Raw genomic sequence first — 113,660 nt, 5'->3', positions numbered from 1 at the left:
AGCTGTCGTAGCCGTCGTACCCCTCGTAGCCGTCGCCGTCGTCGAGGTCCTCGGGGACGAGGCTCCAGACGATGAGGTCGGTGCGGGTGTCGGTCCAGCCGCCCTCGGCCGTCTGGGTGCGCACTATCCACGCGTTGCGCAGGACGCCTTCGCTGATGCAGCCGATCTTCTGGGCCACCTGCTGGGAGGCCGTGTTGTCGGCGGCGGTGCGCAGTTCGAGGCGCTCGAACCCCTGGTCGCGGAAGAGCCATTGGGCGACGGCCAGGACGGACTCGCTGGCGTAGCCCTCGCCGCGGGCCCAGGGGGCGGTGACGTAGCCGACCTCGGTGGAGCGGGTGCGCCAGTTGGTGTTCTGGAGGTGGACGATGCCGACGAGGCGCTGGGTAAGGAACTCGGTGACGGCGAGGACGATGCCGCGGCCCTCGGTGCGTTCGGTGTGGGAGTCCCGGGTGGCCCAGCCGTGCCCGTCCGCGTGGGTGTAGGGGTGCGGCACGGGGGTCCAGGCGATGACGTTCTCGTCGTTCATCATCTCGGTGAGCGCGGTGACGTCCTCTTCCTCGAAGGAGCGCAGCACCAGCCGGTCCGTGCTGATGGTGACGTCCGGGAAGGTGGTAGTCATTGCGCAGCTCCATGCCTGAGACCGTGGTGCGACCGTGTTGCGAGGCGACCGCGGTGCGGGACCGATCGTGCGGGACCGCTGGTGCGGGTCGTAGGCCACAGCATGCAGCATCGACCGGGGGATGTGCAGGGCCGGGTTGCCCGGAAGCGGGCAGAACTCGGCCCCGCGCGCCGACAGGGGCGTACGGGGCCGAGATGCATGACCGTGGAGACCCGACGGGTCGGGCCGTGGGGCTCCGGAGGCCGGGGTCAGGAGGCCGGGCTCCGGAAGCCGGGTCAGGAGGCCGGGGTGCCGAAGGCCGGGATGACCGAGCCCTGGTACTTCTCCTCGATGAACTTCTTGACCTCGTCGGAGTTCAGGAGCTTGGCGAGCTTCTGGACCCGCGGGTCGTTCTGGCTGCCGTCCTTGACCGCGAGGAAGTTGGCGTAGGGGTTGCCCTCGGCCTTCTCCAGGATCAGCGCGTCCTTGGCGGGCGACAGGTTGGCCTCGATCGCGTAGTTGCCGTTGATGATCGCGGCGTCCACGTCGTTCAGGGCGCGCGGGACCGTGGCGGCCTCCAGCTCCTTGAACTCCAGGCCCTTCTTGTCGGTGATGTCGGACAGCTTGGCGCTGGTGCCGACACCCTCCTTGAGGGTGATCAGGTTGTTCGCGGCGAGCAGCTGGAGCGCGCGGCCCTCGTTGGTGGTGTCGTTGGGGACGGCGATGGTCTGGCCGGCCTTGATGTCGCCTATGGCCTTGACCTTCTTGGAGTAGAGGCCGAGGGGCTCCAGGTGCACGTTCACGACGGGCACGACGTGCGTGTTGTTCTTCTTGTTGAAGTCGTCGAGGTACGGCTTGTGCTGGAAGTAGTTGCCGTCGACCTGGCCCTGCTCGGTGGCGGTGTTCGGCAGGACGTAGTCCGTGAACTCCTTGACGTCCAGCTTGAGGCCTTCCTTGGCCGCGAGCTTGTCCTTGACGAAGTTCAGGATGTCGGCGTGCGGGCTCGGGGAGGCCGCGATGACGAGCGGCTTGCTCTCGTCCGCCTTGCCGCCGTCCGTCTTGGCGGAGGACGGGTCCGAGGAGGTGCCGCAGGCGGTGAGGCCGAGGGTGAGCGCGGTGGCCGTGGCGGCGAGGACGGTGAGCTTGATGTTCTTACGCACGAAGAGTGCCTTTCTTGCTGAACAAGTACCGAAGACTTGCTGGTGGTGGCCCAAGCACGACAAGTGCGGGCTTTCTGGGAGAAAAGGTCTGGGGGAAGCCGGGTCGGCCGGTGGCCGGTGGCCGGTGGCCGGTGGCCGGTGGCCGGTGGCCGGTGGCCGGTACGGGCGACCGGTCAGGCGGTCCGGCCGCGGCGGGCGAGGATGCGGACCACGCCGTCGCCGATCAGCTGGATCACCGACACGAGGCCGATCAGGACCACGACGGTGGCGACCATGAAGCCGGTCTCGAAGCGCTGGAAGCCGTACGTGATGGCCTTGGAGCCGAGTCCTTCGCCGCCGACGGCGCCGGCCATGGCCGAGTAGCCGACGAGCGTGATGACGGTGGTGGTGACTCCGGCGACGAGCGAGGGCAGGGCCTGCGGGAGGAGCACCTTGCCGACGAGCGTGGGGACCCCGCCGCCCATGGACTCGACGGCCTCGATCAGGCCGTGGTCCACCTCGCGGACGGCGGTCTCGACCAGCCGGGCGAAGAAGGGGATGGCGCCGATGGCGAGCGGGACGATCATGGCGGTGGGGCCGATGAACGTGCCGACGATGGCCGTGGTGACCGGGATCAGGAAGATCAGCAGGATGATGAACGGCAGCGAGCGGCCTATGTTCACGATCACGCCGAGGACCTTGTTGAACGGCTGGTTCCGCAGCAGGCCGCCCTTGTCGGTGAGGACCAGCAGGATGCCGATGGGCAGTCCGCCGAGCACGGTCACCAGGGTCGACCACAGCACCATGTAGAGGGTGTCGTAGGTGCCCTGGGTGAGCAGGGGCTGCATCTCGGACCAGGTCACTTGGCACCATCCTTGACCAGTACGGCGAATTCGTTGTCGGCGTCGGCGGCACCCTCGACGATGTCGATCTGGAGGCCCTGCTCGCGCAGGAAGCCCACGGGCACGACGTTGTCCTCGTAGCGGCCGGGAAGTTCGATGCGCATGCGGCCGATCTGCCGGCCGGCGACGGTGTCCATCGCGGCGCCCAGGATCGAGATGTCGATGTTGTACGTGCGCGAGAGCTGCGAGATGACCGGCTGGACGGCGGCTTCGCCGTGGAAGGTGACGTCGACGACCGTGCGGTCGGGGCCGGTGGCGGCGCCGGTGACCGGGAAGAGCTCGCCGGCGAGTTCGGAGCCGGGGGTGGCGAGCAGCTCGGCGACGGTGCCGGACTCGATGATCCGGCCGTTCTTCATCAGGGCGGCCGAGTCGCAGACGGACTTGACCACGTCCATCTCGTGCGTGATGAGCAGCACGGTCAGGCCGAGCTGCTGGTTGAGGTCGCGCAGCAGCTTGAGGATGGAGCGCGTGGTCTCGGGGTCCAGGGCGCTGGTGGCCTCGTCGGAGAGCAGCACCTTGGGGTCGCCGGCCAGGGCGCGGGCGATGCCGACGCGCTGCTTCTGGCCGCCGGAGAGCTGGGTGGGGTAGGCCTTGGCCTTGTCGGCGAGGCCGACCAGGTCGAGGAGTTCGAGGGCCTTGCGGGAGCGCTCGCGGCCGGAGACGCCGAGGATCTCCAGGGGCAGCTCGATGTTGCCCTGAACGGTGCGCGAGGACAGCAGGTTGAAGTGCTGGAAGACCATGCCGATGCGGCTGCGGGCCTCGCGGAGCTCCTTGCCGGCGCGGCGGCCGCGGCCGGCGAGCGCGGTGAGGTCGACGCCGTCGACGCTCACGGTGCCGGTGGTGGGGCGCTCCAGCAGGTTCACGCAGCGGATCAGGGAGGATTTGCCGGCGCCGCTCTGGCCGATGACTCCGTAGACCTCGCCCTCGCGGACGTGGAGATCGACGCCGTCCAGGGCGGTGACCTCACGGCCACGGGACTGGTAGACCTTCATGAGGCCCGATGTGGTGATCAAGGGATTTCCGTCGCTGTCGAGTGCACGGCGCAGCGTGGTGCCGGGCACGGGGCAAACATCTGGGGACGCGATACGGGACGAACCGTCAGAAAACGATGGCTTCGACACATGCGCGGGGCAGCAGTGAGCCGTGCAGTTCATCAAGGGGTGACGCGCTGGCGCGGCTGGTCTCGCTTCGGGGCGCGAGACTCAGTAAGGGGCCCTCAGAAGGCGCACATTCGACACATACAACGAGCACCGGGCGTCATCGTCGCCTCGGTCGCAAGGGTGCGGTTGCTCGTCGTGGTCATGGGCCCAAGTAAACCAGACGTATCCCCTCACCGATCAAAACCGTCCGGATAGCGGACGCAATGCGACCACATACCGGACGGGACCACACACCGGCACCGTCCGCCCCGACCCCTGCTCCCCCGATGCCGACCTGCACCGACAGCGCCCGCACGGCCCGTTCGGCGCGGCGCGTCGGGAGGGCCTCGGCAGGGTCGTTGTGGTCAAGACCACGGTCGGCGCAGCGGGCGCCCGACCGGGGCCCGGGGGGCCGGTGAGAGGGGTGCGCGCATCGGGTCTTTCGGCCCGTAATACCCTCGCTGCATGCTCGACGCCCTGACGGTCGCCATCGGCGTGGCCGCACTCGCCCTCGCCGCCTGGTGCGGTTTCGCCGCATGGCGGGACCAGCCGACCAAGGACTGGCATTTCATCGGCATGGCCGTCGTGACCGTGCTGGTCCTGGCCCAGCTGGTGATCGGCCTGGTCAAGCTGGCCCAGGGCGAGAAGCCCGACGAGGGCACGGTCATCTTCGTGGCCTACCTGCTGGGCGCCTTCGCCGCGGTGCCGGCCGCCGGGATGCTCTCGCTGACCGAGCGGACCCGGTGGGGATCGGTGACGGTGGCCGCCGGCGCGGTCGTCCTCGCCGTCCTCGAAGTACGGCTCTACGACATCTGGGGAACCACCGGTGCCTGACGCTGACACGACGACAGCCGCTCCCGCCGGGCGCAAGCGGCTGGTCTCCGGCCCGGGGCTGCTGCTGGTGTGGCTGTACGGGGTGATGGTGGTGGGCGCGGTCTCGCGGTCGGCCTTCCAGATCTCCACCGAGTTCGGCCGGGCCCCGCTGGCGTACTCGCTGTCCGCCGTGGCCGCGCTGGCCTACGCGTTCATCACGTACTCGCTCGTGCGCGGCGGGGAGCGGGCCCGCAAGGCGGCGCTGGTCTGCTGCGCCGCCGAGCTGGCCGGCGTCCTGGCCGTGGGCGCCTGGACGCTGGTGAGCCCGGATTCCTTCCCCGACACGACCGTGTGGTCCCAGTTCGGGAGGGGCTACCTGTTCATCCCGGTGATCCTGCCGATCACCGGGATGCTCTGGCTGCGCAAGCGCTGAACCGTCCGGGCGCTGCTAGGCGCTGACCGTGAAGTCGGTCGGGTCCTTGGCTTCCTTCTCCAGGATCACCAGCTGGACACCGTCGGAGGCCGTGCGGCCGCCGACCTTGACGTAGCCGGCCTTGCGGTAGAGGCGCAGGTTGGACTCGCTCTTGTGCCCGGTGTGCAGGCGGAAGCGGGTGGTGGTGCCGGGGCTCGCCAGGGCCTCCTCCATCGCGCGCAGCAGGCGCGCGCCGAGCCCGTGGCCCTGCAGGCGCGGGTGGACGCAGAGCTTGGCGATCTTGCCGGTGCCGTCCTCGTCCACGCTGCCGCGCACGGTGCCGACGATCTCGTCGCCGAGCCGGGCCACGAGGACGGTGTCCGTCGCCAGCTCCCCCTTGAGGGAGTCCAGGGACTGGGTGAGCGGCTGGATGAGGTAGTTGCCGTACAGCTCGGCCTCGCGCTGGAAGGCCAGGTACTGCAGTTTGAAGATCTGCTCAGCGTCCTCGGCAGCCGCCGCCGAAATGGTCACGCTCATGCCCATGTGCGCATGCCTCCAGCTCACCTGGTAGCCCGTTGGTCTACCGCTCCTTTCCCCGCAGGCCAGGAGCCGCAACCTCTGCAGCCAGCATTCTGCGCAGACATCCCAGGCAACGGGAACGGACGGGCCCCAAACTTCCTTGTGAGATACCCAACTCTCCTGCGATTTCACGGTAGGTGAGGTCCCTGGGCGAAAGAAATGCCTTCATCAGCTCGGGGCAGCGTCCGGGCAACCGGGCGACCGCCGATCGGAGTGCGCGGTTCTCCTCCCCGTGCAGAAGGGCGTCTTCCGGTTCGGCGCCCGCGGCGGCGCCGGCCGGCGGGCCGCCGTCCGCGGAGTGGTGGCGGTGTCCGTCCGCGGAGGGACGACGGTGGTCGTACGGGATCTCCCGGCGGGCGCGGCGGCGGGCGAGCCGGGCCTCCGCCCGTACCGCCCGGCGCAGCCAGCGCGCCGGCTCCGCTGGCTCGGCCGGATCGGGTGCGCGCCGGCCGCTCTCCAGCAGCCTGACCCAGACGGCCTGTTCCAGGTCGGCCGCGTCCACTCCGGTGCCCGGGGCCTCCGCGGCCGCCTCGGCGGAGAGCAGCGGGCCGAGCGTGTCAAAGAGGTCAGCTTTCAGCAGGTCCATGCCGGGCGGGACGAGTGGGCCGTGCCCGCCGGTTTCCCCGGCGGGCACGGCCCACTCGTTCGGGAAGGCGGGCTCAGCGGTTGACGGGGCGCCGGCCGGGACGGAAGGCCTCCGCCGCGTACAGCCCGGTGTCCGGGTTGTCGGTGAAGATTCCGTCGATGCCCTGTTCGAAGTAGGTCCGGAAGGCGCCCAAGGCGTCGCCGTACGCGGCCGGATCCGTGCCCCTGCGGTACTCGGCGGGCAGGAAGCTGTTCTCGTTGCGCGCGGTATAGGGGTGCACCAGCAGTCCGCGGGCGTGCGCGTCCTTCACCAGGGTGGTCGGTGCGCCCAGTCGGCCGGCGGCGTCGCGCGGGAGGATCAGGTCCATGGTCGGGCCGATGCCCTGGGCGAAGCCGGCGATCCACTTGAGGCCCTCGGGCTTGACCAGGTCCGCGACCGTGCGCGGGTCCTTGGCCACTTCGAAGTCCCAGGGGCGGGTGCCGGCCCCGGAGAGCAGCACCACGCGGGGTGCGGAGACCAGCCGGGACAGGCGCTGGATGCTGGAGGGTTCGAAGGACTGGAGGAAGACGGCCGCGTTCCGGCCGTCGCGCCGGTATCGCCGCAGCAGCTTGGCGAGGGGCTCCTCCAGGCCGAGGCCGAGGCCGCGGAAGTAGCTGGGGTGCTTGGTCTCGACGTGCAGCCAGACCTTCCGGCCGCGCCGCTTGCCCTCGCGGTCGGCCCAGCGCAGCACCTCTTCGAAGGTGGGGACGGCCCACTGGCCGTCGTAGAGCGTGTTGCGCTGGCGGACGGCGGGGATGCGTTCCTTCGCGCGCAGGGTCTTCAGCTCGGCGAGGGTGAAGTCCTCCGTGAACCAGCCGGTGACGGAGACCCCGTCGACGGACTTGGTGGTGCGCCGGGAGGCGAAGGCGGGGTGGTCGGCGACGTCGGTGGTCCCGCCGATCTCGTTCTCGTGACGGCACACCAGGTGGCCGTCCCGGGTCGGGACCAGGTCCTGCTCGACGACGTCGGCGCCCAGGTCGAGGGCGAGCTGGTAGGAGCCGAGCGTGTGCTCCGGCCGGTAGCCGCTGGCTCCGCGATGGCCGATGACCGTCGGGTGGGGGAGGTCCCGGTGGCCTCCGTCGCCGTACCCGCCGCTCGCCTCGGAGCCGGATCCGGACGCGAATCCGGACGCCGATCCGGCCGCGGATGCGGACCCGGCCGCCAGTCCGGTCATTCCGGTCCCCGCCGCCAGGACGGCCGCCCCCAGGACCGTGCGCCGCGCTGCCCCACCCTGTGTCATGAGTGCCACTCCTCGTCGTGAAAGGGGCCTGCGGTCCCGGGATCTCTGACGTCTCCGGCATCTCGCGGCCCGCGATCGGCGTGCCGATGGTAGGCAAGCGGGGGTGGCCGCGGGGGGTGCGACGGCGGCACATCCGGGGAACTTGGCGCAAACGAGTGTCAACACTGCGTATCCGACACGTGAACCCGATGTGCGCTCGGAGCTGACCCGCGAGTATCGTCCTCACCTGCGCTACCGCCGTGTGGTGGGAGCGCGAATCGCTTTTCGATGCCGGAGGGCCCACGTTGTTCCGTACCTCGCTCATCAAAGCCACTGTCGGACCGGTCATGCGCATGATGTTCCGCACCCGTGTGGAGGGCATCGAGAACATCCCCGGGTCCGGACCGGTGATTCTGGCGGGCAACCATCTCACCTTCATCGACTCCATGATCCTTCCGCTGGTGTGCGACCGCACGGTCCACTTCATCGGCAAGGACGAGTACGTGACGGGCAAGGGGATCAAGGGCCGGCTCATGGCCTGGTTCTTCACCGGCTCCGGCATGATCCCCGTCGACCGTGACGGGGCCAACGGCGGCGTCGCGGCCCTGATGACCGGCCGCCGGATCCTCGAAGAGGGCAAGATCTTCGGCATCTACCCCGAGGGCACCCGCTCCCCCGACGGCCGGCTCTACCGCGGCCGCACCGGCATCGCCCGCCTGACCCTGATGACCGGCGCCCCCGTGGTGCCGTTCGCGATGATCGGCACGGACAAGCTCCAGCCCGGCGGCGCCGGCATGCCGCGTCCGGGCCGGGTCACCGTGCGCTTCGGCGAGCCGATGGAGTTCTCCCGCTACGAGGGCATGGACCGCGACCGGTACGTCCTGCGCGCCGTCACCGACTCGGTGATGGCCGAGGTCATGCGGCTCTCGGGCCAGGAGTACGTCGACATGTACGCGACCAAGGCGAAGGCCGCGTAGCTCCGGCTCCGGCTCCGGCTCCGGAGCCCGCGCCCCGCGCCCGTCGTCCTCACTGCCGCTGGAGTGACCGGCTGACGCCCGCCGCCGTGGTGGTGGCGAGGATCCAGCCGGTCACGATCAGCAGGTACGACAGCCATTGGTGCCAGCCGGTCGGCGCGAAGGCCTGTTCCTGGCCGAAACTGATGATCGGCACCATCAGGTCGAGCGTATAGAACACCGGGTTGAAGTCCGGTGCCTCCCCCGCCTTCAGCGGCCGCGGCCGCTCGATCCAGTAGGCGATCGTCCCGGTCAGCAGCAGCGCCAGGAGCCAGCCCGCCGCGCGCAGCGGCCGGAACCCGTAGCCGACGGTGACGTCCTGGAGCAGCCCCCACACGCGGGCGTGCCGGGGCAGGGTGCGGCGGTGCCTGCGCAGCTTGGCGAGTTGGACGGTCCGGGCGGCCGCCTCGTCGCCCGCCGTACGGTAGGCCGCCGCGAGCTGTTCGTAGGCGTACGGGAGGTAGCCCGACTCCTCGCGCTCCAGGGCGGGCAGCCGCTCCTCGGCGGGCAGGTGCGGGGCGAGGGTGCGGTAGGTCAGGCCGTCGATGCGGATCTGCTCGGGCCAGGTCTCGGGCGGTATGTGCAGCATGTCGAACTGCGAGCGGCGCAGGTTGACCATGCCCTGGATCCGGTCGCAGCCCCGCAGCCACACCTCGCCGACGGCGCAGCTGGAGGCGCGCAGGGCGGTGTCGCCGGGGTTGGCGAAGACCGCGCGGGCGAGGTTGAGCTGGCCGGGTATCCGGGCCCCGGTGAGATTGACCATGCCGCGGGCCTCCAGGCGGTGGGCCCGCAGGTCCGTGCCGACGGCCAGGGTCTCGGCGTGCAGGGCGATGCCGCCGGGGTGGAGCAGGCGGGCGTTGTCGAGGCTGATCTGGCCGCCGACGACGGCGCCGTTGAGGCGCAGCTGGCCGTGGACGGTCAGGTCGTTGGCGATGATGTCCGTGCCGATCTCCACGTGGTTGAGCTGGAGCGGGGGTTCGTCCGCCTCCTCGCCCGTCGTGGGACCGACCACCGCGCCCTGCAGGAAGAGGCCGCCGGATATCTTGGCGCCCTGCAGCCGGACCGGTCCGGTGATGCGGCAGCAGGAGAGCCGCAGGACCACGTCGACCCGCACGGTGGCCGCGGTGAGGCCGGGCAGGGTGGAGTAGCCGAGGACGAGGGCCTTCAGCTGGGCCCCGTACAGCAGGGGCTTGCGCTCGAACCAGCAGTCGCGCAGCCGGATGGGGTGGTCGACGACCGCGTAGCGGAGGTCGAGCTTGCCGACGATCCTGGCGCCCTTGATCTTGAGGCCGGCGACCCGGCCCTCCTCCGCGCGGCCCGCGCCCAGCAGCAGGGCCCGCAGCACCTCGGCCCGGACGGTGCGCTCCGGCCCCCAGCCGGCTCCGTCCACGGAGCTGTCGTCGGGGTGTTCGCGGAAGTCGACGCCGTCACCGCGCGGGAAGGCCTCCCACACGCGGCGCTCGGCCGGGGTCAGATCGTTGATCTCCATCGCCGGGATGGTGTCCCGCGGTTCGACGGACTGTCAACTCCGTCCGGGACACCACCTCTTGGCCGAAGACGGCGGGGCGTCAGTGTTCGATGCCGTCCTGGAGCCTCTGGCCCTTGAGCAGGAACCAGGCGGCCGCGGCGGTGGCCAGCAGTACGGCCGCGCCGACGCCGGAGGCGAGCCGCAGTCCGTCCACGAAGGCCTCCTGGGCGGCGCCCACCATCTGCCCGGCCGTGTGCGGGTCCAGCGCCTTGGCGGCCTCGACGGCCCCGCCGAGGGATTCGTGCGCGGCGTCGGCGACCGGGCCCGCGACGGAGGCCGGGGCGGTGAAGCCCTGGTAGACGCCGGTGACGATGGAGCCGAGCAGGGCGATGCCGAGGGCGGCGCCGAGTTCGTACGCCGTCTCGGAGACGGCGGAGGCCGAACCGGCCTGCTCCTTGGGCACGCTGGAGAGGATCACGTCGGCGGTGACGGTGAAGGAGAAGCCGGCGCCGAGGCCGACGAAGAGCAGGGCCGCGCCGAGCAGCGGGTAGCCGCTCTCCTTGTGGACCACGGTCAGGACGGCGAGGGCCAGGCCGATGGCGGCGAGGCCGCCGGCCACGACGGTCCGTACCGAGTACCGGCGGGCGTACCGGCCCGCGACCAGACCGGTGGCCACCGCGCCGATGGCGGCGGGCAGTTCGGCCAGGCCCGCCTCCAGGGGGTCGCGGCCCTGGACGAGCTGCAGGAACTGGGAGAGGAAGAAGACCAGTCCGGAGAGGCCGAAGACGGTGAGCAGGTCGGCGAGGACCGCGCCGGAGAAGCCGCGGTGCTTGAAGAGCCGCATGTCGAGCAGCGGGGACGGCAGGGTGAACTGGCGGCGGACGAAGGCGTACAGCGCGCCCGCGCCGAGCAGCGCGGAAAGTGCGACTTCCCAGGTCAGGCCGTGGGTGGCGGCTTCCTTGACGGCGTACACCACGCCGATCACGCCGACGAGGGAGAGACCGACGCTGACCAGGTCCCAGGGGCCGGCGACCGGGTTCTTGGACTCGGGCAGCAGCTTGATGCCGACGAGGACCAGTGCGATCATCACGGGGAGGTTGATCAGGAAGACCGAGCCCCACCAGAAGTGCTGGAGCAGGGCTCCTCCGACGACCGGTCCGACGGCCGCGCCGGCCGAGGCGGTGGCGCCCCAGATGCCGATGGCGAGGCTGCGCTCCTTGGGGTCGTGGAAGATGTTGCGGATCAGCGCGAGGGTGGACGGCATCAGGGTCGCGCCGGCCACGCCGAGCAGGGCCCGGGCGACGATCATCATCTCGGGGCTGGTCGCGTAGGCGTTGAGGACCGAGACGGCGCCGAAGGCGGTGGCGCCGATGAGGAGCAGCTTCTTGCGGCCTATTCGGTCGCCGAGCGAGCCCATCGACACCAGCAGTCCGGCGATGACGAAGGAGTAGATGTCGCCGATCCACAGCAGCTGGGTGCCGGAGGGCTTGAGGTCCTCGCTGAGTGAGGGCGTGGCGAGGCCGAGGACCGTGGCGTCGACCGCGACCAGCAGCACGGCCAGGACGAGCACGGAGAGCGCGAGCCAGCGCCCCCTGCTCTTGCCCTCCACTCCCGTCTGACGGCTCAGCTGTTCGGTACGGCTCATTTCTCCACACTCCGTCGGGCGCCACCGAGCAGCAGCTCGATGATCATGTACTGAAAGTCCTTGGCGGCGACCCGGCCGTCCATGACGGCCCAGGCGCAGCTGCCGATGAGGCCGTAGAGGGCCTCGGTGAGCCATGCGGGGCTCAGGTCGATCCGGATGTCGCCCTCTTCCTGGCCGCGCCGGAACAGGGCGGTGACGCGGGCGTCGAGCCGGGCCCAGCCCTCGTTGACCTCGTCACCTTCGAACAGCTGGTTCTCGGTGACGAGGAAGGCGAGCAGGCCGGCGTTGGACTCGGCCTCGGCGACCAGGCGCCTGAGCGCCTCCACCGCCGTGCCCTCGTCGAGGCGGGCGTTGTCGAAGGCCACCTCGAACTCCCGGATGCCGAGCTCTTCGAGGGCCCGTACGAGGGCGTCGCGCCCGGCGAAGTGACGGTGGAGGGTCGCGCGGCCGATTCCGGCGGCTCGGGCGACCTCGTCCATCGTGGCGGTCGATTTGCGGGAGAGCAGGGCCGCCGCGTCGCGGAGCACCTGGTCACGATCCATGGCCATGAGACAAGCATACCCCAAATGAGACATCAGCGTCTCACTCTTTTCATAAATGAGCTGCCCTAGGGGCGGCCGGAACGGAATCATGCCGAGATGAAGCCCCTGCTGCTGATCGACGTCGACGGACCCCTGAACCCCTACGCGGCCAAGGCCCAGCGCCGCCCCGGGGGCTACTCCACCCACCGGATGCGCCCGAGGGGCTGGACCGAGGCCGAGAGCGCGAAGCCCCTGCGGGTCTGGCTGAACCACGGCCACGGCGCGGAGCTGCTCGCGCTGGCGGACGCGTACGAGCTGGTCTGGGCCACCACGTGGAAGGACGAGGCGAACGACTGGATAGCGCCGCACCTGGGGCTGCCCCGGCTCCCGTTCATCGACTGGCCGGTGATGCACGGCCGGGCGCCGCGGGGCACCTTCTGGAAGACCCAGTACATCCTGGAGTACGCGGGCGAGCGGCCCTTCGCGTGGATCGACGACGACATCACGGCCATGGACCGCGAGTACGTCGACCAGTACCACCCGGCGCAGACGCTGCTGCTGCGCATCGACGAGCAGATCGGCCTGACCCGCACCGACTTCGACGCACTGGCGGACTGGGCCGCGTGAGGCGGAGCGGCGAACGGGCACCGCGGGCCAGGGTTTTGATCATGCTCCAGCCGCGACTTAGCATGCGCATGCCCCCCGACCGTACCGACGAAAGCGACCCATGCGCCTTCAGCGGATCCTTGCCACGACCGCCGCCCTCGCTTGTCTCACCCCACTCGCCGCGTGCAAGGGGGACGGACAGCCGGACGCACCGGCTGCAGCGTCGTCCACGGCCGCCGCCACCGACACGGGCCCGCTCGCCGAGGCACAGCGGTACCTGCGGCAGTTCGCCAACTGCGACGACCTGAGCGACAAGCCCGGCGACCCCCGGATGCCCGCGGGTGACTTCCCCAAGGCCGGGCAGTGGTCGGTGAAGGAACTGGGCGTCTGCAGCGACAAGGTCCGGCAGGGCGAGATCGTCATCGCCGTTCCCGCGGACATGAAGCAGTTCCAGGAGGGCTACAAGAAGTACGTGCTGGACAGGATGGACGGCGGTGACGGCGCGTACGGGCTGGAGAGCCGGGTCCTGATCGGCAAGGGCTTCGTCGCGTTCCCGACGAGCACCAAGACGGCGCTCGCGCTGGTCCGCTCCGACCTGCGGGTCCTGACGTGCAACCCGGGCGCTCCCGTCCCCAAGGGCTACAAGCGGGAGAAGCCGCTGGTCGAACACTGCAACCTCAGCGACTTCGTCGGCTCCGAGGACGGATCGGGCAGCCCGAACCTCGAGACCCCGCAGGATCCTGCGGGCGGGGGCGAGAAGCTGGGCCAGCCGAAGACGGGCAGCCTCGGGCTCCCGCGCGCCGGCAGCATCGCCGAGCTGCGGGGGCTCGTGGGCAACAGCCTCGATTGCAAGAAGAACTTCTCGACCGACCCCGACGCCGTCGCGATCCAGTCGATCGACTACGCGCCGGTGGTGGAGGGCAACGCCCTGGACTGGGGCGTGACGGGCCGCGCCCTGTGCGGGGAGCCCGCCGGGGCGCAGCGCGCCCGCAACCTGAGCTGGCTCGACACCGTCGGGGACATGAAGCAGCTCCAGACCAAGGCGAAGGCCGCCCAGTTGGCCGACTTCAAGGACGACGGCAAGCTGAAGCAGACCGCGAGCCGGCTGCTCGTCGGGGAGAACATCGCCGTCGAGACCAACAGCCCCTCGTCCCGTCACGGCCTCTACCAGCTGCAGTTCCTGTACCTGAACTGCATTCCCGGCTTCTCCGCCCCGTCGGGGTACCGGCTGGAGAAGTCCAAGGTCGAGGGCTGCGTCCTGACCAACTACGAGCCGGACCACCCGCTCGACTGAGCCGGAGGCGGACGCGCCGGAGGGGCGGCCGGAGCACAAGGCTCCGACCGCCCCTCCGGGCATCCCGCCGCGTGCGGACGTACAGGCCCGGGCCGGGAATCCGGCGGGCGTGCGGGCCGCAGGGCGGCGGGCGGCGTGGGCGCCGGGGCGGCTACTGCTTGTGCTCCGCCCAGGCGTGCTGGATGACCAGGTCGGCCTTCAGCTCGGTGAGCTGGATCGCGACGGCCGACGGGGCGGTGCCGCCGCGGCCGTTGCGGGAGGCCAGGGCGCCCTTGACGTTGAGGACGGTCCGGACCTCGGGGGTCAGGTGCTCCGAGATCTTCACGAACTGCTCGTCGGTCAGCTGGTCGAGCTCGATGCCCTCGCCCTCGCAGACCTTGACGCACTCGCCGGCCACCTCGTGCGCCACCCGGAACGGCACACCCTGCTTGACCAGCCACTCCGCGATGTCGGTCGCGAGCGAGAAGCCCGCCGGGGCCAGCTCCTCCATCCGCTCGCTGTTGACCGTGAGGGTGGCCATCATGCCGGTGAAGGCCGGCAGCAGGACTTCGAGGGTGTCGCAGGAGTCGAAGACCGGCTCCTTGTCCTCCTGCAGGTCCCGGTTGTACGCCAGCGGCAGCGCCTTGAGGGTCGCGAGCAGGCCGGTCAGGTTGCCGATGAGGCGGCCCGACTTGCCGCGCGCCAGCTCCGCGATGTCCGGGTTCTTCTTCTGCGGCATGATCGACGACCCGGTCGAGAAGGCGTCGTGCAGCGTCACGAAGGAGAACTCCTTCGTGTTCCAGATGATGATCTCCTCCGCGATCCGGGACAGGTTGATCCCGATCATCGCGGTGATGAAGGCGAACTCGGCGACGAAGTCGCGCGAGGCCGTGCCGTCGATCGAGTTGCCGACCGAGCCCCGCTCGAAGCCCAGGTCGGCGGCGACCGCCTCCGGGTCCAGGCCCAGCGAGGAGCCGGCGAGGGCGCCCGAGCCGTACGGGGAGACCGCGGTCCGGGTGTCCCACTGCCGCAGCCGCTCCGCGTCCCGGGACAGGGACTGCACGTGGGCCAGTACGTGGTGGGCGAAGAGCACCGGCTGCGCGTGCTGGAGGTGGGTGCGCCCCGGCATCGCCACGTCCGCGTGCGTCTCGGCGAGGCCGACCAGCGCGTCCTGGAGGTCCGCGATCAGCCCGCCGATGATCCGGCCGTGGTCGCGCAGGTACATCCGGAAGAGGGTGGCCACCTGGTCGTTGCGGGACCGCCCAGCCCGCAGCTTTCCGCCGAGGTCGGCGCCGAGGCGCTCCAGCAGGCCGCGCTCCAGCGCGGTGTGCACGTCCTCGTCGGCGATGGTGCCGGTGAAGGAGCCGCTCGTCACGTCGGCTTCGAGCTGGTCGAGGCCGGCGATCATGCGGTCGAGTTCGTCGGCCGTGAGCAGGCCCGCCTTGTGGAGCACGCGTGCGTGGGCGCGGGAGCCCGCGATGTCGTACGGGGCGAGGCGCCAGTCGAAGTGGACCGACGCGGACAGCTTCGCGAGGGCCTCGGCGGGGCCGTCGGCGAAGCGGCCGCCCCAGAGCCGGACGTCACCGTTGTTGCTGCTCACAGCTACTGCTCCTCAAGACTGCATGGCGTTGACTGCCTGACGGGCGTCGGGCCCGTCGAGGCTTCGGATGTGCAACCGCCTCCCCGCCGCGGAGGTAACGGGGAGGCGGTCCGTACGGCGGTGCGGATCAGGCGAGGTCGCGGCGGGCCGCGATCTTCGAGGAGAGACCGAAGATCTCGATGAAGCCCTGGGCCTTGGACTGGTCGAAGGTGTCGCCCGAGTCGTAGGTCGCGAGGTTGAAGTCGTACAGCGACTCGTCCGACTTCCGGCCCGTGACGACGGCGCGGCCGCCGTGCAGGGTCATCCGGATGTCCCCGGTGACGTGCTGGTTGGCCTCGTTGATGAAACCGTCCAGCGCCCGCTTGAGCGGGGAGAACCACAGGCCGTCGTAGACCAGCTCGCCCCAGCGCTGCTCGACCTGCCGCTTGTAGCGGGCCAGCTCGCGCTCGACGGTGACGTTCTCCAGCTCCTGGTGGGCCGTGATCAGCGCGATGGCGCCCGGGGCCTCGTACACCTCGCGGGACTTGATGCCCACGAGCCGGTCCTCGACGATGTCGATCCGGCCGATGCCCTGGGCTCCGGCGCGCTCGTTGAGCTGCTGGACGGCCTGGATCACGGTGACGGGCCTGCCGTCGATCGCGACCGGCACGCCGGCCCGGAAGGAGATGACGACCTCGTCGGCCTCGCGCGGGAGGGCCGGGTCGGAGGTGTACTCGTAGATGTCCTCGATCGGCGCGTTCCAGATGTCCTCCAGGAAGCCCGTCTCGACGGCGCGCCCGAAGACGTTCTGGTCGATGGAGTACGGGGACTTCTTGGTGGTGGCGATCGGGAGGTCGGCCTTCTCGGCGAAGGCGATGGCCTTGTCGCGGGTCATCGCGTAGTCGCGGACCGGGGCGATGCACGTGAGGTCGGGCCCGAGGGCGGCGATGCCGGCTTCGAAGCGGACCTGGTCGTTGCCCTTGCCGGTGCAGCCGTGGGCGACGGTCGAGGCGCCGTGCTTGCGGGCGGCGGCGACGAGGTGCTTGACGATCGCCGGCCGGGAGAGGGCCGAGACCAGCGGGTAGCGGTCCATGTAGAGGGCGTTGGCCTTGATCGCCGGGAGGCAGTACTCCTCGGCGAACTCGTCCTTGGCGTCCGCGACCTCGGCCTCGACCGCGCCGCAGGCCAGGGCCCGCTTGCGGATGACGTCGAGGTCCTCACCGCCCTGGCCGACGTCCACGGCAACGGCGATGACCTCGGCACCCGTCTCCTCGGCGATCCAGCCGATGGCGACTGAGGTGTCCAGTCCGCCCGAATAGGCGAGTACGACGCGCTCGGTCACGGGTTCCTCCTTACGGTGCATCCACACAGTGCATCCAACGACAGGCATAACTATGCACTGCTCCGTATGTTTCGTCAATCGATGCCTCTCGGCACGCCTGTGACCAGGCTGGATATTCCGCGCCCGACCCCCTGGCCGCCGCCTACGATCGGGCCCGGAACATCGACGGGAGAGGGGTGGCACGGCCGATGGACGGCGCGGGACGCAGCGGGGACGCCGCAAGGGGGCGCGCCCTGGCGCAGGAGCTGGTGGACGGCCGCGCGGCCGGGGGGCCGCCGCCCGGGTCCGGACCGGAGGTCTGGCTCGCCTTCGACCAGCACGTCCGCCACACGGTCGGCTACGGGCCGCCCCCGCTCGCGGCGACCGTGGAGCTGCGGCTCTGCCACGCGCGGGGGTGGACGCGCCAGGCGGCGCTCGACGATCCGCAGGCCCCGCCGGAGCTGGTCGCGATCCGCACCGCCGACACGGTGGCGCCTGTGCGCGACCGGGCCCGCGCGGCCCTGGAGCGGGCCCTGTCCGCCCACCCGGAGGACACCCTGCTCGCCCTGACCCCGCTCGCGCTGCGGCTCGGCCGGCGTGAACACGGCGGGTGGATCCTGGACCGGTTCGAGGGCGCGCTGCGCGGGCGGGCCGCGGCGCACGCCCCCTGGTGGCACCTGCGCCGGCCCCGCGCGGCTCCGGCCGGCGCGGCCGACGTCCTCTCCGCGCTCCTGGCCGGCCCCGACCCGCAGACCCGGCGGTTCGCCACCCGGCTTGCCCTCACCGGCCCGGGTCCGGTCGACCCCCTGGAGTGCGCCCGGCGGGCCGCCGCCGAGCTCGACCCGGTGACGGCCGGGCTCTGGACCGACGCCGCCCTGGCCGCCCTGGCCGCCCTGGCCGCACCGCCGGCACCGGCCGCACCGGGAGCCGACGGGCCGGGCGGCGGACAGGCCTACGCCGTGACCGACGCCGTCACCGACGCCCTGACCGGCAGCCGGCTTCCGGCCGTCCGCGCCGCCGGGGTCACCGCCCTGCGCCGGGCCGGCCGGGCCGCCGAGGGCACACGGCACCTCGCCGACGGCTCCAAACTCGTCCGCGCGTGCGCCCGGTGGCTGGTCGGCCAGGACGGCGGCGACCCTCGCGAGCAGTACCGCTGGCTGATCGCCGACCCCGCCGGGCCGTCCCCGTACGCGGTGACCGGACTCGCCGAATGCGGCGGCCGCGAGGACACGGCCCTGCTGCGGGAGCTGCTGGCACACCCCGTCGGCCGGGTCCGGGCCGCCGCGCTGGCCGGGCTGCGCCGCCGGGACGCCGCGGTCGAGGACTCCGTCCTGCTCGCCCTGCTGGACGACCCGGCGGCGTCCGTGGCCCGCGAGGCCGCCCTGAGCCTGCTGCCCGCGGCCGCCCGACTGGACCCCGCGCACCTCGCCGAGCGAGCGGCCCTGCGCGGGCCCCTGCACACCCGGCGGGCCGCCTTCCGCCTGCTGCGCGCGCAGGGCGGGATCCACGCGCTGCGGGCGAGCGTCGCGCTGATCGACGACTGGGACCCGAAGACACGCACGACGGCCCGGGCGACGGTGCGCGGCTGGGACTGGCTCCTGACCCGCTTCACCCGGCAGGCGGACACGGCGGAACTGGCCGCGCTCCTCAAGCGCTCCGCGAAGCTCTTCGACGACCACGAACTGGCCCTGCGGCGGGCCCGGCTGGGTCTCACCCACTGAAAGTCGTCCGCCCACCCCGACCATCTGCGCCGATAATCGAATCATGGGAAAACTTCACGAACGCATAGACGGCCGGCTGCGCAAGTTCATCGAGGAGCAGCCGGTCTTCTTCACGGCGACCGCCCCGCTCGCGGGTGACGGTCACGTCAACCTGTCCCCCAAGGGCCGCGCCGGGACCCTCGTCGTCATCGACGAGGAGCGGCTCGCCTACCTGGACTTCGGCGGCAGCGGCGCCGAGACCATCGCCCACGTCCGCGAGAACGGCCGGATCACCCTCATGTGGTGCGCGTTCAGCGGGCCGCCGAACATCGTGCGCATCCACGGCGACGGCGAGGCGGTCTTCCGCGACGACCCGCGCTGGGCCGAGCTGATCGCCCTCTTCGGCGAGGCCGACGGACCCGCCGCGCGGGCGATCATCCTCGTCCACGCCCGCCGGATCGCCGACGTGTGCGGGTACGCCGTCCCGCTCATGGAGTACCAGGGCGAGCGCACCCTCCACGCGGAGTACTTCGGCCGCAAGACGGACGAGGAGTTCGCCGCGTACTGCGAGAAGAAGGATTTCATCGGGACGAGCGTCGACGGCCTGCCTGCGCTGCCTCTGCCCCTTCCGGCCCGTACCGTCTGACATGTGCTGCGTACCGCTCTCGTCACCGGCTCACTGATCGTCACCGCCCTGCTCCCACAGGGCCCCGCGCCGCTGCCCGCCCGTCTCGCCGACACCGGCGGCGGCAGTCAGCTGATCACCGCCGTCGCGCCCGCGCCCGGCTCCACGACCGGCCGGGTGACCTGGTGGGACCGGTGGGCGGGCGGCTGGCACGAGGCCGGCAGCGCGCCCGCCCGTTTCGGTGCGAACGGCCTCACCGACGGCGCGACCCGGGAGCAGGGCACCAGCACCACGCCGACGGGCCTGTACGAACTCCCGTACGCCTTCGGGATCCGGCGGGCGCCGGCCGGGACGGAGTACGGCTACCGCCGGGTGACGGGCGACTCCTGGTGGTGCCAGGACAACGCGTCCGCCGATTACAACCGCTGGGTGGAGCCGCTGCCCGCGGACTGCGCGCCGGGCGAGGCCGAGCACCTGGTGACGTACGAGAAGCAGTACGCGCACGCGCTGCTCATCGCCTTCAACTACGACCGGCCCGTACGCGGCCGGGGCGCCGGGATCTTCCTGCACGTCAACGGCAAGGGGGCGACGGCCGGTTGCGTGTCGGTGCCCGAGCGTGCCATGCGGGCGATCCTGCGCTGGGCGGACCCGCGCCGGCGCCCGCACATCGCGATCGGCACGCAGGAGGGTCCGCTCGCCGTCACCCGCTACTAGGAGGGGTGGCCTCGGGCTCGTCCTCGTCGGTGGCCCGGTACTCGTACGCGTCCTCCCACCAGACCTTGTCGTCCAGCCATTCGTCGTCCTCGTCGGCCTCGTCGCCGGCCTCCTCGTGGACGACCGTGTCGGCGCCGCGCCACGTGTGGCGGTCGCCGATGCTCCGCAGCACCAGCATGCGCTGCTCCTCGTCCAGCGCCACGAAGGCCGGGTGCGGCTCGGAGCGCACCAGGTCGCCCAGCGGGTCGCCGCGCTCCGTGCGCTCCCGGACCACCCTGCCGGCCTTCTCGGCCGGCGGCAGCGCCGACAGACCGAGGGCGGCCACCACGGCGCAGGCCCATTCCCGCAGACCGTGCGGGCGACCGGTCACCAGCAGCGCGCTCGCCAGGACCCAGAAGAACATCACCAGGACGATGCCCACACAACTGCAGCAGGCCGGCAACTGGTTCCCCGTGCCGTGGGGCATCCGCGGGAGCTCGGGCAGCAGAGCGTCCCGTTCGCTCCGGTACGCGCCGCGCCGCTCCAGGTACCCGTCGTCGCACCAGCCGATCCAGCCGATCGAAACGGGCTCGGGATCGTGCCGGCGTACGGCCTCCAGCAGGGCGGCGGGCATCGGGTGGGCGGGGGCCCGGGCGGGGTCGCGGCCCTGCTCGGTCAGGAACGCGGCACCCTCTTCGTCGATCCGGAGGTACCCGCCGAGGACGAGTTCGGCGGCGGCCGCCTCGGTCGCCTCTTGCCGCAACAGGGCCATGTGGTACGGCTCCAGCTCGACGGCGGCGACGAGCCGGAGCGTCCGGGCTGCGGACCCGCGCACGGCGCCACCACAGCAGGGCGATGGGCCCGTAGACGGCGGCGGTCACGGCGGACACCAGTACGGCGAGGGCGAGTTGGCGCACGCCTCGAGGCTATGTCGGCGAACGCCGCTGCGGCACCGGGATTTCCGGCGCCCCGGGCCTCCCCGCGGGCCTCCCCGCTCAGCTCTCCTTCTGCGCCAGGCGCAGGAGGTGGTCGGCGAGGGCCTGGCCGCCCGCCGGGTCGCGGCTGATCAGCATCAGGGTGTCGTCGCCGGCGATCGTGCCGAGGATCTCGCGGAGCTCGGCCTGGTCGATCGCCGAGGCGAGGAACTGCGCCGCACCCGGCGGGGTGCGCAGGACCACGAGGTTCGCCGAGGCCTCCGCGGAGATCAGCAGCTCCCCGGAGAGGCGCCGCATGCGCTCCTCCTTCGCGGACTCGCCGAGCGGCGCCTGCGGGGTGCGGAAGCCGCCCTCGCTGGGTACCGCGTAGATCAGCTCTCCGCCGGTGTTGCGGATCTTCACCGCGCCCAGCTCGTCGAGGTCGCGGGAGAGCGTCGCCTGGGTGACGCTCAGCCCGTCGTCGGCGAGCAGCTTGGCGAGCTGGCTCTGGGAGCGGACCGGCTGCCGGTTGAGGATGTCCACGATCCGGCGGTGACGCGCGGTGCGGGTCTGCGGGACGGCCTGTCCGCCGTGCTCGTTGTCCTGCGACTGGCTCATCGTCGTCTCATTCTCCGGATCCGTCCCCGTTGGCTGCGTCGAGGATGCCGGGCAGTACCCGGAGGAACGCGTCCACCTCGGCCTCGGTGAGTACGTACGGGGGCATCAGCCGGACGACGTCGGGGGCGGGCGCGTTGACCAGGAAGCCGGCGTCCTGAGCCGCCTGCTGCACCTGCGCGGCGAGCGGCTCGGTCAGCACGATACCCAGCAGTAGTCCGGCGCCCCGGACGTGGGAGACCAGGGCATGGCCCGTGGACTCGATCCCGGAGCGCAGCCGCTCGCCCAGCGCCTTGACCTGGTCGAGCAGGCCGTCGGTGGCGATGGTGTCGATGACGGCGAGGCCGGCGGCGCAGGCGACCGGGTTCCCGCCGAAGGTGGTGCCGTGCTGGCCGGGCTGGAGCAGGTCGGCCGCGGCGCCGAAGACGGCCACCGCGCCGATCGGCAGTCCGCCGCCCAGCCCCTTGGCGAGGGTGACGAGGTCGGGGTCGACCCCCTCGTGGGCCTGGTGCTCGAACCACTGGCCGCACCGGCCGATGCCGGTCTGGACCTCGTCGAGGACGAGCAGGGTGCCGGTGGCCCGGGTGATCTCGCGGGCGGCCGTCAGGTATCCGGCGGGGGGCACGACGACGCCGTTCTCGCCCTGGATCGGTTCGATGACGACGAGCGCGGTCTCCTCGGTGACGGCGGCCCGCAGGGCATCGGCGTCACCGAACGGGACGTGCGTGACCTCGCCCGGCAGAGGCAGGAAGGGGGCCTGCTTCTTCGGCTGGCCGGTGAGCGCGAGGGCGCCCATGGTCCGGCCGTGGAAGCCGCCGTCGGTGGCGACCATGTGGGTCCGCCCCGTCAGCCGGCCGATCTTGAAGGCGGCCTCGATGGCCTCGGCGCCGGAGTTGCAGAAGAAGACCTTGCCGGGGCGGCCATCGAGCTGGAGCAGCCGCTCGCCGAGCGCGACGACCGGCTCGGAGATGAAGAGGTTGGAGACGTGGCCGAGCGTGGTGATCTGGCCGGTCACCGCCTCGACGATCGCCGGGTGCGCGTGGCCGAGCGCGTTGACCGCGATGCCGCCGACGAAGTCGGTGTACTGCGTGCCGTCGGCGTCCCACACCTGGGCGCCCTCACCGCGGACGAGGGCGATGGCGGGGGTGCCGTAGTTGTTGGTCAGCGCACCCTGCCAGCGCGCGCCGTATTCCTGGTTGCCGGTGCCCTTCGTCATGCTGTTCCCCCTGGCTGGTGGTCGGGCACGACCATCGTGCCGATTCCGGAGTCGGTGAAGATCTCCAGCAGGATCGAGTGCTGGACCCGCCCGTCGAGCACGCGGGCGGTGCCGACGCCGCCCCGCACGGCGTGCAGGCAGCCCTCCATCTTGGGCACCATGCCGCTGGACAGCTCGGGCAGCAGCTTTTCGAGCTCGCCGACGGTGAGCCGGCTGATGACCTCGTCGCTGTGGGGCCAGTCGGCGTAGAGGCCCTCGACGTCGGTGAGGATGATCAGCGTCTCGGCGCCGAGTGCGGCGGCGAGCGCGGCGGCCGCGGTGTCGGCGTTGACGTTGTAGACGTGGTGGTCGTCGGCGCTGCCCGCGATGGAGGAGATCACCGGGATCCGGCCGTCCGCCAGCAGCGCCTCGATCGCGCCGGTGTCGATGGCGGTGATCTCGCCGACCCGGCCGATGTCGATGATCTCGCCGTCGATCTCCGGGCTGTGCTTGGTCGCGGTGATGGTGCGCGCGTCCTCGCCGGTCATGCCGACGGCGAGCGGGCCGTGCTGGTTGAGCAGCCCCACCAGCTCGCGCTGGACCTGGCCCGCGAGGACCATCCGTACGACGTCCATGGCCTCGGGGGTCGTGACACGCAGGCCCGCCTTGAACTCGCTGACCAGGCCCTGCTTGTCGAGCTGGGCGTTGATCTGCGGGCCGCCGCCGTGCACGACGACCGGTTTGAGGCCGGCCTGGCGCAGGAAGACGACGTCCTGGGCGAAGGCCGCCTTGAGGTCCTCGTCGATCATGGCGTTGCCGCCGAACTTGATGACGACGATCTTGCCGTTGTGGCGGGTGAGCCAGGGCAGGGCCTCGATGAGGATCTCTGCCTTGGGCAGGGCGGTGTGCTTGCGGGCGGTACCGGAGGTGCCGGGCTGGCCGGCCTTCTCGTCGCTCATGACGAGTACGCGCTGTTCTCGTGGACGTATTCGGCGGTCAGGTCGTTGGCCCAGATGACGGCCGATTCGCTGCCGTTGGCGAGGTCGGCGGTGATGCGTACCTCGCGGTCCTTCATCGAGACCAGGCCGCGGTCCTCGCCGACCGATCCGTTCCTGCAGACCCAGACGCCGTTGATGGCGACGTTCAGCCGGTCCGGGTCGAAGCCGGCCTTGGTGGTGCCGATGGCGGAGAGCACCCGGCCCCAGTTGGGGTCCTCGCCGTGGATGGCGCACTTGAGCAGGTTGTTGCGGGCGATGGAGCGGCCGACCTCGACCGCGTCGTCCTCGCTGACCGCGCCGATGACCTCGATGCGGATGTCCTTGCTGGCGCCCTCGGCGTCGCCGATCAGCTGGCGGGCCAGGTCGTCGCAGACCTTGTGCACGGCCTCGGCGAACTCCTCGTACGCCGGCACCTGGCCGGAGGCACCGGAGGCGAGCAGCAGCACCGTGTCGTTGGTGGACATGCAGCCGTCGGAGTCGACCCGGTCGAAGGTGGTGCGGGTGGCGGCGCGCAGCGCCTTGTCGAGGGTGGCGCTGTCCAGGTCGGCGTCGGTGGTGATGACGACGAGCATGGTGGCCAGGCCCGGGGCGAGCATGCCTGCGCCCTTGGCCATGCCGCCGACGGTCCAGCCGCCCTGGGAGACGGTGGCCGTCTTGTGCACGGTGTCGGTGGTCTTGATCGCGATGGCGGCGTCCTCGCCGCCGTCCTCGGACAGGGCCGCGACCGCGGTCTCGATGCCGGGGAGCAGCTTGTCCATGGGGAGCAGGACGCCGATCAGGCCGGTGGACGCGACCGCGATCTCCCCGGCGTTGAACTCCCCGCCCGGGCCCTGCCGGTTCAGGGCGTCGGCCACCTTCTCGGCGGTGGTGTGCGTGTCCTGGAAGCCCTTGGGGCCGGTGCAGGCGTTGGCGCCGCCCGAGTTCAGGACGACGGCGCTGACGGCGGCGCCCCGCAGGACCTGCTCGGACCAGTGCACCGGGGCGGCCTTGACGCGGTTGGAGGTGAAGACGCCTGCGGCGGCCAGACGCGGCCCGTGGTTGACCACGAGGGCCAGGTCCGGGTTGCCGTTGGCCTTGATCCCGGCAGCGATGCCGGCTGCCGTGAATCCCTGTGCTGCCGTGACGCTCACGGTGCGACTCCGATCGTCGAAAGACCCAGGCTCTCGGGGAGCCCCAGGGCGATGTTCATGCTCTGCACCGCGCCACCGGCGGTGCCCTTGGTCAGGTTGTCGATGGCGCTGACGGCGATGATCCGCTGGGCGGACTCGTCGTGGGCGACCTGGACGTGGACGGCGTTGGAACCGTGGACGGACTTGGTGGAGGGCCACTGGCCCTCGGGCAGCAGGTGGACGAAGGGCTCGTCGGCGTACGCCTTCTCGTAGGCGGCGCGGAGCGATTCGGCGGTGGTGCCGGGGAGCGCCTTGGCCGAGCACGTGGCGAGGATGCCGCGCGCCATCGGTACGAGGGTGGGCGTGAACGAGACCGAGACGCGCCGGCCCGCGAGCGGGCTCAGGTTCTGCACCATCTCGGGGGTGTGCCGGTGGCCGCCGCCGACGCCGTACGGGGTCACCGAGCCCATCACCTCGGCGCCGAGCAGGTGCGTCTTGAGGGCCTTGCCCGCGCCGGAGGTTCCGGTGGCGGCGACGATCACGGCCTCCGCCTCGGCGAGCTGCGCCTGGTAGGCGGGGAAGAGCGCGAGGGAGACGGCGGTGGGGAAGCAGCCGGGGACCGCGATGCGCTTGGTCCCCTCCAGTGCGGCGCGGCCGCCGGGCAGCTCGGGGAGTCCGTAGGGCCAGGTCCCGGCGTGCGGGGCGCCGTAGAACCTGTCCCAGTCGGCGGAGTCCTTGAGCCGGTGGTCGGCGCCCATGTCGACGACGAGGACGTCGTCGCCGAGCTGGGCGGCGACGGCGGCGGACTGGCCGTGCGGGAGAGCGAGGAAGACGACGTCGTGGCCGGCGAGGACCTCCGGGGTGGTCGCCTCCAGGGTCCGCCCGGCGAGCGGCACGAGGTGCGGCTGCAGGGAGCCGAAAAGCTGGCCGGCGTTGGAATTGCCGGTCAGCGCGCCGATCTCCACCTCGGGGTGCGAGAGCAGCAGGCGCAGGACTTCCCCGCCCGCGTACCCGCTCGCTCCGGCCACCGCTACACGTACCACCATCGGACCCTCCTCATCGATGGCATGACTATACGTACTTCCGCACGTTTATGCAACGATCTGGATCTCTGCGGGCCGGCTTCATGTGACTGTGCAGCCGATCTGGCGGCTGAGCATCTGACCTGGCGGGTCTGATCAGCTCAGATGACGGGCAGGGTAGCGGCCCCATCTCTCTACTGTGCGGTCTTCACGTGAACCCACGCCAGAGAGGGACGGTCTGCACTGTGCTGGAGCCATGAAGCCTTCGGCCCGTACGCCGGAAAACGAATCCCGCCCGGTGTGGTCGCATAGCTGTTCCCTGCGCGATCTTGTTGCGCCGTACACCATCGATCCAGCAGCCGTGGAGAGCTTGGATACGGGGCCGGCATGGCCGCGGCGGTGGACGGCGCGGTGGAAGACGGAGAAGGCGGACGTGATCAGCCCAATCCAGGAGCTGGCCAGCGTGCCAGCGGTCGCATCGGTGCCGGTGCGCGGATTTACCTGGCGGGCGGGGCAGCGGCATCGCCCCGGACTGCAGTACCTGCTGGCCACAGGACGGATGCATGGCTTCGAGAGTCTGGCCGAGCGCAATCTGCTGCTCGCCTTGGATTTCGTCAGCGGGTGGACCGAAGTGCTGTCACAGCCTTTCAGGCTGAAGTTCACGACCAAAGACGGCCGCAGTCAGGACCACACCCCCGACTTCCTGGTGCTCTTACACGAAACGGCTCTGTTGATCGACGTCCGGCCCGCACACCTGATCAAGGACAAGGATCTGTTGAAGTTCGCCGCGACCGATCGGGCGGCCGTTGCAGTGGGATGGCACTACCTGGTGGCGGCCGGCTGGCGCCGCCAGGTCCTGACCGGTCTTGATGCGCTGTCCGCGCGGCGGCGCCCGATGTCCGACCGGCTCGGGCTCCAAACCGAACTCCTGGAGGCGGCCCGGGAACGCCCGCGACGGTTCGGCGAGCTGGTGGAAGAGACCTCGCTTCCGGCTGTGGCCCGTGCGCATGCCGTTCACCTGCTCTGGCACGGCCGACTGGCGATGGATCTGTCTCTGCCGCTGGATGATGCCGCGTGGATCTACCCGGTGGGGAGGCCGTGATGAACGGTGGCCGGCAGCGGTCACGTGATGAAGATCTTGCAGAGCACGATCTGGTACGGGCCCAGATCCGGATGGCGCATCTGCTGGAGGTGGAAACGGGCTATCGCAGCGGCAGCCGGGCTTGGGCCCGACCTGGCGAGCCCAAACCCGAGTACGACCCGGAGCGGACCACGCTGACCGAGCGCCGACGGGCGAAGGCGGCCGAGTTGAAGGACCTCGACCGCCAGGAGGCAAAGCAGCTGGGGTTGGAGTGGATGAGTGAGCGCACGCTCGAGCGCCTGGCCGCCCAGTACGACGAGCACGGGGTGATGGGACTTGCAGACGGACGGTGGACGCCGCCCCTGCGGGGCCGCTGGACCATCAGCGAGGAGATCGCCGAGGCAATCCGCGCTGTTCACGCCGAGTCGTTGCACCGCTCGAAGGTGAGCATGAAAACGAAGGAGCGGATGATCCACCAGTACGTGCAGGAGAAGTTCAAAGCCAAGGGGAAGGTGGTGGACGTTCCGCACTACTCGACGTTGGCGAGAGTCTGGAAGGAGTGGTTCGGCACTGAGGGAGCACGGCAGCGTTATCTCCGCTCCGCTGCGGCGGTGGAGACGGGGAAGGCGAAGGTGGTGATCCTGCGGCCGGGGCAGGTGATTGTGCTCGACACCACGCCACTGCCCGTGAAGGTACTCGACGATGTCTTCGGCGAGCCGATCTCCGTCCACCTCACGCTTGCTCTGGACGCCTATTCCCATTCACTGGTCGCCTTCCGCCTCACCCCGGTGTCCGACTCGTCGGTGGAGGTGGCGATGCTGCTGCGGGATGTGCTGCTGCCGCTGCCGATGCGCCCGGACTGGGGTGAGGAATTGGAGTGGCCCTACCCGGGTGTTCCGGCTGCGCTGGTGGCCGAGTGCGCTGGGTATCGGGTGGCGGGTCTGCCGTTCTTCGCGCCAGAGACGATGACCAGCGATCACGGCAGCGTCTACAAGAACCACCAAATCGTCCAGGTCGCACGTACGTTGAAGATCGAGCTGCTGCCTGCTCGCGCGATGCGACCGAGCGACAAGGCCGCCTGCGAACGAGCATTCGCCGGGGTCCAGTCGCTGCTGCTGGAGCTCCTGCTCGGCTACCGAGGCGTCGACGTGGCCGACCGTGGGGTGGACCCGGAGGGCGACGCGGTCTGGACGCTGGCAGAGATGGAACATCTGTTGGCGACCTGGATCGTTGCGGTGTGGCAGAACCGGAAACTTGACCAGTACGCGCCCGCTTGGGATCCGGGAGGCCGGCACAGCCCGAACACGCTGTTCACGGCAGCGGCTGCTCGCGACGGAATCAGCCTGGAGATCCCCGAACCAAGTCTGTATTATGAGCTCCTGCCTGCCCACTTCGTGAAGATCGACCGGCGCAGAGGGGTGAAGATCGGCGGACTTTGGTACGGCGGCACCGACCCGGCCCTGGACCCTTACCGTGGTCAGCGTTCCGGCCGCAGTGGGCGGCACGCGGGCAAGTGGGTCATCAGCCGCGACCCCCGGGACTGCCGCCAGGTCTACTTCGAAGACCCCGAGCACCACGGCCGCTGGCATGCCCTGAGCTGGAACGGCCTGCCGCCAGGAGACGACATCCCGGCCTTCTCTGACTCGCGTGTACGCGAGGTGCTGCACGACGCGGCACGGGCTGGACTCAAGCCGCGCAACGATATGGAACTCCTGCCGGTTCTCCTGAAGTTGGTGGCCGCACGCACGCCAGTGTCGGCCTGGCCGACCCAGATGACCACCAAGCAGAAATCCGAGCGGGCTCGCGAACTCGCACGGGCCCGTGCCGCCGCCTCCGACCGACCACCGGTCCCGTTGAGCGCGCTTCCCACTCCCGCACGTCCGTCCGAGCTGGCCGCCAGCGCCCGTCGCGCTGTCACCGCGGACCGGCAACGGCGCCGGGAGGCTACCGTCAAACAACCGCCGACGGCGCCACCCCTACTGGGCGAGGCGATTCGGGCCCACAGTATGTTCGTGCTGCCCGACGAGGACGCCGACGATGCCGAGCAGGCCGACGGGCCGAGTCCGGAGGCATCGTGAGCACCCGGGGAGGCAACAGCCCCGTCCCGTTCGTCCTGCCGGGTCCTCCGCCGATGCGGGACACGGCCGAAGGCTGGGACCGCTGGCGGCGCACAAGAAAAGACTTCGTGCCCGCTCCGCGCATGAGCCTGGCCGAATGGCGGCTGCTGAGCCCGCGGAAGAAGTCGCTGCACGATCTGCACCGGGCCGCCACCCACGCCAACCTGCCACTGCTTGACACCCCGATGACCAGGGCTGTCACCAAGCTCCTGCATGGACGGGTCATGGCCAATGCGCTCAAGCACAAGCCGACTACCCGGGCGGGGGTCATGCTCACGGGCGGGGGTTACCAGGGCAAGACGGAGACAGGATGCGAGATCCTGGCGACGTTCGAGGACCTGTGGCGGAAGCTGCACCACGATCTCAACCCCTATGCCGTCCCCGGGACTCGCGACCTGCACATCCCCGTCGCCTACGTGCAGACCCCCGTTACCGCCAAGCCGAAGAGTCTTTGCAAGGCCATCCTCAACTTCTACGGCGCCCAGCTGAACCCGCGCATGGACCTGCCCGACCTGCTCCGGCAGGTCGCCGCCTCCCTGCACGACCATGGAACAAAAGCGCTCCTACTAGACGATATTACGAGGCTCCGCCTCCACCGCGCCGACGATCAGGACACGCTCGATCTGATCCGGGCCTTCATGAGCATGCACATCACCCTCGTTCTGGTCGGCGTGGACATCCCGGGATCAGGCCTGCTACGGGAAGGCCGGCACGATCCTCAAACGGGTCAGGTGACCTTCCCGGCCGCCCCTCAGACCAAGGTCCACGGGCTGGAAGCGACCCAAACCGAACGGCGCTTCGACCTCGTCGAGCTCGGCCGCTTCCACTACGACACTGACCTACAGATCGCTGCGTGGGTCGAGCATCTCGCCGGAGTAGAAGATGAACTCAGGCTGATGAAGGCCCCACCCGGCATGCTCACGGCAGGTCGGATGCCCGAGTACCTATTCGACCGCACGAACGGCGTGGTTGGCCTTCTGGAGCGGCTGATCGAGGACGGCTGCCAGGAAGCCATCGACTCAAAGAAGGAATGTTTGACGGAGCCACTCCTTGAGGGCATCGCCATCAATCTTCGAGACCCCACCCGTGACCCGAGAGCCGGTGAAATCCCCGATACGCCACCGACCGAGCACGACGCCGCAACGGGCCCCCGCTCGGCTAAGCGCACACGTTCCAGGAACACAGTGCTCGACGATCACGGCCCCGCCGCGAGCACAGGCACCTGAGGAGCGGACCCGTGATGCCTCCACTGCCCCGAAGCCTGGACCCGATCTCGGGAGAGTCGCTGGTCAGCTATCTGCTGCGGCTCTCTCACCGCCTCAGCCTTCCGCCTCTTCACCTGGCCCGCATGGCCGGCTTGACCAACGGCTTTCACCGCAACCACATCTCCCGCAACCTGCTGCTGGACCTCACACCGTCGCAACGCGAGGCCTTCGGCGATCTGGCAAGGCTGTCCGCCGAAGAAGTCACTCAGTTGACGCTGTCGTCCTTGTCCGATCGCTATCCGCCGATCGCACGTTCCCTCGCGAATCAGTCCCAGCGCACATTGGCAGACCACTGGCTGTTCCTTAGCTCACCGAGGTTCTGCACCTCCTGCCTGGCCGGCGAGGCAACAGCTACCCAGCGCCTTCACGGTGGGGCTTGGCGGAAGGCGTGGCATCTGCCTGTGATCTTCGCCTGCGTCAGGCATGAGCAGTTCCTGGAGCCGTTCTGCCGACACTGTGGTTGGCCGGATACCGGAGCCGAGTTCCTAATCCCACGCGTCAACGACAACACCCTTCATCCCGCGCAGTGCCGGTGGACATCCACTGAACCTCTTGCGAAAAAGCGAAGGACCCAAGCCTGCGGCGGATGGCTGAACGGCGCCGCCTCGCATGGCGGCCAGTCGCAGCCTACGGTGGCCCTCCTCAGATTCCAGGAGGCCATCCTCACCCGTTTATCCTCATCGACTCCCGCGGCAGAGGCAGCCGAGTACTTCACCGACCTGCGAGTGGTTGCTGCCTTAGTCAGCGCTTCCTGGCCGCACGCTCGATACTTGGTGGACACCACCGCAGCGGAGAAGGTCGATGTCTACGTTCGCGGACGACACGGCTCACACGAGCGTCAGACCCACGACGCACTTCCGCGCGATCCAATTGCCTGTGCCACCGTGCTACAGGCCGCAGACCACGCCCTTGCAGCCGAGGACCTCTCCGAGGTCTTGTCTCGGTTCATCCGAGCTGCCTTCCAGACCAGCCCTAGCCACACACCGTGGTCCCGGCTCCTGACTCGACACGAGCACGAGTGTTCTGAGCGTTTACGGGAAGCCGCCCAGCCCGTCACGCGCGCCTTCCGCAAGGTTGGCGGCAGCCAGGGCACCCGAGCGCCAATTCGAGACGACTACCAGCCCGAGCACATCCCTGCGTTCCTGGAGCACGACTGGTATCAACGTCACCTCGCCCGCTTCTCCGGCCATGCTCCGAAGTTCCTTCGTCGAGTCGCTGCTGTCCAACTCGTTCAGTGGTCCATGGGCGGCTCGCAGAGCGACGCGGCATCATTCCTCGGCATTAACCCCAGCCAGGTCCAGTTCAAAGTCGCCAGCGAGCCCCGGTTTTGGGCACAAGCTGGATGCGATCCGACCCAACTCGATGCGGCACTCCGGGAACTCGCTTCGGAGCTGGGGGCGCGTCCACACCGGTTCGTCGACTATCAGCGCAGACGTAAAGCACTTCGAAACTGGGCACTCGACCGGACAACCTGGATCGCTCTGATCAACGAGATGCCACCGCTGTCCGGCTCGATACGACCCGACTTCGATGACCGTAAACGCCAGGAGGCTTCAGTCTTCGTCTGGACCCAGGTGACACAGGGGGAGCATCTCTTCGCCCCCCGGACCATCGCAGCTAGACAACCACCAGACCTGCGACGGAGGTGGGCGCAGCGTCGGAGCACAACCTGGTTCCAACTCACCCGCCCAGACCCGCTCCGGCACTACGCTGACCTGCGGAAAGTGCTTAGCAACTACGCTCGTCAGCTCACCGCAGACATCGACTCAGGTACCACTCCCGCTCGGGAAGCCGAGACAGCAGGGTGAGGCCAACCGTGACGGCATGGAGGTACCCGTTCAACCGGCGGGTGCGGAGCGCGGGTCCAGCGGACGAATGGCCGTCGGTAAGCCAGGAGCCGTCACCCAAGCTCCAGTTCGTACGGGTTGGTGACCTCGATGCCGATCTCGCCGCCGAGCGTGCCCGTGCTCACGTCGACCGGGTCTGTAAAGTTTTCGGTGTAACTGGGTTGGTTTGTAGGCTCAGATTCGGTTGTTGGTGAGGCGTCCGTCGAAGGCGATGTCGAAGGCTTGGAGGGCCCGCTTCCAGCGGGTGGTCCAGCGTTTGCGGCCGGCGCCGGTCGGGTCCAGTGACATCACCGCGAGGTAGACGCACTTCAGAGCGGCGTTCTCCGAGGGGAAGTGGCCGCGGGCACGGACGGCCCGGCGGATCCTCGCGTTGACGGACTCGATCGCGTTCGTGGTGCAGACGATCCGGCGGATCTCGGCGTCGAACTGCAGGAACGGGACGAATTCGGCCCAGGCGTTCTCCCACAACCGCACGATCGCCGGGTATTTGCCGCCCCATTCCTCGCAGAACTCGAGGAACCGGCTGGTGGCAGCGTCTTCGGTCGGAGCGGTGTAGACAGGCTTGAGGGCTTTAGCGATCTTGTCCCAGTCCTGGCGGCCGGCATAGCGGAACGACGCTCGCAGCAGGTGAACGACGCAGGTCTGGACGACGGTCTGGGGCCAGACCTCGCCGACCGCGTCGGGCAGGCCCTTCAACCCGTCGCAGACCAGCATGAGGACGTCCTCGACGCCCCGGTTCTTCAGCTCGGTCAGGACCCGGAGCCAGTGCTTGGCGCCTTCGCCTCCCTCACCGCCGGCCCACAGGCCGAGGATGTCGCGGTGGCCTTCGGCCGTGACCGCCAACGCCATATAGATGGGGCGGTTGGCGACCTGGCCGTCGCGGATCTTCACGTTGATGCAGTCGATGAACACGACCGGATAGACACGGTCGAGCGGGCGGGCCTGCCATTCGGCCATGCCCTCCATCACCGAATCGGTGATCGTGGAGATGGTCTGCTTGGAGACCTCGGCTCCGTAGACCTCGGCCAGGTGGGCGGAGATCTCGCCGTGGGTGAGGCCCTTCGCGGAGAGCGACAGGACCATCTCGTCGACGCCGGACAGCCGGCGCTGACGCTTCTTGACGATCTGCGGCTCGAACGCTCCCTCGCGGTCCCGCGGCACGTCGATCTCGACCGGCCCTACGTCCGTGACGACTGTCTTGGAGCGTTTTCCGTTCCTCGAGTTGCCGCCGTTCTTCCCGGCCGGATCGTGCCGGTCATAGCCGAGATGATCTGTCATCTCGCCCTCGAGAGCGGACTCCAGCAGCCGCTTCGTCAGCTGCTGGAGCAGCCCGCCCTCACCGGTCAGCTGCAGGCCCTCGGCCTGAGCCCGGGCCACGAGCTCGTTCAGGAACCGGTCATCCACGCCCGCCGACGCGGCCTCCGCCTCAGACGGCGTGGCTATGTTCTCGCTGGTCACAGGTGCAATCCTCCATGATCGGAGTTACACCGTTTCTTTTACAGTCCCCGTCGACCAGGTGGTAGCGGAACCGCTCCTCCTCGTCCTCGCCCTAACCGCCCACGGTGACGACGGCGGTGTCCGGGGTCAGGTAGCAGGGCTGATTCAATGTCTGGGTGATCTTGATGGGGTGCAGGTCAGGCCACGCCGAGTAGGTCCAGTGGGTGGGTGAAGGGTGCGTAGGAGACCTCGCGCAGGCCGGCGGCAATGCTGAGGTGCCCCGCCGCGCGGAGGGTGTTGATCGCTGTGTTCCGCAGGGTGGCCATGTTCTCCGGTCCGTGTCCGGTGCGGATCTTCGAGGCGTCCTCGGTGAATGCGGTGTCCCTGACGAAGTGGACCTGGTTCTCGATCACCCATTGCCACCTGGCCAAGTGCCCGATCCGCTGCGGCGATGCCTGGCGGGCCGTCAAGTCGGTGATCACGTAGACCGTCTGCCGGGTGACCTTGCCGGTCCGCAGGTCGGTGCGGTGCCGCAGGATCTTCGCGGCCTGCACTGCGTAGGGGAAGTCCAGGCCGAGGCCGGTGACGGTCAGTACCCGGGTCGAGCGGGTCTCGCGGCGGCCGTGCCCGCGCTCGCGGTCGTATCGCCGCGCGGTGACCTTGGTCCATGGCAGGGACCGCAGCGCGGCGGACAGGCCCGGCTGGTTGGCTTTGACCACGAACACGTAGTGTGCGTGCTTCTCCTCGACCAGGAAGCGGGCGTGCTCACGCTGAGTGTGCAGGGCGTCGGCGGTCACCGTCACCCCGGCCAGGTCGAACGGAGCCAGCAGGCGGGCGAAGCCGGTGATCTCGTTGGTCTTGTCCGGGACCCGCAGCTGGGTGACGGTGCGTCCGGTCCCGGTGACCGCGGACAGTAAGTGTGCGGCCGGGGTGTCCCTGGTGCGCGAACCGCGCGCGCTCTTGCCGTCCAGGGCCAGGCTCTCGACCCCGGCCGGGGCATATCCGAGCAGGTCGGCCAGACCGCCGGGGCACACGGCCAGCAACACGCGGCGGATGGTGGAGGTACTCGGAGCCGTGCGCAGGCCCAGGGCACCGGTGCGGCGGACCGCCAGGCGGGCGAGGGTGTCCTGCGGAGCGGGCCCACTGGCCGATGGCAAGGTAGGAGCGGGCGCCGGCCAGCACCGCACAGGCGGCCATCAGTAGCACCGAGGTCAAGGTGTGGCGGCGGCCACGCCGGTCACGCGGGTCGGGAAGGGTCTCCAGACGGCCCACCACCTGTGGGATCTCGCGGTGTTGACGTGAGGGCGACTTGATCAGGCAGACGGTGGCAGACTGGCGGCACATCGAAGCTCCGGTTGTTCAGGGCGACTTGCGAGGTCACCCCGTAAACCGGAGCTTCGTTGCGTACGTGACGCCCCTCCAGGACATCACCAGCCCGCCGTGACCAGCGACGCCACATGATCACCCCGACTTTGAATCAGCCCTAGAGGCTCTCGGCCAAGGAGCGTTGCAGGTATATACAGCTAAAAGCCCTAAATCTCGCCACATTGACCGGGTATCGTTTCGCCTTCGAGCGGCGCATCCGCTGGCCAGAGCGACCAGGCGACCCGTGTAGCAGCAACAGGTGTGTTGCCTTGCTCAGGCCCTCGCGAGTCTCGGCCTCCGGTGCCGTCGCGCCAAGATTGCGGATGAACCAAGGGGGAGCATGATGGAAGGAGACGGAAGGTTAGAGCGAACCGCCGGCCCCCGATAAGGCGTTTCTCTCCGAGAAGGCGTTTCTCTCTGAGGGGTGATCAACGTGGGTAAGAGCGATCCCCACGACGAGCAGATGTTGGCCGTCACCAAGGCTGTAGCCGATAAATGGACTGGGGTTGGTGAACCGGTCAAGGAAGCTGCCGCCCGGACAGAGCTCGGAAGAATTTTGTTCCAAATGGGGCAAGGTAAGGAAGCTTTAGCTGAGCTTCGCCGTGCAGCTAAACTCTTTGAGGATAACGGGGCCGGTCCCCCGGCCGCTCACGCACTCCTCGGCTGCGCGCACGCGCTCACTATTCAAGACCGCCAGGAGGAGAGCCTGGAATGGTTCGAAAGAGCCATCAAACTTTTCAAAGAGGTTGATTCCGTACCCGGCGAGCTTGAAGCTTCGGCGGCTAAGCTGGAGGCGCTTGGCGACCTTGAGCGTTGGGATGAGACTCATCTAAGCGACCGAATCATGTCGTGCACGGATGATGTGGTCGACCCGCAGCTTCGGGTACTTCGAATCGTGGCACTCAAGTATCGGTCCCAGGCGCGGTTGGCGGCTCGCGACGTAGGAGGGGCCGTGGCCCCGGCAATGGAGGCCGCGGACGTCGCCCACAATGTTGGGATCGGTAGCGAAGAGGCGGCACTTCGATTGTTCGCTGCCCATGGCTATCAGTTGTTGCATAAATCTGCGCAGGCTGTCGAGCAGTACAAGCAGGTCATTGATATCACGAGGAATCTGTCTGGTGCTGCCCATATGAAAGAACTGGCAGTCCGAGGACTGGGGGAGGCGCTCCGTGCCTAGCAGCCAGGCGGGCGCGGACCTCTTCTCGGATCTCGCGGACCAGTACGCAGCCTCTCATGAGATCTATCTGGAGGCACTGTGCCGATACCAAAGGGCCCAGTGCATGGATCCTGGAAATGCTTCCACAAGAGCAGAGATGCACGAGGTTCAGAAAAAACGAGCTGCTGAATACGAGCGCGCTGCCGAACTGTTCGACAGTGTCGGAGATATCAGGCAGGCGGGCCGGGCTTGGTATCATGCAGCATACGAATACAATTGGTTGGGCCTGATCCTTCCCGATTACCGCGAGAAGTGTTTCGCCACATGCAATACAGCAGCGGCACGCTTTGAGATCGCTGGAGACTGGTGGGGCAAAGGCTTGGCTGAGTCTCTTGCGGGTCAGACACTGCGTCAGGATGCAGTTGGGAGCCCATCAGATCCCCGCAACCTACCCAGTTTGCAGCGCGCAGTGGATTCATTCCAGCGAGCAGACCGCCCGCTGGAAGCTGCAGGGGCGTTGATGACAGTTGCGGTGGAACAGAGTAGATCTGCTAGCCCCGACGAATGGATGCCAACCGCAGTTAGCGCGTTGGACGCCTATGAGGACGCCCGGCCCGGACTGCAAATGCCGCATGACCGAGAACAATGGGACCGAACCATCATCGCCAATGGCATGCGCCCGCTTACCAGCAAGGTGTGCCGGGTTGCGGTCGAAGTCAGCGACCATCCCCTATGGGACAAGCTTGTCTGGCTGCTCATCGAGGCACCCAAGGCGCGTTCATTCCAAGACCAGCATCTCCAAGATGAGGCATGGAATAGCCTTGTAACGCTCGACACGGAACTGTCGACTGCCATAAAGACGAAGGAGCAAGCGGAACTCAACAAGGCTAGACTCGAGCGGAACATCGGCGCGCTCTTGGTCTCTGGGCTTCCAGTGGAAGATATCAATGCGACGGAGCAGGAACTGAGGGGCCACGAAGAGTCACTCAAACAGGCGCAGCGTAAGATCAAGGGGCGCATTGAGGAACTGGCGCGCGAAAATCCTGAGCGGACTGAGCTTGTCAGCACATCTCCTGTCGCCCCGTCAGTTCTGCAGGGGTTCTTGAACGCTGGGGAAGCCTATCTCACCTACCGCTGGAATGGCGGCATTCCCCTACGCACACTGCTGACACCCACGCACTATTCCTCGGAAGTCGCCAAAGGTGAATTTTCGACATTTGCCCGACAAGCTGCCACTGAAGCGCTAGAGGGGGCAGTGCTTTCAGACATCGATTCAGCGCTCACAGTTGCGCTGATAGGGCGTATCCCGGACGATATTCGTACGCTAATCATATCCCCCGACTCGCTCTTGCTCGGGATTCCATGGCATCAGTTGCCTGCACCAAGCCCAACGGATTCTAATGCTCTGCTCGGTGATCGCTATACGCTTGCAATCGTCCCAGCAGCTGGGGTCCTGCGGCACCTACGCAGGGAATTCCACGAGCATACTCCCATCCAGAGAGACGCGGCCTACATGGGGGTGTCCTGCAGGGGGGACCGTCAGAAGCCCTTGCGTTTCGCCGACCTGGAAGTTACAAATATTAAAGAAGATTACTTCGCAAGCGATTCCGGATCGATCAGTTTGACGACCGAAGAGTGCCACAGATTTCTCAATAGCGGCTGCAACGTTGGCTTGCTTCACCTTGCTTGTCACGCGGAGCGCCATGGCATTCTACTCTCTCAGGATGGCACCTGGACGACGCCTGTCGATCTCCTCAAGCGCCCGGGCCGCAGTTTCGGAGCAGACATTCTCCTGCTCACTGGGTGCTTCGCCGGCGACTTCTCCAAGGAAGAAAGCAACGAGTTCCTCGGCATTATCCGCCAGCTGATGGTGGTGACCGGCGCGCGTGCTGCGGTAACCAGCGTCGCTCCCGCCGTGGACGCAGCAGGACCACTCTTCGCCGATATACTCCTTTCCGCCCTCACAGGCACCCGGCCGCACCGCCCTTGGCCTGCACCAGACGGGCCGATGACGGTTGGTGGTGCAGTCGCTTGGGCTAAACAGACAATGCAGAAGATTTACCCTGTCCCAGAAAGTGTGAAGGATCTCATTGAGGGCTTTCCCGCACTGCCGTGGCATCCAGCGTGGTGGTCCCCCTGGCTAGTCGTCGGGGACCCAAGCGTCCGCCTTTATGGCGATGAGTTCTCCAAGCTGAAATGAGGAGAAATGGACGTCGAACTGAAACTGATAACACGCGACCCTGACGCGCTGTGCTTTGAGATTTTCGGCACGGCCAACCCTCACCCCGAAGAAAAGATCAATATTTCAGAAGAAGTGAGGAGCGTTCAATTTCAGGAGAAGCGGGCATTCGAAGCCTGGCCGACTGTTGTAGGACTCATCGCTAGCATCCCGGCCGGCGTCCTAACGAACCTAGCCACCGATGCAATCAAGGATGCCTTCGGACGCAAGGACCCGCAAGGACGAATCAAGAGAATTGAGATCACCTATATGGAAGACGGCCGAGTCAGAGAAAAGATCTTGGAATTCGAAAATTCCTGATGGTTACTCACAGGAGGAGTTCTTCCAGGTGACCATCTTGCAGCCTCTGTAAACCCTCTAGTGAGGCGCCGGTCAAAAGCTCTTGCCGTAGAGGGGCGGTTCCGTGGAAGTAGTGGCGTGTCGTGTCGTTGCCCTTCGGAGGTTGCGGATCACAAGCAGTCCAACCCATAACAACAACAGTGAGCTTCTTCGAGCTGGCCACCGATAAGGCAGAGGCGTTTCAAAGTCGCGGTGCTCACGTAGACCGGCTGGTCAGGGGATGTTCAGCAGGTCCAGTGGTCGGTGGAAGGGGTCGTAGGAGACGTGGCGGAGGCCGGCGGCGATGTTGCGGTGTCCGTGTTGCCGGAGCGTGTTGATCGCCAGGTTGCGCAGGGTTGCCATGTTCTCGGGACCGCGGCCGGTGCGGATCTTCGAGGCGCCCTCGCCGAAGGCGGTGTCGCGGACGAGGTGGAGCCGTTTCTCGATGGTCCACTGTGACCTGGCGAGGTGGCCGAGCCGCTGGGGCGAGGCTTGCTGTGAGGTCAGGTCCGTGATCGCGTAGACGGTCTGGCGGCTGCACTTTCCGCTCTTGAGGTCGGTGCGGTGACGCAGGACCCGCACGGCCTGGACGGCATGGGGGAAGTCCAGGCCGATGACGGTGAGGGCCCTGGTCACACGGGTCTCCTTGCGGCCATGGCTCACCTCGCGGTCGTAGCGGCGTGCGGTGACGTCCTTCCACGGCAGCGAGCGGAGCCTGCGGTGCAGTCCGGGCTGGTTGGCCTTGACCACCAACAGGTAGTGCGCGTTCTTCTCTTCCACCAGGAAGCGCGCCTGGTCGCGCTGGGTGTGCAGGGCATCGGCCGTGACGGTGACGCCGCTCAGGTCGTAGGGCTTGAGCAGGGCGGCGAAGCAGGTGATTTCGTTGGTCTTGTCCGGAACCCGCAGCTGGGTGATGGTCTGGCCGTCGCCGGTCATCGCGGCCAGGAGGTGGGCGGCGGGAGTCTGGCCGTGCCGGGAGCCGCGGGCGGCCTTGCCGTCCACGGCGACCGAGTCCGCGCCACCGGGACTGGCACCGGTCAGGTCGGCCAGGCCGCCGGGGCAGACCAGGGCGATGACCCGTCGGATCGTGGCGGGGCTCGGGGCGACGCGCACCCCGAGCGTGCCCGTCACGCGGGCGCCGAGCCGGGCCAGGGCGTGCTGCGGAGCATTCGCGGACCACTGGCCGATCGCCGCATACGAGCGAGCGCCGGCGATCACCGCCGAGGCGGCAACCAGCAGCACCGCCACGAACGGGTGACGCACCCCGCGCCGGCGGCGCGGATCGGGCAGCATCCGCAACCGCTCCACCAGCGAGAGCCCCGCAACACCCTCCAGAGCAGGCGACTTGACGAGACAGACGGTGGCAGACTGACGACACATCGAAGCTCCGGCGGTTCAGGGCGACTTGGGAAGGTCACCCCGCTCAACCGGAGCTTCGCTGCGCACGTGACGGGCGGACCGACCGCCTGGCCTGCGGACTCACATGATCATCAGGACTTTGAAACGCCCCTGGGTCAGGTAGCCGCCGCACCATTCCACGAACGTTCCGCCGGGTCATACCCGAAGGCTCAGACGATCTGGTCCGCAAGATCGTCTGAGACGAACTGTCATGAGAGACCGGCAGAAGTCACCGAAGATCGTTTCCTGCGAGGAACTGACGGGCTGCCCGCAGACCTACCTCGCTGCCAGCGTGAGACTCTCCAGTTCTGACGTTCTGCTGATTCCGCTTCCTCAGTGGGACGCGGCGTGGTTGGACGGCGTATGCTCGGTCTGATTCATGAAATCTTGTTGGAAACTCGCTGGCCAGTCAGCGTTCATATCGGGTCCAGATGGGTGCTACCACATTTGCAACTATAGGAATATGCGGCAAGTTTGGTCACCCACTGTTCACACCTGATGCAGCGGAGCTTGGAATAGAGTTCCAGCACCGCGTACCCGAATGCCTCGGCTTCAGTCCAGCTGACCCCCTCGGCCCATTCATTGTAGTGCGCGCCTGCCGTGTTGCGGAGGTGAATCCATCGATCAATCGAGGTTACTTGGCTGACGCATGAGGTCCGCTTCAGTTCCTTCATCGTGCCAGGCCATGTGTCAGCGAGCGTGTAGGCATCTCCACGCTTTCTTTTTACGCTGATAGGAATGGCCCAGCTCATTCGATCGCACATCTGCTCTAGGAGTCGGCCAGCCAATCCACAGACGGCAAACGGATCGCTTCCGTCAAGAGCTACCCAAAGTGCGGACTCAGCTTCCCGGCCGACCGTAATCACATTTGGCCCGTCACCGAAGCTCCAGCGCTTAATCTCTACTTCCGTGATCGGATTGCCTGTTCGCTGAAATATGTCTCTCACTTGGGTTCGCCAGAGTCGGTCATGGACCGTTATTATGAGCTGCCATTCTTTAAACTCCCTGGCGATTACTTCCATCACGGCGACACGGATGCTGGAATCTACACTCTGTAGCACATCATCAAGAATCAAAACCTTCGCCTGGCCCTGTTCTCCGGCGGCGCGAGAAACTGCCAAGAAATAGAGAAGAGCGATGAGGTCCTGGTATCCCTCACTGAAGATTTGCTGAGGCGCCACCGTCTGCCCGGCGGAAAGCTCCACCTCGATTTCAAGCGAGACAGCGCTTATGCGTCCGAACACTGGCTGAACTCTGCTCACGTAAGTCGCTTGAGTGACGGAAAGGAAGGATTTTGTGAGCCAACCACCTACCTCTCCCAGGAGGTTATACATGGCGCGAATGCGCTCAACTCCCGGGCCATCTTCTGGAGTTTGGATTCGGCGCGCTTCCTTGTTGAGCCTCTTGATTTCCGTCCGGCATGCTGCAATATCGTCGATAGATTCTTGAATTGGGCGAGGTAGTGAGATGTGGAATCGGTTGCTTGGTTTAACGCCCTTGTAGACGTCAACGGCAATCATGCGCTCAATCTCGTTCGCATCGTGTGGGGCCGGAGATATAGAGAGTGCGGATGCGATCCTTGCTGCCGACTCTCGCATTCGACGCTTCACTTCATTGCGTTCTTCCATGACTGCGAATTGGTCTGGGGTGAACTCCATCTGTTTCGATGCGGCCTCGCCGTCGAATCGGTGATCAATGAATATTGACCCACGTTTCGCAGGAGGCGTGTCTAGGAATCGCAGAATGTCGGCCCGCTTGAGCGTCATTGGAACGCGCCCGAATTCCTCAGGCGTTGGATCCCCACCGACCTGCAGCGCTTCCTCTGGGTCGAGGGATGCCGTCCTCCGCACAATCGACCCATTTGACAGCCTGACCTGTACAGAGCAATCGCGCGCAGCGTAAGCCAGATTGATTAGGGCGGGTCGGGCACTGCCGCGGAAGCTTGAACTGCGGGCGATTCGGCCTTGGCAGGCCCATTCTATGGCGTCGACGATTGACGACTTTCCTGAACCATTCTCTCCAAAAATCAAGACGGATGATGGAAGCCCAGAAGCCCCTTCAAATGAGACGCTTAGCGATGTGGGAACCCCCCGAAAGCCGAAAAGTTCCACTGCGTTGACGCGGGTGTTTCGGCTTCCCTGGCGCACTTCATTCAACAGTCTCGCCCTTCTTGGCGGGGATGGCATTAATCCAGGTATGGCGCCCTCCCCGCTGGTATTAGTGACATCTTATGCGGCGTTGACGGGGTGCAGCCAGGTCAATCGGCTCAGTCGACCTTGTGTGCATCAATTGATCCGGCTCGCTGATTTGATCGAGAGAGCTACAGAAGCCCGCAGGTCAGTGACTTTCCGATTATCCTGCAGGGGATCCGTCGGCACTGCACAGGAATGATCAGCGGCGACGGTACCCGCCCAGGAAGTCAGGCCGCGGGTTGATCGAGATTCCCATCCTCCGGGGAGTCGCCCGGGAAAGACCACCCATCGACGAAGGTATGACCGGGAGGAAGGTCTTCCCCTGTCTCCTCCTTGTACTTCGCCTGCTTTGCCTCGCTAGCGCGCTGGCCGGCGGGGAGCTTCCGCAGGAAGTCGTCAACGGTATAGGCGCTGGGGGACCGACAAGGCTCGTCCATGGTTTCAGGGGCGGAGACTGGCTCGGAATCCTCGATGTCCTCGGTGTCCTGTCTCTCGGCGAGACTGGCGACCACGCCGACGACGGCCAGGCCCACGACGCCGACGGCGAGGATCTTCGGCTTGTGCTTCCTGTACCAGTTACTCGCGGTCTCGGCGAAGAAGGTGGGCTCGCCGTTCTCGGGGTTGGCCTGATCGTTGACGTCAGGGGTCTCGTCGGAGGCGTTCACCTGCATAGACCTACCGGACCCGACCATCAGCTGTCAGGTGATTACCCGACATCGCCCAATCAAGTAGTAGTGCACTCGGTGAGTCCTGCCGCACGCGCAAGACCTTGCTCGACGGGGGCGGGATGGGGCACGTTGGATTCGTGGCCGGCCGGGCCGTCGAAGGGTGGCTCAGGGCGCCCAGAGACGACCAACGACGGCCAGCGCCAGGCTGCTCCGACCTGGGGCGGCGGTCGTCTGCTGAGGTCGCGGGGAGGCCGCCCCAGTTCCTGGGGTACGTGTTGGACGTCCATCTTGGCCCACCTTCGTCCACCACCTCGCCCCGGAGGATGGGTCCGCCCGCTCACACAGCAATCCCACACGGCAGCGGTGACCACGCTCCCCCAACTCCTCGGCGAGTCTTTTGACGCACGAGAACAGTCTGACGGCCTCACCAGGATCTTCAGGGACTACCAGTCGTGGCTGACGACCCAGGCTTCGTTTCAGTTCGAAACAGCCGAGCCGGACCAGATCGGCTGAGACAGCATCCGGTATTCACCCACCCGGGACCACATCACCTGAGATTCCCGGCATCCGTACGTCTCAACTGAGCTGGTCGCCGCACGTCAGGAGCCAGAGTCAGGGCCAGATCATATTAGGACGGGACACCGGCAGAATCTGCCTACGCCGCTCTGCCAGGTCATGTGCTAAGTCCGCCAGATCGGCTGCTCAGTCTCACCTCCTGTGACTGAGTGCTTCAGTTGGCGAGTGAGCGGTTGAGTTGGCGGATTGAGCGCCATCCCATGGCCCTGGCAGGTCAAGACTGGCAACTCAGCGGCCCTGCGGCCGGACTCGCTCGGACTGATTTGTAGACCCTGCTGCATGTCGGGCCTGATTGACCTCAGGGAGCTGCTGTCTCCGCCCAGGGCAGCCCGCCCAGAAGCACCTCGCCGCCCGGCGCGGCGTGTTCCGGTGCCGGAATGGTTACAGAAAGTATTCATCTATCAGGAAGACGGTCGTCACGGGGGCATTGACGTGCGGTACATGCGGCTCGGTATCTGGGTGTCGGCGTTGATCGTTACCGCTGCCGTCGTCATCGTCACAGCGCTGAGCGGGAAGGGTCTCACCGAGCCCGAGATCCTGATCGCGCTGCTGGGATTCTTTGTGGCCGCCGGCGAACTGGTGCGGACCCTGCTCCATGACGTTGCCGAAGCCGAGCACCAGGCTTCATCCCCCGAGCAGCTGGACCGCCTCGCCGGGCGACTAGCCGACGCGGTCAAGGACGAATGGCAGGAGGAGTGGCGGCTACGTCGGCTACAGGACCCTGACCCGCTGCCCGTGCCCTGGGCCTTGGCGGAGCCTTGGCTGTCCGACGCGTGCGGCGACTGGGACGACATGGTTGATGCCGGCGACCGATGGGAGAACGTCGCCGAGGTCTTCAACCGGGTACCTTCCAGGCGGATGGTGGTACTTGGTGCTCCGGGAAGCGGCAAGACGGTCCTGGCAGTGCGCTTCACTCTGGACGAACTACGGCGGCGCCAACCCGGTGACCCCGTCCCGGTGATCCTCTCGCTCTCCAGCTGGCGGCCGGATCGTGAGAGCCTCCGGACCTGGGCGGCGACCTCGCTGGCTACCAAAGGGATCGCGCGAGTACAAGAGCTCTTGGCCAACGACCGGGTGCTGCTAGTACTGGACGGTCTGGACGAGATTCCCCCACCCCTGCGTATCCGTGCAGTGAGCAGGCTGAACGCTGAGCTGGACACCACGACACCCGTCCTGTTGACCTGTCGAACGCAGGACTATGCCGAGCAAGTCGAGAGTGGGGATGCCTTCACATCGGCTGCGGTGGTGGAACTGAGGCCCCCCTCCTTCGACGACGTGAGCACTTACCTCGTACGCACTGCGCGACCGGTGCGAGGGGCCTCGGGAGAACGGACCACGCGCTGGGACCCGGTCCTCGCCCACCTACGAGATGATCCAGACGCTGCCGTCTGCCACACGGTGCGCCAGGTCTTCCAGACCCCGCTCATGGTGGCGATGACGCGTGTCGTCTACAGCGATGGCAAGGCCAACCCCGCGGAGCTACTCGATCCGCGCTTCACCGACCGTGCCGACCTCGAACAGCACCTACTTGAGGGATTCGTCCCGGCGGCCTTCAGCGATTCTCCTGACGCTGGCCGGGTTGGTCGGTGGCTCGGATTCCTCGCCGCACACCTGGAACGTCGTCAAGCCCGTGATCTTGCCTGGTGGCGACTGCGACTGGCGTTGCCGTGGCCGCTGCGCCACCTCGGGCCGATCCTACTTCTGGGAACCGTCGCTATCACGATCATCCTCGTCGTCGCTCCGACGGAGGGATTGGCGGCGCCCTTGGTAGCCACTGCCTTGCTGGTCGGCGTCTGCATCGGATACGTAGTCCTGTCGCATAGTCCAGGTTTGACGCTGGTCCAACGGGGCCGCGCCCTACAAGGGTTCTTCGCGGTTGCCGGAACGGCCGCCGTCCTCGGTGTCATCGCCGGCACCAAAGGAAGCCTCATCGGCCAGGTCTACGAGGGGGGCCCCTTCTATTTCGAGCCGAAAGGGCCGCCGTATCCAGTCTTCTGGCTGGCCATGACCGGAGGCCTGGCCACCGCCGTGGTCCTGGCTGTGATCGGCATCGTCGGCGAGCCGGTACCTTCCACTGCGTCCTTCAGCGGCCGGCGCCAGTCCAGGACAGCCCTCATTCTCACCGTGGTCGCTGTACTGACCACTGTCGGCTCCTACCTGCGTTGGCACAGTTTCGAAACGCTCATGCTCGGCGTTTGCGTGTCGGTCATGACGCTGCTTTATGCACTGGCAGCTGTCCGCGGAGCGAAAGTCAATCCAGGTGTCAGGAGCACGGAGGCGGCCCGCCCTAGGCCCGTCGGGAGAACCAGAAGGTGGCAGCAGCTGGGCCAGGCGGTAGGCCGAGCTCTGGCGGCTGGGTTGATTGCCGGATTCTGTCTCGGTGCTCCTCTCGGTCTGGCGGCCGGGACCGCGCAAGCCATCCGGGCTGGTATCCACCAAGCGTTTCCCGAAGGCTCCGACATGTCTACTTTGCGTCCGGGTATCCGCTGCGCGGGCACCCCGAATGGCTGGAGCCAGTGCCGGTCACCGCGCGGCGAGCGGTTCGTGCGAGCCTCACATGACGTTGAGGTGGTCCGCCTCGACGGCGTATCCGCCTGGGCGGGTACGCCGGGGACGACGGATGCGTGCGCAAGAAGGGGGCGGTGCACCACCTTCCGGGGCCTCATCGAGCTTCACGTCGAACGAGACCGCCGCTTCGGGCACCTTTTCTTGGTGGCCGTATTTCCCGACGGCACCGACGTAACGAATCGGGGCTTCGACAGGCGACTGCCCCATCAGACAACTCAATGGCTCTATAGCCTAGGCCCGGCGGAGCTGTTCAGTAACGCCGTGACCTTCAGCCTCGCAGGCGGACTGACCATCGGTCTGATCAGCGGCATCGTTGCCGCACTGCACAGATGGCTGTTCTCACCGGTGGACGTCGTCCGCGCACTGAGCCCGCGAGCGAGTCTGCACACGGACCGAACGACAGCGATCGCCCAAGGCCTCATCGTGTTCCTATTCGGTGTCCTCGCCATCATTCTGCTATTCCTGGCTCTCCCACAACTGGCGACTGAGGCGCGTGCCAGCCTCTCGACGCTCATCTGGCCTCTGGTCGGAACCCTCGCCATCGCCCTGAGCGCCTGGGGCTGGTTCCTCACTGCGCGCCTCTGGCTGTGCGGCACCGGAAGACTGCCCTGGCGCCTGATGACCTTCCTGAACGAGGCCCATCGTCGCGGAGTTCTTCGGCAAGAAGGCGCGGTGTACCAGTTCCGGCACGCCAGGGTGCAGACACAGCTGGCGACAGCCTACGAACAGCAAGTCTCCGAAACGACCTGACGGCGACTGAGCACCTCATCTGTCGAGACTCGCCAACTGAAGCGCTCAGTCACACTTCACCGAAGGATCCAAGGCGCGTGGCGCCCCCGGGAAGATGTCTAACAGGAAAGACCCCGCCCCGGCGGTGATTCCGCCGGTCACGTCGCCCGCGGGTGCCTACGGGCGCTCCGGTCCGGTCCCGCCGGCGAGACGGTGGCGCACCCACACGTTCGGCTCCACGTAGACGGCGTACCCCTGCCCGGGTTCGCACCGGACCGGGGCCAGGGCGCCCGGCACGCGCACGGGACCGGCGGCGTCGAAGGGCAGCCCGGTCCACTCGCGCCACTGGGCGAGCGAGCCGGTGATCGTCATCGACAGGGGGCCACCGAGTCGACGGTCCCGCCCGCGCGGACGTGGACGCGCAGCCACGGGTCGTACGGGAGGCCGTCCCCGCGGGTCCGGTACGCGTACTCGTCGATCGGGGTGTCCGGCTCGGCGGACTTGGCGCTGGGCCGGACCGGGGCCACCACCTCGGCGAAGCCGCGGGCACGGGCGTTCTCCCGCATCGCGGCGAGCATCAGCCCGGACATGCCCTCGCCCTGCCGGCCGGTGGCCACGGAGATCTCGATCGCGCTCACGGTGTCGGGCCGCACCCCGCGGCGCAGGTCGGAGAAGGCCCACATGAGGATCCGGTCCCAGCCCTGCGCGGGGAGCACCCCGTCGCGGCCCGCCGCGTGCAGCGCGAAGGGCACGCTGAACCCCCGGGCGACCACCGCGTCGCCGTCGGTGGCGATCAGGACGTACTCCGGCAGCTCGGCCACCATCCGCGGATACAGCAGCCAGGCCAGCGCGTCGTGCTGGGCGAACTGCGGCCACGAGTCCTTCATGTCCCAGAGCCGGTCGGCCAGTTCGGGCCGCTCCGCGAGGGTGGTGATGTGCGTTCCGGTCATCCCCGCAGGCTATGAGCGGCCCCCCGGGGCCTCAACCGGGTTTACACCGGGGGCTGCAGGCAGAGGTGCCAGCGTCCGGACCAGCCCGTCAGCGTGATCGTGGACAGCGGCCGGACGTCCACGTTCCAGTAGGTGAGCGGGGGCGCCTGCAGCGCGTAGACCAGGGCCGCCCGGACCACCGAGGGCTCCGCCACCGCCACGATCTCGCCCCCGTCGTCGGCGGGCCGGGTGTCGAGCCAGCCGCCGATCCGGGAGATGAAGGCGAGCAGGGACTCGCCGCCGTGCGGGGCGGCGCGCGGATCGCTGAGCCACAGGTCCACCGCCCCGGGCTCCCGTGCGGTCACCTCGGCCAGGGTCAGTCCCCGCCAGCGGCCCATGTCGCACTCGCGCAGCGCGGGCTGGGCCAGGGGCGCGTACCCGAGGGCCTCGCCCGTGGCCCGGCTGCGCGGGGTCGGCGAGCAGTAGCGCAGCTCGGCCGAGCCCAGGGGGACCAGGTCGCGCGCGGCGGACTCCACCGACCGCCAGCCGGCTCCGTCCAGCGGGCGGTCGTCGTCGAAGCGCTCGGCGAGCAGCGAGGAACTGCGGGCTGCGGCGACGAGCGAAACCCGAACATGCATGCGGTGATGGTGGGCCGCAAGCAGCGAGCGGTCAAGCGTCCGGACCGAGGGCACCGGCCGGGCCGCCGGCCGCGCCGCCCGGCAGACCATCCTGCGGACCGCCTGCCGAACCCCCCGTCGGGCCACCCGGTAGGGCGTCCCCCAGGCCCCCGCGCAGCCGCTGGACCGCCTCCACCAGTTCCCCTGGCCCCGACACCCCGGCGAAGCTCAGCCGGACGTGCGGACCCGGCGGCTCCGCGCAGAAGTACGGACGGCCGGGCGCCACTGCCACCCCGGCGCGCAGGGCCGCCGCCGCGAAGGCGGTGTCGTCGCCGCCCCCGGCCATCCTCGCCCACAACTGGTATCCGCCGGAGGGCAGATGGGGCAGGGTCAGCCCGGGCAGCTCCCGGCGCAGGGCCCCCGCGAGCACGTCCCGCCGGTGGCGCAGCTCGGCGGCGACGGTGCGCAGGTGGCGCGGCCAGGCGGGCGCGCCGACCAGTTCGAGTGCGGCTTCCTGGAGCGGCCGGGGCACGAAGAAGCTGTCCACGACCTGGATGGCGCGCAGCCGGTCCACCACCGGGCCCCGGGCGGCGAGCGCGCCCACGCGCAGGCTGGGCGAGGTGGCCTTGGTCAGGGAGCGGACGTGTACGACCACCCCGTCGTGGTCCTCGGCGGCCAGCGTCGCGGGCAGCGGGCCGGAGTCGTCGTGGGCCAGGGCGCGGGCGTAGTCGTCCTCCACCACGAACGCCCCGGCGGCCCGCGCGATGCGCAGCACCTCGGCCCGCCGCGCGGGGGCCAGGATCGAGCCGGTCGGGTTCTGGAACAGCGGCTGGCACACGAACACCCGCGCCCCGGTCGCCTCGAAGGCGGCGGCCAGCAGCTCCGGCCGGACCCCTGCGCCGTCCACCGGGACGGGGACCGGCCGGCATCCGGAGGCGCGGGCGATGGCCAGCAGGCCGGGGTAGGTCGGGGACTCCACCAGGATCGGCGCCCCGGGCGGGGCCAGTGCCCGCAGGGCGGTGGTCAGCGCGCTCTGTCCGCCTGCGGTGACCAGCACGTCGGCGGCCGAGACGGCCCCGCCGATCTCGCGGGCGAACCAGTCGCGTAGCTCGGGCAGCCCCTCCATGGGCGGGCGGTCCCAGGCCCCGGGGCGCCGCCCGGCCCGGGCGAGCGCGGCGGCCATGGCCCGCTCGGGCTGGATGGAGGCGTGCAGGTAACCGCTGTTGAGGCCGATCACCCCGGGCGGCGGCGCGGCAAGACAGGCCATCACCCCGGAGGCGTCCACCGAGCGCGGCACGATCTCCCCGGGGGCCTCCGCGCTGAGGGCGACCTCCTGCCAGGAGGTGTCCCCGGGCGCGGGGGGCGCCGTACGCGGGGAGGCGCGGAAGACCCCAGAGCCGGGCCGGGTGACGACCAGGCCCTCGGCGGCGAGCTGGGCCAGGGCCCGGGAGACGGTGACGGGGCTGACCCGGTAGCGCTCGACCAGGGCCCTGCTCGACGGGAGCTTTCCACCTACCAAGTAGCGGTTGAGCTCGGACCGCAGGGAATCCGCCAGTTCCGCCACACTGCTACGCTCATACATGACAGCACAGAATAGCGCTACTCTCCCGAAGGCGATAGCGGTCAAGAGCCCGGGGGGCCGGGGCACGGCCCTCGCCTCGCTCGGCGTCCTCGCCTTCTCGCTGACCTTCCCCGCCACCGCCTGGGGACTGGAGAGCTTCGGCCCGTGGTCCCTCGTCGCCCTGCGCAGCGTCCTCGCCGCCGTCATCGCGGGCGCCTTCCTGCTGGCCCGGCGGGTCCCGCTGCCCGCCCGCGAGCACTGGGCGGGCCTGGCCGTCGTCGCCGCCGGGGTGGTCGTCGGCTTCCCGCTGCTCACCACGCTCGCGCTGACGACCTCCACGACCTCGCACGCGGCCGTCGTGGTCGGTCTGCTGCCGCTGACCACCGCCGCGCTGTCCGCGCTGCGCACCGGAGCCCGGCCCCCGCGCGCCTTCTGGGTCGCGGCGGTCGCCGGGGCCGTCGTCGTGCTCGGCTTCACGCTGGCGCAGAGCGGCGGCTCCCTCTCGGCGGGGGACGCCTACCTGTTCGCCGCGCTGCTGGTGTGCGCCGCGGGCTACACCGAGGGCGGGCGCCTGGCCCGGCTGCTGCCCGGCTGGCAGGTCGTCGGCTGGGCGCTGGTCCTGTGCCTGCCGCTCAGCCTGGCCGGCTCGGCGCTCGGGCTCGCGTACGAGCCGGTGCACCTCACCGGCCACGGGCTGGCCGGCCTGATCTGGGCGGCGGCCGGATCCACCTTCCTCGGCCTGTACGTCTGGTACCGGGGCATGGCCGAGATCGGCGCACCGCGGGCCAGCCAGCTCCAGCTCGCCCAGCCGCTGCTGACCCTCGTCTGGTCGGTGGCGCTGCTCGGCGAGCACCTCTCGCCCGCGGCACCGGCCGCCGCCTGCGCGGTGCTGGTCTGCATTGCGGTGACTCAACGGGTCAAATAGCCCCGGAACGACCTAAACTGCTAGCACCGGATCGGACCGCCACCGAGGAGGTCACTATGCGCGCGACCGAGGGCGACCAGCTGGTGCAGCACGGCAGGATCGTCGGACAGCACGACAAGGTGGGCGAGATCACCCAGGTCCTGGGCGAAAACGGAACCCCCCCGTACCGGGTCCGGTTCCAGGACGGACACGAGGCTTTGATGGCGCCCGGACCCGACTGCACGGTCCGCCACCCGTCGGAGGCCGACCACTGAATCAGCGCGGAGGGACCGCCGAGCCGTAGTGGTCGGCGACCACCCGGGCCATGGCTCCGTTGGGGTCCGCGGCCACGTGCTTCGCCGAGAAGTACACGTGGCCGCGGACCTCGGGATATCCGCGGGCGAAGCGCAGGTGCTTCGACAGCTCGCCCGGGTCGCGCCAGGCCGCCGTGGGGCTGTCCTCGTCGCAGCGGTACAGCGCCTCCCCGACGTACAGGTCCACGTCCGTGCCCGCGACGGTCCGCGACCACCAGGGGACGAGGGCGGAGTAGTCGGCGGTCGGGTGGCCGATGTGCCAGTACGCCTGCGGCACGACGTAGTCGATCCAGCCCTCCTTGACCCACTTGCGGCTGTCCGCGTACAGGTCGTCGTACGTCCCGAGGCCCTGCGTCGGCGAGCCGAGCGGGTCCCGGTCGGCGTTGCGCCAGATCCCGAACGGGCTGATGCCGAACCGGGCCGCCGGCCGGACGGTCCGCAGCCGCTCGGACATCTCGCGGACCAGGGTGTCGATGTTGTCGCGGCGCCAGGCGGCGCGGGAGGCGAAGGATCCCCCGTACTGCTCGTAGGCGTCGTCGTCGTCGAAGTACTCCCCGTCGACGGGGTACGGGTAGAAGTAGTCGTCCCAGTGCACCGCGTCCACCGGGTAGCGGGCGACGGCGTCGAGCATGGCCTCCTGGACGAAGCGCCGCACCCCGGGCACACCGGGGTTGTAGTAGAGCCTGCCGCCGTACTCGACCGTCCAGCCCGGGTTCCGCGCCGGATGCTCGGGCACCAGCCGGTCGATGTCGGTGTGGTTGGCCACGCGGTACGGATTGAACCAGGCGTGCAGCTCCAGCCCGCGGGCGTGCGCCTCGGCGACGGCCGTGCCCAGCGGGTCCCAGCCGGGATCGACCCCCTGCTCCCCGGTCAGCCACTGCGACCACGGCTCCAGCTCGGAGGGCCAGAACGCGTCGGCGGCCGGCCGGACCTGGAGGACCACCGCGTTGAGCCGGCGCGCGACCGCCGTGTCGAGCAACTTCAGCAGCTCCGCGCGCTGCTTCGCGGCGGACAGCCCGCTCTTGGAGGGCCAGTCCACGTTCACCACGGAGGCGATCCACATCCCCCGGAACTCGGCGGTGGTGGCCCGGGCCGGGATCCCTGCGGACCCACGCGGCACCGCGGCGGCGCCCGGCCCGGCCGTGGCGGCGGCGATCACCCCCGCGGCTCCGGCCAGCAGTGCCCGTCGACCGATGTACGCCATGTGACGACTCCGTTTCGCTGAGTGACATCGGATGATGTCCGCCCAGCATGCCCGCCCCGGCCCGCCGCCCCGCGCAAGGTCGGGAGTAACGTCGGGGGGCGTGGCGGGCGCCGGAATCGTACGGGGGACCCGCCGACGGAGAGCTGCGAAAGGCACGAAGTGACTGACCTCCCTTCCGACATCACACGAGTCGGCGTAGTGGGCTGTGGCCAGATGGGCGCGGGTATCGCCGAGGTGTGCGCCCGCAGTGGCCTTGAGGTCAAGGTCGCCGAGACCACCGGCGAAGCCCTGGAGATCGGCCGTACCCGGCTTCACAACTCCCTGACCAAGGCCGCCGAACGCGGCAAGATCAGCGAGGAGGAGCGGGACGCCACCCTGGCCCGGCTCAGCTTCACCACCGACCTCGGCGAGTTCGCCGACCGCGACCTCGTCATCGAGGCGGTCGTCGAGAACGAGCAGGTCAAGACGGAGATCTTCCAGGTCCTCGACCAGGTGATCACCCGCCCGGACGCCATCCTGGCCTCCAACACCTCCTCGATCCCGCTGGTCAAGCTGGCCGTCGCGACCTCGCGGCCCGACCAGGTCATCGGCATCCACTTCTTCAACCCGGCCCCGGTGCAGAAGCTCGTCGAGCTGATCCCGGCGCTGACCACGGGTGAGGAGACCGTCAAGCGCGCGGAGGCCCTGGTGCGGGACGTGCTGGGCAAGCACGCGGTCCGCGCCCAGGACCGCTCCGGCTTCGTCGTCAACGCCCTCCTCGTGCCCTACCTGCTCTCCGCGATCCGGATGTTCGAGTCGGGCATCGCGAGCCGCGAGGACATCGACAACGGCATGGAGCTCGGCTGCGCCCACCCGATGGGCCCGCTGAAGCTGTCCGACCTGATCGGTCTGGACACCATCGCCTCGATCGCCGACTCGATGTACGCCGAGTACAAGGAGCCGCTGTACGCCGCTCCCCCGCTGCTCCAGCGGATGGTCGACGCGGGCCGCCTGGGCCGCAAGACGGGCGCGGGCTTCTACCCGTACGGCTGACCGTACGGACGTTCCGCGCCGTTGATCCCTACGGTTGATCCCTGCCGTTGGTCCCTGCCGTTGGTCCCCGTTGTTCCCTACGGCCGGCCCAGCCGCAGGTGGTGCAGCAGGAGCAGCCCGGCCGCCATGTTGGCGGCCGGGATCTCCCCGCGGGCGATCATGTCCGGCACGAGTTTGAGCGGGACCCATTCCCTGCGCGAGGACTCGAAATCGTCCTCGGGATGGCCCGTGTAGGTGGCGCCGTCCGCCCAGTAGAGGTGGTGGCGGGCGTCGGTCAGCCCGTTGGACGGCTCGACGGTCATCAGGTGGTGGAGCGGGCCGGGCCTCCAGCCCGACTCCTCCTCCATCTCCCGGGCCGCCGCGACCGCGATGTCCTCGCCGTCCTCGACGACCCCGGCGGGCAGTTCCCAGCCCCAGCTGTCGGTGATGAAGCGGTGCCGCCAGAGCAGCAGCACCTCGTTGGCCTCGTTGACGGCCGTGGCGGCTGCGACCGGCCGCAGCCGGATCACGAAGTGGTCCAGGTGCCGGCCGTCGGGAAGTTCCACATCGGCGAGGTTCACGTCGAACCAGCGGTTCTTGTACACAGTCTGCTCACTCAGGTTCGTCCACTGCACGGCTGTGCCACCTTCCGTTCGAGTAGGTGGCAAACATGGCAGCAGCTGACCGGTCACAGCGGAACGCGCAGCGCCCCGTCGATGATCCGCGCGGTCTCCTCCGCGCCCGAACAACCGCTGGTCAGCAGCTGTTCGCGGACCGCCCGCAGCCGGTCGCGCAGCCGCAGCGACTCCATCCCCTTGGCCCGCTCGGCCATCTCCGCCGCGGCCGCCGCGGCCCGGTCCGCCTCCCCCTGGCGCAGCTGGATCTCGCACAGCATCGCCAGCCGGTGCACCCGGCCGCGGTCGTGAGCGGGGGTGCCGACGGCGGCGGTCGCCTGGACGTGCGCGGCCTCCAGATCGCCCAGACTGAGCAGCGCCTCGGCGACCTGGACGTTGACGAGCCCCGGCTGCACGTAGCCGGTCTCGTCCGGTTCGGTGCCCGGGCGGATCCGCTCGGCGGCCGCCTCGGCCTTGCGGATGCAGGCCAGCGCGGCGTGGGTGTCGCCGAGTTGGGCGTACGCCTTGGCCTGCATCGCGTACAGGTCGGCGGCGAGCGCCGGGGTGGTGTGCCGGCCGGCGGCGCGCAGCGCGGCCTCGGCGAAGGCGACGGCCTGGCGGTACTCCCGCAGGTGCAGCGACTGGTTGACGATCAGCGCGATGACGTAGGCCCCGAGGCCCCGGTCCCCGCTCGCCTTGGCCAGGCGCAGCGCCTGGTGGAAGTAGCGCTGGGCCAGCCCGTGGGCGTCCGAGTCGTACGCGCAGATCCCCGCCACGGCCACGAGGGACCCGGTGGCCCGGTGCAGCCGGCGGCCGAGGCCGTCGGAGTAGCTCCCGCGCAGCATGGGCGCGGTCTCGCTGCCGAGGAAACGGACGATCCGGTCCCGGGTGGCCACGCCGCCGGCCCGGCGGTACATCAGCTCGTAGTGGGCGCGGGCGGCCTTGAGGGTCTCGATGTGCTCGGGACCGATCCGGTTCGGGCCCTCGCGGGAGACGTCGGCGTCCTCCGGCGGATTCTCCCATTCCCAGACCGGGATGACGGCGGGCGTCCCGGTGACCGCCTCGGCGGTGAGGAGTTGGGGCCGGGCCTGGCCGTCGGAACGCCACAGGGCCGCGGCCCGGTCCACGAACCCGCTGAGCGGGGAGGCGTGCAGGGAGACGGGCTGGTCCGGCACGCCGAGCCCGATGTCGTCCAGGCCGACGGGCCGCCTCAGCCGGCCGCCGAGCACCTCGCAGATCAGGTCGGGGACCTGGCCCCGCGGCCGCTGGCCCTTCAACCACCGTGCCACGGCCGTGTGTTCGTAACGCAGGGCGAGTCCGCGGCTGCGGCCTGCCTGGTTCACGTACGCGGCGAGTCCGGCATGGGACATGCCCGCCTCGGCGAGAAGGGCGTCGAGCAGGACATTGGGCTGCATGGGCCGCTCCCGGGGCTCGTCGGTCTCAGGCTAGTGGGTGCGCGGTTCACACGGGGTGTGAACCGTGTACGCGCATAAATGCGATGCGCACTCTGCCGCGCGGGCCCCGGCGGGCGCTTCACTTAAGGGCCTCGCCAAGAGGCGGCTCGGGTCGTCGGCTCCCCCTCGTACAGTGCGACGACCCGTCACCGCGCCGCCCGCCCTGCTGTCTGCCCGACACTCCATGGCAGGCGGGCGGCGCGTTCCGGCTCCGCCGGCGCCCGGTTGGTCGCCGGGCCCCGGCAGGAGCCGGGCCGAGAGCGCGCCGGACCCATCCACCGGGTCCGGCGCGTGTGGTCAGAACCGGTCGTTCCGGAGCACCAGCAGGGCGACGTCGTCGGCGAGTCGCCCGCCGGTGTGCCGGAGCAGAGCGGCGTGCACGCCCGCGACCATCCGCGCGGGCGTGAGCGGTGCCGGTGCCTCTGCGAGGACGCTCCGCAGGGGGAAGAACGCGCCGGCGGGGTTCCGGGCGTCCTCGGCGCCGTCGGTGTGCAGGAACAGCGTCTCCCCGGGCCGCAGTTCCCCGCACGCGTGCGGCTGCACGTCCGCCGGTACGGGCACCACCCCGAGCGGCGGCCACGTCTCGCCCCCGTCGAGCGGACGTACTTCCGCGGGCCTCTCGTGCATGGCGGGGTCGGCGGTCCCCTGCGGCGCCGTTGCGGGGGCTCCGCCCCCGAGCCCCCGCGCCTCAAACGCCGGCGAGGCTGAACTACCCAGCCTCGCCGGCGTTTGAGGCGCGGGGTCCGGGGCAGAGCCCCGGCTGCGCGCAGCGCAGTGGTCCGGGGCCGGGCGCAGGAGGTAGGGCCAGGGGTGGCCGCAGTTCAGGGCCAGCAGGGTGCCGTCCGGGGTGATCTGGAGGAGCAGGACCGTCACGAACTCCTCCGCCGCCGGGGACTCCGGCTCGCCGGAACACGCGGCGGGATGCTCCGCGCGGGCCCGGTCGCGGACGTGGCGGCCCAGTGCCCGTTCCATCCGCCGCAGGACACCGCCCAGCGACGCCTCGTCGTACGCGGCTTCGCGGAACGCCCCGAGGACCGCGGCCGCTGCACCCAGCGCCGGCAGTCCGTGGCCCCGTACGTCCCCGATGACCACCCGGATCCCGTGGGCCGTCGGCACGGCCTCGTACAGGTCCCCGCCCACCGCGGCACCCCGGCTCGCCGACAGCTGCGCCGCGGCCAGCGTCAGGCCGTCGATCCGCCCCGGCAGCGGCCTCAGCAGCGCCCGTTGCGCGGCGCCCGCGATCTCCTGCGAGCGGCGCAGTTCGTTCAGCAGTCCCCGCCGGATGTGCAGGGCGCACCCCGTGGCCAGCAGCAGGAAGGCCGCGCAGGTGGCCAGGCTCGGCACCAGCCGCCCCGGAGTGGCCAGCTCCCAGGACACCGCGGCGCCGCCCCAGGCCAAGACGCACACCCGGCGCACCTGGGGCATCTCCCCGCGCGTGATCATCCGTAGGACTCCCCTCCGGCCGGATCGATTGTGTCGACCGACCGGCACCCGGGACACGGCCCTCCGGCGTTCTCACCCGAATGAGTGAGGAGGGGTCCCCCCACGCCCGCCAGAGCGCAGGGGGCACATCCGGTGGTCCGGATGCGCCCCTCAGCAGGCCTCGAACGGGTCCGAGGACCGGGCGGCTACGCGCCCCGGAGCACCGCCCCGGTCCGCTCGCCCGCCAGCGCCACCGCCGCGTCGCGCGCGGCCGTGGACTCCTCGGCGGTCAGCGTCCGGTCGGCCGCGCGGAAGCGCAGCGCGTAGGCCAGGGACTTCTTGCCCTCGCCCACCTGCTCACCGGTGAACACGTCGAACAGCCGCAGCGACTCCAGGAGTTCGCCCGCGCCCTTGCGCAGGGCGGCCTCCACCGAGGACGCCGGGACCGACGCGTCCACGATCAGCGCCACGTCCTGGGTCGCCACCGGGAAGGTGGAGATCCGGGGCGCCTTGAGGGCCTCGCCACCGGCCGCCGCGAGGCGGTCGAGGTCGATCTCCATCGCGCTGGTGCGGGCCGGCAGGCCCATCGCCTTGACCACGCGCGGGTGCAGCTCACCGGCGTGGCCGATGACCCGCTCGACACCGTCGATGGTCACGACCAGCTCGGCGCAGCGTCCCGGGTGCCAGGGACCGTACTGGCCCTGGCGGACGACGAGCTCGGTGCCGGCCTCGACGGCGAGCGAGCGGGCGGCCTGGACCGCGTCCGCCCAGTCGGCCGGGCGGCCCTTGCCCCACCAGCCGGCCTGCTCGCGCGCGCCGGCCAGCACGACCGCGGCGTACCGCGGCTGCGCGGGCAGGGCCGCGTCCAGGGTGGCGATCTCCTCGTCCGTGGGACGCCGGTCGACGGGCAGCCGTACGGCGACACCCGGCCGCGCGGCGGCCCGGAAGACCGAACCGGTCTCGAAGAGCGCGAGGTCGTGGCTGCCCCGGCTGTCGTTGCGGCGCAGCGCGCCGAGCAGACCCGGCAGCAGCGTGGTGCGCAGCGCCGGCTCCTCGTCGGAGAGCGGGTTGACCAGCGTGACGACCTGGCGGGTCGCGTCGTGCGCCGGCAGCTGGAGCTGGTCGAAGACGCCCACGCCGAGGAACGGGTAGTTGAGCGCCTCGACGTAGCCCGCACCGGCCAGTGCGCGGCCGACCCGGCGGTGCAGCTGCTGCCGGACGGTGAGACCACGGCCGGACGGCGCCTGCGGGAGGGTCGACGGGAGGTTCCCGTAGCCCTCCAGCCGGATGACCTCTTCGGCGAGGTCGTTGGGCGCGGCGAGGTCGGGCCGCCACGAGGGGAGGGTGACGACGAGCTCGTCCTGGCCGTAGACGTCGCAGCCGATCTCCTGGAGGCGGCGCACGACGGTCTCTCGGCCGTACTCCATGCCCGCGACCCGGTCCGGGTGGTCCGCGGCCATGGCGATGGTGCGCGGCGCGCCCGGTGCGACGACCTGGGTGACCCCGGCCTCGGCGGTGCCGCCGGCGAGGAGCACGAGCAGGTCCACGGTGCGCTGCGCGGCCGCGGCGGCGGCCTGCGGGTCGACGCCCCGCTCGAAGCGCTTGGAGGCCTCGGAGGAGAGCTTCATGCGGCGGGCGGTGCGCGAGATCGACACGGAGTCGAAGTGCGCGGCCTCGATCACGACGTCCGTGGTCCCCGTGACCTGGCCGGTCTCGGGGTCGGTGACGGAGTCGGCGATCTCGGTGTTGGCGCCGCCCATGACGCCGGCGAGGCCGATCGGCCCGCTCTGGTCGGTGATCACCAGGTCCTCGGCGTCGAGCGTGCGCTTGACCCCGTCGAGGGTGGTGAACTTCTCGCCCTGCTCGGCGCGGCGGACGCCGATGGTGCCTTCGATCCGCGAGCGGTCGTAGGCGTGCAGCGGCTGGCCGAGCTCCAGCATCACGTAGTTGGTGATGTCGACGGCGAGCGAGATCGGGCGCATGCCCGCCTTCTGCAGGCGGCGGGTCAGCCAGATCGGGGAGCGCGCGTCGGGGTCGAGGCCGGTCACCGTGCGGGCGGTGAAGAGGTCGCAGCCGGCCGGGTCGTCGATCGCGACCGGGTAGCCGTACGAGTTCGGCGCGGGGACGTCGAGCAGCGCAGGGTCGCGCAGCGGCAGACCGTAGGAGGTGGCCACCTCGCGGGCGATGCCGCGCAGGGACATGCAGTAGCCGCGGTCCGGGGTGACGTCGATGTGCAGCACCTCGTCGACGAGCTCCAGGAGCTCGATCGCGTCGGTGCCGACCTCGTGCTCGTGCGGCAGCACGATGATGCCGTGCGTGCCGTCGTCGCCCATGCCCAGCTCCTCGCCGGAGCAGATCATGCCGTGAGAGGTCCGGCCGTACGTCTTGCGCGCGGCGATGGCGAAGTCGCCGGGCAGCACCGCGCCGGGCAGGACCACGACGACCTTGTCGCCGACGGCGAAGTTCCGGGCGCCGCAGACGATCTCCTGCGGCTCGCCGGTGCCGTTGGCCCCGCCGACGTCGACCGTGCAGAACCGGATCGGCTTGCGGAAGCCCTCGAGCTCCTCGATGGTCAGCACCTGGCCGACGACGAGCGGGCCCTTGAGCCCGGCGCCGAGCTGCTCGACGGTCTCGACCTCGAGGCCGGCGTCGACCAGCTTGGCGGCCACGTCGCGGCCGGTCGCACCCGCGGGGAGGTCGACGTACTCCCGCAGCCAGGAAAGCGGGACGCGCATCAGATCTCACTCCCGAACGGCCGGGTGAAACGCACGTCACCCTCGACCATGTCTCGCATGTCTTCAACGTTGTGACGGAACATCAGCATCCGCTCGATGCCGAAGCCGAAGGCGAAGCCGCTGTACTTCTCGGGGTCCACACCGCAGGCGACGAGCACCTTGGGGTTGACCATGCCGCAGCCGCCGAGCTCGATCCAGCCCTCGCTGGAGCAGGTACGGCACGGGCGGTCGGGGTTGCCCACCGACTCGCCGCGGCACACGTAGCACTGCATGTCCATCTCGGCGGACGGCTCGGTGAACGGGAAGAAGTGCGGGCGCAGCCGGGTGGTGGTCTCCTCGCCGAAGAGCTCCTTGACCATGTGGTCGATGGTGCCCCGCAGGTCCGCCATGGTCAGGCCCTCGTCCACGGCCAGCAGCTCGACCTGGTGGAAGACCGGGGTGTGCGTCGCGTCGAGCTCGTCGGTGCGGTACACCCGGCCCGGGCAGACGATGTAGACGGGGGGCTTGCGCTCCAGCAGCGAGCGCGCCTGCACCGGGGAGGTGTGGGTGCGCAGCACGACGCCCGACTCGTCGCCCTCGGTGCCCTCGGGCCCCCGGACGAAGAAGGTGTCCTGCATCTGGCGCGCCGGGTGGTCGGGCGTGAAGTTGAGGGCGTCGAAGTTGAACCACTCCGCCTCGACCTCGGGCCCCTCGGCGACCTCGTACCCCATGGCCGTGAAGATGTCCGCGATGCGGTCCATCAGCGTGGTCAGGGGGTGCCGTGCGCCGGCGGGGACGCGGTCGTAGGGCAGCGTGACGTCCACTGCCTCCTCGACCAGCACCCGCTCGTCGCGCTCGGCCTCGAGCTCGACCGTGCGGGCCCCGAAGGCCTTGTTCACGGCGCCTCGGGCCTGGCCCACTCGCTTGCCCGCCTCGGCCTTGGCCTGCGGGGGCAGCGCGCCGATCTCGCGGTTGGCGAGCGCCAGGGGCGAGCGGTCGCCCATGTGCGCGGTCTTCGCCTCTCGCAGCGCGTCGAGGTCGCCGGCGGACGCGAAGGCGGCGAGCGCCTCGTCCCGCATGCGCTCGATCTCTTCCGGTTTCAGTGCCTCGACCTCGACAGGGTCGTACGACTTGTTCGGTGCCGACATCTCTTCCCGTACTTCCGATGGCTGGCTGGTGGGTCCCCGTACGACTCGATCGGCACAAGGACAACACAAAGGTGCCAAAGGTCGAGTCTAAAGGTCGCTGGGGGTGAAGGAGCCCGTGGGCCGCCTGGCGAGACGCTCCGCAGGGCTACTGCGTGAGGTACGCCGGGGCGCTCACGGGCAGGATAAATCGGAATTCGGCGCCGCCGCCTGGGCCGCGGCCGACCGTGATGGTGCCGCCGTGGGCCTCCACGATGCCCTTGACGATGTACAGGCCCAGGCCGGTGCCGCCGCGCTTGCTCCCCCGCCAGAAGCGGGTGAAGACGCGGCCCATCGACTCCTCGGGGATCCCGGGGCCTTCGTCGGTCACGGTGACGGCGGTTCCCTTCTCGTGCGGCGCTACTGCGATGGTGACCGTTCCGTCTCCGTGTCGCACCGCATTTTCAAGGAGGTTGCCGAGGATCTGGTCGATCTTGTCCGGATCGGCCCACAGGTCGGGCAGCGGACGGCTGACGCTCACGAGGAACCGCTCGGGTGCCTGCCCGTTCGCGGTGAGCGCCTGCACGTGGCGGCCGACGGCGGTGGCGATGTCGACCGGCTGGCGGCGCACCTCCAGGCGTCCGGAGTCGATGCGGGAGATGTCGAGGAGTTCGGCGATCAGGCGGGTGACGCGGTTGGCGTCGGCGTCGACGGTCTCCAGCATCAGCCGCTTCTGGTCGTCGGTGAACCGCTCCCACTTGGCCAGCAGGGTGGCGGTGAACCCCTTGACGGAGGTCAGCGGGGAGCGCAGCTCGTGGGCGACGGTGGCGATCAGCTCGGCGTGGCTGCGTTCGGTGCGGCGGCGGGCCTCGGTGCCGCGCAGGGTGACCACGAGGCGGCGCACCGGGCCGGTGGGGTGGGTGCGGACGTAGCTGGCGGAGACGAGCACCTCGCGGCCGCCCGGGAGCAGCAGGTTTCGCTCGGGCTGCCCGCGGCGGGTGGCGAGGCCCCCGTACGGGTCGGTCAGCGCCCACCAGCGGCGGCCTTCGAGGTCCTCCAGCGGAAGGGCCAGGTCGATGCGGGCGCCGAGCGCCTGTTCCGGCGCCAGGGCGGTGATCCGTGCGGCGGCGGCGTTGAAGCAGATCACCTGACCGGTGTCGTCGGCGACGACGAGTCCGTCGGGCAGGCTGTCGGGGTCGATGCCGAAGCCGAGCCCCTCGACGGGATTGCCGCCGCCGGGGACCGCCGCGATGGCCTCGGACGGCGGGGGCCCTGCCTGCGGCGGTACGGGGCGGCGCGTCCCGGCCGCGGGCACCGGGGGCACCTGGGGGACGGGGGGAACCGGGGGGACGACGACATCGGCGCGGGCGCCGTCGGCACGGTCCGCGGGGCGGCCCGTACGGGCCGCGTACGGGGGCGGGGCCTGCGACGGGACGCCGGCGAGCTCGTCGCCCACCGGGCGGACCTCGCGGCCGCCGACGGCGCCGGGCACCGGTGAACCGGCCGCCGTGGCGGCCCCCGGTGAGCTGTTCGTACCGACGGTCATGTCCCCGTACCCCACATCTCCGAGTAGCGCAGTGGGCCCCCGGGCCGCCACATTACTAGCTGGGGGTCACGGAGCGGCACCCTCCGGGCGCCCGCTGTGCACGCGCGGACGCGTAGAGGCACACGGCGGCGGCCGTCGCGAGGTTCAGGCTCTCCGCCTTCCCGTGGATCGGGACCCGCACCACGGCGTCGGCCAGGGCCCGGGTCTCCTCCGGCAGGCCCCAGGCCTCGTTGCCGAAGACCCAGGCGGAGGGACCGCCCATGGTGCCCGCGTCCAGCTCGGCGTCGAGGTCGTCCTCGCCCGCGCCGTCGGCGGCCAGGATCCGCACGCCGGCCGCCCGCAGCCCCTCGACGGCCGCCTCCACCGGAACGCCGACCGCGACCGGGAGGTGGAAGAGGGAGCCGACGGAGGCCCGTACGGACTTGGGGTTGTAGAGGTCCACGGAGGCGTCGGTCAGCACCACCGCGTCGGCGCCTGCGGCGTCCGCGCAGCGCAGCACCGTACCGGCGTTGCCGGGGTCGCGGACGTGCGCGAGGACGGCGACGAGCTTGGGCGCGGCCTTGAGGATGTCCTCGAACGGGGAGTCCAGGAACTGGCAGACGCCGACGAGGCCCTGCGGGGTGACGGTCTGCGAGACCTCGGCGAGCACCTCGTCGGAGGCGTAGTGCACGCGGGCGCCCGCGTGCAGGGCGGCGTCGATGATCTCGGCGTAGCGCTCGGCCGCCTCGACGGTGGCGAACAGCTCGATCAGGGTCGACTCGCCCGTGGCCCCGCGGTGCTCGACGGCCTCGCGGACCGCCTGCGGGCCCTCGGCGATGAACCGGCGCTCCTTGGTACGGAAGTTGCGCCGCGCCAGTCGCCTGGCGGCGGCCACCCGCGGGGATCGGGGGGAGATCAGCTCGGCGGGGTGACCCAGGTCAGCCATGGTCTCTGCGGTTCTCTCTCGGGGTGCGGGGCACGCGGGGCGCGGGCGGTGCGGGCGGTGCGCACAGCGCGGAGCGCGGGCCGTGCGGGCGCCCCTGCGGTGCGGGGAAAGCACTCGGACCCGCAGGCGAATCGCCTGCGGGTCCGAGGGTGCCGACCGCTTACGCGGCCGGCCAGGCCTTACGCAGCGGCCTTGGGGGCGTTGACGTCGGCCGGAAGCGCCTTCTGCGCGACCTCGACGAGCGCGGCGAACGCGTTGGCGTCGTTGACGGCCAGCTCCGCGAGGATCTTGCGGTCCACCTCGATGTTGGCGGCCTTCAGACCCTGGATGAGGCGGTTGTACGTCATGCCGTTCTGGCGGGCAGCGGCGTTGATGCGCTGGATCCACAGCTGACGGAAGTCGCCCTTGCGCTTCTTGCGGTCGTTGAAGTTGTAGACCAGCGAGTGGGTGACCTGCTCCTTGGCCTTGCGGTACAGGCGCGAACGCTGACCGCGGTAGCCGGAGGCCGCCTCGAGGATCGCCCGGCGCTTCTTGTGGGCGTTTACTGCCCGCTTGACGCGTGCCACTTTTTAACTCCTTGTAGCGGGGCCGTGGGTGTCTTCACACGGCCCGAATTCGATGGGGTCCCGGTCTTGACGTCCCGCTCCCGGAAGGGGAGCGGAGGACGTCACTTGCCGAGAAGCTTCTTGATCTTCGCGGCGTCGCCGGGGGCCATCTCCGCGGTGCCGGTCAGGCGGCGGGTGACACGGGACGACTTGTGCTCGAGCAGGTGGCGCTTGCCGGCGCGCTCACGGAGCACCTTGCCGGAGCCGGTGATCTTGAAGCGCTTCTTGGAACCGCTGTGCGTCTTGTTCTTCGGCATAGCGCCGTTATCTCCTCGTCGGTGGCGCTCCCACCGGTCCGGTACGGGACCGGCTTACGGGAGCGTCATGTTGTGTCGGTGATCCGAGACGGGCTGCCTCGGGATCAGGCCTCGGCGTCCGTCTCGTCGGCCTTCGCCTCATCGGCGGGGGCCTCGGTGACCTCGGCAGAGGCGACCTCGGTGGTGTCATCGACCTCGACTGCGGCGTCCTGCGAAGGAGCCTCGTCGTCGGTGTGGGCGACACCCTGGCGCTCCGCCTTGCGGGCGGCCTGCGCCTCGCGGGCTTCGGCCATCGCCTCGGTCTTCTTCTTGTGCGGACCGAGGACCATGATCATGTTTCGGCCGTCCTGCTTCGGGTTCGACTCGATGAACCCGAGGTCCTCGACGTCCGAAGCGAGACGCTGCAGCAGTCGGAAGCCGAGTTCCGGCCTGGACTGCTCGCGACCACGGAACATGATCGTGATCTTGACCTTGTCGCCCTGCTTGAGGAACCGAACGACGTGACCCTTCTTGGTGTCATAGTCGTGCGGGTCGATCTTCGGCCGGAGCTTCATTTCCTTGATGACCGTGTGCGCCTGGTTCTTGCGCGCCTCACGGGCCTTCATGGCCGACTCGTACTTGAACTTGCCGTAGTCCATGAGCTTGCAGACCGGCGGGCGTGCGGACGCCGCGACCTCGACCAGGTCGAGGTCGTACTCCTGCGCGAGCTCGAGCGCCTTGGCAAGCGGCACAATGCCGACCTGCTCGCCGCTGGGACCGACAAGCCGTACCTCGGGAACGCGAATCCGGTCGTTGATGCGGGGCTCGGTGCTGATGGATCCTCCTCGGTAGCACCACACGACTGCCTGGCAGACAGCCGCTGACGTGTAATTTCCGTCAGACCGACCACAGCGGGAGAATGAAAAAAGCCCCGCCGGGCACAGGCAGGGGCTCCAAAACAACCGGAGCACCGCCGCGTGCGAACCGCGGGGCGCAGACTCGGGCCGCTTTCCATCGTCCGTACGGAACGATGGATGCCGCCTGACCGGATGACCCGCCGCCCCGGAGGGTGGTCGGGTGGGAGAACGGAGCCTCCACTTGTGGGCCGGGCACAACAGTGTCCGGCCGGTCGATGTACATACTAGCACCCGCGTTGCAAGCCCGCCGCACGGCCTATCGTGGTGCGCATGACTGACGCGACCCCCTCCACCGACCCCGCTGCCGACGCCTCCCCCGACTACGACGCCATGACCCGCGACATCGCGGACGTGCCCGCCGTCGAGGTGATCACCACGGTGGCCGTGCACCTGCTGAGCGCCGCGGCGGTCAACCTGGGCCTGGACAAGCCGGACTCGGAGCACAAGGACCTCGACGAGGCCCGCAAGCTCATCACGGCCCTCGCCGGCCTGGTCACCGCGAGCGCCACCGAGATCAGCTCCTTCCACGCCGCCCCGCTGCGCGACGGCCTGAAGTCGCTCCAGCTGGCCTTCCGCGAGGCCTCCATCGTCCCGGACGAGCCGGGCCAGGGGCCGGGCGAGAAGTTCACGGGTCCCGTCTTCGCCTGAGTCCCGTCCCGCACCGCACCGCACCGCACCGCACCGCACCGCACGCATCACGGCTCCACGCACACGAAGAGGAGAGGCGGATCACACCGGAACGTCACGGTGTGATCCGCCTCTCCTCTTCGTGTGCGTTCCTTCACTTCGTCCGTCGGCGGGTTCGGCCGTTCAGCGGGCGAACAGCGGCTCGCCGGGCGGAGCGGGAGCGTCCGACGGCAGAAGCGCCAGGTCCAGGCCGCGCACCAGCCGGGCCCGCAGGATGGTGTCCGCCGCCAGGGCCTCGGCGACGCGACGGGCCGCGGCGGGGGCGTGCGCGTCGGCGGCCAGCACGATCGCGAGGGTGCCGTCGGCGCCCGCGCCGCCCGGTCCGAGGTGGGCGCGGAGCACGGCCGGCTCCGCCGACACGGCGGCCCGTACGGCCTCCCGTACGGCGGGATCGGCCAGCGGGTCCGCGTCCGTACGGCCCTCGGCGAGCGCGAGCAGCGCGGAGCCGGTCAGCTGGTAGGCGACGGGGCCGGCCAGGTCCAGGACCACCGTGTCGGCCTTCTCGTGCGCGGCGGCCGCCAGGGCCTGGTGCAGCGGGACCGCCACCGGCCGGGCCGCGGGATCCCAGAGCGCGAGCGAGGCGATCGAGGTGAAGGCGGGCAGGGCCCGCCGGTCCCCCGCGCGCAGGGTGGGGACGGCCATGTCGCTGGTCTTCTCGCGCTTGAGGCCCGTCTCCGGGTCGGTCTCCACCTCGCCGAGGACGGCGACGACCGGGACCAGCAGCCGGGCGTCCTTGAGCGCCGCCAGCACCTGCGGTTCCTGCGTCCGGTCCGCGGCCCAGACGGCCAGGGCCGCGGTCAGCCGGGGATCGGCCGAGCCGTCGTCGTCGGAGAAGCCCGGGTCGGGAATGTTCTTGTTCGCCATGTTCGCCACAGTTACCCGACCCTACTGTGCCGGGCCCGACGGCGCCGTGAGGGGTGGGCGGTCCCGGCCCCGGGTGCCCCGCCGCGGCCGCCGGGCCAGTACGCCGGCCACCACGAGCAGCACGGCCCCTGCGGCCGCGGCCGCCGGCGCGCCCAGCCGGGCGCCGCGCTCGGGCGGGCGGACCGGTTCGGGGCCGGGGCCGAAGTACGTGCGCCCGGCCGCGGCGGGCGCGGGCACCGAGGCCTCCGGCCGCATCGCCTGCGCGACCTGGAGGGCGGCGGCGGGGTCCACCATCCCGTGTCCGCGGGCGTCGTCGCGGCCGCCGGCCGGGGCGTTGGAGGCGGTGTCCTCCAGCAGTTTCTTGATCTGGGCCGGGGACAGGTCCGGGTGCGCGGCCTTGACGAGGGCCACGGCGCCCGAGACGAAGGCCGCGGCGGCGCTCGTGCCCCAGCCCTCGTAGTAGGAGCGGTCGGGGTCGGCGATGACGACGTCGACGCCCGGGGCGCTGACGGTGGCGTACCAGTTGCGGGTGGAGAACTTCGCCTTCTTGCCGCGGCGGTCGACGGCGGTGACGGCGATGACCCCCGGGTAGGCCGCGGGGTAGGAGACGCGGTCGCCCGTCTCGCCGCCGTTGCCCGCGGAGGCGACGACGACCACGCCCTTGCCGAGGGCGTACTGGACGGCCTCGTCCTCGCCCGCCTCGTGGTGGGCGGAGTCGCTGTCGTCGCCGAGGGACATGTTGATCACGTCGGCGCCGTGGTCCGCGGCCCAGCGGATGCCCTCGGCGAGGGCGCCGCCCTTGCTGTCGCGGGCCTGGGCGCGGCCCGGGTCGCCCTCCTCGAGGATCACCCGGACCGGCAGGATCCGCGCCTGCGGGGCGATGCCGAGGACGCCCTGTCCGCGGCTGGGTCCGTGGCCGTGCCCGGCGATGATGCCGGCCATGGCCGTGCCGTGGCGGGCCCAGGCGCGGTCGCCGCGACCGGCGCCCATGCCGATGAGGTCGGTGCCGTCGAGGACCTGCCCGGCGAGGTCGGGGTGGGAGTCGTCGACCCCGGTGTCGAGGACGGCCACGGTCACCCCGTCGCCCCGGGTGGTGCCCCAGGCCTCTTCGGCGCGCAGCGCCAGCAGGCCCCACTGGCGGTCGCGGACGGTGTCGGCGGCGGCCGGGGAGGCGGTGGCGGTCGTGAACAGGGTGGCGGCCGTCAGGGCGGCGGCCAGCTGCCCGAGCACCCGTCGGAGGTTCATCGGGTGGCCTCCGGGGCGGGCGTGACGGGCGGGGCGGCGAGGGCGGCCACGCCCTGCCCGATGCGGTCGGCGAGGGCCTTGGCCTCGTGGCCGAGGCCCGCCTGGGCGACGGCTCCCGTGGCGTCCTTCTTCATCAGGTCCTCGGCGGGGCGGGGCGCGTCCAGGGGGCGGCCGTCGGCGAAGGAGGAGACGGTGTAGACGACGACGGGGGCCTCGTCGAGTACGGACGCGGCCCAGGCGGCCCGCTGGCCGTCGGTGAATCCGTACGCGAGCGGGGCGGTGAGCCGGCCGGTCAGGGCGCTCATCGTGGGGGCGTCGGCGGGGGTGAAGACCAGCCCGACGGTGATCAGGGAACTGCGGGTGGCGTCGGTGTAGGTGGCGCGGAGCACGCGGGTGCAGCCGGCGTCGGCCAGCAGGGTCTGCCAGTCGGCGGCGAGGGCGGCCGGACAGTCGGCGTCGGGTGCGAGCGCGATGCGGGTCCAGGTCCGGTCGGCGCCGCCGGGGCCGGCCGAGGGGCCGGTCAGCACGGGCGGCAGGAGGCTGTCGACGGGCGCGGCCCGCCAGAGCGACTCGGCCTTGCGGTAGGCGGCGTCGGAGGGCAGCGGGCGGTTGGCGGCGCGGTGGTCGGCCCAGGTGGTGACGGCGGCTCCGCCGACGAGGCCGCCCCCGAGGAGGACGCAGAGCGCGGCGGCGGTGACGCGTGCGGGGTGGCGGCGCGGCGGCGCGTGCGCGGGCTGGGGCGGCGGGGACCAGGGATCGGGCTCGCCCTGGATCGTGGTCCGCGGTGTCGTCGTGGTCATCCGGCGGCTCCGCCCCCCGTTCCGTACGGCTGCCTGTCCGTACTCTACGGGGTCCCCGGCAGGGGCTCCGCGGGGCCGTGCGCCGGTCCCCGGCGGGGTGCCGGGGCGGGCGCGGGCGCCGGCACGGGTGCGCGGTGCCCGCCGCGCACCCCTACCCACCGGTAGAGACCTCTGGCAAGCTGCCGCCCATGAACTCCCCCGCCGCCGACCGCGCCCGGTACGACCGGGCGACCGCGCACCTGGACGCGCCGCTGGCCATCGTGGACCTCGACGCCTTCGACGCCAACGCCGACGACCTCGTGCGCCGGGCCGGCGGGAAGCCGGTCCGCGTCGCCAGCAAGTCGGTGCGGTGCCGGGCGCTGCTCGAACGGGTCCTGGCCCGGCCCGGGTTCGCCGGGATCATGTCGTACACCCTCGCCGAGTCGCTCTGGCTGGCCCGGTCCGGTTTCGAGGACGTGCTCCTCGCCTATCCCTCCGCCGACCGCGGCGGGTTCGGCGAGCTGGCGAACGACGCCAAACTGGCCGGCGCCGTCACGGTGATGGTGGACGATCCCGCGCAGCTGGAGCTGATGGACCGGGCCCGGGACGGGGGTACCGAGGAGATCCGGGTCTGCCTGGAACTGGACACCGCCCTGCACCTGTTCGGCGGCCGGGTACGGGTCGGGGCCCGGCGCTCGCCGCTGCGCGAGCCCGCGCAGCTGGCCGGCCTGGCCCGTACGGTCGCCTCCCGGCCCGGGTTCCGGGTGGTGGGGCTGATGGCGTACGAGGGGCACGTCGCCGGGGTCGGGGACGCGCTGGCGGGCCGCCCCGTGCGCTCCCGGGCCATCCGGCTGATGCAGGGCGCGGCCCGCAGGGAGCTGGCGGCGCGGCGGGCCGAGGTGGTGCGGGCCGTGCGGGCCGTCGTGCCGGACCTGGAGTTCGTCAACGGCGGCGGGACCGGCAGCGTGCAGCAGACCGCCGCCGAGGACGCGGTGACGGAGATCGCCGCCGGGTCGGGGCTGTACGTGCCGCGGCTCTTCGACAACTACACCTCCTTCAGCGGGCGTCCGGCCGCCCTGTTCGCCCAGCCGGTGGTGCGCAGGCCGGGCGTGGGCGTGGTGACCGTGCTCGGGGGCGGCTACCCGGCCTCCGGCGCGGCGGGCGCCGACCGCCTGCCGGTGCCGTACCTCCCCCAGGGGCTGCGCTACGACCCTCAGGAGGGCGCCGGGGAGGTGCAGACTCCGCTGCTGGGCGCCCCGGCCGACGATCTGCTGATCGGCGACCGGGTGTGGTTCCGCCACGCGAAGGCGGGCGAGCTGTGCGAGCGCTTCGACACGCTGCACATGGTGGAGGGCGACCGGGTGACGGCCACCGCCCCGACGTACCGGGGCGAGGGCCGCACGTTCGTCTAGTCCGGTAGTCCGGCCTTCGCTGCGGCAGGTCAGAAGACGGAGTCGGTCTGGTCCGGGACGACGCTCCCGTCGCCCCGCAGGACCGGGCCCTTGGCGCCGTCGTGGTCGACGTAGCCGGTCGTCGTGCACGGGTAGGGGCCGGCCTTCTGCGGCTTGGGCTCGATGAACATGGGGTTGACGATCCACCGGCCGTCGCCGTTGTCGTAGGCCCGGCACATCAGCTCGTTCTTGTTGCGGTTCACCACGAGCCGCAGGGCGGTCGCGTCGCGCAGGAACGAGATGTCGGTGTCGGAGTCGCCGGCGGCGAACACCTGGCGGCGGGCGGCGGGCTGGACCTGCTCCGCGGCGGCGCCGCGCACGCCGAAGATCTCCTTGTTGATCCAGCAGCGCTTGCCGTCGATGTACGTGATCATCGTGTCGTCGCCGTCGCGGACGGATCCGCAGCCCTGCAGGTGGGCGGTGAACTTCCCGCCGCGGGTGGTGGTGTTGCGGATGCCCATGACGTGGTCCGCGCCGATGCCGACGCCCTCGGCCCACACCTCGACGACCGGCTGCGGCGAGGCGGAGCTGATCCAGACGTCGAAGCCGGCCTTCCGCAGCGCGGCGATCAGGTCCTTCTGCTGGTCGTAGTAGCGGACCCAGCCGGTGGCGGTACCGGTGCCGACCCGCTGCGCGGCGCCGATGGGCGCGGCGAGGTTCTCGGTGCGGGCGGCGGCGGCGAAGCCGCGGATCTCGCGGGCGGTCCAGCCCCGCATCAGCTGGGGCAGCCAGGAGTACGAAGGCTCGGTGGTGCGGCGGTCCCAGCCGGCGAAGGCGGGGGCTCCGGCGCGGGTCGCGGCGGTGCCGTAGACGGCGTTGATCTCGTCGGCGCAGGCGGCGCCCGCGGGGGTCCCGGTGGGCAGCGGGGCGCCGGGCCGGGCGAGGGCGGCGCAGGCGCCGGCCAGTGCGGTGGCCGCGGCGGGGGTGAGGAAGCGGCTGGTGGTGGACCAGTCCCCGGCGGCGGGCTGGCGGATCCTGCCGTTGCGCAGCATCCAGAACATGGTGGCGTCGCCCACGTCGTTCTTGACGACGGTGTTGTCCCAGTCGAAGACGGCGACGGGCTTGGCGCGGCCGGGCCGGTACGGGTTGCAGCGGCCGTGGCGGTCGACGAGTTCCTGGAGGCGGGCCTGGTTGTCCCCGTGCCAGCCGGAGCCGACGCTGACGCGGGGACAGGGGCCGTGACCCGCCGGTGCCGCTTGACCCGCCTGGGCCGGCGGGGCCCAGAGGAGTCCGGAGCCGGTGAGCGCCATGAGGGCGAGGGGGGCCGCCCACTTCCTGTGCATGCTGCTCCTTCGGGGAGGGGGAAAGGAACAGCCGGGCACCTTGCGGCGCCCGGCTGGCGTGCCCTGCTGCTCGCGTACGGACGGGACCTACAGGGGGGTCACGTACGCGCCGGAGATACCGCCGTCGACGAGGAAGTCGGTGGCGTTGATGAAGGAGGAGTCGTCGCTGGCCAGGAAGGCGACGGCGGCGGCGATCTCGGTGGGCTCGGCGAACCGGCCCAGCGGGATGTGCACGAGGCGGCGGGCGGCGCGCTCGGGGTCCTTGGCGAACAGCTCTTGGAGCAGCGGGGTGTTCACCGGGCCGGGGCACAGCGCGTTGACGCGGATGCCCTCGCGGGCGAACTGCACGCCGAGCTCGCGGGACATGGCCAGGACGCCGCCCTTGGAGGCGGTGTAGGAGATCTGGGAGGTGGCGGCGCCCATGATGGCCACGAAGGACGCGGTGTTGATGATGGAGCCGCGACCCTGGCGCTGCATGTAGGGCAGGGCCGCCTTGCAGCAGAGGTAGACGGAGGTGAGGTTGACGTCCTGGACGCGCTTCCAGGCCTCCAGGCCGGTGGTGAGGATCGAGTCGTCGTCCGGGGGCGAGATGCCGGCGTTGTTGAAGGCGATGTCGACGGAGCCGTAGGTGTCGAAGGCCGTCTTGAAGAGCGCCTCGACCTCCTCGGGGCTGGTGACGTCGACCTTCACGAAGGTGCCGCCGACCTCCTCCGCCGCGGCCTTGCCGGCCGTCTCGTCGATGTCGCCGCAGACGACGTTGGCGCCCTCGGACGCGAGGCGGCGGGCGGTGGCGAGGCCGATGCCGCTGCCGGCTCCGGTGATGACGGCGGTGCGGCCGACCAGGCGGCGGCAGACGATCTCTTCGGTGTGGTCGGTCATGTTCTTCAGGCCTCCGTGCTGATGAAGACGTTCTTGGTCTCGGTGAAAGCGGTGAGGGCGTCGGGTCCGAGCTCGCGGCCGAGTCCGGACTGCTTGTAGCCGCCGAAGGGGGTCCAGTAGCGGACGCTGCTGTGGGAGTTGACGGACAGGTTGCCGGCTGCGACGGCGCGCGAGACGCGCAGGGCGCGGCCGATGTCGCGGGTCCAGAGGGAGCCGGAGAGGCCGTACTCGGTCGCGTTGGCCAGGCGTACGGCGTCCTCCTCGTCCTCGAAGGGCAGGACGACCGCGACCGGGCCGAAGACCTCCTCCGCGGCCACGGGAGCCGTGGGGGCGACGTCCGTGACGAGGGTCGGCGGGTACCAGAAGCCGGGGCCCTCGGGGGCGGTGCCGCGGATCGCGGTGAGGTCGTCGGTGACGAAGGACCGTACGCGGTCCAGCTGGATCCGCGAGATCAGCGGCCCCATCTGCGTCTTCTCGTCGAGCGGGTCGCCCACGGCCACGGCTGCGATGCCGGGGGCGACGAGCTCCAGGAAGCGGTCGTAGACGGAGCGCTGTACGAGGATCCGGGTGCGGGCGCAGCAGTCCTGGCCGGTGTTGTCGAGGAAGGCCATGGGGGCGGCGGCCGCGGCCGCTTCGAGGTCGGCGTCGGCGAAGACGATGTTGGGGCTCTTGCCGCCGAGTTCGAGGGTCACCCGCTTCACCCGGTCGGCGCACTTGGCCATGATCTGCTTGCCGACGCGGGTGGAGCCGGTGAAGACGATCTTCGCCACGCCGGGGTGTTCGACGAGCGCGTCGCCCGCGACCGCCCCGTGGCCGGGGAGCACCTGGAAGAGGTGCTCGGGGATCCCGGCTTCGAGGGCGAGTTCGGCGAGGCGCAGCGCGGTCAGCGGGGTGGTCTCGGCGGGCTTGAGGATGACCGCGTTGCCGGCGGCGAGGGCCGGGGCCAGGCCCCAGGCGGCGATCGGCATGGGGAAGTTCCAGGGGGCGATCACGCCGATGACGCCGAGGGGTTCGAGGAAGGTGACGTCGATGCCGCCGGCGACGGGGATCTGGCGGCCCGAGAGCCGTTCCACTCCCCCGGCGGCGAAGTCGAGGAGGTCGCGTACGTTGCCGGCTTCCCAGCGGGCGTTGCCGATGGTGTGGCCGGCTTCGCGGACCTCCAGCTGCGCGAGTTCCTCGATGTGCCCGTCGACGACCGCGGCGAAGCGGCGCAGCAGCCGGGCCCGGTCGGCGGGGGCGGCCGCCGCCCAGGCGCGCTGGGCCGCGGCGGCCCGGGCGACGGCGGCGTCGACATCGTCCCGTGTGGCGGCCGGGACGAGGGCGACGGTTTCCTCGGTGGCCGGATTCAGCACTCGCATGTGGAGTGGGGCCAGCTCATCGGACACGTGGTGCCTCACAGACGTTCGGGAGGGGGAGGGTTACAGGCGTTCGAAGGAGCGGCGCAGCTCCCAGTCGGTGACCGCGGAGTCGTACGCGTCGAGTTCCACGCGGGCCATGTTCCGGTAGTGGGCGACCACTTCGGGCCCGAAGGCGGCCTTGGCGATCTCGCTGTTCTCCCACAGCTCGGCGGCCTCGCGCAGGGTGGCGGGGACGTGGGCGTAGTCGGCGGTGTAGGCGTTCCCGCCGCACGCCTCGGGCAGCTCCAGACGGTTCTCGATGCCGTAGAGCCCGGCCGCGACCAGGCCGGCGACGGCCAGGTAGGGGTTGACGTCCCCGCCCGGCAGGCGGTTCTCGAAGCGCATGGAGCGGCCGTGGCCGACGACGCGCAGCGCGCAGGTCCGGTTGTCCACGCCCCAGGCGACCGCGGTGGGCGCGAAGGATCCCGGCCGGAAACGCTTGTACGAGTTGATGTTGGGGGCGTAGAGAAGGGAGAAGTCGCGCAGCGCGGCCAGCTGACCGGCCAGGAAGTGCCGCATCACCGGTGACATTCCGCCTGGCCCGTCTCCGGCCATCGCGTTGCGTCCGTCGGCGTCGGTGAGCGAGAGGTGGATGTGACAGGAGTTGCCTTCGCGCTCGTCGAACTTGGCCATGAAGGTGAGCGAGACACCTTCCTGGGAGGCGATCTCCTTGGCCCCGGTCTTGTAGACGGAGTGCTGGTCGCAGGTGGTCAGCGCCTCGTCGTAGCGGAAGGCGATCTCGTGCTGGCCGAGGTTGCACTCCCCCTTGGCCGACTCGACGATCAGGCCCGCGGCCTGCATCTCGTTGCGGATCCGGCGCAGCAGGGGTTCGACGCGGCCGGTTCCGAGGACGGAGTAGTCGATGTTGTACTGGTTGGCGGGGGTCAGGTCGCGGTAGCCCGCGTTCCAGGCCTGCTCGTAGGTGTCCTGGAAGACCATGAACTCCAGCTCGGTGCCGACCATCGCGGTGTACCCGTGCTCGCCCAGGCGTTCCAGCTGGCGGCGCAGGATCTGCCGGGGTGCGGCAACGACGGGCGAGCCGTCGTTCCAGGCGAGGTCGGCGACGAGGAAGGCGCTGCCGGGGTTCCAGGGGATGCGGCGCAGGGTGGCCAGGTCGGGGTGCATGGCGAAGTCGCCGTAGCCCCGGTCCCAGGAGGACATCTCGTATCCGTCGACGGTGTTCATGTCGGTGTCGACGGCCAGGAGGTAGTTGCAGCCCTCCGTGCCGTGCTCGAGGACCTCGTCGAGAAAGAACTGTGCGGCGAACCGCTTGCCCTGGAGCCGCCCCTGCATGTCGGGGAAGGCCAGGACGACTGTGTCGATCTCACCGCTGGCGACGAGGGCACGGAGCTCCTCGGGCGCGAGCGGCGGCTTGCGGTCTACCACGGGAATCTCTCCTTCGGTGAGCCGAGAAGGCCTAAGGTATTGAATAGAACCATTGCTTGGGAAGGGGAGGAGCCGAGATGACCGATACGGCGAGCGAAGGCGACGCCGTCGCGCGACTGAATCCCGTGCTGCGGCAGGTGCGGGCGGGCAACGGTTTCGAGGAGGCGCTGGAGCAGATCCTGCAGGTGGTCCGGCTGGGCCTGGTGCCGGGCGGCGAACGGCTTCCGCCCGAGCGCGAGCTGGCGGAGCGGATGGGGATCAGCCGGGTCACCCTGCGCGAGGTGCTGAAGGTACTGCAGGACCAGGGCCTGGTGGAGGCCCGCCGCGGGCGGTACGGAGGAACGTTCGTGCTGCCCCGTCCCGACACCCCGGCCGGGGGCGCCGAGGAGGAGCTGCGCCGGCGCGTCGCGGGCGTCGACATCGAGGACGCCCTGCGGTTCCGCGAGGTCCTGGAGGTGGGCGCGGCCGGACTGTGCGCCTCGCAGGGACTGACCGAGGAGGGCGCCGAACGGCTGCTCGCCGCGCTGGGGGCCACCCACGACGCCCCGCTCGCCGACTACCGGCGCCAGGACACGCTCTTCCACCTCACCTTGTGCGAACTGGCGGGATCCGCCACCCTGACGGCCCAGTACGCGGCCGTCCGGGCCACCGTCAACGACCTGCTGGACTGCATCCCGCTGCTCGTGCGCAACCTGGAGCACTCCCAGCAGCAGCACACCGCGCTGGTGGAGGCGGTGCTGGAGCGGGACGCGGCCGGGGCGCGCGAGACCATGCGCGAACACTGCTGCGGCACGGCGGCGCTGCTGCGGGGCTTCCTGGCCTGAGCGGCTCCGGAGGCGGGGCCGGGACAAGGGCTGGGGCAGGGCAGGACAGGGGCCGGGGCGAGGGCGGGGCAGGGGCCGGGGCGAGGGCGGCGACGGCGCCCGGGAGGTTTTCGTAACTTCTGTTTAACGCAGAGGTCTTGCGCTCTCCACTCCACTAGCGCAAAGGTACGGGCCACAACCATTGCCCTGAGGCAGGAGCGCACGATGGCCGACGACATCGAGGCACGGCTGAGCGCCGTACCCGCACCCACCACGTCACCCGAGGGCGGAGACGGCTCCGACGACTACCTGAAGCGCCGCACGCTGCGCCGCGGCAGCGCCGGCTGGCTGCTCCTCACCGGCCTCGGCGTCGCGTACGTCGTCTCCGGCGACTTCTCCGGCTGGAACGTCGGCCTCGACAAGGGCGGCTTCGGCGGTCTCGCCATCGCCACCGTCCTCATGGGCGCGATGTACGCCTGCCTGGTCTTCTCCCTCGCGGAGCTGTCCACCATCCTGCCGACGGCGGGCGGCGGCTACGGGTTCGCCCGCCGCGCACTGGGCCCCTGGGGCGGCTTCCTCACCGGCACCGCCATCCTCATCGAGTACATCCTGGCCCCGGCCGCGATCGTCATCTTCATCGGCGACTACGTCGAATCCCTCGGCCTCTTCGGCCTCACCTCCAGCTGGCCGGTCTACCTCGGCTGCTTCGTGATCTTCATCGGCGTCCACCTCTGGGGCGTAGGCGAGGCACTCCGCTTCAGCCTCGTCGTGACCGCCATCGCCGTCGCCGCACTGCTGATCTTCGCGGTGGGGGCCTTCACGGAGTTCAGCGCGGACGGCCTGAACGACATCCCCGTCGACACGACCGCCTTCGGCTCGAACTCCTGGCTGCCGATGGGCCTGCTGGGCATCTGGGCCGCGTTCCCCTTCGGCATGTGGTTCTTCCTCGGTGTGGAAGGCGTACCGCTGGCGGCCGAGGAGGCGAAGGACCCGGTCCGCTCCATGCCGAAGGCGCTCGCCATCTCCATGGGCATCCTCGCCCTGCTGGCCCTGATCACCTTCTTCGCCGCCACCGGCGCCCAGGGCGCCGACGCCGTCAGGTCGGCCGGCAACCCGCTCGTCGTGGCCCTGGAAGGGGACGACGGCCCGACCGCGCTGAGCCGCTTCGTGAACTACGCGGGCCTGGCCGGCCTGGTGGCCTCCTTCTTCTCGCTCATCTACGCCGGCTCGCGCCAGCTGTTCGCCCTCTCCCGGGCCGGATACCTGCCCCGCTTCCTCTCGCTCACCTCGCAGCGCAAGGCCCCGTACCTGGGCCTCGTCATCCCCGGCGCGATCGGTTTCGCCCTCGCGGCGGCCACCGGCGACGGCGCCCGCATGCTCAACATCGCGGTGTTCGGCGCGACCATCTCCTACGCCCTGATGGCCCTCTCGCACATCGTGCTGCGCCGCCGGGAGCCGGACCTGGAGCGCCCGTACCGCACCCCGGGCGGGATCCTGACCTCCTCGGTCGCCTTCGCACTCGCCCTGTCGGCCCTGGTCGCCACCTTCCTGGTGGACAAGGACGCGGCGTTCATCGCACTGGCCGTGTACGCCGTCGCCCTGGCCTACTTCGCGATCTACAGTCGGCACCACCTCGTGGCCTCTGCCCCCGAGGAGGAGTTCGCTGCGCTCGCGAAAGCCGAGGCGGAACTGTCCCGCGACTGAAACCCTGTTGCCGCACCGCCCCGTCCCACCCTGGAGGTAGAGAACGTGCCCAGGCCGCTCATCGGCATCACCACCTATGTGGAGGAATCCACCCGCTACGGGGTGTGGGACCTCCCGACGTCCCTCGTACCGACCGGGTACTACGAACTCGTCCAGGCGGCGGGCGGCGCGGCCGTGCTGCTCCCGCCGGACGAACCCGGGTCGGCGGCGGAGGTGCTGAGCCGCGTGGACGGCCTGATCGTCGCGGGCGGCCCGGACGTGGACCCGGTCCACTACGGCGCCGCACGCGATCCCCGTACGGGCGCGTCGGCGACCGTACGCGACCACTGGGAGCTGGCCCTGATCGCGGCGGCGCTGGAGGAGGACGTGCCCGTGCTCGGCATCTGCCGGGGCATGCAGGCGCTGAACGTGGCCCTGGGCGGCACGCTGATCCAGCACATCGACGGGCACGTCGACACCCCGGGCGCCACGTCCTGGCACCCGGTACGCCCGGTCCCGGGCACCCGGTACGCGGCGCTGGTCCCGGAGCAGGCGGACGTCCCGACCTACCACCACCAGGCCGTCGACCGCCTGGGCCGCGGCCTGGTCGTCTCGGCCCACGCGCTCGACGGCACGGTGGAGGCCATCGAACTGCCCGACCCGGACCGATGGGTCCTGGGCGTCCAGTGGCACCCGGAACGCGACAAGGACACGCGCGTGATGTCGTCCCTCATCGAAGCCGCCATGACCCGCACGGCGGTCCCGGTGGCGTAACCGCTGCGCGGGCCCGGCCTGCGGCCGGCTTCTTGGGGCTCCGCCCCAAACCCCGCGCCTCAAACGCCGGCGGGGCTGGATTTCCCGGCGCTGCAGGGCGCACTTCCAGCCCCGCCGGCGTTTGAGGCGGTCTTTCAGCCTCGCCGGCGTTTGAGGCGCGGGGGTCCGGGGGCAGCGCCCCCGGCAACGGCGCCGCACCCGACCGGCCCCGCCTAGGACCGACGGGTCAGCGACAGCAGATCCCGCGCCGGCCCCGCCGGCCGGGATCCCGCCGGCCAGACCGCCCGCAGGGCCCGCCCCAGCCCGGCCCCCGACACCGGCACCTCCACCAGCCGCCGCGCCGCAAGCTCGTCCCCCACCGCCAGCTCCGACAGCACGCACGGCCCGGCCCCGCTCAGCGCCGCCGCCTTCACCGCGGTGGTCGACGCCAGTTCCAGCAGCGGCGCCGCCAGCCCCCCGCACCCCGCGAGCGCCGCGTCCAGCACCTGCCGCGTCCCCGATCCCCGCTCCCGCAGAATCAGCGGCATCGCCGCCAGTTCCGCCGCCTCCACCCCCCGCGTGCGCCGCGCCCACGGGTGCCCCGGCGTCACCGCCACCACGAGGCGGTCCTGCGCGATCACCGCCGAGTCCAGTCCCTCGGGCACCGTCAGCCCCTCCACGAAGCCGAGGTCCGCCTCGTGCGCGAGGACCCGCTCGGCGACCACGGCCGAGTTCCCCGCGTGCAGCGACACCGCCGTGTCCGGCCGCTGCCCGCGCAGTGCGATCAGCCACCCCGGCAGCAGGTACTCCGCGATGGTCATGCTGGCGGCCACCCGCAGCCGCGAGTCCCGCTGCCCGCGCAGCGCCTGCGCCCCCGCGTCGAAGGCCTCCGCCGCCTCCACCACCCGCCGGGCCCAGTCCGTGACCAGTGCCCCTTCGGCCGTCAGCGTCGATCCCCGCGGCGAGCGGTCCACCAGCGCCACCCCGAGCCGCGTCTCCATCGCCCGGATCCGGCTGCTCGCCGCGGGCTGGGTGATGCCCAGCCGCCGGGCCGCGCCGCTCAGGCTGCCGAGCCGCGCGACCTCGAGCAGCAGTTCCAGCGCGCCCAGGTCCGGCACCCGGTGCGCCAGCGGAACCCACTCCTCATTACCCATAACATCAGTTTATGACCTCATAGAGGGATGGCCTCTGCCGCCCCGGCCGCCCCGGCGCGAGGCTGGACCCATGGCCACCACCCTCGTGCGACCCCGCACCACGATGTCCCGGCTGCCCGCCGCCCACAAGGCTCCCGCGCTCCGGCACCTCGGCCCCAACTGGTACGCGTCCGTCATGGGCACGGCGATCATCGCCAACGCCGGCGCGACCCTCCCGTACCAGCTCCCCGGCCAGCGCGTGGCCTGCCAGCTCGTCTGGGCACTGTCCGCCGTGCTCCTCGCCGTCCTGCTCACCGCCCGTGCCGGCCACTGGCTCCACCACCGCGACCAGGCCCGCGCCCACCTCCTCGACCCCGCCGTCGCCCCCTTCTACGGCTGCCTCTCGATGGCGCTGCTGGCCGTCGGCGGCGGCACCCTCATCGTCGGCAAGGACCTGATCGGATCCGGCGCGGCCGTCGCCGTGGACGCCGTCCTGTTCACCGCCGGCACCGTGATCGGCCTGGCCATGGCCGTGGTCGTGCCCTACCTGATGGTCGTGCGCCACAAGATCGACCCCCGGCAGGCCGGCCCGGTCTGGCTGCTCCCCCTGGTCGCCCCCATGGTCTCCGCCGCCCTCGGCCCGCTGCTGATACCCCACCTGCCCGCCGGCCAGCCCCGCGAGACCCTGCTGCTCGCCTGCTACGCCATGTTCGGCATCAGCCTGCTCGCCACCCTGCTGATGCTCCCCCTGATCTTCGGCCGGCTGCTCGTGAGCGGCCCCCTCCCCCTGGCCCTGACCCCGACCCTGTTCCTGGTCCTCGGTCCCCTCGGCCAGTCCACCACCGCCGTGAACCAGCTCGCCGACGTCACCCACCAGTCGATCGGCGCCCCCTACGCCGGAGCGCTGAGCGCCTTCGCCGTCGTCTACGGGGTTCCCGTGATGGGCTTCGCGCTGCTGTGGCTGGCCCTCGCCACGGCCATGCTGGTCCGGGCGGCCCGCAACGGCATGGGGTTCGCCATGACCTGGTGGGCCCTGACCTTCCCCGTCGGCACCTGCGTCACCGGCGCCGCCGGCCTGGCCCACCACACCGGCCTGACCGCCTTCGCCTGGCTCGCGACCGCCCTGTTCCTCGCCCTGCTGACCGCCTGGCTGCTCGCCGCGACCCACACCCTGCGGGGCCTGTTCTCAGGCCGACTGCTCGCCGGCCCGTACGTTCACGTGGCGACCTCGAGCGCGTAGGTCCTCTGCGCATCCCCGGTGGGCATGCCGCTCAGCGCGCCGCGCGCAGGGCCTTTTCGAGCACCGCCGGCGCCTCGGCCAGCGAGGGGCCGTACCAGGTCAGGTGCCGCCCGCTGACCAGGGCCGCCGGCAGGCCGGGGAAGGCCTCCGGGCCGTCCTCGGCCGTGAAGCGGTAGGGCTCGTCCGGAAGCACCACCAGATCGCAGCCGGCCGCCGCGAGTTCCTCCACGGGCACCCGGGGATACCGATCCGCGTGCCCGGCGTAGACGTTGCGCACGCCGAGCCGCGCCAGCAGGTCCCCCGCGAAGGTGTCGCGGCCCAGCACCATCCACGGCCGCCGCCAGATCGGCACGAACGCGGCGAGCTCTCCGACCGGCTCCGCCCGGGCCCACGCGCGTTCCGCATCCGCCAGCCACCCCGGCCGCGCCAGCCCCAGCGCCCCCACCAGTACCCGGTCCAACTCCCGCAGCGCCTGCGGCAGGTCGCGGACCTCGGTGACCAGCACCTCCACCCCGGCCGCGCGCAGCGCCGCCAGGTCCGGGGCCCGGTTCTCCTCCTCGTTGGCGATCACCAGGTCGGGCCGCAGCTCCACGATCCCGCGTACGTCGGGGTTCTTCGTCCCCCCGATCCGCACCGCATCCCCGAGGTCCGCCGGGTGCGTGCACCAGTCCGTGACCCCGACCAGCAGCCCGGGCGCGCTCACGGCCACCGCCTCGGTCAGCGACGGCACCAGCGAGACGACCCGCCGCACGCCGCTCAGTGCTCCGGCGACGGGGGCTCGGACGTCGCGTGGATGTGCTCGCCCACCGCGACGACCAGGATCCGGGTGTCCTCGGTGACGGCCCGCCAGCGGTGGCGGACCCCTCCGGACAGGAACAGCGCGTCGCCGCTCTCCAGCCGGTACGCCCGCCCCTCCGCCTCCACCTGGCAGGCGCCCTCGACCACGTACATCAGCTCGTCGTTGCGGTGCTGGTACTCGCGGCCGGCGTCCTGGTCCCCGGTGAACTCCAGGGCGTGCAGCTGGTGGTGCCCGCGCACGAGGGGCCGTACGCCGGGGACCGGGGTGAGCCCGGACTCGTCGCCGGCCCGTACGAGGTCCACCGTGCGCGCGGTGTCGGAGGCGGCCAGCAGTTCGACGGCCGTGGTCTCCAGCGCGTCCGCGACCCGCTCCAGGGACCGCATGCTGGGCCGGGCCCGCTCGTTCTCTATCTGGCTCAGGAAGGGCACCGACAGACCGCTTCGCGCCGACACGGCGGCCAGCGTCAGGTGGAGCGCGCGGCGCCGCTTGCGCACGGCCACACCCACCCGCAGCGGTTCCTTGCCGTCCTTGTCCTTGCTCTTGTCGTCCCTGTCGTTCAGCTTGCCGCTCAGACCGTCGGTGCCGTCGGTGCCGTCCGTGCCGTCCCTGTCGTTCATGTCGGGGCTGCCCTCCCCTTGTCCGTCGCACATCGGTGTGCTGTAAGCACCTTACGCAGCAACCGCCTCCGGTTTCGCGTGCACGGGCCTTCCCGTACCCGTCCGCTCACTGTCCGTGGTAAGGCGATCTGCCCGCCGGCGCGGCAGGCGGTCACCCCGCGTGCCCCCGCGTGCACGGCGCCGCCGATCGGCGTTGCGGCATCATCGTCTGCGTGACGACACGACGCCTGATGCTCCTGGACACCGCCTCCCTCTACTACCGCGCCTACTTCGGCGTGCCGGACTCCGTGAAGGCCCCCGACGGCACCCCGGTCAACGCCGTGCGCGGGCTGCTCGACTTCATCGGCCGGCTCGTCCAGGACCACCGGCCTGACGATCTGGTCGCATGCATGGACGCCGACTGGCGACCGCACTGGCGAGTGGAGCTGATCCCCTCCTACAAGGCCCACCGGGTCGCACAGGAGTCCGAGGCCGGTCCCGACCTGGAGGAGACCCCGGACACCCTCGCCCCGCAGGTTCCGATCATCGAGGCGGCGCTGGACGCCTTCGGCATCGCCCGGGTGGGGGTCGCCGGGTACGAGGCGGACGACGTGATCGGCACGCTCACCGCCCGCGCGACCGGCCCGGTCGACATCGTCACCGGCGACCGGGACCTGTACCAGCTGGTGGACGACGCCCGGCAGCGACGGGTGCTGTACCCGCTCAAGGGCGTGGGCACCCTGCAGGTCACCGACGAGGCCTGGCTCCGGGAGAAGTACGGGGTGGACGGCCCCGGGTACGCGGACCTGGCCCTGCTGCGCGGCGACCCGAGCGACGGCCTGCCGGGCGTCCCCGGCATCGGCGAGAAGACGGCGGCCAAGCTCCTCGACGCCTACGGCAGCCTGGCCGGGATCATCGCGGCGATCGACGACCCGAAGTCGAAGCTGACCCCCACCCAGCGCAAGCGGCTCGACGAGTCGCGCCCATATCTGGCGGTGGCCCCGAAGGTGGTCCAGGTGGCCTCGGACGTCCCGTTGCCGCAGTTCGATCCGGCCCTTCCGAAGACCCCGGCGCAGCCTGAACTCGTGGACGCACTAGTCCATCGGTGGGGTTTGGGTGGAGCGGTCTCCCGCCTGAGCGGCGCCCTACACTCTTGAGGTGCTAACTTAGGTAAGGCTAAGTTTCAGGGGAGTCAGGGGAGACACCGTGGCAGAAGGACGCGCCCGCACCGTCGGCACCGCCGTCGTCGTACGCACCGAGCGGCTCTCGCCGCACATGGTGCGGCTCGTGCTGGGCGGTGAAGGCCTGGCGGAGTTCTGCGCGGGCGAGTTCACCGACCACTACATCAAGATCCTCTTCCCCCCGGAAGACGTCACCTATCCCGCGCCCTGGGACCTGGAGCGGATCCGCGCCGACTTCCCGCGGGCGCAGTGGCCGCGCCAGCGCGCGTACACGGTACGGAGCTGGGACCCTGCGCACCGGGAGCTGACCCTCGACTTCGTCGTCCACGGCGACGAGGGCGTGGCCGGCCCCTGGGCCGCGCGGGTCCAGCCGGGCGAGCTCGTCCGCTTCCTCGGCCCCGGCGGCGCCTACGCCCCCGACCCGACGGCCGGCTGGCACCTCCTGGTGGGCGACGAGAGCGCGCTGCCGGCGATCGCCGCGGCGATGGAGCGGATGCCGGTGGGCGCCGAGGTCCACGCCCTCGTGGAGGTCGAGGGCCCGCAGGACGAGCTGAAGGTCTCCACCCCGGACGGCGTCGTCCCGGTCTGGCTCCACCGCGCGGGCCGCCCGACGGGCCAAGCCCTGGTGGAGGCGGTCACCGCCCTGACGTTCCCCTCCACGGACGTCCACGCCTTCGTCCACGGCGAGGCCGGCTTCGTCAAGGACCTGCGCCGCCACCTCCGCCTGGAGCGCGGCATCCCCCGCGAACGCCTGTCGATCTCGGGCTACTGGCGCCTGGGCGAGACGGACGAGGGCTGGCGCGCGATCAAGCGCGACTGGAACGCCACGGTCGAAGCCGAACAGGACCACGCAGCGGCCGCATAGGCAATCCAGCCCCGCCGCCGCACCATCCCAGCCCCGCCGGCGCTTGAGGCGCGGGGCCTGGGGCGGAGCCCCGGTCCTCCACCCTCGCCGCACCATCCCAGCCCCGCCGGCGTTTGAGGCGCGGGGCCTGGGGCGGAGCCCCGGTCTTTCAGCCTCGCCGGCGTTTGAGGCGCGGGGCCTGGGGCGGAGCCCCGGTCTTTCACGCCGGCGTTTGAGGCGCGGGGCCTGGGGCGGAGCCCCGGTCTTTCAGCCTCGCCGGCGTTTGAGGCGCGGGGGTCCGGGGGCGGCGCCCCCGGCAGCGGCGCCGCTGCCGACCCACCCCCGGCGGAGCCAGCCCGCGCGGCTTCACCCGTCCGGCGGGACAATGACCCCATGCGTACGCTCCGCGGCCTCGGGGCAGCCGGCGCCGCGGCCCTCCTCGCCGCGACGGCGGCAACAGCGGCGACCGCCACCACGACCACCACCGCGACGGTGACCTCCGCCCCCAGCCCGCCACCCCCACCCCAGCCCTCGATCAGCGACGACGCAGTCGACAAGGCCGTCGCCCGCCTCGATCAAACCGTCGCGGACATGATGCGCCGCACCGGCGTCCCCGGCGTCTCCGTGGCCGTGGTCCACGACGACGAGGTCGTCCACCTGAAGGGCTTCGGCGTCCGCCGCACCGGCCAGAGCGCGGCCGTCGACCCCGACACCGTCTTCCAGATCGCCTCCCTCTCCAAGCCGGTCTCCTCCACCGTCGTCGCCGGGACCCTCACCGACCCCGACGGGTGGGACCGCCACACCACCCTCCCCGGGTTCTCCCTCAAGGACCCCTGGGTCACCGGCCACGTCTCGACCGCCGACCTGTTCTCCCACCGCAGCGGCCTGCCCGACCACGCCGGCGACCTCCTCGAAGACCTCGGCTACGACCAGTCGTACATCCTCGACCACCTGCGGCTCGAACCCCTCACCCCGTTCCGCGCGAGCTACGCCTACACCAACTTCGGGTTCACCGCGGCCGCCGAGGCCGTCGCCCGGGCCAAGGGCACCAGCTGGCAGAAGCTCAGCGAGGACACCCTCTTCAAGCCCGCCGGCATGACCCGCACCAGCACCGAGTTCTCCGCGTTCGTCAACGCCCCCGACCACGCCGCCACCCACGTCAAGAACCCGGCCGGCACCTGGAGCCCCCGCTACGTCCGCGACCCCGACGCCCAGGCCCCGGCCGGCGGCGTCAGTTCCACGGCCCGCGACATGTCCCGCTGGCTGCGGCTCCAGCTCGCCGGCGGCGTCCTCGACGGCAAGCGGATCATCCCGGCCGACGCCCTCGCCCGCACGCACCTGCCCGAGATCGTCTCGCAGCCGCCCGCGACCCCCACGGCCCGCACCGGCTTCTACGGCCTCGGCTGGAACGTCTCCTACGACGACGCCGGCCGCCTGCGTCTGAGCCACTCCGGCGCCTTCGAGCTCGGCGCGAACACCAACGTCACCATGCTCCCGCTGGAGCGGCTCGGCATCGTCGTCCTCACCAACGGCGCCCCCGTCGGCCTGGCCGACGCCGTCGCCCTGGACTTCTTCGACTTCGCCGAGCACGGCAAGACCACCGCCGACTGGCTGGGTCTGGCCGGCGCGCTCTACGCGCAGCTGGGCGAAGAGGGCCGCTCCCCCACCGACTACGCCCGTCCGCCCTCCGGCGCGAAGCCCGCCCAGGACAGCGCCGCGTACACCGGCACCTACGACAGCCCGTACTACGGCAGGGCGACCGTGACCGCGAACGACGACGGCGCGCTCACCCTCGCCCTCGGCCCCCAGCCCCTGCGCTTCCCGCTCACCCACTACGACGGGGACACGTTCAGCTTCGAGACAGTGGGCGAGAACGCGGTCGGCCGCACCGGGGTGACCTTCGCCGACGACACCCTGCGCGTCGAATACCTCGACGCCAATGGCCTGGGCACCTTCACGCAGCAGTAGCCGCATAGCCTGTCCCCCGATGAGACGCAGAGCCCAGGCACCCCCCTCGCCCCTCCCCCAGCGCGCCGGCATCGACCCGGTCCGGCTGCGGCTGCCGCCCGACCCCGACGGGCTGTGGCCGGACCTCGGCGGCTACCTCGCCGCGCGCTACGCCGGCACCCGCGGCGCCGACTCCGTCGCGCACCTGCTGGCGACCGGCCGGGTGCTCGGCGCCGGCGGGCGGGTGCTGCGCGCGGGGGACCCGTACGAGCCGGGCGCCTACCTCTGGTTCCACCGGGACATGGAGCCCGAGCCGCGCGTGCCCTTCCCGCTCTCCGTCGTCCACCGGGACCCGCACCTGCTGGTGGTGGACAAGCCGCACTTCCTGGCGACCACCCCGCGCGGCAGCCACGTGACCGAGACCGCCCTGGCCCGGCTGCGCGAGGAGCTGGACCTGCCCGAGCTCAGCCCGGCGCACCGCCTGGACCGGCTGACGGCGGGGCTGGTGATGTTCAGCATCCGGCCCGAGGAGCGCGGCGCCTACCAGCTCCTCTTCCAGCGGCGCGAGGTGCACAAGGAGTACGAGGCCCTCGCCCCCGTCGACCCGGCGCTCCCCCTCCCCCGTACGGTGCGCAGCCGGATCGAGAAGACCCGCGGGGTCATCGCCGCGGCCGAGGTGCCCGGCGAGCCCAACGCCGAGAGCCGCGTCGAACTCGTGGACACCCGGGGCGACGTGGGGCGCTACCGGCTGACCCCGCACACCGGCCGCACCCACCAGCTGCGGGTGCACATGAACGCCCTGGGCCTGCCCATCCTCGGCGACCCGGTGTACCCGCAGGTCACCGACCCGGCTCCGGACGACTACCGCCGCCCCCTCCAACTCCTGGCACGGGTACTGGAGTTCACCGACCCCGTCACCGGAGCCACGCACCGCTTCGAGAGCGGCCGCACCCTGCGGGCCTGGCACGACCACGCCGGCTGGGCGGCCGGCACCGGCGACCCGCCTCCCAACCCGCCTACTCCTCCTGCTCCTCCCGGCCCTCCGGAGGAGGGCTGACGCCCGCGATGCGCAGCGCCGCGTCGGCGGTGGCCTGCGCGAAGGCCGCCACCGGGCGCGCCGGATCGGCGCGGTGGATCAGCATGACGCCCTCGATGAGCCCGAAGACGAGGTCGTTGCGCAGGGCCATCCCGGCCGCGTCCCCGGCCAGTTCGGCGCCGACGCAGGTCCCGTCGAGCAGCACCCGGTAGGCGTCCTTGAGTTCCCCGCGCATCCGGCGGAACCGGGTGAAGCGCGCGCCGCCCACCTCGGGCAGCAGGTAGAGCGCCCCCAGGTCGTACGGGCCCCCGCACAGCAGCAGCACGTCGGAGCGGCACAGCTCCCACAGCCTCCGCGCGGCGGGCCGCCGAGCGTCGGCGAGCAGGTGGCGGGCCAGCACCAGGGAGGGGGCGACCGTGGACTCCAGCAGTTCGGCGAGGAGTTCCTCCTTGCCGCCGAAGTAGTGGTACATCGTGGCCTGGCGCATTCCGGCCCGCTCGGCGACCTGCCGCGTGGTGGTCGCCGCGTACCCCCGGACCGTGAACAACTCGGCCGCCGCGCAGAGGAGTTCCTCGCGCGGCGGCCGGCCGCTGTCCGGTCTCAGCCGGTCGGCGCGCGGCCGACCGACCCGTCTCGGCCCTTCGTCTGCTCCCCCGCTCATGGACCGATCGTCGCACACAGCACAGCGATTCGATCATGGCAAGAGATCAGATCGAGCCACTCCCCCTTATGGACGAAGATCCAAAAGGGGCTAGCCGACCGAGCTGTAGGCCACTACACCCCGCAGCAGCGCGTCCACGGCCTTGCGGGCGTTTCGCGCCACCGTGCTCCCGCTCTCGCCGGAGGCCGAAGGGGCCGCCGCCGCGATCTGCCCGAGCACGTCGATGACCTGCTTGCACCAGCGCACGAAGTCGCCGGCCGGCATCTCCGCCTCGCGCAGCACCTCGTCCAGGCTCTTGTCGGAGGCCCACTGGTACGCCGCCCACGCGAAGCCCAGATCCGGCTCGCGCTGGCCCACGCCCTCCGCCTGGTTGATCCGGTGCTCCTCCTCCAGCGCGTCGAGCCGGCCCCAGATGCGGACCATCTCGCCCAGCGCCTCCTTCGCCGCGCCGCCCGGCACCTTCGGCGCGACCGCGTCGTCGGACTGCCGCGCCTCGAAGACCAACGCCGAGACACAGGCGGCCAGTTCGGCCGGGCTCAGGCCCTCCCAGACATGGGCCCGCAGGCATTCGGACGCCAGCAGGTCGAGCTCCCCGTACAGCCGGGCGAGCCGCTTGCCGTGCACGGTGACCTCGTCCTCGCGCAGGTAGTCCAGCTCCGTGAGGAGCGCGTGGATCCGGTCGAAGGTGCGGGCGATGGTGTTCGTCCGGCCCTCGATCCGCCGCTCCAGCTGCTGGGTGTCCCGCTGGAGCCGGTGGTAGCGCTCCGCCCAGCGGGCGTGGTCCTCGCGCTCGTCGCAGCCGTGGCAGGGATGCGCCCGCAGCTCGGTGCGCAGCCGGGCGATCTCGCGGTCGTCGGCGGCCGCCGCCCGGCCGCGCGCGTGCCGCTCCGGCGTGATGTGCCCGGCCTTGCTCCGCAGCTGGGACGCCAGGTCCCGGCGGGACTGGGGCGAGCGCGCGTTGAACGTCTTCGGGATCCGCATCCGGTCGAGGGCCTCGACCGGGACCGGGAAGTCGATCGCGGCGAGCCGCTTGACCTGCCGCTCGGCGGTGAGCACCAGCGGGCGCGGGCCCTCGGCGTACTCGTACCCGCGGTGCCCGTTGACCCGCCCGGCCGGCACGCCCGGGTCCAGGACCAGCGCGAGTCCGGCGAACTTGCCCGTCGGCACGTGGATGATGTCGCCCGGCTTGAGCTTCTCCAGCGAACTGGCCGCCTGCACCCGGCGCTGGGCGGCGCCCTGCTTGGCCAGCTCCGTCTCGCGGTCCTTGAGGTCGCGGCGCAGCTGCGCGTACTCCTCGAAGTTCCCCAGGTGGCAGGTCATGCCCTCCCGGTAGCCCTCCAGGCCCTCCTCGTTGCGCTGCACCTGCCGGGAGATCCCGACGACCGAGCGGTCGGCCTGGAACTGCGCGAAGGAGGTCTCCAGCAGCTCGCGCGACCGGTGCCGCCCGAACTGGCTGACCAGGTTCACGGCCATGTTGTACGACGGCTTGAAGCTGGAGCGCAGCGGATACGTACGGGTACCGGCGAGCCCGGCGAGCCCCGCCGGGTCCATGCCCCGCTGCCAGAGCACCACCGCGTGGCCCTCGACGTCGATGCCACGCCGCCCGGCCCGGCCGGTGAGCTGGGTGTACTCGCCCGGGGTGATGTCGGCGTGCTGCTCGCCGTTCCACTTGACCAGCTTCTCCAGGATCACCGTGCGCGCGGGCATGTTGATGCCCAGCGCCAGGGTCTCGGTGGCGAAGACGGCCTTGACCAGGCCGCGGACGAACAGCTCCTCCACGACCTCCTTGAAGGTGGGCAGCATGCCCGCGTGGTGCGCGGCGATGCCCCGCTCCAGTCCTTCGAGCCACTCGTAGTAGCCCAGGACGTGAAGGTCCTCGGTGGGGATGGCGGCGGTCCGCGCCTCGACGATCTCGCGCACCCTGAGCCGCGCGGATTCGTCGTTGAGCCGCAGTCCCGCGTACAGGCACTGCTGGACGGCGGCCTCGCAGCCGGCCCGGCTGAAGATGAAGTTGATGGCGGGCAGCAGCCCGTCACCGTCGAGGCGGGCGATGACCTCGGGGCGGGACGGGGTCCAGATCCGGCCGCGGGAGCGCCGCTCGCGCTCGCGGTCGGCCTCGCGGACCATCTTGCCGCGCCGCCGGTCCTTCGGGTTGTAGGTGCGGCTGTTCTCCTCGCGCGCCATGCGCAGCAGGTCGGGGTTGACCTCCCGGCGCGCGGAGCCGCGGCCTCCGTGGTCGGACTCCTCCTCGAAGAGGTCGTAGATCCGGCGGCCGGCCATGACGTGCTGCCACAGCGGTACGGGCCGCTCCTCGGAGACGATCACCTCGGTGTCGCCGCGCACGGTGTCCAGCCAGTCGCCGAACTCCTCGGCGTTGGACACGGTGGCCGACAGGGACACCAGGGTCACCGACTCGGGGAGGTGGATGATCACTTCCTCCCAGACGGCCCCGCGGAACCGGTCGGAGAGGTAGTGGACCTCGTCCATCACGACGTAGCCGAGGCCGCGCAGCGACTGCGAGCCCGCGTACAGCATGTTGCGGAGCACCTCGGTGGTCATGACCACCACCGGCGCCTCGGAGTTGACGCTGTTGTCACCCGTCAGCAGGCCCACCTTGTCGGCGCCGTAGCGCTTGACGAGGTCGGCGTACTTCTGGTTGGACAGCGCCTTGATCGGCGTCGTGTAGAAGCACTTGCGGCCCTGTTGGAGGGCCAGGTGGACGGCGAACTCGCCGACGATGGTCTTGCCCGAGCCGGTCGGGGCGGCGACGAGGACGCCCTTGCCGGCCTCCAGTGCCTTGCAGGCCTCGATCTGGTACGGGTCCAGATCGAATTCGTACATCTCGCGGAAGGGGGCCAGGGCAGTGGCCTCTTCGGCGGCGCGGAGCCGGGCTGCGGCATAGCGCTCGGCGGGGGAGAGTTCTTCGGTCATCTTGCTGTCGAGCCTACCCGCCACCTCTGACAACAGTCGCGATCATTTAAGTGAGCAGGCGGACCGCCACACGGCGGAAGCGGCCGGCTGCGCGGTGTGCGCGCTGCCGACCGCTTCCGGCGGTGGGACGGAGGGAGACGGTGACCTCGCGGCTCACCCCTCGGGGCCTGCCCGTCGGGTCGGGCCGGGCCGGATCAGGTCGCGTCGTCGTACCCGTTGATCCGCTGGCGTCCGCCGTCGGCCTGTTCGGGCAGCACGGCGGGGGCCGGGACCGATTCCAGCGCGCCGATCGGCGCGGGGGTCAGGTCCAGCTCCGAGGCCTCGTCGTCGCTCAGGCCCGCGTCGGGGTCCTTGCGCGCGCGCCGCCGGTCGTTGAGGAGACAGATGCCGAGGGCGAGGAAGTAGAGGGCCACGATGGGCAGGGCCAGCGCCAGCATGGTCGGCGGGTCACCGGTGGGGGTCGCGAAGGCGGCGAAGACCGTGATGCCGAGGACCATGCCCCGCCACCAGCTCGCCAGCCGCTTGCCCGTGAGCACACCGGTGAAGTTCAGCAGGATCAGCAGCAGCGGCAGCTCGAAGGCCAGGCCGAAGACGATCACCATGCGGGCGACCAGGTCGAGGTAGTCGTCGACCGGCAGCAGGTTCCGCGCGTGGTCGGGGGTGAACTCCAGCAGGATCGTCGCGGTCTGCGGAAGGATCTTGTACGCGAGGACCGCGCCGGCGCCGAAGAGCGGAGCGCCCACGGCCACGAAGCTGCGTGCGTACTTCTTCTCGTGGCTGTGCAGACCGGGCGCGGCGAACGCCCACAGCTGGTACAGCCACACCGGGGCGGACAGCACCGCACCGGCCATCAGCGAGACCTTCAGGGCGATCGAGAATGCCGAGATGAGGCCGTTCACCGTCATGTCGGCGCAGGGCTTGCCGTTGCGCTGGGTCACCACACCGTTGGTACAGCCGACGGAGTCCAGCATCGGCTTCAACAGGAAGTTGATGATGTCCCGGTAGAAGAAGGCGGCCACGATGGTGATCACGAGGATCGCCAGGACCGACTTCAGCAGACGGTTTCTCAGCTCACGCAGGTGCTCGACAAGAGGCATCCGCCCTTCGGCGTCCTTGTCCGCTTTCTCCTGCTTGCGGGCAGACTTGAGCAACCCACGTCCCTTGTCTCGTTGCAGATGACTGGCGTGTACGGCGTGCGTCAGCCCTGGGCGGTGCGGTTCGTCTCGCTGACCGGGCGGGCGCTGGTGACGTCACCGGGCGCGGCCTGGATGGTGCGCGGGGCGACGGGCTGCTGGCCGGCCTGGTCCGCGACGGTGGCGGTGGCCGCGTCCTCGGCCTCGCCGTCCTTCTTCATGGCCTTGGCCTCGCTCTTGAGGATGCGGGCCGACTTGCCGAGGGAGCGGGCCATGTCAGGAAGCTTCTTGGCGCCGAACAGCAGGATGATGACTCCGACGATGACGAGGATTTCCCAACCCCTGAGGTTGCCCATAGAAATCTTCCTTTTCTCCGAGGTTCACAGCGCACCGGCACGGGCGCCTGGGACTGTGTCTACCGAGGATCGTAACCCCAGGGGGTTAACGCCCGGCAATCCCCGGGCGTCCCCCTGCTTGCGTCGGCGCCGGTGGTTTATGGCCTGCTCCTGCGCATTCGCCCCGCTTCCGAGCGGGTTCTGAAGGGGTGCGGCTTACGGGCGCACGGCGTGGCCCGCCCGGGCCAGGTCGACGCTCGCCCGCTCGAGGTCCCCCGACGCCTCGGAGATCCGGCGGCTGGCCTGGGCGACCTGGCCGGACAGCCTGCGCACCTCCACGTGGACCCGTACGGCCAGCACGGCGAGCACGGCGACTCCGAGGAAGCCCAGGGCAATTGCGAACATCGGCCACAGCATGGGGCGAGCCTAGGCCACCGGCCGGTTCAGATGCTGCGCAGGGTGCTCACGCCGCCGCCGGTCAGCAGTTCCACGATCCGCTCACCGGCCGGTTTGCGGACGGCGGCGCCGCATTCAGGACACGTGAAGGAGTAGAAGGTGGCCCGCCGGCTGCCGCCGATGGCCAGCCGCAGGGCGCCCGCGTCCAGTTCGAAACGGGCGCGACAGTCGGGACAGGAAGCCTTGAAGGCAACGGACCCGGACGTTGGCGACATCGACCGCGTTCCCCTCAGACCTGTTCCCCGTACCCCGCGAGTGCCTCCCGGGCGGCGCTGCGCGCACTGTCCGCCAGCTCGGAGGGGGCCACGATCCGCCCCTCACGCCCCAGCCGCAGCGCGAGCCGGCGCAGCGAGGCCGGATCCGGGCTGCGCAGCGTGATCCGCAGGCCCCCGCCGGTCAGCTCCTCCGCGCTGTCGTGCGGGTAGTACTCGGCGACCCAGCGCCCGCCCGGCCCCACCTCGACCACGACCTCCGGGTCCTCGGCGGCCGGCTGGACCAGCCCCTCGGACAGGTCGCGCGGCTCGATGGCGGGCGGCTCGGCCCGCTCGTCGAGCAGCTTGATCTCCGCGACCCGGTCGAGGCGGAAGGTGCGCCGGGCCTCGGAGAGGTGGCACCACCCCTCCATGTAGGTGTGGCCGACCGCGAAGAGCCGGATCGGGTCGACCTTGCGCTCGGTGAGCTCGTCGCGCGCCGGCGAGTAGTAGCGCACCCACAGCCGCCGGCGCTCCGCGATCGCCCGGTCGACGTCCGCGAAGACCCCGCCCTCGGATTCGAAGGTCACCGACAGCCGGGCGCTGGCCCCGGCGGCCTCGCCCGCGGCCGCCTCCAGCTTGGCGGTGGCCCGCAGCAGGGCGTCACGGTCGCTCTCGCGCAGGCCGGGCAGGGTCGCCACGGCGCGGGCGGCGACCAGCAGGGCCGTCGCCTCGTCGGCGGCCAGGCGCAGCGGCTCGGCGGTGGACTCCCCCGAGGCGTCGGGATTGCGCCACCAGATGCGCTCCCCGTCGGTGTCGATGTCGAGCAGGTCCCCGCCCCGGAAGCTGGTCCCGCACATGGGCAGCACGTCGAGGTCCGAGATCAGCTCGTCCTCGGTGATCCCGAAGGCACGCGCGACGTCCGCGACGTGCGCCCCGGGGCGCTCGCGCAGGTACGTCACCAGGGACAGCATCCGGCGGGTCTGGTCGATGGCGTTGGCAGCCATGCTGGTACGTCTCCCCCTCAGGGCACGTCTGTGGATGTCGCTGTTCTACAGATGGTGCGGCGGCCGGGTGGTGAAACGGCCGGTCGGTGCGGTCGCGGATCAGTGCGGTGGCGGTACGGATCGGTGCCGTCGCGGATCGGTGGCGGATCGGTGCGGTGGCGGAGTCCGCCGGACCCCGTCAGGCCCCGGCGACGGCCCGCAGCCGGTCCACCACGTCCGCCCGGAGGTCGGCGGGCCCGACCACGACGACGTCGGGCCCGAACTCCACCAGCCAGGCGTCCAGCCCGTGCCCGTACGGGATCTCCAGCTCGTCCCAGCCGTCCCCGCCCTCGCGCACCGCGGTGGCCTTGGCCCGCAGCGGGTAGCCCGCCCCGGCCCGCAACCGGATCAGCGCGGAACGGTCCGCGCTCTCCCCGGCCCAGCTCGCCACGGTCTCCCGCACGGTCACCACGTCCGGCACCTCCGCGGTGTACTTGGCCGCCCGCGAGCGGACCTTGCCGGTGATCCGGGAGAGCCGGAACACCCGCTCCGCCCCGCGGTCGCGGTCGTAGCCGGCCAGGTACCAGTGACCGCGCCAGCACTCCAGCGCCCACGGCTCCACCTGACGGGTCTCGGGCCGGGCCGCGGTGGACTTGCGGTAGTCGAAGACCACCGGCCGGCGGTCCCGGCAGGCCAGCATCAGCGGCTCGAAGGCCGCCTCGTGGACCGGGATGCGCGGCTCGATGGCGCTGTGCTGCCCCTCGTACGGGTCGCCCGCCTCGGGCATCCCGCCCGCGCGCAGCTTCTGCAGGGCTCCGCTGGCGGCTCCCGCGAGACGGGCCTGCTGCCACACCTTGGCCGCCAGCCCCAGGGCGGCGGCCTCCTCGGCGTCCAGGGAGACGGGCGGCAGCCGGTTGCTGTCCCGGCGGGCCAGGTAGCCGGTCTCGCCCTCCAGGTTCTCCACCGTCTCGATGACCAGGCCGAGTTCGCGCAGATCGTCCTTGTCCCGCTCGAACATGCGGTTGAAGGACTCGTCGTTGCCGGCCTCCATGTAGGCCTCGATGGAACCGCGCAACTCGCGCTTGCTGAGCGGCCGGCGGGTCCCCAGCAGACACAGCGCCAGATTCATCAGCCGCTCGGCCTTGGCAATCGCCATCGACGCCCTTCCCCCGATCTCGACACACACACTCGTGACCGTTGACCGTACCGCCCCGGCGCGCCCCGGCAAAAAGCGAGGGGCCCCCGCCGGACGGCGGGGGCCCCTGTGCTGCTCGCGGATTCCCGGATCAGCCGACCTTGACCAGGTCGCAGACGAAGATCAGCGTCTCGCCCGGGGCGATCGCGCCGCCCGCGCCGCGGTCGCCGTAGGCGAGGTGGGCGGGGATCGTCAGCTTGCGACGGCCGCCGACCTTCATGCCCTGGACGCCCTGGTCCCATCCGGCGATGACCTGGCCGATGCCGAGCTGGAACTGGAGCGCGGAACCACGGTTCCAGGAAGCGTCGAACTCCTCACCGGTGGAGAAGGCCACACCCACGTAGTGGACGGAGACGCGGTCGCCCTTCTTGGCCTCCTCGCCGTCGCCGACCCAGATCTCCTCGATCTTGAGGTCCTTCGGGGCTTCGCCCTCGGGGAAGTCGATCTCGGGCTTCTCGAGCTTGTCGCTCACGGCACTGCTCCTCATGCATACGAAACGGTCAACCGGAACAGTCTTACATCACGGCGAGGATGTCGAGGCTGAAGACCAGCGTCGACTTGGCCGGGATGGTGCCCTGCTCCTTGTCGCCGAAGGCCTGGTCCGGCGGGATGACCAGCAGGATGCGGCTGCCGACCTTCTTGCCGATCAGGCCTTCCTTCAGGCCCGTGACCGACAGCTCCGACAGCGGCCAGGTGACCGTCTGCCCGCTGGTGTACGTGCTCTCGAAGGTCTTGTCGTCCTTCCACGTCTTGCCGTGGAACTTGACGACGACGCTGTCGGTGTCCTTCACCGCGGCGCCGTCGCCCTCCAGGACGTAGCTCGAGACCAGCTTGGCCGGCTCGGCGGTGTCCTTCGGGACGGCCACGGTGACTTCCTTGCCGTCCGTGTTCGTGCCGACCTTGGGCAGGTCCTTGTTGTCCTGGGCGACTTCCTTGCCCGTGGCCGAGGCCGGGACGGTGGCGCCCTTGAGGATGTCCACGACGAAGACCAGCGTGGCGTTCGGCTTGATCTTCTCGCCCGAGCCCTGGGCCCCGTAACCGAGCTCCGGCGGGATCACCAGCTCGACACGGCTGCCGACCTTCTGGCCCTCCAGGCCCTGGTCCCAGCCCTTGATGACGGCGCCGGCGCCGATCGTCAGGTCGAACGGCGCGGGCCGGCCGAAGCTCTGGTCGAACGGCTCCTTGCCGTCCCACACCTGGCCGTAGTAGTTGACCTGCGCGATGTCGTCCTTCTTCAGGACCTGCCCGGTGCCCTCGCTGATGGTCACCACCTTCAGCTCCTTGGGCGGCGTGCCCTTCCCCTTCGACAGGGTGGGCGTCTCCCCGAACTTGGCACCCTTGGTGATCGCGGGCGCCCCGTTCTTCATCTGGGCGGAGTCGGAGCCGCTGTCGTCGCCACACGCTGCGGTCGTCAGCAGCAGAAGGGGTACGACAAGCAGGCCGGCAAGTCGGCGCACGGGTTCCTCAGATCTCAGACGGCAAGACGGTCGCCCGCCACTCTAAGCCGTGCACAGGGCCCCGTACGAGATCTGTACGGGGCCCTGGCGAGGAGTGCGATGTCACACTTCAGGACTACATGCCGGCGATCAGCTTCTCCACCCGGTCGTCCACCGACCGGAACGGGTCCTTGCACAGCACCGTCCGCTGCGCCTGGTCATTGAGCTTCAGGTGCACCCAGTCCACCGTGAAGTCCCGCCGCTGCTCCTGCGCCCGGCGGATGAAGTCACCGCGCAGCCGCGCCCGCGTCGTCTGCGGGGGCACCGACTTGCCCTCGAAGATCTTCAGGTCGTTGCAGATCCGCGCCGCCTGCCCCTTGCGCTCCAGCAGGTAGTACAGCCCGCGCCGGCGGTGGATGTCGTGATACGCGAGGTCTATCTGAGCCACCCGCGGATTCGACATGGTCATGTTGTGCTTGGCCCGGTACCGCTCGATCAGCTGGTACTTCATGACCCAGTCGATCTCGGTCCCGATCCGGTCCAGGTCCTCCGCGTCGATCGCGTCGAGCGTGCGACCCCACAGCTCCAGCACCTGGTCCACCACACCGGTACGGATGCCCCGGCGCTCGGCGAAGTCCACCGCCTTGTCGTAGTACTCCCGCTGGATCTCCAGCGCCGAGGCCTCCCGGCCGCTCGCCAGACGCACCTTGCGCTGACCCGTGATGTCGTGGCTGACCTCGCGGATCGCCCGGATCGGGTTCTCCAGGGTCAGGTCCCGCATCACCGTGCCCGCCTCGATCATGCGCAGCACCAGGTCGGTGGCCCCGACCTTCAGCAGCATGGTCGTCTCGGACATGTTCGAGTCGCCCACGATCACGTGCAGCCGGCGGTAGCGCTCGGCGTCCGCGTGCGGCTCGTCCCGGGTGTTGATGATCGGCCGCGAACGGGTCGTCGCGGAGCTGACGCCCTCCCAGATGTGCTCGGCCCGCTGGCTCACGCAGTAGACCGCGCCCCGGGGCGTCTGCAGCACCTTGCCGGCGCCGCAGATCAGCTGCCGCGTGACAAGGAACGGAATGAGAATGTCCGCCAGGCGGGAGAATTCCCCGTGCCGGGCCACCAGGTAGTTCTCGTGGCAGCCGTACGAGTTGCCCGCCGAGTCGGTGTTGTTCTTGAAGAGATAGACGTCGCCCGCGATTCCCTCCTCGTGCAGGCGGCGTTCGGCGTCGACGAGCAGTCCTTCGAGAATGCGCTCGCCTGCTTTGTCGTGCGTGACCAACTCGGTCACGTTGTCGCATTCGGGAGTTGCATATTCCGGATGCGAACCCACGTCGAGGTACAGGCGGGCGCCGTTCCGCAGGAAGACATTGCTGCTGCGGCCCCATGACACAACACGGCGGAAGAGGTAGCGCGCCACTTCGTCAGGAGACAGTCGGCGCTGTCCCCTGAACGTGCACGTGACGCCGTACTCGTTCTCCAGCCCGAAAATGCGGCGGTCCATGACTGAACATTACGCCTTCTGCCCTCTTCTGAAACCGGGAACGGGAGCGCCGTTTCGATCAGTTCCCACGAGCGGACCGGTCACCGCACCGCGGAACCCGCCGACGCGCCGCCGGAACACCGCCTCCGCTCCCGCGCGTCAGCCCGCCGACGGAGCCCCCGACGGCACCTCACGGGCCCCGTCCGACACCCCCTCAGACGAACCCGCCACCGCGCGTCCCCGCCCCGCAGTTGCCAGCACCCGCTGAGTGACCATCAGCACCAGCAGCGCCGCACCCCCCGCGACACTCGCCACGCCGAAGCTCGCCGCCGTGCCGCCCAGCTCCACCGCCGGACCGGCCACCGCCGTACCAATGGCCGCACCCACCCCGAAGAACGTCACCAGCCACGAGAAGGCCTCCGTCACCGTGCCCGCCGGAGCGTGCCGGTCCACCACGATGAACGCACACGCCAGAGCGGGCGCCAGGAACACGCCCGACAGCGCCGCGAGCGCCGTCATCGCCACCGGCCCCGGCGTCAGCATCAACGGCAGGTAGCAGAGCGCGAGCAGCGCCGCGAGCGCCGTCATCGCCACCGGCCCCGGCGTCAGCATCAACGGCAGGTAGCAGAGCGCGAGCAGCGCCACCAGCATCCGCAGCCGCCGCTCCGGCGCACCCGCCCACTGCCGGGCCCCGTAGAACACGCCACCGATCAGCGCACCCAGTCCGAGCGCCGCCATCAGCCAGCCGTACACGGCCTGGTTCCCGTGATCGTCCGCGTACGCCACACCGGCCACGGTGATCGAACCCAGCGCCGTCCCCACGAAGAAGAACGCACCCAGCAGCGCCAGCAGCCCCCGCGAACGCAGGGCGCCCAGCCAGTGCGCCTCCCGCGGCGCCGAACGCCACGAGCGCGACGGCTCGCTGACCACCACCGAGAGCGCACCCAGCACCCCGATCGCGTTGAGGGCCAGCAGCGCCCCCGCCGGCGACCACACCGCCACGAACAGCGTCACCAGCAGCGGACCGACCGTGAACATGACCTCCTGCGCCACCGCGTCCATCGCGTACGCGGCGTGCACCTTCTCCTCACGGCCCCCCAGCACGCCCGGCCACAGCGCCCGCAGCCCGCCCTCCAGGGGCGGCGTGAACAGCCCCGCGACGACCACCGCGGCATACGCGGCCACCACCGACCCCGTACCGACGAGCGCCAGCCACACCATGCCCAGAGCCGACACCACGGCGGCCGGCAGCTGCACCCGGGGCTGCCCGAAGAGGTCCACCGCCCGGCCCAGCAGCGGCTGACCCACCGCGTTGGCCAGCCCGTACGCGGCGGCGAGGGCCCCCGCGAGGCTGTAGCTGCCGCCCTCGGCCCGCGTGAACAGCACGATCGCGATCGGCGCCGTGGCGTTGGGCAGCCTGCCTATGAGCGTGCCCACCAGCAGCCTCGCGGCGTGCCGGGTCCCCAGCAGCTCCGCGTATCCCGCGGCCATGTCAGCCCCCTTCTGCCCGGATCCCACCGGGGTAATACGTATAACGTGACCCGTCATACGTACCATGGCCACAGTCCACGGGTCCACCTCCCACACGCCGCCACCACTCCCCACCTCGCACTTCAGGAGCCACCTGTGACGAGACCCACCAGCCGCGACGTCGCCACCGCCGCCGGGGTCTCCCAGGCCACCGTCTCCCTCGTCCTCGGCGACAAATGGCCCGGCCGCGTCTCCGAACGCACCGCAACCCACGTCCGCGAAACCGCCACCCGCCTCGGCTACCGCCCCAACCTCGCCGCCCGCAACCTGCGCCTCGGCTCCACCCGCACCGCCCTCCTCGTCGTCCCCGCCCTCACCAACGAGTTCTTCGCCCGCGTCTACACCGGCGCCGCCCGCGTCGCCGCGGAACACGGCTTCGGCGTCGTCCTCTACCCCTCCCCCGACGGCACCGGCCCCGCCCGCGACCCCTTCGCCTCCGCCCGCGCCGCCCTCGACGGAGTCATCGCCTCCTCCATGGCCGCCGACGCCCTGCGCGCCATCGGCGGCGACACCCTCCCCCTCGTCATGCTCGACAGCGACCCCACCGCGGACACCGCCGCCGCCCACGTCAACCTCGCCATGGCCGACGGCATGCGCCAGATCACCGCCCACCTCCTCGCCCACGGCCACCGGCGCTTCCTCCACCTCGCCTCCGCCGTCGACTCCTGGACCTTCGACACCCGCGCCGAAGCCCTGGCCGCCCTCCTGGGCCCCGAAAACGAGCTGCGCACCGTACGCGCCCCCCTCACCGTGGAAGGCGCCCGTGCGGCCGCCGAAGCCGCCCTCGCCGACCCCCGGGGCCGGCCCACCGCCATCGTCTGCGACGACGACATCCTCGCCGCCGGCGCCTGCAAGGCCGCCCGCCGCCTCGGCCTGCGCGTCCCCGAGGACCTCTCCGTCACCGGCTTCGACGACCTCGCCCTCGCCACCGCCGTCGAACCCGAACTCACCACGGTCCACCTCCCCGCCGAACGCGTCGGCGAACAAGGCATGACCGCCCTCCTCGCCGTCCTCGAAGGCACCCCCTGGACCGCCCCGGACATCCCCGTCCGCCTCATCACCCGCGGCTCCTCGGGCCCCGCCCCCACCCCCTGAACCGGGCACCCGGCCCTCAGCCCCCGGATCCGGCACCGGCCCCGACCCGAGCCCCGGCCCCGGCCCCGGACACGGACACGACGAAGCCCCGGCCCACCGCGAACGGCAGACCGGGGCCCTCGACCATCACTCCACGAGGCGACCGGACGTACTACTCCGCCTCGTCCTCCGGAGCCTCCTCGTTCGACACGGCATCCGCCTGGGCCGCCGCCGGCACGTTCGCCTCCAGCAGCCGCGCCAGCTGCCGGCCACGGATCCGCTTGAACTTCCGCTGCTGCGCCCGCGTCCGGTCCAGCACCGCGACCTCCAGCCGCTCGGCCGGAATCGTCTTGTCCGCACCGTTCGCCTGGCTCGACAGCGCCTGCACCGCGAGCTTCAACGCCTCGGACAGGGTCATCCCGTCCTGATGACGCTGATCCAGGAACGTACTGATCTGCTCGGCATTGCCGCCCACCGCGACCGAACCGTGCTCGTCCACGATCGACCCGTCGTGCGGCAGCCGGTAGATCTGGTCCCCGGCAGCCGTCGCACCGACCTCCGCGACCACCAGCTCCACCTCGTACGGCTTCTCACCCGCACTGGAGAAGATCGTGCCGAGCGTCTGCGCGTACACGTTCGCCAGCCCACGGGCCGTCACATCGTCACGGTCATAGGTGTATCCACGCAGATCCGCGTACCGCACACCGCCGATCCGCAGGTTCTCGTACTCGTTGTACTTGCCGGCGGCCGCGAAGCCGATCCGGTCGTAGATCTCACTGAACTTGTGCAGCGCACGGGACGGGTTCTCGCCGACGAACACGATGCCGTCGGCGTACTGCAGCACGACAAGGCTGCGACCGCGGGCGATGCCCTTCCGGGCGTATTCCGCCCGGTCGGCCATGGCCTGCTGGGGTGACACATAGAACGGAGTCGACACCGGTGTTCCGTCCCTTTCTTCTGGGCGACGAGGAGACGAGGAGTGATCAGAGCAGGGCCGCGCGCGGCCCGTCGGGCTGCTCCATGCGCCGCTCGGTGATGGCCCGCGCGAGCTCCGAGGACTCCGCCTCGCTGAGCCTGCGGAAGCCCTCGTCCGTGATGACGGTGACGATCGGGAAGATCCGGCGGTACAGGTCCGGGCCACCGGTCGCCGAGTCGTCGTCGGCGGCGTCGTAGAGGGCCTGCACGACCAGGGTGGTGGCCTGCTGCTCCGTCAGGTCGTCGCGGTAGAGCTTCTTCATGGAACCGCGGGCGAAGATCGAACCGGAACCGGTGGCGGCGAAGCCGTGCTCCTCGGAGCGGCCGCCGGTCACGTCGTAGGAGAAGATCCGGCCCTTCTCCTTGGCCTCGTCGAACCCGGCGAAGAGCGGTACGACGGCCAGCCCCTGCATCGCCATGCCCAGATTGCTCCGGATCATGGTGGACAGGCGGTTCGCCTTGCCCTCCAGGGAGAGGGTCGTCCCCTCCACCTTCTCGAAGTGCTCCAGCTCCAGCTGGAACAGCTTGACCATCTCCACGGCCAGGCCGGCCGTACCGGCGATGCCGACGGCGGAGTACTCGTCGGCCGGGAACACCTTCTCGATGTCCCGCTGCGCGATCATGTTCCCCATGGTCGCCCGCCGGTCACCGGCGAGCACGACCCCGCCGGGGAAGGTGGCGGCCACGATGGTCGTCCCGTGCGGCGCCTCGATCACACCGTCCGGCAGCTTGCGGTTGCCGGGCAGCATCTCGGGCGAGTGCGCACCCAGGAAGTCCATGAAGGACGACGACCCCGGCGTCAGGAAGGCTGCCGGTAGACGCCCTGTGCTACGAGTGTTGGCTTCCACGCGTTCCCTCCAGATACTCGGCGGCCCGACGCATGCGATCGGGGTTGTCCTTCAACAGGCCGAGGCCCACGTTGCAGTTCAAGCACAGTACGCCTCGGACCCTACCCGTCTCGTGGCAGTGATCCACATGCACGGCCGGAGCCTTCAGGCAGAGACAGCAAAGCCCGCCCTGAGTTGCGATCATTTCGTCACGTTGAGCCTCGGTGATGCCATAAGCGCGCTTGAGGTGACCCGCCCGGCCTTCGACCGCACGGCACGCCTTGCATCGCGTCGACAACCCGTCCGAAGCCGTCTTGTTCCGGTCCCATTCCGAGTGAGGCTTGATCTCCCCACACCGACGGCAGTACTTGTGCCCCACGGGGGCATCGACACGGGGACGCACATTCTTCCCCTTGGCTTTCTGGCGCTGCTGGTGATATTCGGCTGCGCACGGCCTGCAGTAGCACTGCAGGCCGTCTCGCATGGCCCTATTCGCAGCGAAGGCCTCGAGCGGCTTGAGTAAGCCACACCGCGGACACCGCTTCTCCACCCCCAACACGCACCCCCCCCGAGTGATTCGACCTTCGAATCGAAGGTAAAATCACTCGCCACCCTTCTGAACGAAGCTTCGAACGAAGTCCTCGGCGTTCTCCTCGAGCACATCATCGATTTCGTCGAGTACGGAGTCGACGTCGTCGGAGAGCTTTTCCTGGCGCTCCTTGAGGTCGGTCGATTCCTCGACCGCCGCCTCCTCGACCTCCTCGGTCGAGCGCGTCGCCTTCTGCTGTCCGCCGCCGGTGTCCTTGGTCGCCATGTCTACCTCACCCCGCTCGGTTCGCACGCTCACGTCGAGAGACCCCGGGATTCGGGATCTCTCAAGATCAGACCCTATGCCGGACCCTACTAGGAGGGTCCGACATTCGTCCCCGTACTTTCATAGTCCGGTTCTCTTCATGATTCCCGCACCGGGGCCCTTTCAGGCCCCGAAGGCACCGCTCACTGCCCCGAAAGCACCCGCACCAGGTCCTCCGCCGTGCGGCAGCGGTCCAAGAGCTCCTTGACGTGGTTCCGGGTCCCCCGCAGAGGTTCCAGCGTCGGGACCCGCTGGAGCGAGTCCCGGCCCGGGAGATCGAAGATCACCGAGTCCCAGGAGGCCGCGGCCACGTCGTCCGCGTACTGCTCCAGGCAGCGGCCGCGGAAGTAGGCCCGGGTGTCCTCCGGAGGCTTGCTCCGGGCCCGCTCGACGGCCGGCTCCTCCACCAGTCGCTTCATCTTGCCCCGGGCCACCAGGCGGTTGTAGAGGCCCTTCTCCGGCCTCACGTCCGAGTACTGGAGGTCGACCAGGTGCAGCCGCGCCGCGTCCCAGCCGAGCCCGTCCCTGCGCCGGTAGCCCTCCAGGATCTCCCGCTTGGCGATCCAGTCCAGCTCTCCCGACAGGCTCATCGGGTCGCTCTCCAGCCGGCCCAGCACGTCCTCCCAGCGGACCAGCATGTCCTTGGTCTGCTCGTCCGCGTCGGACCCGAAACGCTCGTCCACGTACTTCCGCGCCAGCTCGAAGTACTCCATCTGGAGTTGTACGGCGGTCAGTGTCCGCCCGCTGCGCAGCGTGATGAGGTGCTTGAGGTCGGGGTCGTGGGAGACCTGGTGGAGGGTGCGTACGGGCTGGTCGACGGCCAGGTCGACGTTGATGAACCCGTCTTCGATCATGGACAGGACAAGTGCCGTCGTGCCGAGCTTCAGGTACGTGGAGATCTCGGAGAGGTTCGCGTCGCCGATGATCACGTGCAGCCGGCGGTACTTCTCGGCGTCCGAGTGCGGCTCGTCCCGGGTGTTGATGATGGGCCGCTTCAGGGTGGTCTCCAGGCCGACCTCGACCTCGAAGTAGTCCGCGCGCTGGCTGATCTGGAAGCCGTGCTCGCGGCCGTCCTGGCCGATGCCCACGCGTCCCGCGCCGGTCACGACCTGTCGCGAGACGAAGAAGGGGGTCAGGTGGCGCACGATCTCCGAGAAGGGGGTTTCCCGCTTCATCAGGTAGTTCTCGTGCGTGCCGTAGGAGGCGCCCTTGTTGTCGGTGTTGTTCTTGTAGAGGTGGATCGGCTGGGCGCCGGGCAGCTGGGCCGCCCGTACGGCGGCCTCGGCCATGATCCGCTCGCCGGCCTTGTCCCAGAGCACGGCGTCGAGCGGGTTGGTGATCTCCGGCGAGCTGTACTCGGGGTGCGCGTGGTCGACGTAGAGCCGTGCGCCGTTCGTGAGGATGACGTTGGCGAGGCCGATGTCCTCGTCGGTCAGCTGGCTGTTGTCTGCGGCCTCGCGGGCGAGGTCGAAGCCGCGGGCGTCCCGCAGCGGGTTCTCCTCCTCGAAGTCCCAGCGGGCGCGTCGCGCCCGGTGCATCGCCGCCGCGTAGGCGTTGACGATCTGGGACGAGGTGAGCATGGCATTGGCGTTCGGGTGCCCCGGGACGGAGATCCCGTACTCCGTCTCGATCCCCATTACTCGCCGTACGGTCATGCGGCCCTCCTTGCCCGGCGGCGCTCCCCTTCGGGAGCGGCGCTCAAGTACCGCTGGTGCTCCGGTGCGTGTGACTGTGCGGTGCCCGTCCCCGCACTGCGCGTCCGGCGGTACGGAAGAGCCTAGAACCACTGCGCGCTCGTGGGGAGATCATTTCCGTCATTGAATCCGCCCTGTCACCGGCTGAAAAGCGGCCGGTCATGCGGTGGGGTAAAGCAGTCGGCTGCGGATGCCCGGGGAGGACATCCGCAGCCGCTCCGCCTCAGAGGTACTGACCGGTGTTCGCCACCGTGTCGATGGAGCGTCCGGTGTCCGCGCCCTGCTTTCCGGTGACGAGGGTGCGGATGAATACGATCCGCTCGCCCTTCTTTCCGGAGATACGGGCCCAGTCGTCCGGGTTGGTGGTGTTGGGCAGGTCCTCGTTCTCCTTGAACTCGTCCACGCAGGCCTGGAGGAGGTGGGAGACCCGAAGGCCCTTCTGGTTGTGCTCGAGGAAGGCCTTGATCGCCATCTTCTTCGCACGGTCCACGATGTTCTGGATCATCGCGCCCGAGTTGAAGTCCTTGAAGTAGAGGACTTCCTTGTCGCCGTTGGCGTACGTGACCTCGAGGAAGCGGTTCTCCTCGGTTTCGGCGTACATCTGCTCGACGACGGTCTGGATCATGCTGTGGACGGTGCCGCCCCTGGAGTCCTGGTGTTCGGACAGGTCGTCCGTGTGCAGGGGCAGGGAGGCCTTGAGGTACTTCGCGAAGATGTCCTTCGCGGCCTCGGCGTCCGGACGCTCGATCTTGATCTTCACATCGAGGCGGCCGGGCCGCAGGATGGCCGGGTCGATCATGTCCTCGCGGTTGGAGGCGCCGATGACGATGACGTTCTCCAGGCCCTCCACGCCGTCGATCTCGGCGAGGAGCTGCGGGACGATGGTGTTCTCCACGTCCGAGCTGACACCGGATCCGCGGGTGCGGAAGAGGGATTCCATCTCGTCGAAGAAGACGATGACGGGGGTGCCCTCGCTCGCCTTCTCCCGGGCACGCTGGAAGACGAGGCGGATGTGCCGCTCGGTCTCGCCGACGTACTTGTTGAGGAGCTCGGGGCCCTTGATGTTCAGGAAGTACGACTTCCCCTGGGCCTGGCCGGTCACCTCGGCGACCTTCTTGGCAAGGGAGTTGGCGACGGCCTTGGCGATGAGCGTCTTGCCGCAGCCGGGCGGGCCGTAGAGCAGGATGCCCTTCGGGGGCCGCAGTTCGTGTTCCTTGAACAGGTCCGGGTAGAGGTACGGGAGCTCGACCGCGTCGCGGATCAGCTCGATCTGGTCGCCCAGGCCGCCGATCTTGTCGTAGTCGATGTCGGGGACCTCTTCGAGGACGAGGTCCTCGACCTCGCTCTTGGGGACGATCTCGTAGACGTAGCCGGAGCGGGGTTCGAGCAGCAGGGAGTCGCCGGGGCGGATGATGACGTCCAGGAGCGGCTCGGCGAGCCTCACCACCCTTTCCTCGTCGGTGTGCCCGACCACCAGGGCGCGCTCGCCGTCCTCGAGGATCTCCTTGAGGGTGACGATGTCCCCGGCCCGCTCGTATTCCATGGCCTCGACCACGTTGAGCGCCTCGTTGAGCATGACCTCCTGGCCGCGCCGGAGGTCTTCCGGGTCGACGCTGGGGCTCACGTTCACGCGGAGCTTTCGGCCTCCGGTGAAGATGTCGACGGTGCCGTCCTCATTGGCCTGAAGGAAGACACCGAAGCCGGCCGGCGGCTGCGCGAGCCGGTCGACTTCTTCTTTGAGGGCCACGATCTGGTCGCGGGCCTCACGGAGGGTATTCGCGAGTCGTTCGTTCTGTGCGGATACGCCGGCCAGATTTGTCTGCAGCTCGACGATCCGCTCTTCGAGAATCCTCGTGTGTCGCGGAGAGTCGGCGAGCTTACGTCGCAGGACGGCGATTTCCTGCTCGAGATAGGCAACCTGGCCGGCGGGGTCCTCAGACCCTCGCCCGGGCCGGATGCCGCGGTTGATGTCGTCGTCGTGGGCTGCCACGGTCCTCACCTCCTCCAAGGGGAGCTGGACGCTTCCTGACCCTACCTGGGCTGGTGGTGATTGAAACCCCTAGATCACAAAGACGGTAGAGGTGTGTCCGATCTTCACCCTTGCGTACTCCCTCACGCCAAGGAAATACCCACCCATCAAACTCGGGAAGCGGCCGGTTGTAAGGTCGAACTGTTCAACACCCGTCAGGGCTCGCGCGACTTGCGTGCGAGTGGTGACCGGGATGGATCACTCAGCGCAGGGAACGGCAGGAGATATGACCGTGCAGCAGGACGCTCCGACGGGCGACGTCGGCGGGGCCGGCGAGCCGCTCGAGGTCTGGATCGATCAGGACCTCTGCACCGGCGACGGCATCTGCGTGCAGTACGCGCCCGAGGTGTTCGAGCTGGACATCGACGGTCTGGCGTACGTGAAGAGCGTGGACGACGAGCTGCTGCAGGAGGCGGGGGCGACCACTCCGGTTCCGCTGCCGCTGCTCCAGGACGTGGTCGACTCGGCGAAGGAATGCCCCGGTGACTGTATTCACGTAAGGCGCGTTTCGGACAGGGTGGAGGTCTTCGGTCCCGACGCGGAGTGAGGCTTCAAACACTCCTGGCGGCCGAGTCCGTCAGCTCCTGGCGGAATTTTCCGTCGCTCCAGCGCCACTTGGCGAGCTGTTTCTTGTCGGGGCAGCAGCGCGGGACCTCGGGGCCGGAGTAGCCGAGGAGGCTCGCGGTGACGGTTAGGTCGCGCACGGTGAGTTCTGTGGCGGTCTGGCGTTGCGGGGTGTCCAGGAGGGTGGCCACGACGCGCGGGCGTGCGCCCTCGGCGGGTTCCCTGGTGAGTACGTAGATCGCGTGGGGCGGGGTGCCGGAGCCCGCGTCGCAGCGGACGGCCGCCACGGTCTCGGGGCGGCCGTCGCCGTCGAGGTCGCCCTGGGCGGTGGCCGTGACGGCGTGGGGCGCGCCCTTGCAGTCGAGGGGGTAGGTGACGGCTGCCGCGTCGGGGGCGGCGGCCTGCGGGCCTTTCGCGGCGGGTTCCGCGGTGTCGGCGGGGGTGCCGGTGGCCGGCTGTACGAGTCCCGCTGCGGCTATGACGGCGGCCATGGCGGTGGCCGTGGCGAGCCAGTGGAGGGGCCTGGTCCGGGTGTGCGCCAGGGTGTCCGGGGTTGCCAGCGTGGCGGGGGTCTGCAGCACGCGGGGTGTCTCCTGTGCGAAGGGTGACGGGGAGCCAGCATCGTGCCACACCTCACACCGGGGTGGAACGGCAGGGTCCGGGTCGGCGTGAGGGCAACGAAAAGGCGCTGCGGCGCAGTTCCCGGTGTGTCGGGGGAACTGTGCCGCAGCGCCGTCGTGTTGGGCCGGCGGTGCGGTTACGCGGAGCGGTCGCTGCCGGGGCCGTCGTAGTCGTCGCCGTAGGCGCCCTTGGCGGGGCGGCGGCGGCGCATCGGGGGCTCGACGCCGTCGGCGAGGCGGCGGGCGGTGACGAGGAAGCCGGTGTGGCCGATCATCCGGTGGTCCGGGCGGACGGCCAGGCCTTCGACGTGCCAGTTGCGGATCATCGATTCCCACGGCTGCGGTTCGGCGAAGCAGCCGATCTCGCGGATGGACTCGACGGTCTTGGACAGCTGGGTGGTGGTGGCCACGTAGCAGCACAGGATGCCGCCGGGGACGAGGGCCTTGGAGACGGCCTCCAGGCACTCCCAGGGGGCGAGCATGTCGAGGATGACGCGGTCGACGTCGGTGTCGGACAGGTTGTCCTGGAGGTCGCCCACGGTGAGCTGCCAGGCCGGGTGGGGGCCGCCGAAGTAGCGTTCCACGTTGGCGGTGGCGATTTCGGCGAAGTCCGCGCGGCGCTCGTAGCTGTGGAGCATGCCCTGGTCGCCGATGGCGCGCAGCAGGAAGCTGCTCAGGGAGCCGGAGCCCACCCCCGCCTCCACGACGCGGGCGCCGGGGAAGATGTCGGCGAAGGCCAGGATCTGGCCCGCGTCCTTGGGGTAGACCACGGCGGCGCCGCGGGGCATGGACAGGACGTAGTCGGGGAGCAGGGGGCGCAGCGCGAGGTACGCGACGTTCCCCGTGGTACGGACAACACTGCCTTCGGGAGCACCGATCAGCTCGTCGTGGGGGAAGGAACCCTTGTGGGTGTGGAAATTCTTCCCGGCTTCGAGCGTGAACGTGTAGTGGCGGCCCTTGGGGTCGGTGAGCTGAACCTGGTCCCCGACCTTGAAGGGCCCGCGTCGGCGGGCGGCACCGGTCGGTTCGGACATGTGACCAGTGTATTGGCTTCAGGACTGGGGCCGTGCCATGGCCTTCACGAAGGCCTTTTCGACGTCGAGGGTGGACAGGACGCCGTAGATCGCGCCGCCGGGTTCGAGGACGAGGTACTCGGAGGCGGGGGTGGCGCGGAGGTGGTCGAGGAGTCCTTCGCCGTTGAGGTCCGCTGAAACCTTCATGCCGTCGGTGAGGTCCTGGGCGAGGGTGCTGACGGCGACCCAGGGGCGGCGGTGTTCGGGGACGGAGGCGATGGCGCTCTCGCGGACGATGGCGGTGGGGTCGCCGTGGCCGTCGACGACGACGAGGGCGCGGGCTCCGGCCTCGTTGGCCCGGCGCAGGGCTTCGGAGAGGGGGGTGGCGTTCTCGACGGGGATGGCGCGCCGGGTGAGGGTGCGGGCGCGCAGTTCGGGGAGGTGTTCGCGCAGGCGGGCCATGCGCAGGCTGTTGCCGGCGCCGGTCCAGATGATGGCGGCGAGGATGGCGGCGAGCAGGGCGTCCATGACGGTGTCCATGCCGCCGATCTCCTCGGTGCGGTTGCCGAGGAGTCCGGTGTGGGTGAGCAGGGGCAGGCCGAGGAGGACGGCGACGGCGAGGCCGCGGCCGACCCAGGCGGCGGCGACGGTGCCGGCCATGGGCTTGCCGGTGATGCCCCAGATGAGGGCGCGGAGCATGCGGCCGCCGTCGAGGGGGAGGCCGGGGAGGAGGTTGAAGGCGGCGACGAGCAGGTTGGAGATCATCAGGCCTGCGAGGAGGACGCCGGGGACGGTGGCCGGGTCGACGGCTTTCATGCCGAGGTAGAAGGCGCCGGCGAGGAGGAGGGAGAGCAGGGGGCCGACGAAGGCGAGGACGAATTCGCGGCCGGGGGTCTCGGATTCCTTCTCGATCTCGGAGACTCCGCCGAAGAACTGGAGCTGGATGCGGCGCACGGGGAGTTTGAAGCGGAGGGCGGCGACGGTGTGCGCGAGTTCGTGGACGAGGACGGAGGCGTAGAAGGCGACCGCGAAGAAGAGGGAGACGAGGTAGCGGACGGGTCCGAGTTCGGGCAGGACCCGGTCGAGCTGGTCGCCGAAGACCCAGGTGATGAGGGCGGCGACGAGGAACCAGCTGGGCGAGACGTAGACGGGCACGCCGAAGGGGCGGCCCATGAGGATGCCGCCGCCCGGTCCGGAGCGCCGGCCTGCGCGCTCGCCGGTTTCGTCGGTGTCTGCCACGTCTGTCCTTCGTTCGGTGCTGGTGTGTGTTCCAGTGTGGTTCTGATCGCGTAGGCGCGGTGTCTGTAGCGCGTTGTAGCGCGTTGTGATGCTCCGATCATGCAGTGCGAGGGTGCTTGGCGTCGATGGTATGCGCGTGCTGTCGGTGGCGGGTCGTAGGGTTTTGTGCATGACGACGAGCCCCGGTGCTGTGCCTGGCGCAGCAGATGCCGATGCGCGGAGCGCTGTGGCGCCCACTTCGCTCTCCCCTTCGCGGGCGAGCGATTTCATGCAGTGCCCGCTTCTGTACCGGTTCCGGGTGATCGACCGGCTGCCGGAGAAGCCGAGTGCGGCGGCGACGCGGGGGACGCTGGTGCACGCGGTGCTGGAGCGTCTCTTCGATCATCCGGCGCAGGAGCGGACGGCGCCGGCTGCGAAGGCGTTGCTTCCGGGGCAGTGGGAGCGGCTGCTGGAGGCGAAACCGGAGCTGACGGAGCTGTTCCCGCCGGGGGACGAGGGGGCGGGGCTGGCGCGGTGGCTGACGGAGGCGGAGGCGCTGGTCGAGCGCTGGTTCACGCTGGAGGACCCGACGCGGCTGGAGCCGGTGGAGCGGGAGTTCTTCGTGGAGACGGAGCTGGAGTCGGGGCTGCGGTTGCGGGGGATCATCGACCGGGTGGACGTGGCGCCGACGGGTGAGGTGCGGATCGTCGACTACAAGACGGGCAAGGCGCCGCGGCCGGAGTATGCCGAGGGTGCGCTGTTCCAGATGAAGTTCTACGCGCTGGTGGTGTGGCGGCTGAAGCAGGTGGTGCCGCGGCGGCTGCAGCTGGTGTATCTGGGCAGTGGGGACGTGCTGACGTACGACCCGGTGGTGGCGGATCTGGAGCGGGTGGAGCGCAAGCTGCTGGCGTTGTGGGAGGCGATCCGGGAGGCGACGGAGTCGGGTGAGTGGCGGCCGCGGCCGACGAAGCTGTGCGGCTGGTGTGATCATCGGGCGGTGTGCCCGGAGTTCGGGGGGACTCCCCCGCCGTATCCGCTGGTGATCTCCCCCGGTTACCGCCGGGAGGTGCCCCCGGCGCGGCCCGGGGTGGAGCTGCCGGCGGAGCGCCCGGCGGAGTCTTGATCATCGGGTCAGGGCAGAATGGACGGGCCCGCCGTAGCCGTCCGACGAATACGAGGTAGACCCCGTGGCCATCCGCGTCCTTCTGGTCGACGACCAGCCACTGCTGCGCACCGGTTTCCGGATGATTCTGGAGGCCGAGGAGGACCTGGCGGTGGTGGGTGAGGCCGGGGACGGTCTGCAGGCGCTGGACCAGGTGCGGGCGCTGCAGCCCGACGTGGTGCTGATGGACATCCGGATGCCGCGGATGGACGGGGTGGAGGCGACCCGGCAGATCACCGGTCCGGGGCGGGACGGGCCGGCGAAGGTGCTGGTCCTGACCACGTTCGATCTGGACGAGTACGTGGTGGAGGCGCTGCGGGCGGGGGCGAGCGGGTTCCTGCTGAAGGACGCTCCGGCCAATGAGCTGGTTCAGGCGATCCGGGTGGTGGCGGCGGGCGAGGCGATGCTCGCGCCGAGCATCACGCGGCGGCTGCTGGACAAGTACGCGGGGCACCTGCCGTCGGGTGAGGAGAGCGTCCCGGACACGCTGGGGACGCTGACCGAGCGTGAGGTCGAGGTGTTGAAGCTGGTGTCCCGGGGTCTGTCGAACGCGGAGATCGCGGCGGACCTGTTCGTGAGCGAGACGACGGTCAAGACGCATGTGGGGCACGTGCTGACGAAGCTGGGTCTGCGCGACCGGGTCCAGGCGGCCGTGTACGCGTACGAGAGCGGTCTGGTCCGTCCCGGGGCGCAGTAGCGGCCGCTGGACAAGCGGAACCGCTGGACAAGCGGAACCGCTGGGCAGGCGGAACGGGCCGGCAGCCGCGTGGTGCGGCTGCCGGCCCGTTGTGCGTGGCCCGGTCGGGGTCAGCCCTTGCTGATCTCCCAGAAGCGGAAGACGGTCGATGCGTCGAGGGACCACTGGAGGCCGTTGACGTTCTGGCGGGTGACGGCGTACTGCTTGCCCTGCCAGAGCGGGAGGATCGGGAGTTCCTCGGCGACGATGTCCTGGAGGCGGTCGTAGTCCGTGTTGGCCGCGGTGCGGTCGGACTTCGCGGAGGTCGACGGGATGATCGTCCCGGTGATCTCCTTGTTGTCGTAGTTGTTGTGCAGGACGTTGTCCGGGCCGAAGAACGGCTGCGTGAAGTTGTCGGCGTCCGGGTAGTCGGGGACCCAGCCCTTGACGTACACGCCGTACTTGCCGGCCTGGATGTCCTTCTCGTACTGCTCGTACTCGACGGACTTGACGTCGGCCTCGAAGAGTCCGCTGTCGTTGAGCTGCTTGGCGATGACCTCGAACTGGTGGTCGGTGGAGGGGCCGTAGCGGGACGGCGTGGAGTACAGGGTCAGCTTGACCTTGCCGTTGATGCCGGCGGCCTTGAGGGCGGCCTTGGCCTTCTCGGGCTGCGGGGTGCCGCCGTAGCGGTCGAAGAACGGCGTGGTGTGTCCGGCGATGCCGGTGGGGACGATGGAGTACAGGGCGGTGGCGGTGCCCGCGTACACGTCCTTGACGAGGGCTTCGCGGTCCACGAGGTAGGCGATGGCCTTGCGGACGGGGAGCTTGCCGACGACGGGGTCGTTGACGTTGAAGACCATGTGCTCGACTTCGGCGCCGGTGCCCTGGACGACGTCGACCTTGTCGTCGCCGGTCTTGGACGAGGCGAGGGCGGCGATGTCCTTGGCGGCGAGGCCGCGGAAGGCGAAGTCGACGTCGCCGCTCTCCAGGACGGTCTTGAGGCCGGCCTGGTCGCCGTTGAAGAACTTCAGGGTGACGCCGGTGTTCTTGGCCTTGGCCTTGCCGTTGTAGGACTCGTTGACGGAGAAGGTGGCGCTCTTCTCGCCGAAGGAGTCCAGCTTGTAGACGCCGGAGCCGATCGCCTTGTTGTCGGTGCGCAGCTTGTCGGCCGGGTACTCGCTGTGGTCGACGATGGAGCCGGCGCCCGAGGCGATCTTGCTCGGGAAGGTCGCGTCGGACGTCTTGAGGCGGAAGACGACCGTCTTCTCGTCGGGGGTTTCGATGCTCGCGATCGACGAGAGCATGACGGCCGGGCCGTTCTCGTCGTTGATCTTCAGCGTGCGCTCGAAGGAGAACTTGACGTCCTTCGAGGTGAGGCTGTGGCCGTTGCTGAACTTCAGGTCGGGCCGCAGGGTGCACTTGTAGAGCTTGCTGTCGCCGCCCTCGAAGGCGCAGGCCTGTGCGGCGTCGGGCTCGGGGGTGGTCCCGCCCTTGGGGAAGCTCAGCAGCGACTGGAAGACGTTGTTGAACAGCAGCCAGGAGCCCGGGTCGTAGCCCGATGCCGGGTCGGTGGACTTCACCTTGTCGGATATGCCCATGACCACACCCTTGCCGCTGCCGGCATTGGAGCCATCGGTCGAACCGCAACCGCTGAGCAGCGCGGCGGCGGTGGCTGCGCCGAGCGGGGCCGCCAGCCACTGGTTACGTCGATTCACGGTACGTCCTTCACAATCGAACTGTCGTTGCTCCGGCCCGCGACACCCGCTGCCGGTCGTTGTCTTGCTCAGCCGCTTACGCCGCGGCCGAGCTCCCACAGCTGGAGGTCGGAGATGGCGTTGACGGACCACTCCACTCCGGTGATC

At 70.3% G+C, this 113,660-nt stretch carries 102 protein-coding genes and 2 pseudogenes (2 of these 104 cut by a window edge); 33 read left to right on the top strand and 71 right to left on the bottom strand.

The annotated features are described in order from the left end of the window. The 4 genes from OG534_RS29740 to OG534_RS29725 all read right to left on the bottom strand — a co-directional run. A protein-coding gene (locus tag OG534_RS29740; RefSeq protein ID WP_326592108.1) for a GNAT family N-acetyltransferase crosses the window boundary here: on the bottom strand, positions 1–619 show its 5' portion. Its footprint begins 71 nt before the window's first position; only the first 619 of its 690 coding nucleotides appear in the window; its start codon is at positions 617–619; the stop codon falls past the left edge of the window. Positions 620–894: 275 nt separating this feature from the next. Beyond that, entirely contained in the window at positions 895–1,758 is an 864-nt protein-coding gene (locus OG534_RS29735) for a MetQ/NlpA family ABC transporter substrate-binding protein (protein ID WP_326592107.1), read from the bottom strand. A gap of 173 nt (positions 1,759–1,931) precedes the next feature. Further along, complete coding sequence (locus OG534_RS29730; RefSeq protein ID WP_326592105.1) at positions 1,932–2,600, bottom strand: methionine ABC transporter permease; 669 nt, start codon at positions 2,598–2,600, stop codon at positions 1,932–1,934. Next, positions 2,597–3,652 carry a methionine ABC transporter ATP-binding protein gene (locus OG534_RS29725; RefSeq protein ID WP_326593940.1) on the bottom strand — a complete coding sequence of 352 codons (1,056 nt, stop codon included), beginning with the start codon at positions 3,650–3,652 and terminating at the stop codon, positions 2,597–2,599. Before OG534_RS29725 ends, OG534_RS29730 begins: the two co-directional genes overlap by 4 nt. A gap of 591 nt (positions 3,653–4,243) precedes the next feature. Between OG534_RS29725 and OG534_RS29720 the strand changes: the two genes are divergently transcribed. Both OG534_RS29720 and OG534_RS29715 read left to right on the top strand, forming a co-directional pair. Further along, positions 4,244–4,612 carry a hypothetical protein gene (locus tag OG534_RS29720; protein ID WP_326592103.1) on the top strand — a complete coding sequence of 123 codons (369 nt, stop codon included), beginning with the start codon at positions 4,244–4,246 and terminating at the stop codon, positions 4,610–4,612. After that, on the top strand, positions 4,605–5,024 hold the full coding sequence (locus tag OG534_RS29715) for a hypothetical protein (protein ID WP_326592102.1): 420 nt from the start codon (positions 4,605–4,607) through the stop codon (positions 5,022–5,024). Before OG534_RS29720 ends, OG534_RS29715 begins: the two co-directional genes overlap by 8 nt. A gap of 15 nt (positions 5,025–5,039) precedes the next feature. Here the strand turns inward: OG534_RS29715 and OG534_RS29710 are convergent, their stop codons facing one another. The 3 genes from OG534_RS29710 to OG534_RS29700 form a co-directional block, all read right to left on the bottom strand. After that, complete coding sequence (locus OG534_RS29710) at positions 5,040–5,546, bottom strand: GNAT family N-acetyltransferase (protein WP_326592101.1); 507 nt, start codon at positions 5,544–5,546, stop codon at positions 5,040–5,042. A 37-nt stretch (positions 5,547–5,583) separates the two neighbouring features. Next, the gene (locus tag OG534_RS29705; protein WP_326593939.1) at positions 5,584–6,168 is read right to left on the bottom strand and encodes a sigma-70 family RNA polymerase sigma factor; all 585 of its coding nucleotides are present in this window, start codon (positions 6,166–6,168) and stop codon (positions 5,584–5,586) included. 73 nt (positions 6,169–6,241) lie between these two features. Continuing rightward, complete coding sequence (locus OG534_RS29700) at positions 6,242–7,447, bottom strand: glycerophosphodiester phosphodiesterase (RefSeq protein ID WP_326592100.1); 1,206 nt, start codon at positions 7,445–7,447, stop codon at positions 6,242–6,244. A gap of 326 nt (positions 7,448–7,773) precedes the next feature. On the opposite strand from OG534_RS29700, the gene OG534_RS29695 reads away from it, so the two are divergent. Then, on the top strand, positions 7,774–8,403 hold the full coding sequence (locus tag OG534_RS29695) for a lysophospholipid acyltransferase family protein (protein ID WP_326592099.1): 630 nt from the start codon (positions 7,774–7,776) through the stop codon (positions 8,401–8,403). Between the two features lie 49 nt (positions 8,404–8,452). Here the strand turns inward: OG534_RS29695 and OG534_RS29690 are convergent, their stop codons facing one another. The 3 genes from OG534_RS29690 to OG534_RS29680 form a co-directional block, all read right to left on the bottom strand. After that, positions 8,453–9,928 (bottom strand): membrane-associated oxidoreductase, encoded by a 1,476-nt coding sequence (locus tag OG534_RS29690; protein WP_326592098.1) that lies wholly within the window; start codon positions 9,926–9,928, stop codon positions 8,453–8,455. Positions 9,929–10,007: 79 nt separating this feature from the next. Beyond that, complete coding sequence (locus OG534_RS29685; protein ID WP_326592096.1) at positions 10,008–11,552, bottom strand: MFS transporter; 1,545 nt, start codon at positions 11,550–11,552, stop codon at positions 10,008–10,010. Next, positions 11,549–12,100 carry a TetR/AcrR family transcriptional regulator gene (locus OG534_RS29680; RefSeq protein ID WP_326592095.1) on the bottom strand — a complete coding sequence of 184 codons (552 nt, stop codon included), beginning with the start codon at positions 12,098–12,100 and terminating at the stop codon, positions 11,549–11,551. The genes OG534_RS29685 and OG534_RS29680 overlap by 4 nt, the downstream gene beginning before the upstream one ends. A 90-nt stretch (positions 12,101–12,190) precedes the next feature. Here OG534_RS29680 and OG534_RS29675 point away from each other — a divergent pair, with 90 nt between their 5' ends. After that, a complete protein-coding gene (locus tag OG534_RS29675) occupies positions 12,191–12,700 on the top strand; it encodes an HAD domain-containing protein (protein ID WP_326592093.1) in 510 nt (169 codons plus the stop codon). Between the two features lie 100 nt (positions 12,701–12,800). Continuing rightward, entirely contained in the window at positions 12,801–13,973 is a 1,173-nt protein-coding gene (locus tag OG534_RS29670) for a hypothetical protein (RefSeq protein ID WP_326592092.1), read from the top strand. 151 nt (positions 13,974–14,124) lie between these two features. Here the strand turns inward: OG534_RS29670 and argH are convergent, their stop codons facing one another. Further along, the gene (gene argH, locus OG534_RS29665; RefSeq protein WP_326592090.1) at positions 14,125–15,552 is read right to left on the bottom strand and encodes an argininosuccinate lyase; all 1,428 of its coding nucleotides are present in this window, start codon (positions 15,550–15,552) and stop codon (positions 14,125–14,127) included. Positions 15,553–15,679: 127 nt separating this feature from the next. Further along, entirely contained in the window at positions 15,680–16,873 is a 1,194-nt protein-coding gene (locus OG534_RS29660; RefSeq protein ID WP_326592088.1) for an argininosuccinate synthase, read from the bottom strand. A gap of 188 nt (positions 16,874–17,061) precedes the next feature. Here OG534_RS29660 and OG534_RS29655 point away from each other — a divergent pair, with 188 nt between their 5' ends. Genes OG534_RS29655 through OG534_RS29645 form a run of 3 tightly spaced genes read left to right on the top strand, consistent with a single transcriptional unit; the run spans position 17,062 to position 19,891 of the window. Then, positions 17,062–18,573, top strand: a complete 1,512-nt coding sequence (locus tag OG534_RS29655; protein ID WP_326592086.1) for a hypothetical protein — start codon at positions 17,062–17,064, stop codon at positions 18,571–18,573. 43 nt (positions 18,574–18,616) lie between these two features. Continuing rightward, positions 18,617–19,198 carry a pyridoxamine 5'-phosphate oxidase family protein gene (locus OG534_RS29650; RefSeq protein WP_326592084.1) on the top strand — a complete coding sequence of 194 codons (582 nt, stop codon included), beginning with the start codon at positions 18,617–18,619 and terminating at the stop codon, positions 19,196–19,198. Between the two features lie 6 nt (positions 19,199–19,204). After that, positions 19,205–19,891 carry a L,D-transpeptidase gene (locus tag OG534_RS29645; RefSeq protein WP_374778224.1) on the top strand — a complete coding sequence of 229 codons (687 nt, stop codon included), beginning with the start codon at positions 19,205–19,207 and terminating at the stop codon, positions 19,889–19,891. On the opposite strand, the gene OG534_RS29640 is transcribed toward OG534_RS29645, so the two are convergent. The 6 genes from OG534_RS29640 to argC form a co-directional block, all read right to left on the bottom strand. Beyond that, entirely contained in the window at positions 19,878–20,705 is an 828-nt protein-coding gene (locus tag OG534_RS29640; RefSeq protein WP_326592082.1) for a hypothetical protein, read from the bottom strand. The genes OG534_RS29645 and OG534_RS29640 overlap by 14 nt on opposite strands. Before the next feature lie 160 nt (positions 20,706–20,865). Further along, on the bottom strand, positions 20,866–21,402 hold the full coding sequence (locus OG534_RS29635) for an arginine repressor (RefSeq protein WP_326592080.1): 537 nt from the start codon (positions 21,400–21,402) through the stop codon (positions 20,866–20,868). Between the two features lie 7 nt (positions 21,403–21,409). Further along, positions 21,410–22,615, bottom strand: a complete 1,206-nt coding sequence (locus OG534_RS29630) for an acetylornithine transaminase (RefSeq protein WP_326592079.1) — start codon at positions 22,613–22,615, stop codon at positions 21,410–21,412. Continuing rightward, positions 22,612–23,553 (bottom strand): acetylglutamate kinase, encoded by a 942-nt coding sequence (argB, locus tag OG534_RS29625; RefSeq protein ID WP_326592078.1) that lies wholly within the window; start codon positions 23,551–23,553, stop codon positions 22,612–22,614. The genes OG534_RS29630 and argB overlap by 4 nt, the downstream gene beginning before the upstream one ends. After that, positions 23,550–24,722 (bottom strand): bifunctional glutamate N-acetyltransferase/amino-acid acetyltransferase ArgJ, encoded by a 1,173-nt coding sequence (gene argJ, locus OG534_RS29620; RefSeq protein WP_326592077.1) that lies wholly within the window; start codon positions 24,720–24,722, stop codon positions 23,550–23,552. The genes argB and argJ overlap by 4 nt, the downstream gene beginning before the upstream one ends. Then, positions 24,719–25,747, bottom strand: coding sequence for an N-acetyl-gamma-glutamyl-phosphate reductase (argC, locus tag OG534_RS29615; RefSeq protein WP_326592075.1), 1,029 nt, complete (start codon positions 25,745–25,747; stop codon positions 24,719–24,721). Before argC ends, argJ begins: the two co-directional genes overlap by 4 nt. 232 nt (positions 25,748–25,979) lie before the next feature. Between argC and OG534_RS29610 the strand changes: the two genes are divergently transcribed. From OG534_RS29610 to OG534_RS29595, 4 genes are read left to right on the top strand one after another with little or no spacing between them, the layout of a single operon-like run. Next, the gene (locus OG534_RS29610; protein WP_326592073.1) at positions 25,980–26,825 is read left to right on the top strand and encodes a TnsA-like heteromeric transposase endonuclease subunit; all 846 of its coding nucleotides are present in this window, start codon (positions 25,980–25,982) and stop codon (positions 26,823–26,825) included. After that, a complete protein-coding gene (locus tag OG534_RS29605; RefSeq protein WP_326592072.1) occupies positions 26,825–28,882 on the top strand; it encodes a transposase in 2,058 nt (685 codons plus the stop codon). The genes OG534_RS29610 and OG534_RS29605 overlap by 1 nt, the downstream gene beginning before the upstream one ends. After that, positions 28,879–30,147 (top strand): TniB family NTP-binding protein, encoded by a 1,269-nt coding sequence (locus tag OG534_RS29600; RefSeq protein ID WP_326592070.1) that lies wholly within the window; start codon positions 28,879–28,881, stop codon positions 30,145–30,147. The genes OG534_RS29605 and OG534_RS29600 overlap by 4 nt, the downstream gene beginning before the upstream one ends. 14 nt (positions 30,148–30,161) lie before the next feature. After that, positions 30,162–31,994, top strand: coding sequence for a TniQ family protein (locus OG534_RS29595; RefSeq protein WP_326593936.1), 1,833 nt, complete (start codon positions 30,162–30,164; stop codon positions 31,992–31,994). 213 nt (positions 31,995–32,207) lie between these two features. Here OG534_RS29595 and OG534_RS29590 read toward each other — a convergent pair whose 3' ends face one another. From OG534_RS29590 to OG534_RS38740, 3 genes and pseudogenes are all read right to left on the bottom strand, one after another. After that, a complete protein-coding gene (locus OG534_RS29590) occupies positions 32,208–33,476 on the bottom strand; it encodes an IS256 family transposase (RefSeq protein ID WP_442807253.1) in 1,269 nt (422 codons plus the stop codon). 191 nt (positions 33,477–33,667) lie between these two features. Beyond that, entirely contained in the window at positions 33,668–34,627 is a 960-nt protein-coding gene (locus OG534_RS29585; protein ID WP_326592068.1) for an ISAs1 family transposase, read from the bottom strand. Positions 34,628–34,658: 31 nt separating this feature from the next. After that, a pseudogene (locus OG534_RS38740) lies at positions 34,659–34,814 on the bottom strand (hypothetical protein); the annotation flags it as partial. A 454-nt stretch (positions 34,815–35,268) separates the two neighbouring features. Here OG534_RS38740 and OG534_RS29580 point away from each other — a divergent pair. Genes OG534_RS29580 through OG534_RS29570 form a run of 3 tightly spaced genes read left to right on the top strand, consistent with a single transcriptional unit; the run spans position 35,269 to position 38,530 of the window. Beyond that, a complete protein-coding gene (locus OG534_RS29580; RefSeq protein ID WP_326592067.1) occupies positions 35,269–36,012 on the top strand; it encodes a tetratricopeptide repeat protein in 744 nt (247 codons plus the stop codon). Next, positions 36,005–38,191 carry a CHAT domain-containing protein gene (locus OG534_RS29575; protein ID WP_326592066.1) on the top strand — a complete coding sequence of 729 codons (2,187 nt, stop codon included), beginning with the start codon at positions 36,005–36,007 and terminating at the stop codon, positions 38,189–38,191. The genes OG534_RS29580 and OG534_RS29575 overlap by 8 nt, the downstream gene beginning before the upstream one ends. 6 nt (positions 38,192–38,197) lie before the next feature. Further along, positions 38,198–38,530 (top strand): hypothetical protein, encoded by a 333-nt coding sequence (locus OG534_RS29570; protein WP_326592064.1) that lies wholly within the window; start codon positions 38,198–38,200, stop codon positions 38,528–38,530. Between the two features lie 252 nt (positions 38,531–38,782). Here OG534_RS29570 and OG534_RS29565 read toward each other — a convergent pair whose 3' ends face one another. The 3 genes from OG534_RS29565 to OG534_RS29555 form a co-directional block, all read right to left on the bottom strand. Further along, positions 38,783–39,928, bottom strand: a complete 1,146-nt coding sequence (locus OG534_RS29565; protein WP_326592062.1) for an ISAs1 family transposase — start codon at positions 39,926–39,928, stop codon at positions 38,783–38,785. A gap of 434 nt (positions 39,929–40,362) precedes the next feature. Continuing rightward, positions 40,363–42,132 (bottom strand): AAA family ATPase, encoded by a 1,770-nt coding sequence (locus OG534_RS29560; RefSeq protein WP_326592060.1) that lies wholly within the window; start codon positions 42,130–42,132, stop codon positions 40,363–40,365. Between the two features lie 233 nt (positions 42,133–42,365). Continuing rightward, a complete protein-coding gene (locus OG534_RS29555) occupies positions 42,366–42,809 on the bottom strand; it encodes a hypothetical protein (protein WP_326592059.1) in 444 nt (147 codons plus the stop codon). Positions 42,810–43,661: 852 nt separating this feature from the next. Between OG534_RS29555 and OG534_RS29550 the strand changes: the two genes are divergently transcribed. Beyond that, the gene (locus tag OG534_RS29550) at positions 43,662–46,700 is read left to right on the top strand and encodes an NACHT domain-containing protein (RefSeq protein WP_326592057.1); all 3,039 of its coding nucleotides are present in this window, start codon (positions 43,662–43,664) and stop codon (positions 46,698–46,700) included. Positions 46,701–46,856: 156 nt separating this feature from the next. Here OG534_RS29550 and OG534_RS29545 read toward each other — a convergent pair. The 3 genes and pseudogenes from OG534_RS29545 to OG534_RS29535 form a co-directional block, all read right to left on the bottom strand. Beyond that, positions 46,857–47,629 (bottom strand): annotated as a pseudogene (locus tag OG534_RS29545) (N-acetyltransferase). Between the two features lie 41 nt (positions 47,630–47,670). Further along, positions 47,671–48,246 carry a histidine phosphatase family protein gene (locus OG534_RS29540; RefSeq protein WP_326592056.1) on the bottom strand — a complete coding sequence of 192 codons (576 nt, stop codon included), beginning with the start codon at positions 48,244–48,246 and terminating at the stop codon, positions 47,671–47,673. A gap of 31 nt (positions 48,247–48,277) precedes the next feature. After that, positions 48,278–49,807 (bottom strand): aminotransferase-like domain-containing protein, encoded by a 1,530-nt coding sequence (locus OG534_RS29535; RefSeq protein WP_326592053.1) that lies wholly within the window; start codon positions 49,805–49,807, stop codon positions 48,278–48,280. Here OG534_RS29535 and OG534_RS29530 point away from each other — a divergent pair. After that, positions 49,806–50,711 (top strand): DMT family transporter, encoded by a 906-nt coding sequence (locus OG534_RS29530; protein WP_326592052.1) that lies wholly within the window; start codon positions 49,806–49,808, stop codon positions 50,709–50,711. The genes OG534_RS29535 and OG534_RS29530 overlap by 2 nt on opposite strands. Before the next feature lie 56 nt (positions 50,712–50,767). Beyond that, a complete protein-coding gene (locus OG534_RS29525; RefSeq protein WP_326592050.1) occupies positions 50,768–50,965 on the top strand; it encodes a DUF1918 domain-containing protein in 198 nt (65 codons plus the stop codon). Between the two features lies 1 nt (position 50,966). Here OG534_RS29525 and OG534_RS29520 read toward each other — a convergent pair whose 3' ends face one another. Next, a complete protein-coding gene (locus OG534_RS29520; RefSeq protein WP_326592049.1) occupies positions 50,967–52,208 on the bottom strand; it encodes a glycoside hydrolase family 10 protein in 1,242 nt (413 codons plus the stop codon). Positions 52,209–52,367: 159 nt separating this feature from the next. On the opposite strand from OG534_RS29520, the gene OG534_RS29515 reads away from it, so the two are divergent. Beyond that, on the top strand, positions 52,368–53,240 hold the full coding sequence (locus tag OG534_RS29515) for a 3-hydroxybutyryl-CoA dehydrogenase (protein WP_326592048.1): 873 nt from the start codon (positions 52,368–52,370) through the stop codon (positions 53,238–53,240). A 77-nt stretch (positions 53,241–53,317) separates the two neighbouring features. Here the strand turns inward: OG534_RS29515 and OG534_RS29510 are convergent, their stop codons facing one another. From OG534_RS29510 to infC, 10 genes are all read right to left on the bottom strand, one after another. Further along, entirely contained in the window at positions 53,318–53,854 is a 537-nt protein-coding gene (locus OG534_RS29510; protein ID WP_326592046.1) for an NUDIX hydrolase, read from the bottom strand. 53 nt (positions 53,855–53,907) lie between these two features. Then, positions 53,908–55,248, bottom strand: a complete 1,341-nt coding sequence (locus OG534_RS29505; RefSeq protein ID WP_326592044.1) for a transcriptional regulator — start codon at positions 55,246–55,248, stop codon at positions 53,908–53,910. Positions 55,249–55,584: 336 nt separating this feature from the next. Then, the gene (locus OG534_RS29500) at positions 55,585–56,730 is read right to left on the bottom strand and encodes a PP2C family protein-serine/threonine phosphatase (RefSeq protein WP_326592042.1); all 1,146 of its coding nucleotides are present in this window, start codon (positions 56,728–56,730) and stop codon (positions 55,585–55,587) included. A 185-nt stretch (positions 56,731–56,915) separates the two neighbouring features. Beyond that, positions 56,916–59,444: a phenylalanine--tRNA ligase subunit beta gene (pheT, locus tag OG534_RS29495; protein ID WP_326592041.1), complete on the bottom strand. Its 2,529-nt coding sequence runs from the start codon at positions 59,442–59,444 to the stop codon at positions 56,916–56,918. Beyond that, on the bottom strand, positions 59,444–60,571 hold the full coding sequence (gene pheS / locus OG534_RS29490; protein ID WP_326592039.1) for a phenylalanine--tRNA ligase subunit alpha: 1,128 nt from the start codon (positions 60,569–60,571) through the stop codon (positions 59,444–59,446). The genes pheT and pheS overlap by 1 nt, the downstream gene beginning before the upstream one ends. Positions 60,572–60,716: 145 nt before the next feature. Next, positions 60,717–62,093, bottom strand: coding sequence for a sensor histidine kinase (locus OG534_RS29485; protein WP_326592037.1), 1,377 nt, complete (start codon positions 62,091–62,093; stop codon positions 60,717–60,719). Between the two features lie 55 nt (positions 62,094–62,148). After that, positions 62,149–63,009: a TrmH family RNA methyltransferase gene (locus tag OG534_RS29480; RefSeq protein ID WP_326593934.1), complete on the bottom strand. Its 861-nt coding sequence runs from the start codon at positions 63,007–63,009 to the stop codon at positions 62,149–62,151. Between the two features lie 188 nt (positions 63,010–63,197). Further along, positions 63,198–63,584, bottom strand: a complete 387-nt coding sequence (rplT, locus tag OG534_RS29475) for a 50S ribosomal protein L20 (RefSeq protein ID WP_007263143.1) — start codon at positions 63,582–63,584, stop codon at positions 63,198–63,200. A 101-nt stretch (positions 63,585–63,685) separates the two neighbouring features. Next, positions 63,686–63,880 carry a 50S ribosomal protein L35 gene (rpmI, locus tag OG534_RS29470; protein WP_030387121.1) on the bottom strand — a complete coding sequence of 65 codons (195 nt, stop codon included), beginning with the start codon at positions 63,878–63,880 and terminating at the stop codon, positions 63,686–63,688. A gap of 104 nt (positions 63,881–63,984) precedes the next feature. Continuing rightward, positions 63,985–64,719, bottom strand: a complete 735-nt coding sequence (infC, locus tag OG534_RS29465; RefSeq protein ID WP_326592025.1) for a translation initiation factor IF-3 — start codon at positions 64,717–64,719, stop codon at positions 63,985–63,987. Positions 64,720–65,046: 327 nt separating this feature from the next. On the opposite strand from infC, the gene OG534_RS29460 reads away from it, so the two are divergent. Further along, positions 65,047–65,424, top strand: coding sequence for a DUF1844 domain-containing protein (locus OG534_RS29460; RefSeq protein WP_326592023.1), 378 nt, complete (start codon positions 65,047–65,049; stop codon positions 65,422–65,424). Between the two features lie 162 nt (positions 65,425–65,586). Here OG534_RS29460 and OG534_RS29455 read toward each other — a convergent pair whose 3' ends face one another. Genes OG534_RS29455 through OG534_RS29445 form a run of 3 tightly spaced genes read right to left on the bottom strand, consistent with a single transcriptional unit; the run spans position 65,587 to position 68,372 of the window. After that, positions 65,587–66,327: an SseB family protein gene (locus OG534_RS29455; RefSeq protein WP_326592021.1), complete on the bottom strand. Its 741-nt coding sequence runs from the start codon at positions 66,325–66,327 to the stop codon at positions 65,587–65,589. Positions 66,328–66,348: 21 nt separating this feature from the next. Beyond that, complete coding sequence (gene mycP, locus OG534_RS29450) at positions 66,349–67,572, bottom strand: type VII secretion-associated serine protease mycosin (RefSeq protein WP_326592019.1); 1,224 nt, start codon at positions 67,570–67,572, stop codon at positions 66,349–66,351. After that, positions 67,569–68,372: a hypothetical protein gene (locus OG534_RS29445; protein WP_326592017.1), complete on the bottom strand. Its 804-nt coding sequence runs from the start codon at positions 68,370–68,372 to the stop codon at positions 67,569–67,571. The genes mycP and OG534_RS29445 overlap by 4 nt, the downstream gene beginning before the upstream one ends. A gap of 188 nt (positions 68,373–68,560) precedes the next feature. On the opposite strand from OG534_RS29445, the gene OG534_RS29440 reads away from it, so the two are divergent. Next, positions 68,561–69,763: an amino acid deaminase/aldolase gene (locus tag OG534_RS29440; RefSeq protein ID WP_326592015.1), complete on the top strand. Its 1,203-nt coding sequence runs from the start codon at positions 68,561–68,563 to the stop codon at positions 69,761–69,763. Positions 69,764–69,792: 29 nt separating this feature from the next. On the opposite strand, the gene OG534_RS29435 is transcribed toward OG534_RS29440, so the two are convergent. The 4 genes from OG534_RS29435 to OG534_RS29420 form a co-directional block, all read right to left on the bottom strand. Next, entirely contained in the window at positions 69,793–71,085 is a 1,293-nt protein-coding gene (locus OG534_RS29435; protein WP_326592013.1) for a haloacid dehalogenase-like hydrolase, read from the bottom strand. Between the two features lie 87 nt (positions 71,086–71,172). Further along, complete coding sequence (locus OG534_RS29430) at positions 71,173–71,964, bottom strand: 3-oxoacyl-ACP reductase (RefSeq protein ID WP_326592012.1); 792 nt, start codon at positions 71,962–71,964, stop codon at positions 71,173–71,175. Positions 71,965–71,969: 5 nt separating this feature from the next. Continuing rightward, positions 71,970–73,322: an aldehyde dehydrogenase family protein gene (locus OG534_RS29425; protein WP_326592010.1), complete on the bottom strand. Its 1,353-nt coding sequence runs from the start codon at positions 73,320–73,322 to the stop codon at positions 71,970–71,972. Positions 73,323–73,382: 60 nt separating this feature from the next. Continuing rightward, positions 73,383–74,747, bottom strand: coding sequence for a glutamine synthetase family protein (locus tag OG534_RS29420; protein WP_326592008.1), 1,365 nt, complete (start codon positions 74,745–74,747; stop codon positions 73,383–73,385). A 77-nt stretch (positions 74,748–74,824) separates the two neighbouring features. Here OG534_RS29420 and OG534_RS29415 point away from each other — a divergent pair, with 77 nt between their 5' ends. The 3 genes from OG534_RS29415 to OG534_RS29405 all read left to right on the top strand — a co-directional run bounded on the left by OG534_RS29415 (position 74,825) and on the right by OG534_RS29405 (position 78,007). Beyond that, positions 74,825–75,571 carry a FadR/GntR family transcriptional regulator gene (locus OG534_RS29415; protein WP_326592007.1) on the top strand — a complete coding sequence of 249 codons (747 nt, stop codon included), beginning with the start codon at positions 74,825–74,827 and terminating at the stop codon, positions 75,569–75,571. Positions 75,572–75,775: 204 nt separating this feature from the next. Further along, positions 75,776–77,254 (top strand): ethanolamine permease, encoded by a 1,479-nt coding sequence (eat, locus tag OG534_RS29410; protein WP_326592006.1) that lies wholly within the window; start codon positions 75,776–75,778, stop codon positions 77,252–77,254. Between the two features lie 45 nt (positions 77,255–77,299). Then, complete coding sequence (locus tag OG534_RS29405) at positions 77,300–78,007, top strand: gamma-glutamyl-gamma-aminobutyrate hydrolase family protein (protein ID WP_326592005.1); 708 nt, start codon at positions 77,300–77,302, stop codon at positions 78,005–78,007. 212 nt (positions 78,008–78,219) lie between these two features. On the opposite strand, the gene OG534_RS29400 is transcribed toward OG534_RS29405, so the two are convergent. Next, the gene (locus OG534_RS29400) at positions 78,220–79,140 is read right to left on the bottom strand and encodes a LysR family transcriptional regulator (protein WP_326592003.1); all 921 of its coding nucleotides are present in this window, start codon (positions 79,138–79,140) and stop codon (positions 78,220–78,222) included. A 70-nt stretch (positions 79,141–79,210) separates the two neighbouring features. Here OG534_RS29400 and OG534_RS29395 point away from each other — a divergent pair, with 70 nt between their 5' ends. Beyond that, positions 79,211–80,359, top strand: coding sequence for a TDT family transporter (locus OG534_RS29395; RefSeq protein ID WP_326592001.1), 1,149 nt, complete (start codon positions 79,211–79,213; stop codon positions 80,357–80,359). 31 nt (positions 80,360–80,390) lie between these two features. On the opposite strand, the gene OG534_RS29390 is transcribed toward OG534_RS29395, so the two are convergent. Beyond that, entirely contained in the window at positions 80,391–81,110 is a 720-nt protein-coding gene (locus OG534_RS29390) for a helical backbone metal receptor (RefSeq protein WP_442807166.1), read from the bottom strand. A 5-nt stretch (positions 81,111–81,115) separates the two neighbouring features. Beyond that, on the bottom strand, positions 81,116–81,664 hold the full coding sequence (locus OG534_RS29385) for a helix-turn-helix domain-containing protein (protein WP_326593932.1): 549 nt from the start codon (positions 81,662–81,664) through the stop codon (positions 81,116–81,118). 341 nt (positions 81,665–82,005) lie between these two features. Here OG534_RS29385 and OG534_RS29380 point away from each other — a divergent pair, with 341 nt between their 5' ends. From OG534_RS29380 to OG534_RS29365, 4 genes are all read left to right on the top strand, one after another. Further along, on the top strand, positions 82,006–82,911 hold the full coding sequence (locus tag OG534_RS29380) for a 5'-3' exonuclease (protein ID WP_326593930.1): 906 nt from the start codon (positions 82,006–82,008) through the stop codon (positions 82,909–82,911). Between the two features lie 49 nt (positions 82,912–82,960). Next, complete coding sequence (locus OG534_RS29375) at positions 82,961–83,800, top strand: siderophore-interacting protein (RefSeq protein ID WP_326591999.1); 840 nt, start codon at positions 82,961–82,963, stop codon at positions 83,798–83,800. Between the two features lie 372 nt (positions 83,801–84,172). After that, the gene (locus OG534_RS29370) at positions 84,173–85,747 is read left to right on the top strand and encodes a serine hydrolase (RefSeq protein ID WP_326591998.1); all 1,575 of its coding nucleotides are present in this window, start codon (positions 84,173–84,175) and stop codon (positions 85,745–85,747) included. A gap of 19 nt (positions 85,748–85,766) precedes the next feature. Next, the gene (locus tag OG534_RS29365) at positions 85,767–86,783 is read left to right on the top strand and encodes an RluA family pseudouridine synthase (RefSeq protein ID WP_326591996.1); all 1,017 of its coding nucleotides are present in this window, start codon (positions 85,767–85,769) and stop codon (positions 86,781–86,783) included. Here the strand turns inward: OG534_RS29365 and OG534_RS29360 are convergent. From OG534_RS29360 to OG534_RS29305, 12 genes are all read right to left on the bottom strand, one after another. Beyond that, a complete protein-coding gene (locus tag OG534_RS29360) occupies positions 86,743–87,423 on the bottom strand; it encodes a helix-turn-helix domain-containing protein (RefSeq protein WP_326591995.1) in 681 nt (226 codons plus the stop codon). The two genes, OG534_RS29365 and OG534_RS29360, sit on opposite strands and share 41 nt — an antisense overlap. Positions 87,424–87,513: 90 nt before the next feature. Beyond that, positions 87,514–90,354: a DEAD/DEAH box helicase gene (locus tag OG534_RS29355; RefSeq protein WP_326591993.1), complete on the bottom strand. Its 2,841-nt coding sequence runs from the start codon at positions 90,352–90,354 to the stop codon at positions 87,514–87,516. 194 nt (positions 90,355–90,548) lie between these two features. After that, complete coding sequence (gene tatC, locus OG534_RS29350; RefSeq protein WP_326591991.1) at positions 90,549–91,505, bottom strand: twin-arginine translocase subunit TatC; 957 nt, start codon at positions 91,503–91,505, stop codon at positions 90,549–90,551. Positions 91,506–91,552: 47 nt separating this feature from the next. After that, positions 91,553–91,843, bottom strand: a complete 291-nt coding sequence (gene tatA, locus OG534_RS29345) for a Sec-independent protein translocase subunit TatA (protein WP_326591989.1) — start codon at positions 91,841–91,843, stop codon at positions 91,553–91,555. 195 nt (positions 91,844–92,038) lie between these two features. After that, entirely contained in the window at positions 92,039–92,239 is a 201-nt protein-coding gene (locus OG534_RS29340) for a hypothetical protein (RefSeq protein ID WP_326591987.1), read from the bottom strand. Between the two features lie 26 nt (positions 92,240–92,265). Then, positions 92,266–92,493: a hypothetical protein gene (locus tag OG534_RS29335; protein WP_326591985.1), complete on the bottom strand. Its 228-nt coding sequence runs from the start codon at positions 92,491–92,493 to the stop codon at positions 92,266–92,268. A gap of 14 nt (positions 92,494–92,507) precedes the next feature. Then, entirely contained in the window at positions 92,508–93,476 is a 969-nt protein-coding gene (locus tag OG534_RS29330; protein WP_326591984.1) for a helix-turn-helix transcriptional regulator, read from the bottom strand. 178 nt (positions 93,477–93,654) lie between these two features. Continuing rightward, on the bottom strand, positions 93,655–94,611 hold the full coding sequence (locus tag OG534_RS29325; protein ID WP_326591982.1) for a helix-turn-helix transcriptional regulator: 957 nt from the start codon (positions 94,609–94,611) through the stop codon (positions 93,655–93,657). A 130-nt stretch (positions 94,612–94,741) separates the two neighbouring features. Next, positions 94,742–95,137 (bottom strand): FKBP-type peptidyl-prolyl cis-trans isomerase, encoded by a 396-nt coding sequence (locus OG534_RS29320; protein ID WP_326591980.1) that lies wholly within the window; start codon positions 95,135–95,137, stop codon positions 94,742–94,744. A gap of 28 nt (positions 95,138–95,165) precedes the next feature. Next, positions 95,166–96,107, bottom strand: a complete 942-nt coding sequence (locus OG534_RS29315; protein ID WP_326591979.1) for an FKBP-type peptidyl-prolyl cis-trans isomerase — start codon at positions 96,105–96,107, stop codon at positions 95,166–95,168. A gap of 115 nt (positions 96,108–96,222) precedes the next feature. Beyond that, on the bottom strand, positions 96,223–97,584 hold the full coding sequence (gene pafA, locus OG534_RS29310) for a Pup--protein ligase (RefSeq protein WP_030016332.1): 1,362 nt from the start codon (positions 97,582–97,584) through the stop codon (positions 96,223–96,225). A 138-nt stretch (positions 97,585–97,722) separates the two neighbouring features. After that, complete coding sequence (locus OG534_RS29305) at positions 97,723–99,054, bottom strand: MFS transporter (protein ID WP_326591978.1); 1,332 nt, start codon at positions 99,052–99,054, stop codon at positions 97,723–97,725. Between the two features lie 135 nt (positions 99,055–99,189). On the opposite strand from OG534_RS29305, the gene OG534_RS29300 reads away from it, so the two are divergent. Next, positions 99,190–100,188 carry a LacI family DNA-binding transcriptional regulator gene (locus tag OG534_RS29300; protein ID WP_326591976.1) on the top strand — a complete coding sequence of 333 codons (999 nt, stop codon included), beginning with the start codon at positions 99,190–99,192 and terminating at the stop codon, positions 100,186–100,188. 151 nt (positions 100,189–100,339) lie between these two features. Here OG534_RS29300 and prcA read toward each other — a convergent pair whose 3' ends face one another. From prcA to arc, 6 genes are all read right to left on the bottom strand, one after another. Then, positions 100,340–101,104 carry a proteasome subunit alpha gene (gene prcA, locus OG534_RS29295; RefSeq protein WP_326591974.1) on the bottom strand — a complete coding sequence of 255 codons (765 nt, stop codon included), beginning with the start codon at positions 101,102–101,104 and terminating at the stop codon, positions 100,340–100,342. Between the two features lie 46 nt (positions 101,105–101,150). Continuing rightward, entirely contained in the window at positions 101,151–101,990 is an 840-nt protein-coding gene (prcB, locus tag OG534_RS29290) for a proteasome subunit beta (protein WP_326591973.1), read from the bottom strand. Next, complete coding sequence (locus OG534_RS38735) at positions 101,971–102,174, bottom strand: endonuclease VII domain-containing protein (RefSeq protein WP_442807252.1); 204 nt, start codon at positions 102,172–102,174, stop codon at positions 101,971–101,973. Before OG534_RS38735 ends, prcB begins: the two co-directional genes overlap by 20 nt. Positions 102,175–102,570: 396 nt before the next feature. Then, positions 102,571–102,783 carry a ubiquitin-like protein Pup gene (locus tag OG534_RS29280; RefSeq protein ID WP_030233608.1) on the bottom strand — a complete coding sequence of 71 codons (213 nt, stop codon included), beginning with the start codon at positions 102,781–102,783 and terminating at the stop codon, positions 102,571–102,573. Between the two features lie 182 nt (positions 102,784–102,965). After that, on the bottom strand, positions 102,966–104,477 hold the full coding sequence (gene dop / locus OG534_RS29275; protein ID WP_326591968.1) for a depupylase/deamidase Dop: 1,512 nt from the start codon (positions 104,475–104,477) through the stop codon (positions 102,966–102,968). A gap of 262 nt (positions 104,478–104,739) precedes the next feature. After that, entirely contained in the window at positions 104,740–106,506 is a 1,767-nt protein-coding gene (arc, locus tag OG534_RS29270) for a proteasome ATPase (protein ID WP_326591967.1), read from the bottom strand. Positions 106,507–106,771: 265 nt separating this feature from the next. On the opposite strand from arc, the gene OG534_RS29265 reads away from it, so the two are divergent. Further along, positions 106,772–107,092, top strand: a complete 321-nt coding sequence (locus OG534_RS29265) for a ferredoxin (protein WP_326591966.1) — start codon at positions 106,772–106,774, stop codon at positions 107,090–107,092. A gap of 4 nt (positions 107,093–107,096) precedes the next feature. Here OG534_RS29265 and OG534_RS29260 read toward each other — a convergent pair whose 3' ends face one another. The 3 genes from OG534_RS29260 to OG534_RS29250 form a co-directional block, all read right to left on the bottom strand. Beyond that, the gene (locus OG534_RS29260) at positions 107,097–107,690 is read right to left on the bottom strand and encodes a hypothetical protein (RefSeq protein ID WP_326591964.1); all 594 of its coding nucleotides are present in this window, start codon (positions 107,688–107,690) and stop codon (positions 107,097–107,099) included. A 176-nt stretch (positions 107,691–107,866) separates the two neighbouring features. Continuing rightward, complete coding sequence (locus OG534_RS29255) at positions 107,867–108,763, bottom strand: tRNA (adenine-N1)-methyltransferase (protein WP_326591962.1); 897 nt, start codon at positions 108,761–108,763, stop codon at positions 107,867–107,869. An 18-nt stretch (positions 108,764–108,781) separates the two neighbouring features. Then, positions 108,782–109,915: a site-2 protease family protein gene (locus tag OG534_RS29250; protein WP_326593929.1), complete on the bottom strand. Its 1,134-nt coding sequence runs from the start codon at positions 109,913–109,915 to the stop codon at positions 108,782–108,784. Positions 109,916–110,150: 235 nt separating this feature from the next. On the opposite strand from OG534_RS29250, the gene OG534_RS29245 reads away from it, so the two are divergent. Further along, on the top strand, positions 110,151–111,083 hold the full coding sequence (locus OG534_RS29245) for a RecB family exonuclease (protein WP_326591961.1): 933 nt from the start codon (positions 110,151–110,153) through the stop codon (positions 111,081–111,083). Positions 111,084–111,147: 64 nt separating this feature from the next. After that, positions 111,148–111,819 carry a response regulator transcription factor gene (locus OG534_RS29240; RefSeq protein WP_326591960.1) on the top strand — a complete coding sequence of 224 codons (672 nt, stop codon included), beginning with the start codon at positions 111,148–111,150 and terminating at the stop codon, positions 111,817–111,819. A 110-nt stretch (positions 111,820–111,929) separates the two neighbouring features. On the opposite strand, the gene OG534_RS29235 is transcribed toward OG534_RS29240, so the two are convergent. Beyond that, the gene (locus OG534_RS29235) at positions 111,930–113,513 is read right to left on the bottom strand and encodes an ABC transporter substrate-binding protein (RefSeq protein ID WP_326591959.1); all 1,584 of its coding nucleotides are present in this window, start codon (positions 113,511–113,513) and stop codon (positions 111,930–111,932) included. A gap of 68 nt (positions 113,514–113,581) precedes the next feature. Further along, positions 113,582–113,660: the final stretch of an ABC transporter substrate-binding protein gene (locus OG534_RS29230; RefSeq protein ID WP_326591958.1), read on the bottom strand. It continues 1,526 nt past the right edge of the window; only the last 79 of its 1,605 coding nucleotides appear in the window; its start codon lies beyond the right edge, outside the window; it ends in the stop codon at positions 113,582–113,584.

This window comes from Streptomyces sp. NBC_01294 (genome assembly GCF_035917235.1).
Classification (GTDB): Bacteria; Actinomycetota; Actinomycetes; order Streptomycetales; family Streptomycetaceae; genus Streptomyces; species Streptomyces caledonius.
This window is presented reverse-complemented; position numbering and strand designations above follow the sequence as displayed.

What these genes read in the sequence shown, in the direction of transcription:
- OG534_RS29280 (WP_030233608.1), bottom strand. Translation starts at nt 102,783, where the DNA reads ATGGCGACCAAGGACACCGGCGGCGGACAGCAGAAGGCGACGCGCTCG.
- OG534_RS29630 (WP_326592079.1), bottom strand. Translation starts at nt 22,615, where the DNA reads ATGACGAAGGGCACCGGCAACCAGGAATACGGCGCGCGCTGGCAGGGT.
- OG534_RS29355 (WP_326591993.1), bottom strand. Translation starts at nt 90,354, where the DNA reads ATGACCGAAGAACTCTCCCCCGCCGAGCGCTATGCCGCAGCCCGGCTC.
- OG534_RS29380 (WP_326593930.1), top strand. Translation starts at nt 82,006, where the DNA reads ATGCTCCTGGACACCGCCTCCCTCTACTACCGCGCCTACTTCGGCGTG.
- OG534_RS29710 (WP_326592101.1), bottom strand. Translation starts at nt 5,546, where the DNA reads ATGGGCATGAGCGTGACCATTTCGGCGGCGGCTGCCGAGGACGCTGAG.
- OG534_RS29455 (WP_326592021.1), bottom strand. Translation starts at nt 66,327, where the DNA reads ATGGCGAACAAGAACATTCCCGACCCGGGCTTCTCCGACGACGACGGC.
- OG534_RS29265 (WP_326591966.1), top strand. Translation starts at nt 106,772, where the DNA reads ATGACCGTGCAGCAGGACGCTCCGACGGGCGACGTCGGCGGGGCCGGC.
- OG534_RS29505 (WP_326592044.1), bottom strand. Translation starts at nt 55,248, where the DNA reads ATGCAGCCCAATGTCCTGCTCGACGCCCTTCTCGCCGAGGCGGGCATG.
- OG534_RS29540 (WP_326592056.1), bottom strand. Translation starts at nt 48,246, where the DNA reads ATGCATGTTCGGGTTTCGCTCGTCGCCGCAGCCCGCAGTTCCTCGCTG.
- OG534_RS29550 (WP_326592057.1), top strand. Translation starts at nt 43,662, where the DNA reads ATGTCGGGCCTGATTGACCTCAGGGAGCTGCTGTCTCCGCCCAGGGCA.
- OG534_RS29500 (WP_326592042.1), bottom strand. Translation starts at nt 56,730, where the DNA reads ATGATCACGCGCGGGGAGATGCCCCAGGTGCGCCGGGTGTGCGTCTTG.
- OG534_RS29335 (WP_326591985.1), bottom strand. Translation starts at nt 92,493, where the DNA reads ATGTCGCCAACGTCCGGGTCCGTTGCCTTCAAGGCTTCCTGTCCCGAC.
- OG534_RS29520 (WP_326592049.1), bottom strand. Translation starts at nt 52,208, where the DNA reads ATGGCGTACATCGGTCGACGGGCACTGCTGGCCGGAGCCGCGGGGGTG.
- rpmI (WP_030387121.1), bottom strand. Translation starts at nt 63,880, where the DNA reads ATGCCGAAGAACAAGACGCACAGCGGTTCCAAGAAGCGCTTCAAGATC.
- OG534_RS29320 (WP_326591980.1), bottom strand. Translation starts at nt 95,137, where the DNA reads ATGAGGAGCAGTGCCGTGAGCGACAAGCTCGAGAAGCCCGAGATCGAC.
- OG534_RS29430 (WP_326592012.1), bottom strand. Translation starts at nt 71,964, where the DNA reads ATGACCGACCACACCGAAGAGATCGTCTGCCGCCGCCTGGTCGGCCGC.
- OG534_RS29605 (WP_326592072.1), top strand. Translation starts at nt 26,825, where the DNA reads ATGAACGGTGGCCGGCAGCGGTCACGTGATGAAGATCTTGCAGAGCAC.
- pafA (WP_030016332.1), bottom strand. Translation starts at nt 97,584, where the DNA reads ATGGACCGCCGCATTTTCGGGCTGGAGAACGAGTACGGCGTCACGTGC.
- OG534_RS29670 (WP_326592092.1), top strand. Translation starts at nt 12,801, where the DNA reads ATGCGCCTTCAGCGGATCCTTGCCACGACCGCCGCCCTCGCTTGTCTC.
- OG534_RS29655 (WP_326592086.1), top strand. Translation starts at nt 17,062, where the DNA reads ATGGACGGCGCGGGACGCAGCGGGGACGCCGCAAGGGGGCGCGCCCTG.
- OG534_RS29565 (WP_326592062.1), bottom strand. Translation starts at nt 39,928, where the DNA reads ATGTGTCGTCAGTCTGCCACCGTCTGTCTCGTCAAGTCGCCTGCTCTG.
- OG534_RS29535 (WP_326592053.1), bottom strand. Translation starts at nt 49,807, where the DNA reads ATGTATGAGCGTAGCAGTGTGGCGGAACTGGCGGATTCCCTGCGGTCC.
- OG534_RS29680 (WP_326592095.1), bottom strand. Translation starts at nt 12,100, where the DNA reads ATGGCCATGGATCGTGACCAGGTGCTCCGCGACGCGGCGGCCCTGCTC.
- argC (WP_326592075.1), bottom strand. Translation starts at nt 25,747, where the DNA reads ATGGTGGTACGTGTAGCGGTGGCCGGAGCGAGCGGGTACGCGGGCGGG.
- OG534_RS29690 (WP_326592098.1), bottom strand. Translation starts at nt 9,928, where the DNA reads ATGGAGATCAACGATCTGACCCCGGCCGAGCGCCGCGTGTGGGAGGCC.
- OG534_RS29720 (WP_326592103.1), top strand. Translation starts at nt 4,244, where the DNA reads ATGCTCGACGCCCTGACGGTCGCCATCGGCGTGGCCGCACTCGCCCTC.
- OG534_RS29555 (WP_326592059.1), bottom strand. Translation starts at nt 42,809, where the DNA reads ATGCAGGTGAACGCCTCCGACGAGACCCCTGACGTCAACGATCAGGCC.
- OG534_RS29245 (WP_326591961.1), top strand. Translation starts at nt 110,151, where the DNA reads ATGACGACGAGCCCCGGTGCTGTGCCTGGCGCAGCAGATGCCGATGCG.
- OG534_RS29425 (WP_326592010.1), bottom strand. Translation starts at nt 73,322, where the DNA reads ATGCGAGTGCTGAATCCGGCCACCGAGGAAACCGTCGCCCTCGTCCCG.
- OG534_RS29440 (WP_326592015.1), top strand. Translation starts at nt 68,561, where the DNA reads ATGAACTCCCCCGCCGCCGACCGCGCCCGGTACGACCGGGCGACCGCG.
- OG534_RS29250 (WP_326593929.1), bottom strand. Translation starts at nt 109,915, where the DNA reads ATGGGCCGCCCCTTCGGCGTGCCCGTCTACGTCTCGCCCAGCTGGTTC.
- OG534_RS38735 (WP_442807252.1), bottom strand. Translation starts at nt 102,174, where the DNA reads ATGATCGCAACTCAGGGCGGGCTTTGCTGTCTCTGCCTGAAGGCTCCG.
- OG534_RS29635 (WP_326592080.1), bottom strand. Translation starts at nt 21,402, where the DNA reads ATGAGCCAGTCGCAGGACAACGAGCACGGCGGACAGGCCGTCCCGCAG.
- OG534_RS29570 (WP_326592064.1), top strand. Translation starts at nt 38,198, where the DNA reads ATGGACGTCGAACTGAAACTGATAACACGCGACCCTGACGCGCTGTGC.
- OG534_RS29305 (WP_326591978.1), bottom strand. Translation starts at nt 99,054, where the DNA reads ATGGCCGCGGGATACGCGGAGCTGCTGGGGACCCGGCACGCCGCGAGG.
- OG534_RS29445 (WP_326592017.1), bottom strand. Translation starts at nt 68,372, where the DNA reads ATGACCACGACGACACCGCGGACCACGATCCAGGGCGAGCCCGATCCC.
- OG534_RS29675 (WP_326592093.1), top strand. Translation starts at nt 12,191, where the DNA reads ATGAAGCCCCTGCTGCTGATCGACGTCGACGGACCCCTGAACCCCTAC.
- OG534_RS29255 (WP_326591962.1), bottom strand. Translation starts at nt 108,763, where the DNA reads ATGTCCGAACCGACCGGTGCCGCCCGCCGACGCGGGCCCTTCAAGGTC.
- OG534_RS29370 (WP_326591998.1), top strand. Translation starts at nt 84,173, where the DNA reads ATGCGTACGCTCCGCGGCCTCGGGGCAGCCGGCGCCGCGGCCCTCCTC.
- OG534_RS29395 (WP_326592001.1), top strand. Translation starts at nt 79,211, where the DNA reads ATGGCCACCACCCTCGTGCGACCCCGCACCACGATGTCCCGGCTGCCC.
- OG534_RS29525 (WP_326592050.1), top strand. Translation starts at nt 50,768, where the DNA reads ATGCGCGCGACCGAGGGCGACCAGCTGGTGCAGCACGGCAGGATCGTC.
- pheT (WP_326592041.1), bottom strand. Translation starts at nt 59,444, where the DNA reads ATGCGCGTCCCGCTTTCCTGGCTGCGGGAGTACGTCGACCTCCCCGCG.
- OG534_RS29610 (WP_326592073.1), top strand. Translation starts at nt 25,980, where the DNA reads ATGAAGCCTTCGGCCCGTACGCCGGAAAACGAATCCCGCCCGGTGTGG.
- OG534_RS29365 (WP_326591996.1), top strand. Translation starts at nt 85,767, where the DNA reads ATGAGACGCAGAGCCCAGGCACCCCCCTCGCCCCTCCCCCAGCGCGCC.
- OG534_RS29530 (WP_326592052.1), top strand. Translation starts at nt 49,806, where the DNA reads ATGACAGCACAGAATAGCGCTACTCTCCCGAAGGCGATAGCGGTCAAG.
- OG534_RS29700 (WP_326592100.1), bottom strand. Translation starts at nt 7,447, where the DNA reads ATGACACAGGGTGGGGCAGCGCGGCGCACGGTCCTGGGGGCGGCCGTC.
- OG534_RS29650 (WP_326592084.1), top strand. Translation starts at nt 18,617, where the DNA reads ATGGGAAAACTTCACGAACGCATAGACGGCCGGCTGCGCAAGTTCATC.
- mycP (WP_326592019.1), bottom strand. Translation starts at nt 67,572, where the DNA reads ATGAACCTCCGACGGGTGCTCGGGCAGCTGGCCGCCGCCCTGACGGCC.
- OG534_RS29415 (WP_326592007.1), top strand. Translation starts at nt 74,825, where the DNA reads ATGACCGATACGGCGAGCGAAGGCGACGCCGTCGCGCGACTGAATCCC.
- tatA (WP_326591989.1), bottom strand. Translation starts at nt 91,843, where the DNA reads ATGGGCAACCTCAGGGGTTGGGAAATCCTCGTCATCGTCGGAGTCATC.
- OG534_RS29460 (WP_326592023.1), top strand. Translation starts at nt 65,047, where the DNA reads ATGACTGACGCGACCCCCTCCACCGACCCCGCTGCCGACGCCTCCCCC.
- OG534_RS29685 (WP_326592096.1), bottom strand. Translation starts at nt 11,552, where the DNA reads ATGAGCCGTACCGAACAGCTGAGCCGTCAGACGGGAGTGGAGGGCAAG.
- OG534_RS29485 (WP_326592037.1), bottom strand. Translation starts at nt 62,093, where the DNA reads ATGACCGTCGGTACGAACAGCTCACCGGGGGCCGCCACGGCGGCCGGT.
- OG534_RS29325 (WP_326591982.1), bottom strand. Translation starts at nt 94,611, where the DNA reads ATGGCGATTGCCAAGGCCGAGCGGCTGATGAATCTGGCGCTGTGTCTG.
- eat (WP_326592006.1), top strand. Translation starts at nt 75,776, where the DNA reads ATGGCCGACGACATCGAGGCACGGCTGAGCGCCGTACCCGCACCCACC.
- OG534_RS29330 (WP_326591984.1), bottom strand. Translation starts at nt 93,476, where the DNA reads ATGGCTGCCAACGCCATCGACCAGACCCGCCGGATGCTGTCCCTGGTG.
- OG534_RS29435 (WP_326592013.1), bottom strand. Translation starts at nt 71,085, where the DNA reads ATGCACAGGAAGTGGGCGGCCCCCCTCGCCCTCATGGCGCTCACCGGC.
- OG534_RS29340 (WP_326591987.1), bottom strand. Translation starts at nt 92,239, where the DNA reads ATGCTGTGGCCGATGTTCGCAATTGCCCTGGGCTTCCTCGGAGTCGCC.
- OG534_RS29400 (WP_326592003.1), bottom strand. Translation starts at nt 79,140, where the DNA reads ATGGGTAATGAGGAGTGGGTTCCGCTGGCGCACCGGGTGCCGGACCTG.
- OG534_RS29695 (WP_326592099.1), top strand. Translation starts at nt 7,774, where the DNA reads ATGCGCATGATGTTCCGCACCCGTGTGGAGGGCATCGAGAACATCCCC.
- argB (WP_326592078.1), bottom strand. Translation starts at nt 23,553, where the DNA reads ATGAGCGACGAGAAGGCCGGCCAGCCCGGCACCTCCGGTACCGCCCGC.
- OG534_RS29560 (WP_326592060.1), bottom strand. Translation starts at nt 42,132, where the DNA reads ATGCCATCCCCGCCAAGAAGGGCGAGACTGTTGAATGAAGTGCGCCAG.
- OG534_RS29595 (WP_326593936.1), top strand. Translation starts at nt 30,162, where the DNA reads ATGCCTCCACTGCCCCGAAGCCTGGACCCGATCTCGGGAGAGTCGCTG.
- pheS (WP_326592039.1), bottom strand. Translation starts at nt 60,571, where the DNA reads ATGTCGGCACCGAACAAGTCGTACGACCCTGTCGAGGTCGAGGCACTG.
- OG534_RS29360 (WP_326591995.1), bottom strand. Translation starts at nt 87,423, where the DNA reads ATGAGCGGGGGAGCAGACGAAGGGCCGAGACGGGTCGGTCGGCCGCGC.
- dop (WP_326591968.1), bottom strand. Translation starts at nt 104,477, where the DNA reads ATGACCGTACGGCGAGTAATGGGGATCGAGACGGAGTACGGGATCTCC.
- OG534_RS29705 (WP_326593939.1), bottom strand. Translation starts at nt 6,168, where the DNA reads ATGGACCTGCTGAAAGCTGACCTCTTTGACACGCTCGGCCCGCTGCTC.